Below are 115,343 nucleotides of genomic sequence, written 5' to 3'. Positions count from 1 at the left end.
CATCCTCGCACTGATCATCCTGTTCATTCAGAAACGTCCTCAGGGGTTGTTCGCGCTGAAAGGGAGGGTGATCGATTGAAGACTTACCTTCCCTCCTTCGCTGGAACGATGAGGGGCGCCCAGTTCTCGCTAGTGATCAACGCCCCAGCCCACAACCGCGCAGGATCGCCAGCAAGCTGGCTCCTACAAAAGGCAGCAAGCGCGGGAATCGGCGCATACGCCACCAATTATCGTCAGGACGGCCTCGTATGAATCAGCCTCTTACCCTAACGGCTGCGCAGAAGGCTGGGCCGAAAGTCACCGCTGTTGCCCTCGGCTTGGTGCTCGCAATCCTGCTGGCGATGCCACTGCTGCATCTGCTTCCCGCGGACAATGTCTTTCACGTTTCGGCCTACACACTGACGCTAGTCGGCAAGATTCTCTGCTATGCGATCGTCGCCCTGGCGCTGGATCTGGTGTGGGGCTACGCGGGCTTGTTGTCCCTCGGCCACGGTCTGTTCTTCGCTCTCGGCGGCTACGCCATGGGCATGTACCTGATGCGTGAAAGTGCCGGCGACGGGCTGCCGGCATTCATGAGCTTTCTCGCCTGGACCGAGCTGCCCTGGTACTGGTACGGCACCTCCAGCTTCCTGTGGGCGATGTGCCTGGTGGTGCTGGCACCAGGGTTGCTGGCTTTCGTGTTCGGCTTCTTCGCCTTCCGCTCGCGGATCAAGGGTGTTTACTTCTCGATCATGACCCAGGCGCTGACCTTCGCCGGCATGCTGCTCTTCTTTCGCAACGAAACCGGCTTTGGCGGCAACAACGGCTTCACCGACTTCAAGACCATTCTCGGCTTCTCGATTTCGGCTCCGGCAACCCGCGCTACGCTTTTCCTCGCCACCGTCGCGCTGCTCGTTGGCAGCCTCCTCCTTGGATGGCGGCTGGCGCGCAGCAAGTTCGGCCGGGTGCTCACAGCGCTGCGTGATGCGGAAAACCGACTGATGTTCTGCGGCTACGATCCCCGTGGCTACAAGCTGTTCATCTGGACACTGTCGGCGGTGCTCTGCGGGCTGGCCGGTGCGCTCTACGTACCGCAGGTGGGAATCATCAATCCCAGCGAAATGGCACCGACGCAATCCATCGAAGCCGCCGTCTGGGTCGCCCTCGGCGGGCGCGGCACGCTGATCGGCCCGCTGCTCGGTGCCGGGATCGTCAACGGCATGAAGAGCTGGTTCACCGTTGCCTTTCCTGAATACTGGCTGTTTGCCCTCGGCGCGCTGTTCATCATCGTCACCCTGTACCTGCCGAAAGGCGTCATCGGATTGCTGCGCCGGAGGGGCGAACAATGAAAACCGCACCCGTACCCGAACTGATCGACCCGATGGAGCCAAGCGACATCCAGGGCAGCGGCCGCGATGCCATCGGCCTCGGCCGCGTGAAAGGCGAAGGCCTCGATGCTCGCCACGGCACCATCCTCAGCCTCGAAGACATCAACGTCAGCTTCGATGGTTTCAAGGCGCTGACCAATCTCAGCCTCTACATCGGCGTCGGTGAACTGCGCTGCATCATCGGCCCCAACGGCGCCGGCAAGACCACCATGATGGACGTCATCACCGGCAAGACCCGCCCGGACAGCGGCACGGCGTTTTTCGGCGACACCCTCGACCTGACACGCATGAGCGAGGTGGAAATCGCCCAGTCCGGCATCGGCCGCAAGTTCCAGAAACCCACGGTATTCGAGGCATTGAGCGTATTCGAAAATCTGGAGCTGGCGCAGAAGACCGACAAGTCCGTACGGGCAAGCCTCAAGGCCAAGCTCAACGGTCAGCAGAAAGACCGCATAGACGAAGTGCTGAGCACAATTCGCCTGGAAACCTCCCGCCATCGCCCGGCCGGGCTGCTTTCCCACGGCCAGAAGCAGTTTCTCGAGATCGGCATGCTGCTGATGCAGGACCCGCAGCTGCTCTTGCTCGACGAGCCGGTGGCGGGCATGACCGACGCCGAAACCGAGTTCACCGCCGAACTCTTCAAGAGCCTGGCGCGCAAGCACTCGCTGATGGTGGTCGAGCACGACATGGGCTTCGTCGACACCATCGCCGACCACGTCACTGTGCTGCACCAGGGTCAGGTATTGGCCGAGGGTTCGTTGCAAGCCGTGCAGAACGATGAGCGAGTGATCGAGGTTTATCTCGGACGGTGATTGATTCGTAGGGTGGGTGAAGCGTCATCCACCCTACGCCCGCCGAACGTCCCAGCGCATCAACGCAAACCTAATCGTAGGGTGGATAACGCCAGAGGCTTATCCACCAAAGTGAAGGAGTCGCACATGCTGCAAGTCCAGCAACTGCATCAGTACTACGGCGGCAGCCATATCCTCCGCGGCCTGTCGTTCGACGCGAAGATCGGCGAAGTCACCTGCCTGCTCGGGCGTAACGGCGTCGGCAAGACCACACTGCTCAAATGCCTGATGGGTTTGATTCCGGCCAAGGAAGGCGCGGTGAACTGGGAGGGCAAGCAGATCACTGGTTTCAAACCCCACCAGCGCGTACACGCCGGTATTGCTTACGTGCCCCAGGGGCGGGAGATTTTCGGCAGGCTGACGGTCGAGGAAAATCTGCTGATGGGCTTGTCCCGCTTCAGTGCCAAGGAAGCCAAGGAAGTACCCGAGTTCATCTACGAGCTGTTCCCGGTGCTCAAGGAAATGAAGCACCGCCGTGGGGGTGACCTCTCCGGCGGCCAGCAGCAACAGCTGGCCATCGGCCGCGCCCTGGCGAGCAAGCCGCGCCTGCTGATCCTCGACGAACCCACCGAAGGCATCCAACCTTCGGTGATCAAGGAGATCGGCGTGGTCATCAAGAAACTAGCCGCCCGCGGCGACATGGCGATCCTGCTGGTGGAACAGTTCTACGACTTCGCTGCGGAGCTGGCCGACCAGTACCTGGTGATGAGCCGCGGCGAAATCATTCAGCAGGGCCGCGGCGAGACCATGGAAGCCGAAGGTGTGCGTGGGCTGGTAGCGATCTGACGCTCTGCGGCAGGCGCGCCGTAAGCAGCCACGAAAAAGCCCCGCGCCAGGCGGGGCTCTTCATTTGGCGTAAAGGCAATCAAGGGGCAGCGCGTGGATTACGCGCCCTGTCTGATCAGCGACTCATGCCAGCCAGCCGCTGCGATATGGCCTGCATGCCCTGGCCCAGTTCGCGCAGCGTGGCCGCATCGCGGGCGCCCTCCTCGCTTGCCGTATGGATACGCACGGCCAGCTCGTTGATTTCCTGCGTCACATGGCTTTGCTCCTGCGCGGCCACGGCGATCTGCTGGGCGCGCTGGACGATATCGTCGAAGCTGATAACCGTGTTGCCGAGCGTGCCCGCCACGCTATCAGCCTGCTGCACGGCTTCGTGGGTACGCTGCGCGCCAGCCTGCATGGTTGATACTGCCTGGGCAGATGCCTGGCGCAATTGGGTGATCATCTGCTGGATTTCATTGGCTGAACTCTGAGTGCGGCCCGCGAGGGTTCGCACCTCGTCGGCAACCACCGCGAAACCACGGCCCTGCTCACCAGCCCGAGCCGCTTCGATGGCAGCGTTGAGGGCCAGCAGATTGGTCTGCTCGGAAATCGACTTGATCACGTCCAGTACGCTACCGACCCGCTCGATGTCCGAGCCCAACTGAGTGATGGCCGAAGCGGCATGATTGATTTCACCAGCCAGCCCTCCGATCACATCGCTGTTGCGCTGTACCTGGCCCTGCCCTTGCTCGGCCGCCGACAGTGACTGACGAGCCGTGTCCGAACAATCGGTGGTGTTTTGTGCGACTTCCGCCGCGCTGGCCGACATTTCCGTAATGGCCGTCGCCAGCAAGGTGTTGTCCTGCCGTTGAGCTTCGGCGCGATCAGCCAGGCCGATCGACAGCCGCGCCAGTTCATTGGCCTGCCGCTCGAGGCTGGCAGACTCATCGGCGATACGCCGCAGCATGTCGCGTAATGAGCCGGCGTAGCGATTGACCGCGCCGCGCAAGGCACCCAGTTCATCGGCGCGACGAACGTCGAGCTGGGCATCACCATGACCGCCACCCTGGCCGAGGCGCTCGATCTGGCCCGTGGTTTCCTCCAGTTGCGCCAACAACCGCTTGCCCGCCAACCAAGCCACGCCCAACAGCCCGCCCAGAAGCGGCAGCAGGAGCAATACCATTTTCAGAGTCAATTCCTGGGCGAGACCGACGACGCTCGCCTCGGGAGTGACCAAGCCGACCCGCCAGCCGGTGCCCTCCATGGTGACCAGCGTTACGTAGGCCGGCCCGTCCACCACGCCATCGTGCTGGAGATATAGCGATGCATTGCCCGCCCCCCCTGCTTCCACCGCCGCGGCAACTGGCTTCAGCCAGGGTTGATCGCTGGCACGGTCCGCCAAGGTCGGCAAGCCACCGCTTGCCTTGACGCCAGGAAAAAACAGCAGGTTGCCCGCCTGATCGACGGCAAACGCATAGCCGCCAGTTACGCCACCCTTGGCATCGAGGAAGTTGGCCAGGCCATCGAGTTTCAGGTCGAGCGTGGCCACGCCGGCGAAAGCGCCGCTGCGTTTATAGTGCACGCTGCAAGTGGTCATTGCGACGCCGCTGACTGCGTCAAGATAGCCTTCCGACCAGACGCAGCGCCCGGCGGCGGCCGAACGCGCACCGCTGTACCAGGACTCCCCGTGATAGGCGGGCGTCTGCGACGAGTTGTAGTCGTCCGAGTAGTCGAGCCCGCCATTGTCGGTACGCGCCCAGAAGAAGCTGCGACGCGCCACACCGGGCGTAAAGGCATTGGGTTCCGGCCACAGCCCGCCTCCGGCAATGGCCACGTCACCCTGGCCATCGATCAGGTTCGGCAGAACCGACATCGCCAGAGGCTCATCGTTTGGCATCGTCTCCGCAAGATGGGCCATGGCTGCGGTAGTGCCTTCGATTCGGCTGAGCTGGATCGTCAGCTGGCGGGCCAGAGCACTGGCTGACTGTTCGGCAGCCGCCGAACCCGCGGCGACCAGCTTGGGTTTGCCGCCCAGGGTCATGACCGCGTATATCGCCAGCGCGGTAAGAATCAATAGGAAGATAACGCCGAGCGTCATGCGCGAGGCGATTCGGGTTGGAAGAAAGGGCATGCTACAACTCCGCGGGGGAACTACGTTACGCAGCGTTACGGCTGCCCTCCCCTCTGCTTGAGTCGCCACCCGGCGAATACGGACAGGCGGATATACCGCTGATGCGAATCAAGACAGATCGCATCATAAAAGCTCACAAAATGCAGCTTATTCGCTTCCATCCACCTCAAAAGTGATGCGCAAAGCAAAGCGGTATTAGGGCGTTGAGGCTTGACGTACCGTGTCTAGCCCCGCTCGCTGAAAGCCATAGTGTCTGCGCTGACGGTCTTACTCGCCGATTTGCTTGCTGACGATCTTGCCGCCTTCCACCACCGACATCGTTGTCGGTGTGATGAAGCCGCCTTCGTCCGTGATGCCCTGGATCGAGTAAAGGTTGTACTTAGGTTCCATGGTGCTGATCGCCTCGGCCATCTTGTCGCGAACCTGCTGTGGCTCTGTACTGCCAGCCAGTTCCATCGCCTTGGCCATCGCATGGAAGGCCAGGTAGTTATAAGCCGCTTCAGAGCCCGGCACCTTGCCGTGGGCCTGCTTGTAGCGCTCGACGAAAGCCTTCGCCTCTTCACCCTGGTACTCGGACAGCGGCACCACGCCGATAGCGCCTTCCAGCAGATCGAAACCGCCAGTGACAGCGGCGATCTCGTCCAGTTTGGCCTGATCCATCACGATGAACGCGCCCGGAAATCCGAGCTGACGGGCCTGCTGCATGACCAGCCCGGTGGGTTCAGATGCACCACCGACGAACATCACGTCCGGATTGGACGCAATTACCCGGCTCACACCCGTGTAGAAATCGGTCGACTTGTTGTAGTCCATGGGGTTGCTGGCGACGATCTCTCCGCCCTTCTCCTCCCAGGCCTTTGTCATCATGTTGGTCCAGATCTTGGCGTACTCGTGGGTCGCGCCTGCGATGCCGAGTTTCTTGCCGTAATGCTTGAGCGCGTAGTCGGAAAAGGCATCGACGTAGCCGGTGAATTCAGGCGGTATGCGTACGGTCAGCGGATTGCCCTGCTCGGTCACCGAGGGGACGCTGGTATAGGCCATGATCAGGAAGTTGTCGGCGACATTGAAATCCTGCAGTGCAAACACTCCGCCGGTATGCGGGACGAACACGGCAGCGGCTTTGGACTCTTTCACCAGGCGCTTGGCGTTGGTTGCCGCCTGGCTCGGCGAGTACTTGTCGTCCAGGCTGATGAGATTGACCTTGTAGGTCTCGCCGCCAATCTTGAGCCCGCCCGCCTTGTTGGCATCCTCAACAGCCATGCGCAGACCGGACAGTGTGTTCTCGCCATAGAGCGCAGCGCCGCCGCTGAGCGGGCCGGTAAAGCCGATGTTGAGCGTTTGCTCGGCGGACACCTGTGAAGAAGTAAAGGCGACGGCGATTGCCAGTCCAAGCGCTTTGAGCGTTTTCATTGTTATCTCCTGGGTCATGACTGTTCAGGCGCCGATATAGGCTTTGCGCACGGCTTCGTTACCCAGCATGGCCTGCTGATCACCTTCCATCACCAGGCTGCCGCCCTCGATGACATAGGCACGATGGGCGATCTTCAGCGCCGCGAAGGCATTCTGTTCGGCCAGCAACACACTGGTGCCGGACTTGTTGATGCGCGAGATCACCTCGAACATCTGGTTGACCACCAGCGGCGCCAATCCGAGCGAGGGCTCGTCGAGCATCAGCAGACGCGGGCGGCTCATCAATGCTCGGCCGATCGCCACCATCTGCTGCTGGCCACCGCTCAGCGAACCGGCCGGCTGGTTGCGTTTGTCGTGCAGGATGGGAAACAGGTCGAGCACTTCCTTCAGGTTGCGCTTGTTGCCTTCGCCATCGCGGCGATGCAGATAGGCACCGAGGGCGAGGTTCTGCGAGACGGACATCTGCGGGAACAGCTTGCGCCCTTCCGGGCAGTGCACAACGCCAGCGGCAACCAGGCCGGAAGGCTTGAGGCCGTCGATGCGCTTGCCCTCCAGCGTAATGCTGCCAGCGGTTGGCTTGAGCAACCCGCTGATGGTGTTGAACAAGGTGGTCTTGCCGGCACCGTTGGCGCCAAGCAGCACCACCAGTTCGCCGGCGCCGACGGTCATGGAAACCTGCGTGAGCGCCTTGAAGCTGCCGTAGCAGACATCGACCCGGTCAAGCTGCAGCATCGTAGTCACTCCCCAGATAGGCTTCGATGACAGCCGGGTTAGCCTTGATCTCGGCCGGCGTACCTTCGGCGATCTTCTCGCCGTAGTTGAGCACCATGATCTTGTCCGCCAGGCCCATGATCATGTCCATCTTGTGTTCGATCAGGCACACCGTCAGGCCGTGTTCGGGCATCTTGCGGATCAGCTCGGCAAGGCCTTCGGTCTCCTCGGGATTGACGCCTGCCGCCGGCTCGTCGAGCAGCACCAGCTTCGGTTCGGTGGCCAAGGCCAGGGCAAAGGCGACGCGCTTGCGCTCCTCCTGAGAGATATCCAGCACCACACGATTTTCCAAGTGCGCCAGGCCGACGAAATCCAACGCGGCGCGGGCCTTCTCGCGGCATTCGCGCTCTTCCTGTTGCAGACGCTTGGAATTGATCAGCACATCCCAGAGGCCGGATCGGGTACGTAGCCGATGGCCGACGATCAGGTTGTCCAGAACGGTGGCCTGCTCGAACAGGTGGGTGGTCTGAAAGGTCCGGCCTACGCCGAGCCGGGCCACACGATCACAACGCATCCGTGAAACGTCGTGGCCGTCGATCAGGATGCGACCGGAGGTCGGCTTGTGCACGCCGGAAATCAGGTTGAAGAAGGTGCTCTTGCCGGCGCCGTTCGGGCCGATGATGGCGTTGATCTTGCGCGCTTCGAACTCAACGCTGACGTCGTGCACCGCCGCCAGCCCGCCGAACATCTTGGTGAGGTTTTCGACCTTAAGCATTGTTGTTCACCTCGTTGCCTGGGGTGACCTTGGTGGCGGCACGCGGGTCGTTCGCCCGGGCTGCTGCGGTGTCCTTGCGCAACTTCCAGCCGAGGAAGGTGCCGATCACGCCACGCGGCATAAAGATCACCAGCACCACGATCAGCGGGCCGAAGATGATCATCCGGTAGTCCTCGAGGAACTGCAGCGACTGGGTGATCCAGACGATCCCAACGGTACCGGCCAGCGGCCCGAACAAGGTGCCGAAGCCGCCCACCAGCAGGTAGGTGATCATGTCGAACGTGTGGTTGGGGTTGGCTTCCTCCGGGCCGATGAAGCGAATCATCGAGGCATAAAGACCCCCGGCGACACCGGCATAGGTGGTCGAGAGGACAAAGGCCAGCAGCTTGTTGCGCATCAGGTCGATGCCCAGTGATTGGGCCAGCGCATCGCCGTTGCGGATCGCCATGAAGGTACGCCCCAGTAGCGAGCGAGCCAGCCGCCCGGCAAACCATATCGCCAGAACCAGAAACAGCAGCGCGAGATAGTAGAAGGGCACCGTCTGGCTGAAATCCACCAGCCCGAAGCCATCCGGCGCGGCAATACCGCGAATGCCGATGGCGCCGTGGGTCAGCTCTTCCCACTTGTCGATCAGCAGATAAATGATGAAGCCGACGCACAGCGTGAAGATGGCAAAGAAGTGCTCCTTCAATCTCAGCGAGACGATCCCGACCAGCGCACCGACGGCAGCCGAAACCAGTGCCGCCGCCACGAAGGCCGGCCAGAAATTCCAGCCATGGTCAGCGGTGAGAATCGCCAGGGTGTAGGCGCCGATGGCGAAGAAACCGCCGTGGGCGAGGTTCAGCTGGCCGCAGTAGCCAGTGATGATGTTCAGGCCGTAGACCGCAATGGCCCAGATGAAAGCGCTGGCCATCACGTAGACCTGATACTCGCTCTTGGCGAACAGCGGGAAGGCAAGGGCCAGGGCCAGCAACGCCAACTTGGCGCCGCGGCCGGTCAATAAGGACGCGAAACGATGCATCAGTGAGCCCCCTTGGCGAACAGCCCGGTCGGGCGGAAGGACAGAATCACCACCAGCAGAGAGAAAGCGATGATGTCCTTGTAATCCGAAGACAGGTAGAAGCCGCCGAAGCTCTCGGCGAAGCCAAGGATCATGGCGCCGATGATGGCGCCCGGAATGCTGCCCATGCCGCCGAGCACGATGATCACGAAGGCCTTCATGATCACCAGATGCCCCATCGCCGGATACACAAGGTTGATCGGTGCGTAGAGCGTCGCGGCGAAGGCGGCGAGCATGCCCGAGATGGCGAACGTCAGCATCGCTACGCGGTTGGAGTCGATACCGACGAGGAACGCGCCTTCGCGACTCTGAGCCATGGCGATGATGGTCGAGCCGAGCATCGTCTTGCGCAGGAACAGGTGCAGCCCCAGCATCAGGGTAAAGGCGCCCACGATGATCAGGAGGCGCTGCTCGGGGATGATCAGTCCATCGAAGTTGAGGATGCCGGCGTACGGCGAGGCCATCCGGCGGAAGTCCGAGCCCCAGAGCATCTGTACCACCGCTTCGAGAAACAGCAGGATGCCGATCGCTGCGATCTTGTCGTGGATTGGCGGTGCATTGCGCAGCGGGTGGAAGACCAACCGTTCCGACAGCACTGCAAGCACGGCCACCACTACCCCGGATGCCAACATGGCGATCCAGTAATGCAGGCCTAGATCGGTCATGAAGAAGTACGACGCAAAAGCGCCGACCATATAGAGCGCGCCGTGGGCGAAATTGGGAATGTGCAGGATGCCGTAGACGAGTGTCAGGCCAAGGGCGACCACACCGTAGATGCTGCCCAGGGTCAGCCCGTTGAGCACTTGCTGGAACAATAGATTCAATGCGGCGTCTCCGTGGATCTTGTTGTTATGTGTGCCACCGAGCGATAGCCGACCGCCGCGAGCAAACGGGTCGAACGCGCGACCACCGCCGGACACATCGGAACTCTTCGCCTGACTGACATTGGCACTCGCTTGCACCCTCGTCAAACGAGCAGCTCTGAAGAGATAAAGGGCCATAAAGCAGCGTGATGCTGGCAACAAGCTGTTTCGGTGACCGCCCAGTCGATCTGGTAAGGCTCGTGCGGATCAGTGGCCGATCAAGCGGAACGCAATGGAGTCAGCCTTGCTTAGACGCACCAAAGTGGATCACGGGCAATGTCGACTGCCTGCTTCGCACCATTTAGGTGCGCTAAAGGCAAGCCGGAGAACGTCGAAGTCTCCCAACGTTCCCCGCAGTTGCCAGCGGGCCTGGCCCGCGCACCGCCGTGGCGCGAGAGGCACGACAATTGCTCGACTCGTTTATCTAATCATTGATCTCAAGGTTCATGACTGCTCTGACTCCGCTGTTCACGCCCCACTGGAACGCCGAACTCGAGCTGGGATATGCCCGCTTCGACGACTCGACGCGCCCGGTGCTGCGTCGGCACAGCGGCCCGCTGCGGGTTCAGAAGCATCTCTACCCGGAGGGGCCGGAGGTCTGCCAGCACATCATCGTGCACCCACCGGGCGGCATTGCCGGCGGTGATCGTCTAGACATCAGCGCCACGGTTGGCACAGGGGCCTGGGCGCAGCTGACCAGCCCAGGAGCCGCTAAGTGGTATCGCGCTGGCGGGCCCGCGTTTCAGACTGTGCGGTTGCGAGTCGAGCCCGGCGCCACACTGGAATGGCTGCCACAAGAAAGCATCGTTTACTCCGCTGCGCAGGCGGAGCTGAGCACCGCCATCGAACTGGAGGGTGACGCCAGGTTGTTCTATTGGGACATCGTCGCGCTGGGCCGGCCGGCTAGTGCTGAACGCTTTGACGCAGGCCACTTCCAGGCTCAGCTGGACATCCGCCGCGACGGCGAATTGCTCTGGCATGAAAGGCAACGCGTGGTCGGTGGCGACGGCTTGCTGGACTCACCGATCGGCCTTGGTGGTCAGCCAGTATTCGCCACCCTGATCGTAAGCGGTGAAATACAGCCAGAGCTGCTGGAACGTTGCCGCGAATGGCCAAGTCAAGTGCGGGGCGATATGACCCAGCTGCCTGGCCTGTTGATCGGGCGCTGCCTGGCCGACGAGGCCTTGCACGCAAGGGCCTGGCTGATCGACATGTGGCGGCTGCTGCGCCCGGAGTTGCTCGGCCGCCAGGCAGTGCCACCGAGGATCTGGAGTACGTGAATATTGGTGGGTGAGGCTCTGCCGTTACCCACCTACCCTGGCGCTCCATAGAAGCGCCAGCCTGAATTTTTGCTGGGTGGTTTCGACCACCAGCCGGTGGATGTAAAGAGCCACATCCACCCCACGAATGGAGCTGTTATGGATCTGTCACCGAGAGAAAAAGACAAGCTGTTGATATTCACCGCCGGGCTTGTCGCCGAGCGTCGTCTGGCGCGCGGCGTGAAGCTCAACTACCCGGAGGCGATGGCCTACATCTCCGCAGCCCTGCTGGAAGGCGCTCGGGACGGCCGGACTGTCGCCGAGCTGATGCACTTCGGCACGACGCTGCTGACCCGGGAACAGGTGATGGAAGGCGTACCGGAGATGATCCCCGAAATCCAGGTCGAAGCGACCTTCCCAGACGGCACCAAGCTGGTCACCGTGCATCAACCAATCGCTTGAAACAGGGGTCAATGTCTACTGCGAAAGACCTTGAACCGTTTGAAGGATATCAACGTGCTGATACGTGACGCCCTGGACGCCGACCTGGAAGGCATCCTGCAGATCTACAACGACGCGGTGCAGAACAGCACGGCGATCTGGAATGACCGGGTTGTCGATCTCGACAACCGCCGCGCCTGGCTAGCCGAACGCCACGAACAAGGCTATCCCGTACTCGTCGCCATCGACGACCAACAGAAGGTTGCCGGGTATGCCTCCTTCGGCCCCTGGCGCCCCCACGACGGTTTTCGTCATACCGTCGAGAATTCGGTCTATGTGAGCCCCGACCATCGTGGCAGCGGCATTGGACGCAGCCTCATGCAGGTGTTGATCGAGCGCGCCCGCCAGCTCGAAAAGCACGTGATGATCGCCGCCATCGAGAGCGAAAACCGCGCCTCCATCCATATGCACCAACAACTGGGCTTCATGCACGCCGCGCAGATGCGTCAGGTGGGCTGCAAGTTTGGTCGTTGGCTGGACCTGACCATGATGCAACTGACCTTGAACAGGAAGCCCGAACCATGATTCCCGGGGAATACCAGATCCAGAAGGGCGACATCGAGCTCAATGTTGGTCGTCGTACCGTACAGCTCACAGTTGCCAACAGCGGCGACCGGCCGATCCAGGTCGGCTCGCATTACCACTTCTTCGAAACCAACGATGCGCTCGCGTTCGACCGTGCCGCCGCGCGCGGTATGCGCCTGAACATCCCGGCCGGCACCGCGGTGCGCTTCGAGCCGGGCCAGAGTCGCGACGTGGAGCTGGTCGATCTGGCTGGCGAGAGAAAGGTATACGGCTTTGCCGGACGGGTGATGGGCGCGCTCTGAAAGCCCCTCACCCCACCCCTCTCCCAGAGGGAGAGGGGACAAAGCCAACGTCGCGACGGGATTGAACCACGCAGATCACCTCTCACCCACGGGGAGAGTAGAAAAGCGGCCGACCGCGATGGGACAGACCAACGCCAATCAGCCCCATCTCCCTCCGGAAGAGGCTTGGGGTGAAGGCAGAGCCAATACGGACGATCAGGAAGCGCCAATGAAGATTTCCCGCCAAGCCTATGCCGACATGTTCGGCCCCACCGTCGGCGACAAGGTGCGCCTGGCTGACACCGAGCTGTGGATCGAGGTCGAAAAGGACTTCACCACCTATGGCGAGGAAGTGAAATTCGGCGGCGGCAAGGTGATCCGTGACGGCATGGGCCAGGGCCAGCTGTGCGCCGCCGACGTGGTCGACACGCTGATCACCAACGCCCTGATCCTCGACCACTGGGGCATCGTCAAGGCGGACGTGGGGCTCAAGGACGGCCGCATCGCCGCCATCGGCAAGGCCGGCAACCCGGACATACAGCCCGATGTGACCATCGCCATCGGCGCCAGCACCGAAGTGATCGCCGGCGAAGGCATGATCCTCACCGCCGGCGGCATCGACTCGCACATCCACTTCATCTGCCCGCAGCAGATCGAAGAGGCGCTGATGAGCGGCGTGACCACCATGATCGGTGGCGGCACCGGGCCTGCTACCGGCACCAACGCCACCACGGTGACGCCCGGCCCCTGGCACATGGCGATGATGCTCAAGGCCGCCGACGCCTTCCCGATGAACATCGGCTTCACCGGCAAGGGCAACGCCTCACTGCCCGAGCCGCTGATCGAGCAGGTCAAAGCCGGTGCCATCGGCCTCAAGCTGCACGAGGACTGGGGCACCACCCCGGCCGCCATCGACAACTGCCTGAACGTCGCCGACCAGTACGACGTGCAGGTCGCGATCCACACCGACACCCTTAACGAATCGGGCTTCGTCGAGACCACCCTCGGCGCGTTCAAGGGCCGTACCATCCACACCTACCATACCGAAGGCGCCGGTGGCGGCCACGCGCCGGACATCATCAAGGCCTGCGGCTTCCCTAACGTGTTGCCCAGTTCGACCAATCCGACCCGGCCGTTCACCCGCAACACCATCGACGAGCATCTGGACATGCTCATGGTCTGCCACCACCTCGACCCGAGCATCGCCGAGGACGTGGCCTTTGCCGAGAGCCGCATCCGCCGCGAGACCATCGCCGCCGAAGACATCCTGCATGATCTCGGCGCGTTCTCGATGATCAGCTCCGACAGCCAGGCCATGGGCCGCGTCGGCGAAGTGATCACCCGCACCTGGCAGACCGCCGACAAGATGAAGAAGCAGCGCGGCGCCCTGCCCGGCGACGGCGCGGGCAACGACAACTTCCGCGCCAAACGCTACATCGCCAAGTACACCATCAACCCGGCGATCACCCACGGAGTCAGCCACGAGGTGGGCTCGATCGAAGTGGGCAAATGGGCCGACCTGGTGCTCTGGCGTCCGGCGTTCTTCGGCGTGAAGCCGACGCTGATCCTCAAGGGCGGCGCCATCGCCGCGAGCCTGATGGGCGACGCCAACGCCTCGATCCCGACACCGCAACCGGTGCACTACCGGCCGATGTTTGCCAGCTACGGCGGCTCGCTACATGCATCGAGCTTCACCTTCATCAGCCAGGCGGCTTTCGAGGCCGGCGTGCCCGAGCAGCTGGGCCTGAAGAAGAAGATCGGTGTGGTGAAGGGCTGCCGCCAGGTGCAGAAAAAGGATCTGATCCACAATGACTACACACCGGATATCCAGGTAGATCCGCAGAACTATCAGGTCCGTGCGGACGGGCAATTGCTCTGGTGCGAGCCCGCGGAAGTACTCCCCATGGCGCAGCGCTACTTCCTGTTCTGATCAGGTAGCCAGGCGGAAATTCTGAGTAGTGAGGGGCGGCAGCGAAGACCAGCAGTCCGGGCTGCACCCCGCCACACCACCCCGTAGGATCCAGGGGGACGCCCAGTCCTTGCTGGCGATCCATGTTCTGTTGTTGAGAAGACGCATCAGCACATGATCGCGAGCAAGCTCGCTCCTACGAAAAGCGCGGTGCTCGGATCCCGATGATCGCCGCGGCATCTGTAGGAGCCAGGGGGACACCCAGTCCTTGCTGGCGATCCTCTTGACGCATGCTGATCGAGCAAGCTCAGCCCTAAGGGCGACGCCGGTCTCCCGTTGAGGCTCAGAGCTACTGGTGGTGGATGACGCAGACATTCGCGTTCGCTCATGCAGCCAAGAATTGTCCCCGGCCGCACGCTTAACGTGCGTCATCGAACGCGGTGCTTCAGGAATGAGCAAAGGATTGACCAAATCACTCATCACCACACCATCCTTTGTATACAAAAAATCTAACGAAAAATCCCGCCGCGTCTAATCTTCGTTGAGGCGGAGACCGGAATGACCATCGGTCGATCCTCAAATTGTCGCGATCCTGCCGTACGCGGAACAAGAACTGCATACAACCAAGCGAACAATAATCTGCACAGGGCGCATACCGATGAATCACGACGATTATCAGATCAAGCACATCGACCCAAGTCTGCACAACGCCGACCTTGCACCACTTGCCCCTGGTAAACGGAAGTGGGGCTGGTTCGAGATATTCAACGTGTGGTCCAACGACATTCAGAGCCTGTTCGGCTACACCCTGGCCGCCACGCTGTTCATCAGTTACGGCCTCAACGGCTGGGCCGTGCTGGCGGGCATCGTGGTTGCAGGTTTCATCGTCATGGGTCTTGTGCAGCTGACCGGCAAACCCAGCGTCAAATATGGTATCCCGTTCCCGGTCATGGCCCGCGCCAGCATGGGCATACGCGGCGCGAACTTCCCAGCGGTGGTGCGCGGGATTGTCGCGATCTTCTGGTACGGCGTGCAGACTTACTTCGCCTCTACCGCCGTGGCACTACTTATCCGTACCCTATTCGGTCCGGGCTCTGAAGCCACGCTGCTGGGGCTGACAAGCGTCGACTGGGTCGCCTACGTGATCGTCTGCGTCTTCCAGGTTGCGCTGTTCGTACGGGGTGTCGATTGGGTGACGCGCTTTCTGAACTGGGCGGGCCCGCTGGTCTATCTTGTCATGATCGCGATGATGATCGCCATCTGCTACAAGGCGGGCCCAAGCCTGGCAGGTGCGCTGGGCAACATTTTCAGCGGCACCGGCAGCTATTCCGGAGGACCGATTGCGGCATTCGCGGCCGTGGTCGGCACCATGGTCGCCTACTTCGCTGCGGTGGTGATCAACTATGGAGATTTCGCGCGATTCGTGAAGGACGAGCGTCAGATGCGCATCGGCAACTTCCTCGGGCTGCCGGTGAGTCTGGCGATCTTCTCGTTGATCGCCCTGGTCATCACCGCCGGTACCGTGGTCGTATTCGGTGAAACGCTGACCAACCCGACCGATATCGTCGCACGCATCGACAATGTCGGCTTGACCCTCATCGCTGCGATCACCTTCTTCGCTGCCACCGTCGGTATAAATCTGGTCGCCAACTTCATTCCACCGGCATATGACATCGCCAACCTGGCGCCGGCGCGCATCAGCGCCCGCACCGGTGGTTTCATCACAGCAGCGATCGCCTTTTTCATCGGTGCCCTGTGGGTGTCGTTCATCAGCGCCGTGGGCATTGCCGCGTTCGTCGACACCCTGGGCGCGGTGTTGGCACCGCTGTACGGCATCATCGTGGCTGATTACTACCTGGTCCGTCGCCAGCAGCTGAACGTGCAGGATCTGTTTTCAGCCGAGCCTGGTTCGACCTACTACTTCAACGCCGGATGGAATCGCAAAGCGATTATCGCCTTTGGTATCAGCTCGATCTTCTCCGTTGCTTCGGTATGGACGCCAGGCCTGGAAAGCCTGTCTGGCTTCGCCTGGTTGCTGGGCGCCCTGTTCGGCGCAGTCGTGCACTACCTGCTGATGCGCAAGCAGATCGTCCCTGCGACGGTGGCAGCAACGCTCACTCCGCAAGGATGAGTGCATAATCCAGATCGACCCGGCAATTTGTCGGGCCGATTCGGATAGAGGTTTCGCTCATGGTAAAGTGCCACGCCCTTCGCCGCGCTCTGACCACGACGACACCAGAATGAAACGATCGGTAACCGACGACATCTCGGCGATCAGCCGTATCAACGCAGTTCCCGCCATCCTTCAGGTCATCACAGAGACCACCGGGCTGCGCTTCGCCGCCGTAGCACGTGTTACGGACGACTCCTGGACGGCATGTGCAGTGCTCGACCGAATCGACTTTGGCATGCACGTAGGTAGCGAGCTGGAAGTAACGACGACCCTCTGCCACGAAATCCACGCATCTCACGAAACCATCGTCATCAGTAAGGTCAGTGAAGACGCTCGCTACCGCGATCATCACACGCCAAGGATCTACGGTTTCGAAAGCTACATTTCGTCTCCGATATTTCGTACCGATGGCAGTTTTTTCGGCACCGTGTGTGCGCTCGATCCGCTACCGGCAAATCTGTCGGATGGCTCGACTCGCGCGATGATGGAGTCCTTCGCAAAACTTCTGGCCGTCCAGCTGGAGGCCGAGGAACAGTTCGAGGCGACCGAGGCGGCATTGCTGGATGCTCGCCAGACCGCCGAGCTGCGAGAACAGTTCATCGCCTTGCTCGGTCACGACCTGCGCAACCCGCTGGCGTCGATCATCTCGGGAACTCAATTGTTGCTGAGGCGCTCCAGTGAGCCCGCAATCACGGGTATTGCCGAACAGATGCTCACGGCCACTCACCGTGCCTCGCGGCTGGTGGATGACGTACTGGACTTCGCCCGTGGCCGGCTGGGCAATGGCATTCCGCTGAATATCCGTGAATGCGACAACCTGCACGAAACACTGGCGCATATAGTCTCCGAGATGCAAAGCAGCTATCCGGAGCGCAGGCTGCAATGCCAGATCGAAAACCTTGCGCCGATCCGTTGCGATTCTGACCGCCTGGCGCAACTGCTATCCAACCTGCTGGCCAATGCCCTCACCCATGGAGCTGCGGATGGCGCGGTGCGGATTTGCGCACGGATCGAAGCTGGTAGCTTCGTCCTGACGGTAAACAACCCGGGCGAGCCGATACCACCAGAGCGGCTGGCGCATCTTTTTCAGCCTTACTGGCGCGAGCCATCCAGCACCCAGTCAGGGCTCGGACTGGGGCTGTACATCGCCAACGAAATTGCGTTGTCACACGGCGGCCAGATGCAGGCAACGTCCACTGCCGAGGCGGGCACGACCTTCATCTTCAGCATGCCCACCGGCGGCTCGGCAGCTTAGGCGTGCTCGGCTTTCATCACTTCGTAGGCGCCCAGATAGGCACCTGCTAGCTGGCGCTTTTGCTGCTCACTGAGGAGTTTGCCAGCCATCTGGAAGAACTTGTGTTCCTCTTCCTGCAGATGATGGTGGACCTTGTCCGATAGCTTGCGTGCCTGGGCCAGCCAGCTGGGGCTGCTGGGATCGGTTTCTTCCAGCGCCTCGACCATCTCGTCCATTTCGTGATGCTCGGCAATGGCATGACGGGACAGATCGACCCCGCTGTCATCTCCCATCAGAGGAATGTAGAAATGGCGCTCTTCGGCTACCGAGTGCACCCATAGTTCGTGTTTAAGCTGAGCGAACAGCTCCTTGCGCTCGGAGGAGTCGCCGCTGGTTTGAACCAGGCGCTCGGAAAGATCGCGCTGAATGTCGTGGCTCAGGCGCAGGGCTTCGAAAATCATCATGGGTACATTCCTCGTCCATGAAAGGGTGTGGGGGACGCGACGTGAGACACGCGGGCGCGCATCGAGTGCGGTCACACCTCAGGTTTTCGCGCTATTTTCCCCAGGACTTCGCGCCGCCAATCAGCGTAGCTGGCTGTCCTTGCTGCCACGACGGTTGTAACCGCTGAACTTCGCCTCCTGCTTGTCCAGCTCGGTCTGGCACTTTATGCACAACCGTACGCCGGGCACCGCTTGCCGCCGTGCCTCCGGAATCTTCGCGTCACATTCTTCACAGTGGGTCAGACTTTCGCCTCGTCCCAGCCGACTGCGCGCACGCTGGACAGCGTCTTCGATGGTGCTGTCGATCTGTTCCTGCACAGCGCCCTCATTAGCCCAACCGGTGGCCATCGCACACCTCCTCTCACTCTTTACGCCACTTTTAGTGGCACTCACTTTTATTGGAAGGCACCTCATTGATCCGGTTCAGTCCAGGCGATTGGCGGCGCAAATAATCAGTTAAGCCAACAGCTCGGCACCACCCGTCGATTTGCTGGCGCCAAATCGACGAGCGGGGATCGCGGCGAAGATGTGTTGGCTATTCTTCGGCCCGGAAACGGCACAGACCTGAGCTGTAGAGCGGTTCGATCGCTCCGGCTCCGTTTGCCGCACAGGGTCGTCACTGGTCGACCGCCCCAGAACTAACCAGTGAAAGCTGTATATGGATTTTAGATACCTGATGGCATTGGCCATCGTGCTGACCGGCTGCGCGAGCCAACCCGAGGTCGTCGAGCGTGAGGTTGGGCAGTTTGACCTCAAGCTCGGCACTGCGCCTACCCGCAGCATGGCCCAGGGTTTGGTTCGGCCAACCACTGCAAGCGCCTTTCGCGGCGGTCTGGACCTTACGCACGACAGCGGCCTGTATGTCGGACAATGGTCGCCAAGCATTGGCGTCCTGGATGGTAGTCAGCTGGAATTCAACAGCTATGTCGGCTTTGCGCAGCAGCGTCTGGACGACGGCCCGGGATACGAGCTGGGTGTGATTCGCTACAGCTTCCCGGAACTGGAGAATCGCAACCGCGAAGCCTACTACGCAGGATTCAACATTGGAGGCAGTCGCATGGGCGGCGCCTTGAGCAGCGCCCTCGGTCGTACTGACAGTACGCTTTACCTGGAGCTGGGGGCGGTGCGACCGCTCGATCTGGGTGTGCGCCTGAAGTACGCCAGCCATTCGATGGACAGCCCCATGTATCACCCCGGGGGCAGCGTGCGGGTATTCAATGACTGGTCGCTGAACCTCTCCCGAGATCTGCTCGGCGTGCAGATGGACCTGTCCTATACCGACTCCAACCTGAGCGGCGCGCAATGCGGCGTCTACTCAGGGCTCAACGCCCATTGCGAGCGCTTCATGATGTTCAAGGCCGAGCGCCAGTTCTTCTGACCGCTCGCCTGTCAGCCCTGGCGCAAGTGCCGCTGTGCATTGCCAACGGCCAGCAGAAAAACTCCAGCCGCGAAGCCGTACAGCATCCCGAGATTGCCGTCTTGATACAGCCAGGAGCCCAGCACCGGCCCGGTGGCCATGCCCATGAAGCGGAAGAAGTTGTAGCTGCCTACGGCAGTGGCCCGGTTGTTCGGGTATAGATCCATCAGCAGACTGGTTTGCACCGGCAGCGAGAGCCCGAGGAAAAGCCCGAACGCCGTAACCGCCACTACCAGCGCAGTGAGCGACCATTGCGCAACGGCGAGAAACAGCAGCAGGCTGAGCGCGTTGAGCAGGGCCGTGACCAGCAGCATCGGCCTGGGACGCCAGCGACCGAGCAATCGCCCACCGGTAAAAGAGCCGATCACCACCGCAATCGACAGCGGCAGAAATACCAGGCCCTTTTCGCTGGCGCTCAGACCATAGACGCTGTCCAGCACCCGCGGCATGAACACGAGATAGTTGTAGAAGGCGTAATACTGCACGAAGCTCAGCAGCATTAGCGCCAGGCCTTGATGGTTACGCAGCACATCCATGTACTCGGCAGGATGAAACGCCTTGGGGGTAACCCCGGCAGGCCGCGTCTCTTCCAGCCAGATCGCGTTTGCCATCAGCGCTACGCCGCCCACCACCGCGAGCAGCAGGAACACGTAGTGGAAATCCACATGCTCACCGATAAAACCGCCGACCACCGGGCCGACAACCGGCCCCAGCGCAACCATCATCTGGAATGAACCCATTGCGCGGCCGCGCTCAGCGCCTTCGAACCGGTCGCCAATCACCGTGACGGCCACCACCGCACCCGCCGCTATCCCGACGGCTTGCAAGGCGCGGAAGACCAATAGCGTCTCGATGTTCTGAGCCAGAAAGCAACCCAGCGACGCGACGATGTATACCGCAAGCCCCGCCAACAAAGTCCTCCGACGACCACGTCGGTCTACCAGCGGGCCGTAGACGATCTGCATAAACGCCAGCACGAAGGTAAAGATCGAAATGCTGAGGTTGATCAGCAGAGGCGTGGTAGCGAGCGCAGCGCCCAGCTCTGGCAGGATCGGCGCATAGACCGTCTGCGTGAACGGCCCCAGAAACGCGGCGAAAGCCACCATGAAGGTAAGCAGGCGTGGGTTCATCGGATCTCCCGTGTTGCCAGTGACAGCTGGTCTATTCCTTGACCTGCATGTATTCCTCAGCCCAGACCATGTACTCCTCGGCGGTCGAATATTTGACCGAAAGCTGCGAGGCATTGAGGTCCGAGGCATCGATCTGGCGCTGTTCGCGCAAGCAGTCGTAGGTGGCCTTGATCGCAGCGAAGTACGCCGCGTGACCATTGACGACGATGCGTACGCCAAGCTCGGCCAGCCGCGCGTTGTCGCGCAGTTGCGGATTGCCATAGGTGACCAGCATCAGCGGCACGTTGAGTTTCTCGGCCACCTGCTCGAGCTGCGTGAAATCTTCGATGCCAACCAAGCAAATGGCATCGGCGCCTGCGGCCTCGTAGGCCTGCACGCGCGCAATCACTTCTTCCAGGCCGATAACCCCGGCATTGGTCCGGGCAATGATGCAAAGCTCGGGGTCGATGCGCGCCTCGAGAGCCGCACGGATCTTGCCGACCGCCTCGAACATGCCGATGAGGTCGGTGGACTTGCGTCCGAATTTGGCCGGCAACAGCGTGTCTTCGATGGTCAGCGCAGCGATCCCGGCGCGTTCGAGTTCAACCACGGTGCGCATGACGTTGAGGGCATTGCCGTAGCCATGGTCGGCATCAGCGATGATCGGCAGGCGGGTGACACGGCCGATGCGCGCGGCCTGTTCGACGAACTCGCTCAGGGTAATCAAGGCGAAGTCCGGGGCAGCCAGTACCTGTAGCGAGGCGACGGAGCCACCGAGAATCCCGACCTCGAATTCGAGATCGGCAGCGATGCGCGCCGACATCGGATCGAACACCGATGCGGTGTGGTAACAGCGGTCAGAAGCGAGTAGCCGACGGAATTCGCTGCGCAGGGCGTGATGAGAGATACGTTGCATGTGTTTTCCTGATGAGTCGCACGCAAGGGTCGAGTCGCCCTTGTTCGGTAGTGTTGGAAGCGACACGGACGGCCGGAGGCACGCCCGCGGTGTTCTAGATTTGCGGGCGAGGTTGTCGGCCCTGTACATACGCCATGACCAGTCCGCTGGCGATGATGATGGCCATCCCGATGACCGCACCTATATCCGGTGCATGATCGAAGACAACCAGCCCCACCACGCCGGCGAAGATGATCTGCGAATAGGTGAACGGTGCCAGCGCGGCGGCGCTGGCAAAGCGGAATGCATTTGTCAGCAGCAGGTGACCACTCATTGCCATGGCTCCAAGCGCCGCCATCATCAGCCCGTCATGCAGCGTCGGCGTTTGCCAGTTGAAGACCACCAGTACGCTCATCACCGCGCTACCCACCAGGCTGGTGATGAAGTTGCTGGTCACCGGATGATCCGTGGCGCTGAGCCGGCGCGTTATGAGCTGATACAGCGTGAAGCTCACAGCGGCACCGAACGGCAGCAGGATGGCGGGTGTGAACAGCGCGCCGCCGGGCCTGACGATGATCATCACGCCGATCAGCCCACAGACCACTGCCAACCACTGACTGCGACTGACGCGCTCACCGAGCAAAGCGGACGCGATGGTAACCAGCAGCGGCGTAAGGAAGATGACAGCGGTCGCCTCGGCCAGCGGGATATAGCTCAAGCCGCTGATGAACAGCATGCTCACGCACACCAGACTCAAACCGCGACAGACCTGCAGTTTCGGCCGTAGGGTGTGGAACACACGGCGTCCCATGCTCGGGCTGAACAGGCCAATCATGAGAAACGTTTGCGCCATGTACCGGGCCCAGATGACCAGAAACACCGGGTACAGCTGAGTCAGATATTTGGAAAGACCATCGTGACCGGCGAGTGTCAGGCACGAGACAAGAATGAGCGCGACGCCAAGCAACGGATTGTGCGAGTTGTTCAAGGGGATGACCGCGAAGATAGGTAGCTAACTAAGAAATTATGCCCGGAAATGCGCGACTCGTCAGTCATCACGTTAGCTCGGCCGACCAGACGCCGCACAGTTAACGGTAGTCATGGAGCAACTTTTTCATCCGGTTCGGCGCGGCCTGGATCGGCACGCCGCCTCAAGACGGACCGATCACGTAACTGTCATCCCGTCGGGTTCTAATGCCGGCGTCCGTCGGTGGGCGTTCCGCTCGACGGGCAATCGCGTATGATCGCCGCCCCCGAGCGTGCCGCAGAGCCGGCCGCGCCATTGCGAGTGTTGTTTGATGTTCAAGTTACGAGCGATGCAGGCGCGAGATATTCCTGCTGTCATGTGGATTCAGGAAGAATCCTACGCCCCGGAAGTACTCGAGGACGAAGCGGTGATCCGGGCACGCTTTGCCGCCTGCCCACAGCTGGCCTGGGTAGCCGAGGACGATCAGGGTGTTTGCGCCTACCTCTTCGCCTATCACTCACGCGTTGGCAAGGTGACGCCACTGGACGGCGAATTTCAGCACCATACCGAAGCGGATTGCTTGTACCTGCATGATCTTGCCGTCGCCCGCCGAGCCGGTGGCCGTGGTATCGGACCGGCGCTGGTGCGCAACAACCTGGAGCAGGCCCGCACCCAGCAGCTGCGCTACTCGGCGCTGGTGTCAGTACAGGAATCGGAAGCCTTCTGGACTCGGATGGGCTATGCCGCTCATGACGAGCTTGACCAGCCGCAAGCCACCAATCTTGCCAGTTATCAGATTCCGGCAATCTACATGGTGCGTGAGCTGCACTGAGCGCACCATTATGGCGCACTATTGCTATCAAAGCACCAAAAAAGGTCAGCTGAAGCCCCAATAACAGGCACGATTCCCCCTCAGCCCACTTAATGTGCGGTACGCCACATTGGCAAGGCACTTGCTCTGCTTGTACTCATCAGTACAACTGGAACTGCCCATGCTTGTCATACGCCAACGCACCGCTACGCACCCTCATCCAGACGCGGAACTGGAGTTGAGCTACGACGCGCGCAGCAAATCGCGGCTGCGTTGTTTCACCACCAAGGGCGAAGACGTCGGCCTGTTTCTTGAGCGCGGCCAACCGCCGTTGCGCGATGGCGAGTGCCTGCAGGCCGAAGACGGCCGCATCGTTATCGTGCGTGCTCGCTCGGAAAAACTACTCCACGTCACCTGCGTCAGCGCTTTCGAACTCACACGCGCGGCTTACCACCTGGGCAATCGCCACGTAGCGCTGCAGGTTGGTGACGGCTGGCTACGCCTGCTCGATGACTACGTTCTCAAGGACATGCTGCTTCAACTGGGCGCGACTGTGGAACATATCGAAGCCCCGTTTCAGCCAGAGCACGGCGCCTATGGCGGCGGCCATCATCATTCCCACGCAGGCGAAGCCGAATTCAGCTACGCACCGCGACTGCACCAGTTCGGCGTACGCACGTGAATCCCGCGGCGTTCGCCTTGCTGCGACTCGCCAGCCCGCAGCTGCCGATAGGTGGCTACAGCTATTCCCAAGGCCTGGAGATGGCGGTGGAACGTGGGCAGGTAAGCGATGAAGCCGCAGCGCGTTGCTGGCTTAGCGATCAGCTTGTGCTCAACCTCGCGCGCTTCGAAGCGCCGCTGCTCCTGGCTCACTGTCACGCTGCCAGCAATCAGGACTGGCCTGAATTGGAGCGGCTAACGGCCTGCCATCGTGCCAGTCGAGAAACCCGAGAGCTGCGGCTGGAGAGCAGGCAGATGGGTTATTCGCTCAAGCAGCTGTTAGACAATCTGCCGGAGCTCGACCAGCCGGCCCGCACCTTTTACCAACCTATCGAAGAGCCCGGCCTCGCTCTTGGCTGGGCGTTGGCCGCCCGTGCCTGGGGGATCAGCCCGGAAGATGCGCTTACTGCTTGGCTTTGGGGCTGGCTGGAGAACCAGCTGGCAGTGTTGATGAAAACGCTGCCGCTCGGACAGCAGGCGGCTCAGCGGTTGACCTCGCAGCTGCTGCCGACGTTGGAACAGGCTCAACGAGACGCAACCTTGATCGAGCCAGAGCGCTGGGGGAGCGCGGCGTTTGGGCTGGCGTTGGCCAGCATGGCGCATGAACGGCAGTACAGTCGGTTGTTTAGGTCATGAGGGGATCAATTCCGGCTTTGCCGTGCACGTCTGTAGTAGCGAGCTCTGCTCGTGAACTCGGCGGTCACGCGTGGCGCACGGTGTTCACCGAGCTAACGCAAAAGGATCTTGGCCGCAAAACAGGCTCACCCAACGACTCCCATCCCCTGCCCCAACCGGCAGCGGCACGCCCTTCGCATCAAACCGAGGCAGTCACGCTGCCTTTTAGAGGAGAACACCCATGAACACCCAACCCCTGCGCGTCGGTATCGGCGGCCCGGTCGGTTCCGGCAAGACTGCCCTGACTCTCGCCCTCTGCCTGGCTCTGCGTGATCGCTACAACCTCGCCGTGGTGACCAACGACATCTACACCCAGGAAGATGCCCAGTTCCTGGTACGTAACGAGGCCCTGGCGCCGGAACGCATCATTGGCGTCGAAACCGGCGGCTGTCCGCACACGGCAATACGTGAAGATGCATCGATCAACCTCGAAGCCGTCGAGCAGCTAAACCGCCGTTTCCAGGGGCTGGACCTGATCATCGTCGAGTCCGGCGGCGACAACCTTTCCGCGACGTTCAGCCCGGAGCTGTCGGACCTGACCATCTACGTGATCGACGTATCGGCCGGCGACAAGCTGCCGCGCAAGGGCGGACCGGGCATCTGCAAGTCCGATCTGCTGGTGATCAACAAGGTCGACCTGGCGCCCATGGTCGGCGCCTCGCTCGAAGTCATGGATCGCGATACCCGCAAGATGCGTGGCGACAAGCCCTTCGTGTTCAGCAATCAGAAGGTTGGGCAGGGCCTCGACGAAATCATCGCCTTCATCGAAAAACAGGGAATGCTTAAAGCTGCCTGATGAATCACTTCGTTGGATCGAGATGGCTCGGAACAGGGCGAGAGCCGCTGATCGCTTCGCCAGCTCCATCAAGACGAGGCCAACCAACTTACCGGAATCGCCCGAGACGATTCGCGACCACCATGCCTACCAGAAGGAATTCCACATGAATCCGTACAGCAAACTCTTCACCGCTTGCGCACTTTTGCTCGGCCCGACCTTGGCCTTCGCCCACCCGGGCCACGACCATGCTGGCGTGATGTCAGGTGTCGCCCACCCAGTGTTTGGTCTTGATCATCTGCTGGCGATGCTCGCCGTCGGCCTCTGGGCTGCCCAGCAAACCGGCAAGGCGCGCTGGGCATTGCCGCTTACTTTCGTGGCGACCATGCTTGTCGGAGGGCTGCTGGGCTTTGCCGGCATCGAACTACCACTGATGGAAACGGGTATCGCCGGTTCGGTGCTTGCGCTCGGCCTGCTGGTCGCCCTTGCCGTGCGCCCGCCAGTGGCTGTGGCGGCTGCGCTGACCGCTCTGTTCGCGCTGAGTCATGGGGTAGCGCACGGGCTCGAATTGCCCGCACTGTCCAGCCCCTGGGGCTATGCGGCAGGCTTCGTGGCCGCCACCGCCGCGCTGCACGGGACCGGTTACATCGTGGCGCGCAATCTTCCTCAGGTAGCGGCGCCTCTGGTTCGTATCGCGGGCGCAGCTTCTGCGCTAGCCGGCGCCTGGCTGCTCGCCGCCTGACGCCAAACCTCACCCCAACAAGCAAAAGCCCGAGCTGAACTCGGGCTTTTGCTTTTACACCGATGCCTGTTACCGGAACGGTGGCTCGTCGAAGCTGCGCAGCTTGCGCGAGTGCAAGGAGTTGAGCTGCGTGCGCAACAGGTCGAGCGCAGCGATACCGATCTTCAAATGCTGGGTCACGGCGCGCTCGTAGAAGGCATTGGCCGAGCCGGGCAGTTTGATCTCGCTGTGCAGCGGTTTGTCCGACACGCAGAGCAGCGTGCCGTATGGCACCCGCAGGCGATAACCCTGGGCGGCGATAGTGCCGCTCTCCATGTCCACCGCAACGGCCCGTGACAGGTTGATCAGCGGCCGCTCCTGCGCCCAACGCAGCTCCCAGTTACGGTCGTCATAGGTCAGCACGGTGCCAGTGCGTAGACGCTTCTTCAGCGCTTCGCCCTTGTCACCGGTGATCTGTGCGGCAGCCTCCTGCAACGCCTGCTGCACCTCGGCCAGAGCGGGCAGCGGAATATGTGGCGGCAGCACGCGATCGAGAATGCCGTCGCGACGCATGTAGGCGTGAGCCAGCACGTAATCACCGATGGATTGCGACTGACGCAAGCCCCCGCAGTGGCCGATCATCAACCAGCAGTGCGGGCGCAGCACGGCCAGGTGGTCAGTGATGTTCTTGGCGTTGGAAGGACCCACCCCGATGTTGACCAGAGTGACGCCGTCGCCGTCTTCAGCCTGCAAGTGATAGGCCGGCATCTGGTAGCGGTGCCAGAGCACACCGCCAATGATCGCCTGCGCTTCACCCTCCTCCATGCCGCGCTCGATGATGATGTTGCCCGGCAGCACCATACGCACGAAACGGGTGTCGTCGCGCAGCATGTCGAGACCGTGACGGATGAACTGATCGACGTAGCGGTGATAGTTGGTCAGCAGGATCCACGGCTGCACGTGCCGCCAGTCGCTGCCGGTGTAATGCACCAGCCGGCGCAGGGAGAAATCCACCCGCGCCCCGTCGAACAGCGCCAGCGGGTAGGGGTCGGCGTGCTCCCAGTCGTACAGGCCATCAGCGATGTCGTCGGTGGCTGCGGACAGATCGGTGCTCGGGAACACGCGCGCCAGCTCGGCTGCCGTCACACCGGTGCCGGCCAGCTCGTCGCCCTGCTCGATCACATAGGGGTAGGGAATGTTGCGGTCGCTGATGCCCACCTCGACCTTTACCGCGAAGTCACTGATCAGCGGCCGCAGTTGATCGAGCAGGTAACTACGGAAGGCCGCTGGATGGGTGACGGTGACGCTATACACACCGGGCGCCTGAACCTTGGCATATGCGCGAGTGGAGGCAGGAACCTCGCCATGACAGGCATAGGTCAGGCGCAGCTCAGGATAGTGGAACAGCGCGCGCTCTGCGGCGTCGGGCTCTTCGCGTGTCGTGACATAGCGCTTGAGTGCCTGGTTCAACGCCCGGGTGGCCTGCTGATGCAGCTCGGCAAGGTGGTCCACGGCCGCTTCAGCGGTGGTGGCAATGCGAAAGGTCTCGCCTGCTGGATTCATGGTGGTTTCCTTGTCTGTTCGTTGAAAACATCTTGCCTGCTGTTCGATGACAGCGGTAGCACCCGTTTCGGTGCACTCAGCCATGGTCTGGGGACACAAGCTGGCTGGCGATTGCTTCCAGCCGAGCCTTGAGCACCGCCAGGCTGGGCGCCGCCGTGAGACTCAAGCGCAGCGCACAGGCGGCGTCGTGGCCCACCGCAAAGACGTCCGCCATGGCGGCTTCGACACCCGCAGCTCGGCACAGCGCAGCCAGGTCTCGACCACCGGGCACCGGGAGCCAAAGGTGCGGCGAGGCGTCCGCCCCTGCTGCGCCAAGCAGTTTCTGCGCCAGTCGCCAGCGCCGAGTCACCTGTTCGCGCTGCCAAGCCAGGCGGCGTGCCGCGGTGCCGTCTTCGAGCCATTGACTGCCAATTCGCAGACACAGCGTCGACAAGGCCCAACTGGTCGCCTGCCGCTCGGGGTCGATGAGCGCCAACCACTTTTGCGGGCCGGCAATGAAGCCAAGCCGCAACCCGGGCGCGACCGTTTTCGACAGACTGCTGATCAGCAGAGTTCGATCAGAAAGCGCAGAGGCCAGGGGTGGCTCGTTGCCAAGGGCGCCGTAGATATCATCCTCGATGATCAGCAAACCATGCCGACGTGCCACGGCGGCGATTTCCTCGCGCCGACGCGCATCCATGCTGACGGCTGTGGGGTTCTGCAGGCAGGGCGTGAGCACCGCTACGCGTGCCGATGTGGCACGGGCCAGCCTGTCGAGGTCGTCGGGCACGATGCCGTACTCATCCATCGCCACACCATGCAACGGCAGCCGTAACTGACGACCAGCAGCCTTGATGCCCGGAGAGGTCAAGGCCTCCACCAGAATCGGTTCGCCGGGCTCGCACAATCCCAGCAGCGCGGCAAATACGCCCTGCTGCGCGCCGGCACAGAGCAGCACCTGCTGAGGGGACAGCTCCAGGCCTCGCCCGCACAGCCAACTGCTTACTACCAGCTGACCGCGTTGCAAACTGCGCGCAGAGGGGTAGCCCTGGAGACTAGCCACCTCACCGGACGTACATAAAGCCGCCATGCTCCGCTGCAGGTCGCCGTCATCCGGGTCGAGCACCGGCAGATTTGTCGAAAGATCGACAAGCTCGGGATGCGCCTCAGGCACCTTCAGCCGGAACAGGCTTGCCTCGCGGCTGCTGGCCAGAACGTAGGTCCCACGCCCCACCTCGCCGCCGACCAGATGCCGGCGCGCGGCTTCGCGATAGGCCTGCATCGCCGTGCTTGGGTTGAGGCCTAGCGCCCAGGCCAGCCGGCGCTGCGGAGGGAGCCGATCGCCAGGCTTGAGTTCACCGCGCGCGATAGCAGCGGCAATGGCATCGACGAGCGCCAGATACCGCGGCTGATCACTTGATTCGAGTTGGGGTAACCACATTGTCTGCCATGCAATATAAAGATTTACCCATACAATGCCCATGCCTAGGATCGAGGTCAAACCACCAAGGAGCCTTCAATGTTCGATCTCGACTCATTGCGCCAGGCAGCCAGCCTGATCTACCAGAGCGTACCGCCGACACCACAGCATCAGTGGCCTTTGCTGGCTCAACGGCTCGGCTGCGATATATGGGTGAAACACGAGAATCACACGCCGGCCGGTGCGTTCAAGGTACGCGGCGGTGTGTTGTATGTCAGCGAACTGCTCAAGCGCGAACCCCATTTGCCGGGACTCGTCACCGCCACCCGCGGTAATCACGGCATCAGCTTGGCGATGGCTGCACGCAAGGCAAATCTGCGGTTGCAGATCCTGGTTCCCGAGGGCAACTCGGCTGAAAAAAACGCAGCCATGCGAGCCAGCGGCGCTGAGGTGATCGAGTACGGGCGTGACTTCGACACCGCCCGGCAACGAGCCGCCGAACTGGCTGAGGCGAATGGCTGGCATTTTGTCCCGTCCCTGCACCCGGACCTGATCCGTGGCGTCGCCACCTATGCGCTGGAACTGCTGGAAGCCGTGCCCGATCTGCGCCGGGTCTACGTTCCGATAGGGCTTGGCTCCGGCATTTGTGGAATGATTCGAACCCGCGATCTGCTCGGTCTGAAAACCGAAATCGTCGGCGTGGTTTCCAGTGCTGCCGATGCTTATGCACAGAGCTACGAACAGGGTTGCACCGTCTGCACCGAAACGGCCAATACATTCGCTGACGGCATGGCCTGTCGCATTCCCGCACCCGAAGCGCTTGAAATCATCCGCGAAGGCGCAGCGCGCATCGTACGAGTTGCCGATGCCGAGATTCGCCAAGCCATCAGGGCGCTGCATGAAGACACCCACAACCTGGCCGAAGGCGCAGGCGCCGCCGCGCTGGCAGCAGCCATGCAGGACCGCGATGGTAACCACGGCGAACGCATCGCAGTAGTGCTCAGCGGTGCCAACATCGACCGAGAGCTGCTAGCAGAAATACTGGCGGGATAGATGGCGCGGCACTTCCCTCGCGGGTTCCCACCAACGCATCAACGGAAAAGCTGCGGGCAGGCGGCACCGGCGATGTTGGTAAGTCAGCATTAAGCTGAGCCTAAGTGCCTTGGTCTGTTAAATCAGGAAACGAGCAGACCCGCACGGCCACTTCCCCACGCCGTGCCGCAGCGCCATACTCGCGCCCGCCCCGGCCCATGTGCACAAGCGTTGCAATCTGAGGTCCCGGCGAAGACTGATCAGACAGGTAAGCATCATGCAGGCAACACACCCAGAGACGCGCACGAGCAGTCGCCTGGAACGATTCATGGAGCGGCCAGCCGTTCAGCGCGGCATCTTGCTGCTGATCGTGATCAACGCGGCCATCCTCGGCATGCAGACATCGGCTTCGCTGGTGGCGAGCTGGGGCGAGCTGCTCACGTTGCTGGACACCCTGATCCTGGGCATTTTCGTGGTGGAGATCGCCGCGCGGATTTACATCCATCGTACGGCCTTCTTTCGTGACCCCTGGAGCCTTTTCGACTTCACGGTGGTGGCCATCGCGCTGGTACCCGCCAGCGGCCCGCTGAGCATTCTGCGGGCTCTGCGCGTGCTTCGAGTGATGCGCATGGTGACCATGGTGCCGTCTATGCGCCGTGTGGTTGGCGCACTGTTGTCGGCCATTCCCGGCCTCGGCTCGATTGCGATGGTGCTGGCGCTGGTCTTCTACGTGTCTGCGGTGATCGCCACCGGCTTGTTTGCCGCCGAATTTCCTGAATGGTTCGGCAGTCTCGGTCGATCTGTCTACACACTGTTCCAGGTCATGACGCTGGAAAGCTGGTCGATGGGCATCGTACGGCCGCTGATGGAGGTCTTTCCTTATGCCTGGGTGTTCTTCATCCCGTTCATCCTGATCGCCACCTTCACGATGCTCAACCTGTTCATCGCCATCATCGTCAATGCCATGCAGACGGTCACCGATGCGGACCACCAAGCCACTCAGGTCAGCATCGACGAGGCGCGCGAGCACATCGAGGCCGACTTGCACCAGGAGGTCCGCGCCCTGCGCAGTGAGATAGCCGAACTGAAGGAGCTGCTGCGCGGACAGGCCAAACGCTAGGTCAGCAGCCTTTGATCAAAACCGGCAGTAGGGAGCCGTCACGCCTGCGGTGCGCTACGTGCCAGCAGGCCATCGATGTCCAGACCGCGCGGCAAGGTGCCGTAGGCACGGCCATGCCCTTGCAGCCGGCTGGCGATGAACGCGTCTGATACCGACTCGTTTCCCGCTTCGAGGAGCAGCTTGGCCTGCAGCGCGACGGCTACATCTTCGGTCAGTTGTCGTGCGCGGTACTGAATGTCGTCCTTATCGGTGAATGCGCTTTGCAACCGGTCGATGTGCTTCTTCAAACGGGCATCGCCGTGACCATCCCCCAGCTCAGCGAACAGTACATCGAGCACGCCCGCCTCCTTTGAAAGCGCTCGCAAAACATCCAGGCACTGAACGTTGCCCGAACCTTCCCAGATGGAATTCACCGGCGCCTCACGGTACAGCCGCGGCATGATGGTCTCTTCGACGTAACCCGCGCCACCCAGGCACTCGCTGGCTTCGGCGACCATTTCCGGAGCGCGCTTGCATATCCAGTATTTGCCGACCGCGGTGACCAGCCGGGCGAACTTCTCTTCCTGCTCGTTGAATGGGTTATCGAGGGCGTGCCCCATGCGCATGGTCAACGCCAGCGCCGCCTCGCTTTCCAGCGCCAGGTCCGCCAGCACGTTCTGCATCGGCGGCTGTTCAGAGAGGGTCCGCCCACCGACGCGGCGATACGAGCAATGGTGCATGGCTTGGGTCAGCGCCTGACGCATCAGCGAACTGGAGCCGATCATGCAATCGAAGCGTGTCGAGGAGACCATCTCGATGATGGTCGGCACGCCTCGGCCTTCTTCACCAATCATCCATGCCAGGGCGCCGCGATATTCGACCTCGCTCGAAGCATTCGACCAGTTCCCGAGTTTGTTCTTCAGCCGCTGGATATAGAACTGGTTACGGCTGCCATCCGGCCGGTGCCGAGGGAGTAGAAAGCAGGAAAGCCCCTTGTCCGTCTGCGCCAAGGTCAGAAAGGCATCGCACATGGGCGCCGAGCAGAACCACTTATGCCCGACGAGCTCATATGGCTGTCCCGGCCCGCTGGCGCCCACGGCATGCGCCCGTGTGGTATTGGCGCGAACGTCGGTACCTCCTTGCTTCTCGGTCATGGCCATACCGATGGTGAGGCCGCTTTTCTGCGCTATCGGCAGGTTGCGCGGGTCGTACTCCAGGCTGAGGATCTTTGGCAACCAGAGGTCAGCGACGTCCGGTTGCTGCCGCAGCGCCGGTACGCTGGCGTAGGTCATGGTCAGCGGGCAACTGCTACCTGACTCAGCTTGGTTGTGCAGGTACATAAGGCCCGCGCGCGCTACCTGCGCACCAGGCTGCGGATCGGTCCAAGGCAACGACGGAATCCCATGGGCAACCGCCGCGCTCATGAGCTGGTGATAGGCCGGATGAAATTCCACCAGATCAAGACGGTGGCCATAGCGATCATGACTCTTGAAAACCGGCTTGTTCTCATTGGCCAAGAAGCCTGCCGCCATCAAGGGGCCACCGGCCAACGCGCCGTACGCATCCAGGCGCGACTCAGCCCAACCGCCACGGTATCGCCGTACCCACTCCTGCAGCGGCAGGTCGAGGCGATACAGGTTCGCACCCTCTAGCGGTGGGACCTGGTTCAGGACGTCGTGGGTTTCGGCATATCGATGCAGGCTCATACAGGTCTCCTCGGCAGGATGGCTAAGGGGCCCGACAGAACAGAGTACGCCGCTGGCGATTCCATTTCGCAATCACGGGCCAGTCAGGGCCGCCTCTGCTAAGGACCCGCCACGGGGAGTGAAGCACGCATGCTTTCAGTGAAAAAGTGTGGTTTCGGCCAAATCCTACGCTGCTCGATGCGGCCCAATGGGCTCACTCAGACCAACCGAAGCGGTAGGCGCACCATGAAGCGGCTGCCGCTACCGACTTCGGAGCGATACGAGATTTCCCCACCCTGCAGCTCGACCAGCTGCCGGCACAGGGAAAGGCCGATCCCAAGACCGCCATACTGCCTCGTCATGCTGCCGTTCAGCTGGCGAAAATGCTGATAGAGCGAATCGTCGGCAGGCGTTTCGAAGCCGATACCCGTGTCGATCACCTCCGCTTCCAGAACGAACCGGGACCCCGCTTCGTCACGACCGCTCAACGCGAGTGTCACCTGCCCCTGAGGCGTGAACTTGATGCCATTGTCGAGCAGGTATCCCAGGCTCTGCTGCAGCTTGGTTGCATCGCCAATAAGGCGCTCGGGTAGGTGATCGGCAATATGCACCTGGAACTCCAGCCCGCGTACCGCAGCACGGGGGCCATAGGTACGAGCCAACTCATCGGCCACTGCCCTTAAATCGAACGACTCGTTGTGCAACTGCAGGCGGCCGGCCTGGAGTTCGGTCAGGGCAAGAATGTCGTTAACCAACTGCATCATCTCGCGCGCCGAGCCGGTTGCGATGCGCTGGTACTGATCCATTTCGCCGCTCAGCTCCAGAGTGCGCATAAGCTCGAGGCTACCCAGCACTCCGTGCATCGGCGTACGCAGTTCATGGGTGACATTGGCCAGAAACTGATCCTTGAGGCGGTTGCTTTCGGCAAGCTCACGGTTCATCTCCTCCAACTTGCGCCCTGTCTCCTCGAGGACCCGGGCGCGCTCCTCTTTCATCATGTTGATGCGGTCGGCCAGCGCCAATGACAACAGCGCTACCTCCAGTGCCGACCCGATCTGCCCTGCATACATGGTGAGAAACATGTGCGGCAGGTAGCCAAGCACCATCAGGGTGTTGATCTGCCCGCCAATGAGAAAGGCACTCCAGGCAATGAGGAAATAACGCGCCACGCGCATTCCCCGATGCCAGGCGACAATCCCGGCAACGAAAATAACCAGGATGAACCAGAGCGCAAGCATGGTCGCCATGCGCAGAGCCAGCGCGTAGCTGGCGGCCAGAGACAGGAACATCGTCAACGCGCCCAGCGCCATCAACAGCAGCAGAGCGCGATCTATCCAGGGGCTATGGTCGCTGGTGTGCAGAAAGCTGCGCGCGAACTGGCAGCCAAAAAGGCCCGCTGCTCCAATCAGAAAGGGTGTGGACGCGTTCGCCCACCAAGGCCAGTTCGGCCAGAGGTATTGCACGCCCAGACCGTTGACTGAAACTTGATAAAGGCCGAACGAGGCAATGTAGAGGATGTAGAAAAGGTAGCTGCGATCGCGAACGCTGAGATAGATGAACAGGTTGTAAAACAGCATCACCAGCAGCACGCCATAAATAATGGCGAGCACATAGATGTGACCAGACTGCTCTTCCAGATAGGCCACCGGAGCCCACAGGGTCAGCGGAATCTGTATCGAGCCCTGACTTTCGAGCCGCAGATAGATCCGCTTCGGCTGGTTAGGTGCCAGCTTGAGCTCGAAAAGGTGATTGCGCTGCTTGATCTGGCGCTCATGGAAAGGCAGTGCATCGCCGCTCCGCTGCGCCAAGTTGTAGCTGCCATCCTCATCGGGAAGGTACAGATCAAGATAATCGAGGGGCGGGTAGGCCAGCTCCAGCCACCAACGGCTGTGCTCCGCTGGCAAGTCGGCCCGGTAGTTGAGGTCGACCCGCAGCCAGAAGGCGGAACGCGAATAGCCGGCATTGAGCACCTGCTCCTGGCTTTTCACGAATTTGCCCGCCGCATCAAGAGCGATCACCTCTTCGATGGTGGCGTTGCGATCGGGATCTTCCAGAACGGCCATGATCTGACCGAGAGGTAGCCGCTGGGTGTGCTCGTCGAAATCAACGGCACTGGCAATCATCGGCAAGAGGCCGAACAGGAATACGAGGATATGGTGCATGGAGAGGGCCTTGTCGGACTGCGTCAGAGAAACCCCGCTCCCCTGAATGCACGCAGCCGACCTCTAAGTAGTGGCACTTTAGCATGTTAGGGACGCCTTGAGGCCGTCGCCGCGCTTATCCTGCCGGAAGGTAGCGGACGCGACAACTCCGCGCAGGCTGCCTGCGCGAGCTGCCCGGCGGGATTGATGTTAAGCTCGCACGCCATGAAACCCGGCGATACCTGGTCAACTCCAGCGCCCTCACATGACTCGGGAACCCCAATCGATGTCCGCCCCCTGCTCCCGCCCTGTCGTCCTTTGCCTCTCCGGCCACGACCCAAGCGGAGGCGCCGGTCTACAGGCTGATATCGAAGCCCTGATGGCACAGGGCTGTCACGCCGCCCCCGCAGTTACCGCCTTGACCGTACAAGACACAGTCGACGTATCGGATTTCCGAGTGCTCGATCGCGACTGGGTACTCGCGCAGGCCAACGCCGTGATCGCCGATCTTCCGGTCGCCGCGGTCAAGCTGGGGATGCTCGGCTCGGTTGAAATGGTCGAGACGGTTCTTGAAATCATGCAGAAACTACCTGGCGTCCCGCTGATCTGTGATCCGGTCCTGCGCGCAGGTGGCGGCGGCGCACTGGGCAAGGATGAGGTCGGCTACGCCATGCGCGAGCGACTGTTCCCGGTGTCGACCATTGCGACACCGAACCTGCCCGAAGCCCGGATCCTCGCCGAATTGCCGAACGGCAGCGCCGACGAGTGCGCGGAGAAGCTGCTGCCGTTCATACGCCATCTGCTGATCACAGGCGGGCACGGCGACGAAACCGAAGTTCACAATCGTCTCTACTACCGCGACGGCAGCCGCTACGACTTCAGTTGTCAGCGCCTTCCAGGGAGCTATCACGGCTCAGGCTGCACGCTGGCCAGCGCGCTGTCCGGACGGCTCGCCCTCGGCCAGGAACTCGCCAGCGCCGTGAAGTCGGCCCTCGATTACACCTGGCGCACCCTGCGCGATGCCGAGGCTCCCGGCCGAGGTCAATACATCCCCCGTCGCCTGCCGCTGGACCTGGCCTGAGTGGAGCGCCGCATATGAAAGACATGAAGCTGCGTGGCCTCTACGCGATCACCGACAGCAAGTTACTCGGCGACGGACGTCTGTTGCCCTATGCCGAAGCGGCACTCAGAGGCGGTGCGCGCCTGCTGCAGTATCGCGATAAATCCGATAACGATGCACGCCGGCTGCGAGAAGCCGAGGCACTGCACGGCATGTGCGAGCGCCACGGGGCCAAGTTGATCATCAACGATGACGCGGAACTCGCGGCACGTCTTGGCGTTGGGCTGCATCTTGGTCAAGAAGATGGGTCACTCTCGGCAGCGCGGGCGCTGCTCGGACGCAAAGCCATCATTGGCGCCACCTGCCACTCACGCCTTGAACTGGCTGAACAGGCTATTGCCGAAGGTGCCAGCTACATCGCCTTCGGTCGTTTCTTCGACTCCAACACCAAACCTGGCGCGCCTGGCGCCACCCTTGAAATGCTCGAACAAGCGCGCCGGCAGTTCAGCCTGCCCATCGTCGCCATCGGCGGGGTCAATCTGGAAAACGCTCCCGGCCTGATCGCTCGAGGCGCCAGCCTGATCGCAGTTGTCCACGCGCTGTTTGCCGCCGAAACGGCCAATGAGGTCGAGCGTCGCGCACGCGCTTTCAGCGAGCTTTTCACCACCAGCTGACCGGCGTGGCGACGTCGCTGACGACTGCCACCCATGATTGTCATTTTTTTCGAGAGGCCTCCATGTCCCGTTCCGAAACCCTCTTCGCAAACGCCCAGAATCGCATCCCCGGTGGCGTGAATTCACCGGTACGCGCTTTCCGCAGCGTTGGCGGTACGCCGCTGTTTTTCAAACACGCCGAAGGCGCATATGTCACCGACGAAGACGACAAACGCTATGTGGATTACGTCGGTTCATGGGGCCCGATGATTCTCGGCCACAGTCACCCTGAGGTGCTAGAAGCGGTTCGCAACCAGCTGCAGCACGGTCTTTCATACGGCGCACCGACCGCCATGGAAACCGAAATGGCAGAGTTGGTCTGCAGCCTGGTGCCGTCGATGGAAATGATGCGAATGGTCAGCTCCGGCACCGAAGCAACCATGAGCGCCATTCGACTGGCTCGCGGCTATACCGGACGTGACAGCATCATCAAGTTCGAGGGCTGCTATCACGGCCACTCCGACAGCCTGCTGGTCAAAGCCGGTTCGGGCGCGCTGACCCAGGGCGTACCCAGCTCAGCAGGTGTGCCGGCGGCATTCGCCAAACACACCCTGACTCTGCCGTTCAACGATCTGGGCGCGGTCGAGCAGATGCTCGCCGAGGTCGGTTCCGAGGTGGCCTGCATCATCGTCGAGCCCGTCGCAGGCAATATGAACTGCGTACCGCCTGCGCCAGGCTACCTGCAGGGTCTGCGCGAGCAGTGCGACAAGCATGGCGTGGTGCTGATATTCGACGAGGTGATGACCGGCTTCCGGGTCGCGCTCGGCGGTGCTCAGGCCCATTACGGGGTGACACCTGACCTGACCACCTTTGGCAAGATCATTGGCGGCGGCATGCCAGTCGGCTGCTTTGGCGGCAAGCGGGCAATCATGGAGTGCATCGCCCCGCTCGGCCCGGTCTACCAAGCCGGAACCCTCTCAGGAAACCCGCTGGCGATGGCTGCAGGCTTGACCACCTTGAAACTGATCAAGCGAGCAGGGTTTCACGAAGAACTCACCGCTTACACCACCCGCATGTTGCAGGGCTTGAAGGAGCGCGCAGCGGCGGCGGGTATCCCGTTCGTCACCACACAGGTCGGTGGCATGTTCGGGCTTTATTTCAGCGAGGCGGATGACATCGTTACCTTCGACGACGTCATGGCCAGCGACGCCGATCGTTTCAAGCGGTTCTTCCATCTGATGCTGACGGGTGGCGTCTACCTGGCACCCAGCGCATTCGAAGCCGGCTTTACATCCATCGCCCATGGCGAAAAAGAACTGCAGCTGACCCTTGAGGCTGCAGAGCGCGCTTTCGCCCAATTGAAATCCGTCTGATGCCCGAGCTGTTTCAATCCATCCTTCTGACGTTGACGGCACTGCTCAGTGCCGTCTGGATCGGAGCGGCGCGCCGGGGTTATGGCGAGCCGGACCAACCCGCATTGTTCTGTGCCTTGCTCGCCTTCAGCCTATCTGCAGGAACCGGCGCCTGCGCGGTAGCCAGGCAGGGATTCGGCCTCGACACCCTCGAAGCGGAGCGTTGGTTACTGCAAGCGACACTGCTACTCGGACTACCATTGGTCGGCGTAGTGGCGTTGACCTTGAGCCGTCAATGGGTCTGGAGCCGCCCCACCTGGGGTCGAGTCGTGATTGGGCTGTGCGCATTCTTCGAGCTTGCCAGACAGCTCGGCTGGAGCAGCGAGTACGCATTTGCGCTGGGCCTGACCAGTGCAGCGCTGGTGTTCTACGCCGGCATTCTGCAATGGCCGGCACGCCTGCAGGCCTTTGCTGGCGCGGCCGGAGGGATGCTGATGCTGGCCCTGATGCCGTTGACTGGGATGACGATCGGGCCCAATCCGCTTGCTGCCTATGAACAGCTTAGCCTGGCTCTGGCCTGCCCGATAATTGCTTTGCTACTACTCAACCTGCCAGGCAATCTTCGCGAGGAAAATGGCGCGCCCGTGTAAAAAGCGCGAGCACTCACTATCAAAGCCTTTGTAAGCAGGCTAAGCCTTATCCATAATGTGAACGTCGGCTCGTTTTGCCGTACTTCCAGTCATGCCCTGATCTTCGAGGCGCTTTGATTCATGACTCGCACCGGCCGAAGCCTCGCCATTGGCTGCCTGCTGCTCCTCACACCCCTCGTGGGTCATGCCGGCGGCAATTCGTTGCTGATACCTGCAACGTCCCGCTGCGCGCTTAATACCGCCCCCGAAACCATGAGCGAAGCGCTGCGCGCCTGTGAACAGGCAGCCAGCGAGGGCGATCTGCAAGCGGCCTACGAGTTGGGTGACTTCTATTACAGCGGCCGGCTGGCGCCGCGCGACCTGGACAAGGCGCTGCACTGGTTCGAGCGCGCATCCCTCAAAGGGCACGCGCTGGCTCAGCATCGGCTCGGTGTAATGTTCTTCCGTGGCGAAGGTGTGCCGGCGAACAACGTACAGGCCTACGTGGTGCTGAAGATGTCAGCGGTCAATGGTGAGGAAGAGGCGCTGGATACGGCTGATCGTGTCTCCTCACAAATGGGCCGTGAAGAGCTCGAGATCGCCACCCAGGTGCTCGGACAGATCTTTCGAGATTACTTGATGGACATGCAGACCGCCGAAGGTCGTGAACCCTTCAGGCGATAGCCCACTCAAGCATGGGACGGCCTCTCTCGCCTCCCGAACTCAGGCCCTCGCTGCGCCCGTGCAGCGGTTCAGGCTTTTCCGTCACATCTCGCTTTTCAACAGCGCTTTTATCGCCCACGTCCCGGCCGTATAATCGCCGGTCATTTTTTGCACAACGCCGGCCCGAAACATGACCCGCAAGCTTTATATCGAAACCCACGGCTGCCAGATGAACGAGTACGACAGCTCGCGCATGGTCGACCTGTTGGGTGAGCAGCAACCACTTGAGATCACGGCTAACCCAGCAGAAGCCGACGTGATCCTGCTCAATACCTGCTCGATTCGTGAAAAAGCTCAGGAAAAGGTCTTCTCGCAGCTCGGGCGCTGGCGTGAACTCAAGCTGGAAAACCCGCAGCTGGTCATCGGTGTAGGCGGTTGCGTCGCGAGCCAGGAAGGCGCCGCGATCCGCGATCGCGCGCCCTATGTGGACGTGGTGTTCGGGCCGCAGACGCTACATCGCCTGCCGGAAATGATCGACGCCGCGCGCACAACCAAGAAGCCGCAGGTCGACATCTCCTTCCCCGAGATCGAGAAGTTCGACCGCTTGCCTGAACCCCGCGTGGACGGCCCGACCGCCTTCGTATCGGTCATGGAAGGCTGCAGCAAATACTGCACTTTCTGTGTCGTGCCCTACACGCGCGGCGAGGAAGTCAGTCGTCCGTTCGACGATGTGCTTGCCGAGGTTATTCATCTCGCAGAAAACGGCGTTCGCGAGGTCACCTTGCTCGGGCAGAACGTCAACGGCTACCGCGGCGCCACTCACGACGGACGCACTGCGGATCTGGCCGAGTTGATCCGCGTGGTAGCGGCGGTCGACGGCATCGACCGAATCCGCTACACCACCAGCCACCCCTTGGAGTTCTCGGACGCGCTGATTCAGGCCCATGCTGAAGTACCGGAACTGGTGAAGTACCTCCACCTGCCCGTGCAGTCAGGCTCTGACCGCGTGCTGGCGGCGATGAAGCGCAACCATACGGCACTCGAATACAAGTCCCGCATTCGCAAACTCAAGGCGGCCGTGCCGGACATTCTGATCAGCTCGGACTTCATCGTCGGTTTTCCAGGCGAGACCGAAAAGGACTTCGAGCAAACCATGAAGCTGATCCAGGATGTCGGCTTCGACTTCTCCTACTCGTTCGTCTACAGCTCGCGTCCGGGTACGCCTGCGGCAGATCTTGCCGACGAGACGCCAGATGACGTCAAGAAGCAGCGCTTGGCGATCCTGCAACAGCGCATCAGCCAGCAGGGCTTCGAGAATAGCCGACGGATGGCGGGCACGCGCCAGCGCATTCTGGTCACGGACTACTCTAAGAAGGATCCAGGCATGCTCCAGGGCCGCACCGAGCACAACCGGATCGTCAATTTCCGGTGCGACAACCCCCGGCTGATCGGCCAGTTTGTCGATGTTCATATCGATGATGCGCTGCCCCACTCGCTCCGCGGCACGCTGATCGAGCAGCCGGCAAGCTGACTGGACATAGCGGCGGCTGGCTGAACGCCAAAACGTCAGCCGCGCTCGCTACGGTGTACGGTTAGCGCCTGCCGCTGCTTTTTTCGTTGCACGGCGCTATCCTCATCCACTACTCAAGCAGAGCAGGTCAATCAAAAGCCCTTGAACGCCCCTATAGAACCTCATCGTTTCACCCTCGAACCCTTTGAAGCCAACCGCTTCGCCAATCTCTGCGGTCAGTTCGACGAGCATCTACGCCTCATCGAACAGCGCCTGGATCTTGAGATTCGCAATCGCGGCAACCAGTTCGAGCTGGTCGGCCAGCCGGAAGTGGCCCAAGCTGCGGAGCACCTCCTACGCCGCCTGTACCGTGAAACCAAAAGCCTCGAGCTTTCCCCGGACACGGTTCACCTGTTCTTGCAGGAATCGGCGATGGAAGAGTTGAACAACTCGTCCACCACGCCGAACATTTCGCTGCGCACTCGCAAGGGCAACATTCGCCCACGAGGCGTTAACCAGCAGCGCTACGTTCAGTCGATTCTGGATAACGACATCAACTTCGGCATCGGTCCTGCGGGCACTGGCAAGACCTACCTGGCCGTTGCCTGCGCGGTCGACGCGCTGGAACGTGAGCAGATTCGCCGCATCCTGCTGGTACGGCCCGCGGTCGAAGCTGGCGAGAAGCTCGGCTTTCTGCCCGGCGACCTGGCGCAGAAGATCGACCCCTATCTTCGCCCGCTGTATGACGCTCTTTACGAAATGCTGGGCTTCGAACAGGTCGCAAGACTGATCGAGAAGCAGGTGATCGAGATTGCGCCGCTGGCTTACATGCGCGGCCGCACCTTGAACAACAGCTTCATCATTCTCGACGAAAGCCAAAACACCACACTGGAACAGATGAAAATGTTCCTGACCCGCATCGGCTTCGGCTCGACCGCGGTGATCACGGGTGACATCACTCAGGTCGACCTGCCGCGCGGCACCAAAAGCGGCCTGGCGCACGTGATCGAAGTGCTCAAGGACGTCAACGGCATCAGCTTCACTCACTTCAAGCCCAAGGACGTGGTGCGGCATCCGCTGGTACAGCGCATCGTCGAAGCCTACGAGGCCTTCGAAGAGAAACAGCCACAGGCCGGAAATCGAGGCGACGCCAGGTGATCGAACTCGATCTGCAATGCGCCAGCGATGGCGTGGTGCCGCAAGAAACGGAACTGAAGCGCTGGTGCGAGCTGGCGCTGCGCCAACGTACGGCCGACTCGGAGCTGACCATTCGCCTGGTGGACGAGCCGGAGGGGCGAGAGCTCAATCGCACCTGGCGGCAGAAGGACTACGCCACCAATGTGCTGTCGTTCCCAGCCGATTTGCCAGACGGGCCGGATGGCGTTCCGCTGCTCGACATCCCGCTGCTCGGTGATCTGGTGATTTGTGTGCCAGTAGTCGAGCGTGAAGCTGCAGAACAAGGCAAGCCTCTGTCAGCGCATTGGGCCCATCTGGTCATTCATGGCTGCCTGCATCTGCTCGGCTACGATCATATCGACAACGATGAAGCACAAGAGATGGAAGATCTCGAACGTCAATTGCTGGCTGAACTGGGTCATGCCGACCCTTATGCTGACGAATAGCCCTTCTCGGGCGACTGCAAGGACCATTGAGTCAAAGACATGAGCGAAGACCGATCGAGCAACGGGCAGAAGTCCTGGTTTGGAAAAATAAGCCAGGCTTTTGCCCATGAGCCCAAAAACCGCGAGGAGCTTCTGGAAGTCCTGCGCGGCGCCCATCAGAACAAACTGCTCGACAACGAAGCGCTGGCGATCGTCGAGGGCGCAATCCAGGTAGCCGACCTGCAGGTGCGCGACATCATGGTGCCGCGATCCCAGGTCATGAGCATTCGCGCTGACCAATCACCAAAGGAGTTCCTGCCTGAGATCATCTCAGCGGCCCACTCACGCTATCCGGTGGTAGGTGACAGCCTCGACGAGGTAATCGGCGTGCTTCTGGCCAAGGATCTGCTGCCGCTGATCCTGCAGGACGAGCACCATGCTTTCGACATCAAGGACCTTCTGCGCCCCGCCAACTTCGTTCCTGAATCCAAGCGTTTGAATGTGTTGCTGCGCGAATTCCGCGCCAACCACAGCCACATGGCCATAGTCATTGATGAATATGGCGGCGTCGCCGGCCTGGTGACCATCGAAGACGTGCTCGAACAGATCGTTGGCGACATCGAAGACGAGCATGACATCGAGGAAGACAGCTACATCCGACCATTGCCCAGTGGCGATTTCCTGGTCAAAGCCCTTACCCCGATCGACAGCTTCAACGAGTTTTTCCACAGCGAATTTCCAGACGAAGAATTCGACACCGTCGCCGGGCTGGTGATGAGTACGTTCGGACACCTGCCCAAACGCAACGAGGTTACGGAGATCGACGGATTTCGTTTCCGCGTGCTCAACGCAGACAGTCGCCGCGTGCATATGCTGCGCCTGACCCGCATCGCGGTGGACAGCCAGTAGGGCTCCCGGTCTGAAGCTGAAATGATCAATGCGATGCTTTAGCATCGACCCGCAGTTAGCGCTGCTCGCTGCGGCATATTCAAGGACTCCCCCATGCGCTGGATCACCCGCCCCGGCTGGCCGGGCAACCTGCTGGCGCTCGTCGCCGGCACGCTGACCACTCTGTCGCTCGCGCCATTCGACATCTGGCCGTTGGCGCTGTTGTCCATTGGACTTATCTATCTGGGCCTGCGCGATCTGGCACCTAAGCAGGCAGCCGGGCGCGGCTGGTGCTACGGCTTCGGGCTCTTCGCTTCGGGTGTCAGCTGGGTGTACGTCAGCATCCACGACTTTGGCTCGGCACCACCGATTCTGGCCGGCGCGCTGACGTTGGGGTTCGTTGCGGGACTGGCACTGTTCTTCGCCCTGCTGGGCTGGCTTTGGGCTCGCTTGCTTAGGCAGCCGGCAACGCCGCTGCTCAATGCATTCTTATTTGCCGCGCTGTGGTTGGCCATGGATGCGCTGCGCGGCTGGGTGCTCACTGGATTTCCCTGGCTGTACGCCGGTTATAGCCAGCTCGAAGGACCGCTGGCTGGGCTCGCACCGATTGGCGGCATCTGGTTGCTCAGCTTCGCCGTGGCGCTCAGTGCGACCCTGCTTGTCGAGTTGCCACAGCTGTTTCGCCAACGAGTAGCCGTTGCCGGCGCGCTGGCGCTGCTGATTGCGCTATGGGGAGGCGCGCTGGGCTTGGGCGGGCATGCCTGGACCAGCACCAAGGGTGAGCCGCTGACGGTTGCCGCGATGCAAGGCAACGTTGCCCAGAGCATCAAATGGGACCCGAAGAAGCTTGAGATGCAGCTGGTGCTCTACCGCGATATGACCTTCCGCAGCCAGCCGGTCGACCTGATCGTCTGGCCAGAGACGGCAGTACCCATTCTCAAGGAACACGCCGAAGGCTACCTGACGATGATGAGCCGCTTCGCCGAGGATCGGCAGTCGGCCCTCATCACCGGCGTACCCATACGCCAGCCCAACGCTGAAGGTGAAATGCGTTATTACAACGGCCTTACCAGCGTAGGTGACGCCCAGGGTACCTACCTCAAGCAGAAGCTGGTGCCCTTCGGTGAATACGTGCCACTGCAGGACATGCTGCGTGGGCTGATTGCCTTCTTCGATCTACCCATGTCGGACTTTGCCCGTGGCGACGTAAAACAGTCGTTATTGCAGGCGAAGGGTTACCAGATCGCGCCTTTCATTTGCTACGAAGTCGTTTACCCGGAATTCGCGGCCAGTCTGGCGGCGAAAAGCGACATCCTTCTTACGGTGAGTAACGATGCCTGGTTCGGTCACTCCATTGGCCCCTTGCAGCACCTGCAGATGGCGCAGATGCGTGCACTGGAGGCTGGTCGTTGGATGATCCGTGCGACCAACAACGGCGTGACGGTATTGATTGACCCGAAAGGTCGAATCGTCGAGCAGATTCCTGCATTTGAGGAAGCGGTGCTCTACGGTGAGGTCACGCCTATGCAAGGGCTCACGCCATACCTGCAATGGCGATCCTGGCCGCTGATCACCATTTGTATGCTGTTGCTCGGTTGGGGACTGGCGCGCCGTCGGCGTAGCTGAGATTCAAGTCACCTCGACCAGCGGCGCCTAATCCGCGGTGTCGCCTGCGTAGAGCAACGGGTAGACCAGCATGCCGACCGCCTCATTGAGCAGCATGCCGTTCTGCCAGATGGCTTTAGTCTCCGGTAGCCAGCCACCGAATGGGCGCCCATGGAGCACACCGAGGAAGCCCACCGGAGCGGCGATCACCTCCAACCCCACCTCTTCGAAACACCAGCGCGAGCGCGGCATGTGCGATGCCGAAGTCACCAGCACGATACGCTTGACGCCTGCAGCCTTGAGCATCTCGGCACTGTAGCGAGCGTTCTCCCATGTAGTCCGGCTGCGCTCTTCGAGCCAGCGAGTTTCGGTCGAAAAATCTCGCTCCAAGGTCTCGGCAGCCAGTAGCGCCTCGCTCGGCGGCTCACCGTAATGCAGTCCTCCGCTGGCAAGGATCGGCAGGCCGGACGCACCCGCCAGCCGTGACGCGTAACGCAGGCGCTCGAGCGCGATGTGACTGGGCTGGTCTGACCCCCATGCCGGATCGGCCTGCTCACGACCAGCGCCCAGCACGACGATTGCCTGAGCGCGCCCCTGCAACCCGCTCCACTCGGAGCGCTCCAGCGCAACCTCGCTTTCCAGCATCCGCGCCGCCCATTCCACAGTCACGGGCAAACTCATCAGCCAAAGCCCGCTGAATCCCAACACGAAGCAGAGGGCGGCCAACCGAGGCGCGCGGCGCCGCAGCCACCAGGCCGCGAGCAGAAGCAACAACAAGCCACCTGGCGGCAGCAGCAACTGTTTGAAGAAATAGCGGATCGGCATGGGCAACTCCGGAGGCTCGGTAGCTGCCACTTTACCTGTCCAGGCGCCCGCGTGTCGGCTATGCAGGCGCCGTCAGTGCTTTGGGTAGGTATGCAACCGCTGCCTTGCTCTGAGCAATTGCGAGCCACACGCCGAACAGGCGACCGCACCGGCGCCATCAGGCCAGTGCACGCTGGCACCGCAGAGCGCACAGGACATCGCCTGCTGCAACGCTGGCGAGCTCTGTTTGCAGCGTTTTCCCGAGTGATGCCGCAGGACATTTCGCAGCGCAGGGCGCGTAGCCTGCCGGACCAGCTGCGCCTGCTCTTCTGCAGCGGCGTGCCAACCCGATAGCCACTGCGAATCCTGTTGAAGATAAGCGCGGATCAGATCGAACTCCGCGGGCGTCAGCCCACCGACTTCCAGCTCGGTCGCAGATCCAGTGCCGTCATCCGGCGATCGCTCCGCCTCCTCGAGCGCTGACGTCAGCCGCTGCAACACCCGACCGTACAAGTTGCCTTCATTTGCTTGGCGCTCTCTACCCATGATTCACCTCGTGTTCGTCCCGCCCCCTCTACAAGCGTAGCTCAGACTCGAACATGCACGCCGGGCACGACAAACGGGGCCGCCAGGCGCAGGCAAATCGGGTTTCCCTCGGTCGCTGGGGGTCATGTATGCTACGGCGCTTCCATGCTTTCGCATCCAGCCCGTTGCGCCGCCGTCTTCGCTTGGTCTCGACCCGGCATTTCCGCAGCCCTCGCCGCTCGCGAGCAGCCAGCCCTATTCAACGCCAGTAGCCATGCACGAACAGTATCAGCCCCGCGAAATCGAAGCCGCAGCGCAATCCCACTGGGATGCGCAGAAATCCTTTGAAGTAAGTGAACAGCCCGGCAAGGACACCTTCTATTGCCTGTCGATGTTCCCCTACCCCAGCGGCAAGCTGCACATGGGGCACGTTCGTAACTACACGATCGGCGACGTGATTGCGCGATACCAACGTATGCAGGGCAAGAACGTGTTGCAGCCCATGGGTTGGGACGCGTTCGGCATGCCGGCGGAAAACGCCGCCATGAAGAACAAGGTCGCACCGGCCAAGTGGACCTACGAGAACATCGACTACATGCGCACCCAGCTGAAAAGCCTGGGCCTGGCCGTCGACTGGACCCGTGAGGTCACCACTTGCAAGCCCGACTACTACCGTTGGGAGCAGTGGCTGTTCACCCGCCTTTATGAAAAAGGCGTGATCTATCGCAAGAACGGCACCGTCAACTGGGATCCGGTCGATCAGACCGTGCTGGCCAACGAGCAGGTCATCGACGGCCGCGGCTGGCGTTCCGGCGCGCTGATCGAAAAGCGCGAAATCCCGATGTACTACTTCAAGATCACCGCCTACGCGGATGAGCTGCTCGAGAGCCTGGATGAGCTGGATGGCTGGCCTGAGCAGGTCAAGACCATGCAACGCAACTGGATCGGCAAGTCGCGCGGGATGGAAATCAGCTTCCCCTACGACGTAGCCAGCATTGGCAGCGAAGGCGTGATGAAGGTATTCACTACACGCCCTGACACGCTGATGGGCGCTACCTATGTCGCCGTAGCCGCTGAACATCCGCTTGCGACGCTTGCCGCACAGAACAATCCCGAATTGCAGGCGTTCATCGACGAGTGCAAGCGTGGCGGCGTCGCTGAAGCCGATATCGCCACCCAGGAGAAAAAAGGCCTCGCCACATCCCTGCGCGTGCAGCATCCGCTGACCGGTGAGCTACTGCCGGTCTGGATCGCCAACTACGTATTGATGAATTACGGCGAAGGCGCCGTGATGGCCGTGCCTGCCCACGATGAGCGTGATTTCGCTTTTGCCACCAAATACGCGCTACCAATCAAGCCAGTTGTGCGTACCAGTGTTGGCGATGAGACGCCAACACCCTGGAATGACGCCTACGGTGAACACGGCGAGCTGATCAACTCTGGCGAATTCGACGGCCTGGATTTCGATGGAGCCTTCGACGCCATGGAAGTCGCGCTGCAAAGAAAAGGGCTTGGCCAGGCCCGCACCCAGTTCCGCCTGCGCGATTGGGGTATCAGCCGCCAGCGTTATTGGGGCTGCCCGATTCCGATCATTCATTGTGAAAGCTGCGGCGATGTGCCGGTGCCCGAAGATCAGCTGCCGGTCGTGCTGCCGGAAGATGTAGTACCGGACGGTGCCGGTTCGCCGCTGGCGCGCATGCCCGAATTCTACGAGTGCAACTGCCCGAAGTGTGGCGCTCCCGCCAAGCGTGAGACCGACACCATGGACACCTTTGTCGAGTCGTCCTGGTACTTCGCCCGTTACGCCTCACCCCACTATGACCAGGGCATGGTCGACCCGGCCGCCGCGAACCATTGGCTGCCAGTCGATCAGTACATCGGCGGAATCGAGCACGCCATTCTTCACCTGCTCTACGCGCGCTTCTTCCACAAACTGATGCGCGATGAAGGGCTGGTCAGCTCCAATGAGCCGTTCAAGAACTTGCTGACTCAAGGCATGGTCATCGCCGACACCTACTACCGCACCCTGGAAAACGGCGGCAAGGACTGGTTCAACCCGGCCGACGTCATCGTCGAACGCGATGCCAAGGCCAAGGTAATCGGCGCCAAGCTCGCCAGCGATGGCCTGCCGGTGGAAATCGGCGGCACCGAAAAGATGTCCAAATCGAAGAATAACGGCGTCGACCCGCAGGCGATGATTGATGCCTACGGCGCAGATACCTGCCGCCTGTTCATGATGTTCGCTTCCCCGCCTGACATGAGCCTGGAATGGTCGGACTCCGGTGTCGAAGGTGCGAGCCGCTTCCTGCGCCGCGTCTGGCGTCTGGCTCATGCCCATGTCAGCGCCGGTTCGCCAGCACAACTGGTCACAGCTAGCCTGAGCGATGAGCAGAAGGCGGTCCGTCGCGCGATTCATTTGGCGATAAAACAGGCGAGCGTGGATGTGGGTCAGCACCACAAATTCAATACCGCGATCGCGCAAGTCATGACGCTCATGAACGTGCTGGAAAAAGCTGCCGTCTCCAGTGAACAGGACCGTGCGCTGATGCAGGAAGGTCTGGAAACTGTCGCCTTGCTACTGGCGCCCATCACGCCGCACATCTGCCACGAGCTCTGGCAGCAGTTGGGCAAAAACGGCCTGATCATCGATGCCCAATGGCCTCAGGTCGACGAGACAGCGCTTGTCCAGGACAGCCTGACGCTTGTGGTGCAGGTCAACGGCAAGCTGCGCGGCCAGATCGAAGTGCCGGCCAGCGCCACGCGCGAGGAAGTCGAAGCCAGCGCACGCGCCAACGAAAACGTGGTGCGCTTCACCGAGGGCCTGACGATTCGCAAGGTCATCGTGGTGCCAGGCAAGCTGGTCAACATCGTCGCTAACTGATTCGCCACGGCGCGCTGCGTCGGGCTGCCAAGGGGATAACAAGATGATCAAACGCAATCTGCTGGTGGCCGGCATGGCCCTGTTGCTGAGCGCCTGCGGTTTCCAGCTGCGTGGGACGGGAGAAACCAGCTTCGCCCTGAATGAGCTCAACCTGCAAGCACGCAACAGTTACGGCGAAACGGCCCAACAACTCGAAGAGTTGCTCAAGGACAACGGGGTTCGCGTTTATCCAGGTGCGCGGTACACGCTGGATCTGGTGAGAGAACAGAGCCGTCAGCGTACCGCCAGCTATACCAGCTCAGCACGCAGTGCCGAATACGAGCTGACCAGCGTGCTGGAGTATGAATTCCGCGGTCCACAAAACACGCTGCTGTTGGAAGATAAGGTAGAGGTGCAGAAAGTCTACGTTCACGACAGCAGCAACCTCATCGGCTCCGACCAGGAAGCCAGCCAGTTGCGTCAGGAAATGCGCCGTGAACTCCTGCAGCAACTGAGCATGCGAATCCGTGGTATCACTCCAGCCCGGCTAGACCAGCTGCAGGAGACCGCCGAAGCCCGGAGGCGCGCCGAGGCAGAAGCGATCGAGGCGCAGATCCGCGAGCAGGCTGCGCAACCACAGCAATCGCCCATCGAGCTACCGATTCAGTGATGAGCCTGAGCCGCTTCGGCGGCTCCGGCCGTATCCCGACATGAAGTTAGCCCCCGCCCAACTCGCTAAACATTTGCAAGGTGCCCTCTCGCCTGTATATGTGGTCAGCGGAGATGAGCATCTGCTGTGTCAGGAGGCGTGCGATGCCATTCGCGGCGCGTGCCGTCAGCAAGAATTCAGTGAGCGTCAGGTACTCAATGTCGAGACCGGATTCGACTGGGGGCAGCTGATCGAGGCGGGAGCCAGCCTTTCATTGTTTGCCGAAAAACGCCTGCTGGAGCTGCGCATCCCTAACGGCAAGCCTGGCGATAAAGGCGCCGCGGCGCTGATCGAGTATCTTGGCCGCCCTGCTGAGGACACTGTCCTGCTGATCAGCCTGCCAAAGCTCGACGGCAATACGCAGAAGACCAAATGGGCGAAGGCATTGATCGACGGCAAGCAGGTGCAGTTCCTGCAGATCTGGCCAGTTGATGCTCAAGCGCTGCCGCAGTGGATTCGTCAACGCTTGTCACAGGCGGGCCTCGCGGCTGACCAGGATGCGGTGGAGCTGATCGCAGCTCGTGTCGAAGGCAATCTTCTAGCTGCCGCGCAGGAAATCGAAAAGCTGAAGCTGCTCGCCGAAGCCGGGCAAGTCACGACAGAAACGGTGCAGGCAGCCGTTGCTGATAGTGCACGTTATGACGTTTTCGGCTTGATCGATGCTGCGTTGCTGGGACAACCGGAGCACATCCTGCAGATGCTGACCGGCTTGCGCGGTGAAGGCGTCGAGGCGCCAGTAATCCTCTGGGCCGTGGCTCGGGAAATCCGCCAACTGGCCAACATCGCACAACAGTACAGTCAGGGCGTACCCCTCGACCGCGCTTTTAGTCAGGCTCGGCCGCCGGTATGGGACAAGCGCAAGCCTCTGGTGAGCAAGGCTCTGCAGCGCCACGACGTAGCCGGCTGGCAGGGGTTGTTGATGGATGCGCAGCGCATTGACGAGCAGATCAAGGGGCAGACGCAGGGCGACCCCTGGATTGGCCTGACCGACCTGTGTCTGCAACTGAGCGGACGACCGGTGCGACTATAAGCCCTGCTCGCTTCACTCTGCTGCATAGTTATTCCTTATCGTAACCATGCCTGTCTGCGGCTGGACAATTTTTGCCCAACCCTTAAGATGCGCTGGCCTGATCGCAGCCGACTTAGAGGGTAGATGATGAGCAAACAAAGGAAACGGCCGAACAAGGCCAAATCACTGGTAGCGCAACCCTTGTTCCGCAGCCGCCAGGAACAGCCTAAAAAAGGCAAAGGCAGTTACCGCCGCGAAGCCTCCCAGTCCAACAACTGGGAGGCTTCGGTCCTTCTGGCGGCTTGAAAAGCCAAGGCATTCAAAGCGTGATAATGTCGCCTGCCGAAGACTTGCCGAGATTGGTGCATGCTTTACACCTTCGTTCCCGTTCTGTTGTTACGCACCCTGATCGCTGGATCAGCACTGAGCATAATGGTCGCGTGTGCGGCCGAACCGGTGGTGCCAACTGCAGAGATAGCACCCAGCGCCTCAACGCCTGCGGCTGCAGAGATCGAGATAAGCGCGCCTGCCGACGAGCCTGTGCAGCAAAGCTTCGAGCAGTGGCGAGATGAGTTCCGCAACGAAGCGCTGCAAGCCGGCATATCTGCCAAGGTCTTCGACAGAGCCTTTGCCGGGGTCACCCCAGACCCGAGCATCATCACAGCGGATCGCAGCCAACCAGAATTCACCCGCCCGGTCTGGCAGTACCTGGAAGGCGCCCTGTCAAAACAACGGGTCAGCGGAGGCAAAAGCCTGCTGGACCGGCACCAAGCAACTCTCAATGACATAGAAGCCCGCTATGGCGTCGACCGCAACACGCTGGTGGCGATCTGGGGACTGGAGAGCAGCTTCGGGCAGATCATGGGTGACAAGGGCGTGATTCGCTCTCTTGCTACCCTTGCTCATGAAGGGAGGCGCCCAGGCTTCGCTAAAAGCCAACTTCTCGCGGCTTTGGAGATTCTCCAGCACGGCGACGTAAGCGCCGACCAGCTTCGCGGCTCCTGGGCAGGCGCCATGGGCCAGACCCAGTTCATCCCCACCACCTATAACACCCACGCGGTGGATTTCGACGGCGACGGCCGCCGGGACATCTGGAACAGCTCTGCCGACGCCTTGGCTTCCGCCGCCCACTATCTACAAGCGTCGGGCTGGAAAACTGGACAGCCCTGGGGGTTCGAGGTCAGCTTGCCGGATGGTTTCGACTACGCGCAGGCTGATAACAGCATCCGTAAGCCACTGTCCGAATGGCGCCGACTCGGTCTGAGCGGCGTGCCGTCCGGTATGGAGGATGCAAACGCCAGCCTGCTGCTACCAGCAGGTTATCGCGGCCCGGCATTCCTGATTCTGGACAACTTCAGAGCAATCCTGCGCTACAACAACTCATCGTCTTACGCGTTAGCGATAGGCCTACTTTCTGAGCGCTTCAACGGCGCCGGTCAGATCCGTGGAACCTGGCCACAAGGGGAGCAACCTTTGAGCCGTTCCGAACGCCTTGAGCTGCAGGAGAGGCTTACCGAGCGAGGCTTCGACCCAGGCACGGCGGACGGCATCATCGGCGCCAACACCCGTAGTGCCATTCGCAGGTTCCAGCAACAGTTGGGCTGGCCCGCAGACGGACACCCTACGCAGGAGTTGCTTGGACGTCTGCGCGCGGGACCTTGATAAGCGTGGTTCAACCAATCGGCAATTCCCTGCCCAGCGGGCCTTCTGCGTAAACAAGTGTGCGGCTTCGGCGGCTCATGCGACACGGTAATACAGCCGCCTGATACTTCCGCCTCGGCGACTTTGGCAACCCTCGCTACACGGACTGAACGGTCAGCGCCTGTGATAAACTGCGCGGCGGCCACAAGCCGCCTCGTCCACGGAGCCTCTAGCGGAGCCCAGATTGCCGATGTCCGATATCTCCCAGCCCAAAACAGTTGCCAGTGGCGATAAATTCCGCACCACTCAGGGCATCACCGCAATCAAGGACGGGCAGAAGCGCCGCGCCTCCAGCGAACCCCAGGTATTCGAACCCAAGCCCAAGTGGCTTCGGGTCAAGGCACCCAGCGGGAGTCGCTTTGAAGCGGTCAAGCGCAATGTCGGCGAACACCGCCTCAGCACCGTATGCCAGGAATCCCACTGCCCGAACATGGGCGAATGCTGGTCAAACGGCACCGCTACGATCATGCTCATGGGCTCTGTGTGCACCCGCGCGTGCCGCTTCTGCGCGGTGGATACCGGTAATCCAAACGGCTGGCTGGATCATGAAGAGCCACAGAATACCGCGAAGTCGGTAGAGCTGATGGCGCTGCGCTATATCGTGCTCACCTCAGTGGACCGAGATGACCTGGACGACGGCGGCGCCGGTCACTACGCGGCCTGTGTGCGCGCCATCAAGGACCGCACCCCGCAGGTGGTAGTGGAAGCCCTGACTCCTGACTTCAACGGCGACCTGCAAGCCATCGAGCGCGTAGCGGACTCCGGCCTGGAAGTCTTCGCGCAGAACATCGAGACGGTAAAGCGCCTCACCCATGAGGTGCGCGACCCTCGGGCAGGCTACGAGAAAACCCTGCGCGTGCTGGAGCATGCCAAGCGCCATCGCCCGGAGATGCTGACCAAGAGCAGTCTGATGCTCGGCTTGGGCGAGAGCGATGAGGAAGTGCTGCAGACCATGGACGACCTGCGCGCTATCGGCGTGGACATCCTTACCCTCGGCCAGTACCTGCAACCGACCCGCAACCACTTGCCAGTCAAGCGCTGGGTCAGCCCCGAGGAATTCAACCGCTTCCGCGATATCGGCTTAGCCAAAGGCTTCATGGAAGTCGCAGCTGGCCCGCTGGTGCGCTCCAGCTATAGAGCCGACCGCGTATTCGAGAAGAATAATCTAGGCCTGGCTGCTCCAGTACCGGTGCCGGGCCAGCCGTTCGACAGCAGCCTGATTCCGGCGCTCAACCTGAGCTGATCAGGTCTCCCAAGGCTTACCTCTGGGCTTCGCCTGGGGGGAGACGTTGGTACCAAAATGACCCGCTGGGTAGGCCCGGCTTAACAGTCTATGGCTAAGCCTGTCAGGGCTTGTTGCTGCGCGTACCCGAGATGCTTGACCAGCTGTTCACTCAGGCGGGCACCGACTTCGGATAACGCTATCGGCCCGGAGACCAGATCGGCCAGCTGGGTCATGGCCATGCCCGCGTAACCGCAGGGGTTGATCCGTCCGAAAGGCTCAAGATCCATATCGACGTTTAGCGCCAGACCATGAAACGAGCGCCCGTTTCGGATTCGCAAGCCAAGCGATGCGATCTTCGCTCCGTCGACATAGACACCTGGTGCGTCTGGCTTGGATACCGCCTGCACCTCGTAGCTGGCGAGCAGATCTATGAGGCTATGCTCGATGCGGCTCACGAGCTCGCGCACCCCGATTCCGAGTCGCCTGACATCCAGCATCAGATAGCACACAAGTTGGCCTGGGCCATGATAAGTCACCTGACCACCACGATCGGCCTGCACGACAGGGATATCGCCCGGTAGCAGCAGATGCTCGGCCTTACCGGCCTGTCCCTGGGTGAAAACGCGAGGGTGTTGCAGCAGCCAGATCTCGTCTGCGGAGTCGGGCCCGCGGCCGTTGGTGAAACGCTGCATGGCCTGCCAGGCGGGCTGATAGTCCACCAGCCCCAGCTCCCGAATGCCAAGCACACCTGCGCTCACGCTCGATCACCCCTAACGCTGAATCCGCACTCGAGTACATCAGCGCGCCTCGTCAATGCCAAGGGAGTCATCAGAGCACCATATGCACGCGCCCGGTCGCGCGCAGATCGACGTGAATCGCCTGCAGCTGTTCAACGCTTGTCGCCGTGACCAGAACCTGCACAGACAGGAAACGCCCGTTGCGGCTGTCGCGCGTCACCAGTGTCGTTTCATCAAGATCAGGCGCATGGCGACGGATCACTTCGACCACTGCCTCGCTGAACCCCTCACCCGCGTCTCCGATCACCTTGATCGGGTAGCGCTCGCAAGGAAACTCTATTTTGGGTGGCTGGGTTTCGCTTTTGCTTTCAGTCATGACGACGGACTCGTGATCCGCAAGCGCGCCCTGCGGATGGCATGGGCGCGCTACAGAGTTCAGTTGAATAGATTGAAGAAGAACAGCCGAATGCTATCCCACACGCGTCGGAAGAGGCCGCCCTCTTCGACGGCTTGCAACGCGATCAGGTCGGTGCTTTGCAATACCTGGCCATCAAGACTGACCTCGACCTTGCCCACGACGTCGCCTTGCTGAATAGGCGCGGTCAGTTCAGGGTTGAAGGTCAGGCCGGCTTGCAACTTATCAAGTTGACCGCGCGGTACGGTGAGCGTCAGGTCATTCGCCAATCCGGCGCTGACCTGGTCCTGCTCACCTTTCCAAACGCGTGACTGCGCCAGCTCTACGCCCTTCTTGTAAAAGGTTCGAGTTTCAAAGAAGCGGAAGCCGTAAGTCAGCAGCTTCTGGGTTTCCGCAGCGCGAGATTGCTCGCTGTTGGTGCCGAAAACAGATGTGATCAGACGCATGTCGTCACGAACGGCTGAGGCGACCAGGCAGTAGCCAGCTTCCTCGGTGTGACCCGTTTTCAGCCCGTCGACCGTCTTGTCACGCCATAGCAGCAGATTGCGGTTGGGCTGCTTGATGTTGTTCCAGAAGAACTCTTTCTGCGCATAAATCCCGTAGTGAGCAGGATCTTCATAGATGATGGCGCGGGCCAGCTTTGCCATGTCGGACGCCGATGAGTAATGCTCAGGATGGGGCAGCCCAGTGGCGTTCATGAAATGCGTATTGGTCATTCCCAGCCGCTGCGCGGTGCTGTTCATGAGGTCAGCGAACGCTTCTTCGCTGCCCGCGATGTGCTCAGCCATCGCCACGCTGGCGTCGTTGCCGGATTGAATGATGATGCCATGCAGCAGGTCATCCACCGATACCTGGGTGTTGACCTGGATGAACATGCGCGAGCCACCCGTACGCCAGGCTTTCTCGCTGATCGTGACCATATCGCTTTCGGAGATCTGACCCTTCTGGATTTCCAGTGTGGCGATGTAGGCAGTCATCAGCTTCGTCAGGCTGGCAGGTGGCAAGCGCTCGTCGCCGGCATTCTCGACCAGCACCTTGCCGCTGGCCGCATCCATCAGGACATAGGACTTCGCTGCCAGCTGCGGCGGCGAGGGAATGATCTGCTCAGCCCAGGCTGCCGGCGCCACGGCCAGAACGGTGAGGAGAAACAGGCGATGCACGAAGGTGGTGGTAGTCATTGCTCTCTCAGAGTGTTTGCTATGGCAAAAGAATTTGTAGCGGCGTCATCAATTAAACGGGAGCAGCAGCTCAGTCGCCCTGCACTCGCCGTGGATTACCCAGGTTAGCCAGACGGACCGTCTGCTCGAGCCGAGCCGCCTCATCCGCAGAGCTGATAGGCCCCAGGCGCACCCGGTGCAGGATCTGCTCCTGGCGCACCACGGAACTGACGAATACCGGGGCTTGCGTCATGCTGCTCAGCTTGTCACGCAGCAACTGCGCGGCGTCTGGATTGGCAAACGCGCCTACCTGCAGGAACATCCCTGATCCCGTACTCGGGGCGTTCCTCTCAACCTCCACCGGCACCGTTGCGCCCGCATGCTGCATAGGTGGCGGGGTGTATTGCTCAACCGGCTGGGAGAGCCCGGTTTTGGCCGGCTGGCCAGCAGCCTTCTGCGGTTGGGCAAGCACCAGCGGCGCTTTCTGCCCGCGCTCGGCCCACCACTGTTCCGGATCGATGCCTTCAACTTTGACCCGAGCGGTTCCGGTTTCTGCATAGCCCAGCTTCTTTGCGGCGGCAAAGGACAGGTCGATGATCCGATCCGAGTAGAAGGGTCCGCGATCATTGACCCGCAGTACCACGCTCTTGCCGTTGTCCAAGCTGGTCACCCGAACGTAGCTGGGCAATGGCAAAGTCTTATGAGCGGCGCTCATTCCATACAGATCGTACTTTTCGCCGTTAGCGGTAGGCTGACCGTGAAACTTGGTTCCATACCAGGAGGCAATACCAGTCTCTTGATATCTACGCCCGTCACCGATCGGGTAATAGGTCTTGCCCAGCACCGTATAGGGATTGGCCTTGAACGGTCCGTTATGCGGCACCGGTGTCGCATCGGGAATGCGGGAGACATCCACGTCCCACCAGGGAGCACCGTCCTTGTGAGGGCGGGTGTAGTCACCGGGCCCGCTGATGCCCTTGCTCGGCGTCGGCGCGGGCGCCTGCGGCGCTGGAGACGAGGAACAACCGGCAACAAAGGCGGCGACCGCTGCTGCCGCAAGTAGACGTGCGTTCATTGCGCGCCCCGCGCCTTGGCCAACTGATCGGCAAGCTGATGAACAGCCATGGCGTACATCACACTGCGGTTATAGCGAGTGATGACATAAAAGTTCGGCAAGCCTACCCAGTACTCCTCGCCCTGCGCGCCATCGAGACGGAAAGCGGTCACCGCAGTTTCGTCTGCCATCGGTGAGGGAGTCTTCCATTGCCAACCCAGCGCTCGCAATTCGGCGGCGTTCTTGACCGGCTCCAGACCTTCGGTCAGGCCTTCGCTGTACCGCTCACCTTTCACGCTCGCCCTCGCAACCACCGGCGCGCCGGCTTTCCAGCCGTGTTGCTTGAAATAGTTGGCAGCGCTACCGATGGCGTCGACCGGGTTCTTCCAGATGTCGATCCGACCATCCTCGTCAAAGTCCACCGCATAGGCGCGGAAGCTGCTCGGCATGAACTGTGGCAGTCCCATCGCGCCAGCGTAGGACCCGGTCAGGGCGAGCGGATCGACCTGCTCTTCGCGCGTAAGCAGCAGGAATTCCTTGAGCTGCTGGCGGAAGAACGGCTGCCTGGGGGGGTAATCGAAGCCCAACGTCGACAGCGCATCGATCACGCGATAGTTGCCGGTATTACGGCCGTAAAAGGTTTCGACACCGATGATCGCGACGATCACCTCAGCCGGCACGCCAAATTCCTGCTCAGCGCGGGTTAATGCAGCTTCGTTTTCTCGCCAGAAATCGACTCCCTGAGCGATCCGCGAGTCAGTCATGAAGATCGGCCGGTATTCCTTCCACGGCTTGACGCGCTCCGCCGGGCGGGAGATCGCGTCCAGAATCGCCTGTTTGCGCTCGGCCTGAGCCAACAAGCCCACCAGCTGTTCGCTGGCAAAGCCGTAATCCTCAGTCATCTCACGCACGAATTCCGCTACTTTCTCGCCCTGATAATCGGCGGCCAAAGCCACCGGAGTACCGCCGAGCGCACCAAACAGACCCGCTCCGCAGAGCACTCGTGCCAACCAGCCACGTTGTAATGGATTCAAGAAATTCACTCTAATCAAACCTGCGCGATCCACTTGCGATGGGTGTGAATCGACATCAAAACCCCAAACCCTGATAGCAGGGTCACCAATGAAGTGCCACCAAAACTGATAAAGGGCAACGGCACCCCTACGACAGGCAACAACCCGCTGACCATACCGATATTGATGAACACGTAAACGAAAAACGTCATGGTCAGCGCCCCCGCCAGCAACTTACCGAACAGGGTCTGAGCCTGGGTCGTTATCACCAGACCCCGCGCGATCAAGAGCATATAAACGAACAACAGCAAGCAGACACCAACCAGGCCGAACTCCTCGGCAAGGACCGCAATGATAAAGTCCGTGTGGCTTTCGGGCAAAAAATCCAGGTGCGATTGGGTGCCCAACAACCAGCCCTTGCCGAACACTCCGCCAGAACCGATTGCGGCCTTGGACTGAATGATGTTCCAGCCGGTACCCAGCGGGTCGCTTTCAGGGTCAAGAAAGGTAAGCACCCGTTGCTTCTGGTAGTTGTGCAGCACGAAGTACCACATGCCCACGGCGACCGGAACGAGAGCCGCAATCGCACTCAGTATCCAGCGCCATTTCAGCCCGGCGATAAACAGAACGAAAGCGCCGGACACCAACACCAGCAGCGCCGTACCCAGATCCGGCTGTTTCAGGATGAGCACGAACGGCGTCAGGATCAGACCAAGACTGACCATCGTGTGCTTGATCCCCGGCGGCAATGCCCGACCAGAGAGGTACCAGGCGATGGTCATCGGCATGATGATTTTCATGAATTCCGAAGGCTGAAAGCGGATCACCCCAGGAATATTGATCCAGCGAGTCGCCCCCATCGCGGTGTACCCGACGAACTCCACTGCTACCAGCAGGGCCACCACCGCCAGATAACCGAGCGGGACCCAGCGGGCCATCAATCTTGGCTCGAACTGCGCGATGACAAGCATGGCGCCCAGGCCAACACCGTAGGACGTCGCCTGCTTTATCAGCAGGTCCCAATTCTTCCCGCCCGCCGAATAGAGAACAAAAAGGCTGCCTGCCGCGAGCAGCAGCAAAAGCAGCAGCAGCACGCCATCGATGTGCATCCGTTGCAACAGGCTCGCTCGGCGACGCATGACATCCGTAGTGGAAAGAGTCCGATCGAACGTACCACTCATGGCCTGGACCCTTCTGCGGTAAGCGGCATCGCATACTCGGTTTTCAACTTGCCATCAGCGTCCAGCAGCCAGGCGTCCATGACCTGCTTGGCAACCGGCGCCGCGACACCGGAACCGGACTCGCCGTTTTCGACCATGACCGCTACGGCGATCTGCGGGTCATGCACCGGCGCAAATGCAACGAACAGCGCATGGTCACGATGACGCTCGTTGAGCTTGCCACTGTCATAGCGCTCACCCTGCTTGATGGCGACTACCTGCGCGGTGCCACTCTTGCCGGCGATGCGATAGGTGGAGGTATCGCCGACTTTCTTCGCCGTGCCGCGCGCGCCGTGCAACACCTGCTCCATACCGCGAATCGCTGCATCCCAATAGCTCGGGTCTCGCAATTCGATGTCGGGAATGGGTTCCGGGTCGGAAGCCGAACCGCCTTCGATGCTTTTCGCCAAGTGCGGCCTGATCCACTTGCCACGGGTAGCCATCAGCGCGGTCGCCTGTGCCAACTGCAGCGGTGTCGTCTGCATGTAGCCCTGGCCGATTCCCAGAATCACCGTCTCGCCCGGATACCACGCCTGGCGGTACCGTGCACGCTTCCAATCTCGGGACGGCATCAGGCCCGCGGTTTCCTCGAACATGTCCAGCGACACTCGCTGACCGATACCGAAGCGGGTCATGTACTCATGCATCCGGTCGATGCCCATCTTGTGCGCCATATCGTAAAAGTAGGTGTCGTTGGAACGCATGATCGCGACTTCCAGATCCACCCAGCCGTCACCGCCGCGGTTCCAGTTGCGATATTTGTGCTTTACGTTGGGAAGCTGGAAAAAGCCTGGATCGAATACCCGCGTGTTCTTGGTAACAACACCAGTATCCAGCCCCGCCACCGCCATCATCGGCTTGATCGTCGACCCGGGCGGGTAAAGGCCGCGTAAGACGCGATTGAACAGTGGCTGATCGATCGAGTCGCGTAACTCGCCGTAGGCTTTGAAGCTGATGCCTGTGACAAACAGGTTCGGGTCGAAGCTGGGCTGACTGACCATCGCCAGCACTTCGCCGGTAGACGGCTGCAACGCGACGATAGCGCCGCGCCGCCCCGCAAGCGCGTCCTCGGCTGCCTCCTGCAGCTCGAGATCAAGCGTCAGGGTAATGTCTTTTCCGGGAATAGGATCGGTGCGTTTGAGTACCCGCAACACTCGGCCGCGCGCGTTGGTTTCGACTTCCTCGTAACCCACCTGACCGTGCAGAACATCTTCGTAGAAACGCTCGACGCCCGTCTTGCCGATGTGGTGCGTGCCGCTGTAATTGACAGGGTCGAGCTGCTTGACCTCCGCCTCGTTGATCCGACCGACATAGCCGACCGAGTGCGCAAAATGCTTGCCCTCTGGGTAATGGCGGACCAGCTGCGCCGCCACCTCCACGCCAGGAAGGCGGAACTGATCCACCGCAATGCGCGCGATCTGTTCTTCGGACAGCTCATACATGATCGGCACCGGTTCGAACGGCCGCCGCCCCTGCAATACCCGCTTCTCGAACAGCGCGCGCTCTTCGCTGGAAAGCTCCAGCACCTCGACGACCGTGTCCAGCGTCTTACGCCAGTCTTCGGCGCGCTCACGAGTCACCGTAAGACTGAAGCTGGGGCGGTTGTCGGCGATGATCTTGCCGGCGCGGTCGAAAATCAGCCCACGATTAGGCGGGATCGGCTGGACATGAACACGATTGTTTTCCGATAGCGTCGAATGATGCTCGTACTGCACGACCTGCAGGTAATAGAGCCGCGCGATCAGAACACCGATCAGCAGCAATACCAGCGCACCGCCCACAATCACCCGCTGACGCACCAGACGGGCGTCCTTTTCATGGTCCTTGAGGGGAATCGGCTGCGACATCGTGGATTTCGGCTGTACTACTTGTGGTAAGGGTGACCCGACAGCAACGTCCAGGCGCGATAGATCTGCTCGCCGATAAGAATGCGCACCAGCGGATGAGGCAAGGTCAGCGGTGAAAGTGACCAGCGTTGCTCACTGCGCGCGCAGACTTCAGGCGCCAGGCCCTCGGGCCCACCAACCATCAGATTGACATTGCGCGCATCAAGCCTCCAGCGCTCCAATTCGGACGCCAGCTGCTCAGTGCTCCAAGGCCGACCCGTCACTTCCAGGGTCACTATTCGCTCGCCCGGCTGAACCTTCGCCAGCATGGCCTCGCCTTCCTGACGAATCAACCGCGCCACGTCGGCATTCTTGCCGCGGGTGTTAAGCGATATTTCATGCAGTTCCAGCGGTAGCTCGGACGGAAGACGCTTGGCGTATTCCTGCCAACCGTCCTCGACCCATCGCGGCATCTTCGAGCCCACTGCGATCAACTTGATCCGCACGAATCGGTTATTCCTGCTCGCCCGCGTGCTGCGCGCGGCTCTGCTCGGCGCCCTGCCAGAGGCGTTCGAGATCATAGAACTGGCGAGTAGGCACCTGCATCACATGCACCACCACGTCGCCCAGATCGAGCAGCGCCCATTCGCCACCATCCAGGCCTTCGCTACCCAGAGGCCGTACGCCCTGCTCCTTGACCTTCTCAAGGACATTTTCGGCCAGCGACTTCACGTGGCGGCTGGAGGTGCCACTGGCGATCACCATGAAGTCGGTGACACTTGTCTTACCGCGGACATCGATAGTCGTGATGTCGGTACCTTTCAGATCTTCCAGGGCGCTAACGGCCAGCTGGGCCAAAGAATCATTTTGCATAGTGTGAAACAACCTCAGTTCGACGCCCGGTACAGTCCGTGCGCGTTGATATAAGCCAGTACGGCGTCGGGTACCAGAAAACGGACCGACCGGCCGCTGGCCAGAAATTGACGAATTCGCGTCGCCGAGACCCCAAGAGGCGCCTGCCAAACGAAGGCGATCTGGCCGCCACCGCCAGTAAGCGTGAGCGGATCACTCACGCTGCGTGCAGCCAACAGGTCTCGCAGCGCTTCCGGCGCATCACTATCGGCGTCCGGCCGCTGCATGACGAGAATGTGGCAATGATCGAGCAGCTCATCCCAGCGGTGCCAACTGGGAAGACCGCAGAACGCGTCCCATCCCACGATGAGAAAGACCTGATCGTCCTCGTCCAGCTCGGCACGCAAAGACTCAAGCGTGTCGAGGGTGTAAGAGGGTTTGTCGCGTTCAAGCTCCCGTGCATCGACTGCGAGCAAGGGCAACTCCTGCACAGCCAGGCGCACCATGGTCAACCGGTCCTGCGCAGAGCTGTTGGGCGTCTCTCTATGTGGCGGCCGATAGTTGGGGACCAGGCGAACCTCATCTAGCCCGACTATCTCTGCAACCTCGAGAGCCCCACGCAGGTGCCCGATATGCACCGGGTCAAAGGTGCCACCGAGCAGGCCTATGCGCCGAGGGGTGCCGGTCGCAGTCATCAAGTACGCACGTGGCCGTCGCCGAATACTACGTACTTCTCGCTGGTCAAACCTTCCAGGCCGACCGGACCGCGCGCGTGCAGCTTATCGGTGGAAATACCGATCTCCGCCCCCAAACCGTACTCGAACCCATCAGCAAAGCGAGTCGAGGCATTGATCATTACCGATGCCGAATCGACTTCGGTAATGAAACGACGGGCATCGGTGAAGTTTTCGGTGACGATCGCATCCGTGTGCTGCGATCCGTAGCGGTTGATGTGTTCGATCGCATCAGCGAGGGAGTCGACGATTCGAATCGAAAGAATCGGCGCATTGTACTCGGTCGACCAATCTTCCTCAGTGGCAGCCACGACATCCGTGCCCAGCAGTTCGCATGTCCGCGGGCAGCCACGCAACTCGACGCCCTTCTCGCGATAGATTGCAATCAGCGGCGGCAGAACGCGCGGCGCGATGGAGGCATGCACCAGCAGCGTTTCCATAGTGTTGCAAGGTGCGTAACGCTGAGTCTTGGCGTTGTCTGCAATGCGAATGGCCTTGTCGAGATCGGCGGCCTGGTCGATGAATACATGACATATCCCGTCCAGGTGTTTGATCACCGGCACCTTCGCATCACGGCTGATGCGCTCGATCAGCCCCTTGCCGCCACGCGGCACGATCACATCGACGTACTCAGGCATGGTAATCAGCGCGCCGACCGCAGCACGGTCTGTGGTCTCGACGACCTGTACGGCTGCCGACGGCAGTTCGGCCTCAGCCAGCCCGAGCTGTATGCAACGGGCAATGGCCTGGTTCGAGTGAATCGCCTCAGAACCGCCGCGCAAAATGGTGGCGTTGCCGGATTTCAGGCAGAGACTGGCGGCATCTATGGTCACGTTAGGACGTGACTCGTAAATGATGCCGACCACGCCCAGCGGAACGCGCATCTTGCCGACCTGGATACCGGATGGCAGGTAGCGCATATCGCGAATCTCCCCGATGGGGTCGGGCAGGCTGGCGACCTGACGCAGGCCTTCGATCATGTCGTCGATACGCGCAGGGGTCAGGGCCAGACGATCAAGCATGGCGTCGTCCAGCCCGCTTTCGCGCCCGGCCGAGAGATCCTTCTGATTGGCAGCGACCAGCTCTTCGCGCGCTGCATCGAGCGCAGCGGCAGCGGCATGCAACGCCTGATTCTTTTGCGCTGTTGTGGCACGCGCAAGCACGCGCGACGCATCGCGCGCGGCGCGACCGAGGCGGGTCATGTAGTCGAGTACGGGCTCGGTCATGGTCTGGCTGGCCTGCCTGAAGGGAAAGCGGCTGATTATAGCTACCCGCGCGCCTCGCGCACAGCGGCGGCAGGCGAATGGCTGCAAAGCCTTGCCTCCGAAGCCGCGTTTACCTGGGCGTGCTGCTGATGCAGAGGCCCTGGCACGCTGAATCGTGCTGCAATGGAAGGTTACAGAGCGCCCATCACCTCAGCGATATCGCACCAAAGCCTGAAACCTGCGCGCCAAGCGCCGGGTCGAACCAGTTCGAACCAAGGAAACGTTTATGCCCGAATGGCTCACCGCTCTCACCGCCTGGCTCACCGATAATCCTCAATGGCTGGGCCTTAGCCTATTCATAGTGGCCTGCCTGGAATGCCTGGCCGTAGTCGGGCTGCTGATGCCTGGCACGGTGATGATCTTCGCCATCGCAGTAATCGCCGGCAGCGGTGTTTTGAGCCTCGGCGAAACCCTACTGCTGGGCTATGCCGGGGGCTTGCTGGGCGACTTGCTGTCCTACGGACTGGGGCGCCGCTACCACCAGAACATTCGCCGAATGCGCGGCTTGCGCGACCACCCGGAGTGGTTGGCGCGAGCGGAGGTCTATTTCGAGCGGTACGGGATAGCCAGCTTGCTCGTGGGTCGGTTCGTCGGCCCGCTACGTCCGATGCTGCCTCTGACGGCGGGCATGCTGGATATGCCCTTCGGGCGTTTCCTTCTGGTCAGCCTGGTGGCGGCGGCTGGCTGGTCGATGGCTTATCTTTTACCAGGCTGGACCGCAGGCGCGGCGGTGCGCCTGCCCCTACCGGAAGGATTCTGGGGCGAAGCGGGCATCGTCATCGCCGCCCTGCTGCTGTTGATCGGCGGCGTCGTTCACTGCAGCCTGCACCAGATGCGCTGGGTGACGCCCCTGGCGGCCGGTCTGAGTGCGGCAATCCTGCTCGGCCTGTTCATAGGCTGGCCTTATCTGAAGGAGTTTGATGAAGGCCTCATGACGGTCGTTCAAGGCGAGCGCAGCCAGATATTCGACCGCGTCATGGTAGTCGTTACCCGAGCAGGCGATTTCCAGACCCAGCTATGGGCCGCAGTCCTGCTCAGCCTGCTGCTGATCCTCATGAGACAAGGCAGAGCGGCCGCCTTCGCGATAAGCACGCTGCTGGGGACGGCGCTTGCCAACGGCGCATTGAAAGCGACATTTGGCCGTATTCGCCCGGAAATCCTTCTCGAGCCGCTGCACAGCTATAGCTTTCCGAGCGGGCATAGCTCCGCGGCGTTCGCCTTTTTCCTTACGCTCGGCGTGCTGGCCGGGCGTGGGCAACCGCCACGATTACGCCTTGCCTGGGTACTGCTGGGTACACTGCCGGCCACGGCTATTGCGCTTTCGCGCGTCTATCTGGGGGTCCATTGGCCTACGGATGTGATCGCTGGTGCCGTGCTGGCTGCGACCGTTTGTGCAGCGAGCCTCACCATCGTGCAATGGCGAAAGCCAATGAGCGCTATGTCACCCAGGGTATGGTGGCTGATATTGCCGGCGACGCTGGGGCTGATTGGAGCGTTCGCTATCTGGGCGTTACCCGGCGCCATGCTGCTCTATCGCTACCAGTGACTCGGAGCGAACGACCGGCTGGCGCGGCTAGTCGGACGCTTCGCCTTGCAATTGCTCCAGCCACCGCTGGATGCATTGCAACTGCAGCTGAGGCTCGTCCAGCTGCAACAGGTCGAGCTTCTGGTCGACCCGAAAGGGCAGCAGATAGGCCAACTGGTGCGCCAGCGATCGCTGGCCCTGCGCAGGCTGGCCCATTCCAAGCGTCTCGACCAACGGATGCTGGCCGAGCGCCTCGAGCAGCACCGCGAGATCGGCATGCTCATCCAGCAAAGGCAAGTCCTCGGGCTCCTCCCGCCAGCTGATCTCGGCGACCGTCAGCTGATCGCGCTGTACCTCGGCTGAAAGCACGTCGAAGCGCCGGCCGCCTTCAACCCGAATGCCCAGCAAGCCATTGGGTCGCTGCTGCCAGTCGCGAATCAGCGCCTCGCAGCCGGTCAGGGCATACTCGCTCGCAGCCAATCCCACTTCGCTGCCTTCGATGATGCGCACAACGCCGAAACCATGGCCGGCCTTGAGGCAGCTGCTGACCATATCCAGATAGCGTGCCTCGAATATCTGCAGATCAAGAGTGCAGCCGGGGAACAGCACGGTATCCAGGGGAAACAACGGCAACTTCATTGCAGACTCCTCACGACAACAGCAATACGGCCAACGGCAGCAGCACGGCCGTCATGACACCCATCAGACTCATCGCCAGTGCCGCGAAGGCACCGCACTCATCGCCTTCCTGCAGCGCTTGCGCGGTCCCGACCGCATGCGCAGTCAGGCCCAGCGCCATACCACGGGCAGCAGGATGCTGAACGCCAAAGCGGCGCAACAGTTCCGGACCAATGATCGCGCCTATGATGCCGGTAATCATCACGAACACGGCGGCCAGCGCTACCACGCCACCGATCTGCTCGGCGACGAGCATTGCGATCGGTGAGGTTACGGACTTTGGCGCGAGGGTCATGAGGATCATCTGTTCAGCGCCGAAGGCCCATGCCAGGGCCATTCCCAAGGATGTCGCACCCACACCGGCCACCAGCAAGGTGAGCATGATCGGCCCGAACAGTTCGCGAATTCGTCTCAGGTTGAGGTAAAGCGGCACCGCCAGCGCCACGGTGGCGGGCCCGAGCATTACCGTTAGCAGTTGCGCACTGTCACGGTATTCGTTGTAGCTAAGGCCGCACAGGAGCAGCGTTCCGACCACCACAATCATCGACACCAGCACCGGCTGCAAAAACACCCAGCGGGTCTTTTCATAAGCGGCATAGGCCAGTTGAAAGGCAGCCAGGGTGATTGCCACGCCGAACAGTGGGTGATGGATCACCGCATCCCACGCGGCCTGCCACTGTGTCGCGATCATATGCGGCCTGCCTTGCGCTGCTGACGCCGAATCAGGGTCTGCATCAGCCAACCGGTGAAAACCAGCGAAACCACCAGCGAAGTCACCAGCACTCCGACAATTGCCCAGAAGTCGTCCAGGATCGCCTGGGTGTATGCCATCACGCCCACGGCAGGCGGAACCAACAGCAGCGGCAGATAGCGCAAAAGGCTGCTGGCCGCGACCTGCAGAGATTCACTTGCCTGACCGCGCATCAGCAACGCGACGAACAGCAGGACAAGCCCGATGATAGGGCCAGGCAGCATCGGCAGAACCAATACGTTGAGTGCAGTGCCAAGCAGCTGAAAGAGTACCAGCCAGGTTATTCCGCGTAGCAGCATGAAAGCCTCCACAACAAAGGAGCGCAATTATAGGCATCTGACCACGATCAATCCCTCGTCAGCCGCCAGCCCTGCCTATGGCCCGCCATTCGCACGAGCCATGCTTGGTTGATTCGTTGCCAAGCGCATGCTGATCTAGCTCGGCGCCACACACGACCAGAACAACAAAAGCCCGGAGGACATATGCCACAAGTACCCGTAGCAGAACTCAAGGACTATATAGGCAAGGAGCTCGGCCGCTCCGAGTGGTTCACTGTCGATCAGCAGCGGGTCGACCAGTTTGCCGATTGCACAGGCGACCACCAGTTCATCCATATCGATCCTGAAAAAGCCGCTCAGACACCGTTCGGTGGGACCATTGCTCATGGCTTCCTGTCGCTGTCACTGCTGCCGATGCTGATGGACGAGCTGATGATCCGACCTGAAGGGACCAAGATGGGCGTGAACTACGGGCTCGATAGCTTGCGCTTCATCCAGCCGGTCAAGGTCGGCTCCCGGGTGCGCGTCGCGGCAACGCTGCTCGACGTATACGAAAAAAACCCGGGGCAATGGCTGCTTAAATCGCGCGCAGTGATGGAGATCGAGGGCGTGGAGAAACCCGCCTACATCGCCGAGACCCTGGCACTCTGCTTCGTCTGAATTGGCGGGGGTGCGACCTGTTCGTACCCTGCCGCGTTTCCGGCATACTGCGGACCTCGCCATTTCGGATACCCGCATGCGCCACCTCGCCCCGCTTCTTCTGGCATGCCTGCTGACCGCTTGCGGTGACGGCGAGCCATTGCTCCCTGCCGATGCGGTATTGCCAGATGGCGGTCGCTATCGCGGTGAAGTCGTCAACGGTCTTCTGCAGGGCGAAGGGCGGATCGATTACCCGAATGGCAGCTACTATCGCGGCACGTTCAAGGATGGCCAATGGCATGGCCCGGGCGTCTGGCTGGGTGCCAACGGTGACCGCTACGAGGGTGAATTCAAGCACGGGCTGTTCGACGGCCAGGGCCGTTTCACCTATGCCACGGGCGGTGTCTACGAGGGACATTTTCAGCAAGGCAGCCTGAACGGCGAGGGCCGCTATTCCGAGGCGGGCCTGACCTACGAGGGTAGCTTCAAAGATGGTCTCTATCACGGCCCCGGCAGGCTCGAAGGCGCGGATGGCGTGATATATGAGGGCTCGTTCGCCGCTGGCCAGCCAAACGGTCAGGGCACTCGCAGCGACAGCGGCGGACTCTTCAGCGGTAACTTTGAGCAAGGCAGCCTGAACGGTGAGGGCGTCTACCGCGGCGCCGATGGCGAGCATTACCTTGGCCAGTTCAAGGACGACCAGCTCCATGGCCAAGGCCGCTACGAAGATGCCGTTGGCAATGTCTGGAAAGGCACCTTCGATCAGGGCCAACTACGCGGAACAGGTGAGTATGCCGACGTCGACGGCACCCGCTATAAGGGCGAGTTCAGCCACTGGCAATATCACGGCGAAGGAGAGCTCGAACAGCCGGACGGATCTCATTACAAAGGACGTTTTCGTGCGGGCCAGTATCATGGTCTGGGGACGCTCGAGCGAGCCGATGGCACCGCGCACAATGGCATCTGGATATCAGGGCGCCTGAGCCATGATCATAATGGCGAACGACTGCCCGACCCGCTGGAAGTCGGCCTGTTGCGGCAGGGCGCACTGTTGAGCGAAGCTCTGGATGCGGTACCGGCATCGACTCCGGCCGCAGAACTCTACACGCTGACACTGGCTGGAGATGGACAGCAAAGCGTCTTCATGCGCGAAGTCGATTATGTCGACAAGCTGCTGGGCGAGCGTTTCGCTGCACGCGGGCAGATCAGCCTGATCAATCATCGCGACCACCTCGCCGACAGACCTCTGGCTACCCGCGAAAACCTGGCCCGAGCCATCCAACGACTGGCAGAGCAAAGCGGCCCAGAAGATCTGATCTTCATCTACCTGACCAGCCATGGCTCTGCTGAGCATCAGTTGGTGCTGACACAACCACGGTTGGCACTGGAAGATCTGCCCGCGGCGGATCTGGCGACGCTCCTGATTCCGCTCGCCGAACGCAACAAGATAGTGGTGATCTCAGCCTGCTATTCCGGCGGTTTCATCGAACCGCTGAAAAGCCCGACCACCATGGTCATAACCGCCGCTCGCGCCGACCGGGTGTCATTTGGCTGCTCAGAGGAGAATGACTTCACCTACTTCGGCCGAGCCCTCTTTGCCGAATCATTGCAGGAACACCGGGATATCTTGGAGGCCTTCACCTCGGCACAGGCGAGGGTTGCCGAACGGGAGCAAGCCGACGACTATCAGCCTTCGGAGCCGCAGATCTGGGCACCGGAGCGGGTTGTCGAACACTGGCGGGCGCTGACCAACCAGCGGCCGACGCCAACCGACTGAACGTTACAGGAAGCCATACCATGTATCTGACGCCACAGCGTATTTTGCTTGCCGGCGCCACCGGGCTGACCGGCGAACACCTGCTCGACCGGCTGCTCAACGAGCCCACCGTAGAGTGCGTGCTCGCCCCCAGCCGCAAGCCACTGGCCGAGCACCAACGACTCGAGAACCCGGTCGGTCAGCTTGCAAGCTTGTTACCGCAGCTGTCCGGCAAAATCGACACTGCCTTCTGCTGCCTGGGCAGCACCATGAAAGATGCTGGAAGCCAGGAAGCTTTTCGCAACGTTGATCACGACCTGGTCGTAGCATTTGCCGCGCGTGCCCGAGAGCTGGGCGCTCGGCACCTGCTGGTGGTCAGTTCGCTGGGGGCTGACCCGACCAGTTCGATCTTCTATTGCCGGGTCAAGGGCGAGATGGAGCAGGCCCTGCGCGCACAGGATTGGCCGCAACTGACCATCGCGCGCCCCTCGCAGCTGCTGGGTCCACGCATGCAGGTGCGCCCTATGGAGCGCCTGACCGCCCCGCTTTCCCATCTATTGCCAGGCAAATACCGTGGTATTTCGGCGTGCACGCTTGCCCATGCGCTCTGGCGACTTGCACTTGAGGAAGGTGAAGGTACGCGGGTGGTCGAGTCTGACGAGCTGCGCAAGCTAGGGCGCAACTAGAGCCGGAACCAACCGCCATGGCTCCGGCTGCTGCATTCCGCTTATCGGGCGAGGCCCATGGCGGTCAGACTTTGATGAAGTGCTCGCGATAATGACGCAACTCGGCGATAGACTCGCGGATATCGTCAAGCGCCAGGTGGGTCCCACCCTTCTTGAAACCCGCCAGCACTTCGGGAGCCCAACGCGCAGCCAGCTCCTTCAAGGTCGATACATCCAGGTTGCGGTAGTGGAAATAGGCTTCCAACCGAGGCATCCGGCGGTATAGGAAGCGGCGATCCTGACAGATGCTATTACCGCAGATCGGTGACTTGCCCTTCGGTACCCATTGCTCGAGAAACGCCAGGGTCTGGGCTTCCGCTTCTTCGGTGGATATCCGGCTCTCGCGCACCCGCTGAGTAAGACCGGAGCCACCATGCTGACGAGTATTCCACTCGTCCATGCCTTCCAGCAGCTCTTCGCTCTGATGGATGGCAATGACCGGCCCTTCCGCCAGCACATTGAGCTGGCTGTCGGTGACGATAGTCGCCATCTCGATGATGACGTCGTTATCCGGATCCAGACCGGTCATTTCCAGGTCGATCCAGATGAGATTCTGCGGGTTCTGCATGATGAGCTCCTTGGCCGTGGCGCGCAGTTTAGCTGCTCGCAGCACCGCCGTCAGGTTGCGCATCCGTTCCAGGCTGCCAGATGAACAGGCACGAACGCCGCCAGTCATCGATCGGCAGGACTTCCTGAGCAGCTACCCCTGGCACTTCGAAGCTATTGCTTATGAGCAGCGCGCCCGGCGCCATCTCGGTCCGCGCCTTCTGCCAAAGCGCCGGCATGGGAGCAGGCGAAAGAAAGCAATAAACCACATCGTGATCGCCCAGCGATTCGCGCCAGAAACTACGAAAGCGCACCCGGCAGTTAGGTTGAAGCAAACACCTGAACCAGCAGAGCAGGAAGGTCAGTGGCGCTGTCTCGACGCCAACGAAGTGCCCCGACGGGTAGGCTTTGGCCAGCCGCAGCAGAGTACCACCGAGGCCGCTGCCCAGGTCGATGAATCGAAAACCAGCCGGCAACCGAGCGAGTCGCTGGATAAGCAGACGCTCGGCCGCCGTGCCAGTCAAATACAGTGGGACGCGCTCGGTCAGCGCATTCCAGTTCAGCAACAATAGCGCGATGAAACCCAGGAGTAGCAGCCAGGGCGGCAGTGCATGGTTCTGCAGCAACACCAAGCCAGGGACAAAGCACAGGTTGATCGGCAACCACCAGCGCGACAGCCCAAGCCGCCATCCAACAAGCGCCGCTATCGAGCCTTGCATCCACGCCGCGCTCAGCAGGCTGATGTGCCACCCACCCGCTCGAGCCAACCCCAGCAACAACAGCCAGGTGATGATCAGCGACAACAGCTGGCTTAACAGCGCCAGTAAGGCGGGATATCGCGCAAAGGAAAAGGCCGGCATAGGAGCGCGTCGCAGCAAGGAACAGGGGCAAAGTCTAACCGCCTCGAGAAGCGCCATACAGGGCCGTGGTCGACCTGTAGGGCATGCTAGACTCGCCTACTTTTTACAACCCTGGACACCGCATAAAAATGGCCAAACGCCACCTCAACCGCCGGCAAAGCTGGCGCATCGAGAAAATCCAGGAAGAGCGTGCGACACGCGCGGCGAGACGAGAGTCGCGCACGATCGAAGAACTGGAAGGCGGCGACCTGGGTCCCGAACAGACCGGACTGGTCATTGCACATTTCGGCGTGCAAGTTGAAGTCGAGGCACAGGAAGGCGAGCAGTGCGGCCAGGTGTTCCGCTGCCACTTGCGGGCAAACCTGCCGGCATTGGTGACTGGCGACCGCGTCGTCTGGCGACCGGGCAATCAAGGCATCGGGGTAATCGTTGCGCAGCTGCCGCGCCAGTCCGAGCTGTGCCGACCCGACACACGCGGCCAGCTCAAACCGGTGGCAGCTAACGTCGATCTGATCGTCATAGTCTTCGCTCCGCTCCCCGAACCCCACGCCAATCTTATCGATCGCTACCTGATCGCTGCCGAGCATGCAGGCATCACGCCCCTGCTGCTGCTCAACAAGGCGGATCTGATCGATGCGCAGAACGAGAAGGCACTCAATTCCTTGCTGGCGGTGTACCGCACCCTGGGCTATCCGCTGATGGAAGTCTCGGCTCATGGCGGCGCGGGCATGGAAGCACTGCAAGACCGGCTCGACGGCCACGTCAGTGTGTTCGTCGGCCAGTCCGGTGTCGGCAAGTCGTCACTGGTCAACAGTCTGTTGCCGGGCGTCGATACCCGCGTCGGCCCGTTGTCGGAGCTGACAGGCAAAGGCACTCACACCACCACTACTGCACGCCTGTTTCACTTCCCCCGTGGCGGCGAGCTGATCGATTCACCCGGTATTCGCGAATTCGGCCTGGGCCATGTAAGCCGCTCTGATGTCGAGGCCGGCTTCATTGAATTTCAGGATCTGCTGGGCCATTGCCGCTTCCGCGACTGCAAACATGATCGTGAGCCCGGCTGCGCACTTCTGAAAGCGCTGGAGCAGGGGCAGATCCAGCCGCAGCGGATGGCCAGTTACCGCCACATCATCAGCAGCCTGCCGGAAACCGAGTACTAGCGGCCACCCTGCCTGCGCTGCACGCCTTTTATTGAGGCAATGCAGGTGAGCTCCGGCTTTAGCTCCCGCCCGGCTGATCGAACTTCAGCACGCCGTCCTCGAAAATGTTCAACCGCTCTCGAAGCTGCGGCGCTTGCAATGGATCAGCCAGTGTCGCAGCGGGCGGCGCAACAGCTGCAGGTGTTGCTGCGGGGGTGCCGCCCGCCTCCGATTGCTCACCCTCGATGTCACGCTGCGCTCTCTTGGTCAGCACCAGGATGTCGATACGACGGTTCACCGGATTGAGTGGATCCTCACGATCGAACAATGCCGACGATGCATAACCCACTACTCGCGCCAGCTGCTCCTCAGGATAGCCGCCGGCAACCAAGGCGCGCCGCGCTGCGTTGGCGCGGCCAGCCGATAGCTCCCAGTTGCCGAAATCGCCTCGCCCCGAATAAGGCTTCGCATCGGTGTGGCCGCTGATGCTGATCTTGTTCGGAACGGCGCGGATGGTGTCGGCCATCGCCAGCAGAATATCCTCGAAATAGGGCTGCAGCTGAGCACTTCCCAGCGCGAACATCGGACGGTTGGCGGCATCCATGATCTGGATGCGCAAACCATCCTGAGTGATTTCGAACAGGATCTGATCCTTGAAGCGCGTCAGGTCAGGGTTTTCGTCTACCTTGTTCTGCAACTCATGTAGGAGCAGTTCAAGACGCTCTCGGTCGAGTTGCTCGGAAAAGGTTTGCGCCTGCTCGGCGTCAATTGTCGCTTCGGATTGCTGCACGTCCGGGTCGACCACGTCATTGAGTGTGCGATCCGGCGACGGAGTCGGCGTACCGCCCAGGTCGATCACATGCGGGCTCGCACTTTCCGTGAAGCCAATGGGGTCCTGAAAGTAGCCGGAAATGGCCAGTTTCTGTTCCGGGGTGGCAGAAGACATCAGCCACATCACCAGAAAGAACGCCATCATGGCGGTGGCGAAGTCGGCAAAAGCGATCTTCCAAGCGCCGCCGTGGTGTCCCGCAGCGACCTTCTTGATCCGCTTGACGATGATTGGCTGATTATTGTCCATGGCTGCGCTTAGCTACCACGCATGGCTTGTTCAAGCTCCGAGAAGCTCGGGCGGTGCGCCGGCAGTAGCACCTTGCGGCCAAACTCGACCGCGAGCGTCGGCGGCATGCCGGACGCGGATGCGACCAGTGTGGCCTTGATGCTTTCGTAAAGGTTGAGCTCTTCCTTGGCATCATGCTCAAGCGCGCCTGCCAGCGGGCCGAAGAAACCATAGGAAGCAAGGATCCCGAGGAACGTACCCACAAGAGCCGTTGCCACCTTTTCACCAATCTCGGCGTTGGTCGCAGAGGCCAGGATCGACATGGTGATCACGATGCCGAGTACCGCCGCCACAATGCCCATCGCAGGCAGGCCGTCGGCGATCTTCGCTACGGCGTGGGATGGGTGCTCAAGCTCTTCTTTGAGGCCGTTGAGCTCCATGTCAAAAAGGCCTTCGAGCTCATGCGGGGCCATGTTGCCGGACGACATGATGCGCAGGTAATCGCAGACAAAAGCCATCATCCGCTCGTCTTTAAGAATCGCCGGGTACTTGCTGAAGATAGGGCTGGCACTTGGTTCTTCGATATCGGCCTCAATCGCCATCATGCCTTCGCGGCGGCTCTTGTTGAGGACTTCATAAAGCATCCCCAGCACTTCCAGGTAATACTTGTGCGTGAACCTAGTACTGAACATCTGCAGCGATTTCTTGAAGACGATCTTGGTGGTGCTGCCAGGGTTTGCCTGAAGAAAGCCACCAAGCGCTGCGCCGCCGATGATCATCACCTCGAAAGGGTGGATAAGCGCGCCGACTTTGCCGCCAGACAGAATAAAACCGCCAAGGACACTGGCGATTACTACGATGATGCCGATGATTTTTGCCATAGGAGGTACGTCTAAACCTGATAGCTGAGCAACTGGAAGGAGCCGCGAATTCTGCGCGCGCGCTGAGTTGCAGGCGGGGCGTAAAAGAATTGTTCTAGTTATCGGAACTTTTGCGCCAGACTAAAGGCCATCTCGACGAAATGCTACTTCGGCGGCGCCATGACCATGACACCACTCCCCCGCACGCTTGCAGACTGGCTCGAAGCCCTGGACGCCGTAGTGCTGCCGGCTGCCGCCGAGCCGTATGCACGGGTCCAGCGCGCGCTGCGCGACAGCAGCATGTCCATGCGCCAGATCTCGGAACTGATCCAGGAGAGCCCGGTGCTTGCGCTCACCGTCATCAGAGAAGCGAATCGCAGCGCAGCGGCAGCTAGCAAGCCCGCCGAAAGCCTGGAGGTTGCACTCAGCCGAATTGGCTTGAAACGCGCCGAGGCACTGTTTACGAAGGTCCCAGCCGTTCGCCCACAAGACATTGCATTGCCGTTACGGCAAATCCTGCTGATCAGTAGCCATGCCAGCCAGCAGGCCAACGGCCTGTTCGCTTCACGCCTTGCGCGGCTTTGGCAAGAAATTCACTGGAGCAGCCTGCTGTTTCTAGCACCGATCTGGGCACTGATCGCAGCACGCCCGGAGCTGCTTGAGACCTGGGAGCAACGCGTGCTGGTCAAGCGCGAGCCGGCACGGCAGGTCGAACAATCTCTGCTGGGCGTCTCCTTGCTCGAACTTTGCGCGGCGACGGCTGAACGCTGGGGCCTGCCGGGCTGGATATCCCAGGGATATCACTTACTCAACGAGCATCGGCGGATGCTGATAAAGGCGCTGCACATCGCCCGAGATAACGAACACCCGCTGCACCAACAACAAATGCTCGACGCTGATCCCGAGCTGCGCCGCTGGTTGACGCTGCCCAGTAACACCATTGTTTTGGCCAATGGCCTCGCCGTCTCAGCGCACCACAGCTGGAGCGGCATCCATAGCCTGCGCTGGCAGCGTCTGGCTGGCCTTTATATGCAAGTGCCCCTGCCGGAATTGCAGCAGCTGACGCATCAGCAAGCGGTTGCCAGCGCACAGGCGATCGGCCCGACCGATCTCTGGCACCCCGCCCAAGGCTTGCTCTGGCCATGGGAAAGCGTCTTCCAGATAGAGCATTCAACGAAACGCCCAGATGCGGAAGTCCTGGCGCAGTGGCGCGCACATTGTCGGGAGCTGCTCAGTGAAACCAGCCCATACGACAACGTCATCCAGCTCACCGCGACCGCATGCAAAGCCCTGGCGGCGGCCGGCATGCAGCGTGTCTTGCTGCTGCTCGTCGACCGCAAGAATCAGCGACTCGTCACCCAGCAGATAGATGGCCTGCCAAAGGATGCGAAAACACTGACGCTCGAGGCCGAGCAGAGCCAGGTCCTGCGCCGGCTTCTCGAGAAACCGGTACTCCTGCGGCTCAACCCTGACAATGTTGCGCAATTCTCGGCGCTGTTGCCTGGCGCGCTGAAGGCGTTGTTCCCAAGCGAACATGTTCTGCTGCGTTCAGTCGGGCGCGAGGGGCGTGTCGTCATGCTGCTGGTTGCGGACCAGAACAATGCCGCCTTCAGCGACAACAGCATTCAGGCCTTTACCAAAACCGTGCAATGTATCGAGCGTGCACTGGCGGTATTCAGCAAACGAGGCCGCTGACTTGAGCCAATGGCCTGCTTGAACGGCCGGCGGCGCGAGGAATGATCCTTTTCTGAAGCCGCGTTCTCGGCTGTCGGGAGGGGCATCGCCTGCCTCGCCTTCGTTTTCCACAGCCTGCTAGACTTGCCCCTTTAGGACCAACCGAGGCTTGCCGTGTCCGCTTTTGCAAACCTGCCCCTGGTAATCGAACCGGCCGATCTGGCCGAGCGTCTGAATGCGCCCGAGTTGATCCTCGTCGATCTGACCAGCTCATCCCGCTACGCCGAAGGGCATCTGCCTGGCGCACGGTTCGTCGATCCGAAGCAGACTCAGCTTGGCTTACCGCCGGCGCCAGGACAACTACCTGGCAAAGCTCAGCTCGAAGCGGTATTTGGCGCACTGGGGCATCACCCTGATGCGGTCTATGTGGTCTACGACGATGAAGGTGGTGGCTGGGCCGGACGTTTCATCTGGCTGCTGGATGTCATCGGGCATCATCGGTATCACTACCTCAACGGCGGCCTGCATGCCTGGTTGGCTGAGCAACGTCCGCTTTCGCGCGATATCCCGAACGCCGCAGGCCGGCCAGTCCTGCTGGAGCTGGACGAGTCGCCTAGCGCAACCCGCGAGTACATAGAAAGCCGGCTCGGTTCACCTGACATGGTGATCTGGGATGCGCGCTCTCCGGAGGAATATCGAGGCGAAAAGGCATTGGCTGCCCGCGCAGGTCATATACCAGGCGCGATCAATTTCGAATGGACGGCTGCGATGGACCCGTCACGCGCACTTCGAATTCGTGAAGACATCGCCGAACAGCTGGAAGCGCTCGGCATTACTGCCGACAAGGAAATCGTCACCCACTGCCAGACGCATCATCGCTCCGGCTTCACCTACCTGCTGGCCAAGGCGCTGGGCTACCCACGTATCAAGGGATATCCAGGCTCCTGGGGCGAATGGGGCAATCTGCCCGACACCCCGATCCAGCAATGAAAAGGTCATCCATGAAAGATCGCTTGTTCGTACTCAGTCAGTACCTGCTTCCGCATCACCTGATTTCGCGCCTAGCTGGCTGCCTTGCCGAGTGTCGCCTGCCGTGGGTGAAGAACACCTTCATCAAGGCTTTCATCAAGCACTTCGGCGTACCGATGCATGAAGCGCAAATTGAGGAACCAACAGCGTTCGAGCACTTCAACGCGTTCTTCACGCGCGCTCTCAAGGACGGCGCCCGCCCGCTGGACCCGACGCCAGGTGCGATCATCAATCCATGTGACGGCGCTATCAGCCAACTCGGCAAGATCGATCAAGGGCGGATATTTCAGGCCAAGGGTCACAGCTACAGCGTGATGGAGCTTCTCGGTGGCGATCACGAGCGCGCCGCGCCCTTCATGGGAGGCGATTTCGCCACCGTGTACCTCTCTCCCAAGGATTACCATCGTGTACACATGCCGCTTGCCGGGACGCTGCGTGAGATGGTCTATGTGCCGGGGCGTATCTTTTCTGTGAACACGGTAACCGCCGAAGGTGTACCCGAGCTGTTCGCACGCAATGAGCGCGTGGTTTGCCTGTTCGATACAGAACGCGGGCCGATGGCCATGGTGCTCGTCGGTGCGATGATCGTTGCCAGCATCGAAACCGTATGGGCCGGGCTCGTCACGCCCCCCAAGCGCACCCTCAAGACCTTCCGCTATGACGAGGCCGCGCGCTCGGCCATTCACCTGGAGAAGGGTGCGGAAATGGGCCGTTTCAAACTCGGCTCAACCGTGATTCTCTTGTTTGGACCAGAGCAGGTCAGCTGGGCTGAACAGCTGACTGCATTGTCACCTGTGTCCATGGGCGAAGCGCTTGGTCGGGCTAAACCCTTGTCGCCGCCAGCTCCATCAGATGTCACCGCGATTCCGTTATAACTGAACCAATGGTCAGTTGCCGCTGGCCAACCTCTTCGTGTCCGTTATGATGTCGCTATAGCAATTGCATTTTGATATCACTAGTGACGCGGACTAGCCCTCCAAAACCCCCAGTGGCAGGTGAGGGCGTAAGTCACGGAGTTCTACCATTGGAAAACCAAAGCCAGCCATTGCTGTTGCGTGTACCGAAGCCGGATCGCCAGGAGTTGTCCTTCTGCGAACCGAGCGTGCGTGGCATCAAGCATTGGCTCGCAGGACTACCCAAGGCGAACCTCGGAGAGACTGCACGGCAGCTTTATCAGGCTACGCAGGAACTCAATCAGTTACGCACCTCTGCCCAGAATCGTCTGCAGCTGCTCGAACTGATGCGGCCCGAAATTCATTTCGTCTGTCGCGACTTGGAACGCTACTTCATCAATCAGCCGGTAGTGCTTGGCGAGCGCCCACGCAAGGTGGCGAGCCTATGCCAGGCGCTGCTCAACCATCTTGCGGTGGGCTACAAGCTGATTGCCATTGAACTGGCGCCACAGCCCGGCCGTGAGCGGCTGCAGCTGCTTACCATTTCCCTGCAGCGCGCAATCCGCAGCTTGAGCACGATGCTGGTTCGCTCGACGCAGCTCTACAGCCCTACACCCGAAGGCCTGTGGCTGGAACTTCACCAGTTATATGCGCTTGCGGTCGAGCATGGGGTACAGCGCACCTTGGTGCGCGATGATCTGGGCTACCGGGTCAAGGGCCTCAGTGCCGAACAGAGCTATGTCGTGGCATTGCTGTTGGGTAGCGCGCGCTGCAACCAGCTGCGTCAGCAGAACATCGCGCAGCTGGCGCAGCTGCTCGAGCCCTGGAGTGCAATGGTTCAGCTGCACACCGGGCTGACCTCGACCAGCCTCTTCGGCGTGCCAACCCGCATCGACGGTCCGCCGCGTTATCGCACGATGTTTGGAGCTGACGAGCGCAGAAATTTGCTCGGCATAGATCCTCATGGCCTGGTCAAAGCCATTCAGACCCTCCTGGAATCACCCCAGGACGGCGCAGCGGCGTCCGCACTGGCATTGCCGGAAGGTATAAGTCTGGATCTCATGCAGCATGTGAGCGCCGCCTGGGGCGATATTTCCGAACGCAGCTTCCAGCGCACGCCTACCTCTGGGCAGATAAAGCTGTGTATAGGCATGAGCGCCCTGCACTACTTCCTCGCCGGTCAACGCGCATTCGGCGAGCTGCTTAAGCGACCACAGACGACTCGGTCGGCGGTATTCAAACTGAACAATGCGACTCCGGATGTCTGGTCCGTTGCTTTCGACGCCCAGGGCTTCAACGATGACGACATGCTTCCGAACGAGCACATCGAATTCGTCCACCCCGACAAGCCTGCGGCGAAAGACAAAACCACGGCTGAACCCGAGCCTCCGGTGCCCGACACCCTGTTTCCCACCTTCGAGGTTCAGCGGATAGACCACAGCCCGGGGGGCTACTGCCTGTCCTGGCCGGATGATGTTCCTGCGCAACTCCAGGCAGGCGAATTGCTGGGCCTGCAGGATTCTTCCAGCCAGACCTGGAGCATCGCCGTGGTGCGCTGGATCCGCCAAGTGCGCGGCAGCGGCCCGAGGATGGGTGTGGAACTCATCGCCCCTCAAGCTCAGCCGTGTGGCCTTCGCTTGCTGCGAAAGACCGACCAGGGCAGCGAATACCTGCGAGCTCTGCTGCTGCCCGAGATCAGTGTAATCTCCCGCCCCGCGACGTTGATCGTTCCACGTTTGCCGTTCCAGGAAGGCCAGAAGGTGCAGATCAATCAGAACGGTGACGAGCACCGCGCGATGCTCTGCAAGCGACAAGCAGGCACCAGCAGCTATAACCAGTTCGAGTATCAGTTGGTCGGAGTGGCGGCTCCCCCTCAGGAGAAACCGGTCACAGCACGAGGCAACCAGACGGCTTCACCGGGCGAAGATTTTGACTCGCTCTGGAACACGCTGTAGATTGCCGATCACCGTTTTTTAGCCTCCACGCCCCTATTACGGCGCGTTCCAAAGCTGCTGCCATGGCCCCGCAAAAGAAAACCATCCGCCTGCTGATCCTTGAAGATTCGCAGAATGAAGCTGAGCGACTCGTCAGCCTGTTTCGTAATGCGGGCCAGGCGACGCGTGTGCATCGCCTCACTTCCAGCGAAGATCTTGCCGAAGTTCTGCAACAGACTTGGGACCTGCTGATCAACGCACCGACGAGCGTCAATCTCGACCCCAGCGAAACCATCAGCGCCATCCGCAAGCAAGCCAAGGACATCCCGGTCATTCAGCTGATCGACGGCAATGATGCCGATGCGATAACTGAAGCTCTCATGCTGGGTGCGCACGGAGCCCTGCCTCAGGGCGAGGACGAATGGCTGATACTCGTCGCAAATCGCGAGCTGGCGAACCTCGAGGACAGGCGCGCGCGGCGATCGTCTGAATTGGCGCTGCGCGAAGCCGAAAAACGCTGCCAATTGCTGTTGGAAAGCTCGGTTGACGCCATTGCCTACGTACACGACGGCATGCATATCTATGCCAACCGCGCCTATCTTGAACTGTTCGGTTACGAGGATGTGGAAGAGCTCGAGTGCATGCCGATGATCGACCTGATCGCCTCCGCTGATCAGAGCGCATTCAAGAATTTCCTGAAGAATTATCAGAGCATGCAAGGCAGTGCCGAGCTGGCGTGCGGCGGTGTTCGCGCCGATGGCAGCAGCTTCAAGGCGAGCATGCATTTTTCGCCGGCGAGCTACGACGGGGAGCCCTGCATTCAGGCGGTTATCCGCGCAGAAAGCGACAACGCCGAACTGGAAAAGCTGCGCGAAATCAGCAGTCAGGACCTGGTGACAGGTCTCTACAACCGCAACCATTTTCTGGAATCACTGGACGGCGCCGTTCAGCGAGCCGTCAATGCCGGCAAGGGTTCAAGCCTGGCCTACATCCGCATCGATCGATTCGCCAGCCTGCAAGCAGAGATCGGCCTGGGCGACTCGGACCGACTTCTGGCCGAGCTGGCGCAGCTGCTGCGCGAACGCTTCCACGACAAAGCGGAGCTGGCACGCTTCGGTGACGATGCTTTTGCCGTATTGATGGCCGAAGCCACGCCCATGCAGCTCGAACAGCCGTTGACCGAGCTGCTGCGTAAGGTCGAAGGGCACCTGTTCGATGTCGGCGGCCGTACCGTCCAGACCAGCCTGAGCATCGGAGTGGCCGCACTCGACGAGCAGACTGCCAAGGCACGTGACGTCATTGATCGCGCCCACCGTTGCGCCGAAGAACTGACGGACGGCAACGCACTTCGGGTCTATGATCCGGCGCATGAACTGGCCGCCGCGGCCAGCCGCGGCAACGTCCTGGCCATGTTGCAACAAGCTCTGGAAAAGAACAGCTTCCGCTTGCTGTTTCAGCCGATCATCAGCCTGCGTGGCGATAGCCATGAGCATTATGAAGTCCTGCTGCGCCTGCTCGACGCTGAAGGCGCCGAAGTGCCGCCGGGCGAATTCCTCGAGGCGGCGAAAGAGGCAGGGCTGGCTACGAAGATAGACCGCTGGGTACTTCTGAACTCGATCAAGTTGCTCGCCAGCCACCGCAGCAAAGGCCACAGCACGCGACTGATGATTCATCTGTCCGGCTCCAGCCTGCAGGATCCATCCCTGCTCAGCTGGCTCGGCGCTGCGCTGAAGGCTTCGAAACTACCGCCAGACTCGCTTGTCTTCCAGCTGGACGAGCAAGATGCCGTTGCCTATCTGAGACAGGCGAAGGCTCTTACCCAAGGCCTCACTGCACTCGGCTGCCACGTTGCCCTGAGTCAGTTCGGCTGCGTATTGAACCCATTCAATACGCTCAAGCACCTCAATGCCGCATTCGTGAAAATCGATGGCTCCTATACGCAGGACCTCAGTCGTCAGGAAAACCAGGAGTCTCTCAAACAGCTGCTGGCCGATCTCCATGAACAAGCCAAGCAGACCATCGTCCCGTTCGTTGACAGCGCCACCGTGCTGGCAACCCTCTGGCAGGCCGGTGTTGGCTACATCCAAGGCCAGTATCTGCAGGGCCCAAGCCAGTCGATGGACTACAACTTCTCCTCGGATGAGGAATAAGCGGGCCGAAGGCCCGCTGACGAGCTACTCGACTCCTTCACGGTCCCTGAATCCAAGCAGATAAAGAATCCCGTCCAGTCCGAGCGTCGAGATCGCCTGCTTCGCCGACTGTTTGACTAGCGGCTTGGCACGGAAAGCCACGCCGAGCCCCGCCAATCCGAGCATTGGCAGGTCATTCGCGCCGTCGCCGACTGCAATGGTCTGCTCCAGACGCAACCCCTCGCGCGCAGCCAGTTCACGAAGCAAATCAGCTTTGCGCTGCGCATCGACGATAGGCTCCTGGGCAACCCCGGTGAGCTTTCCATCGACGATTTCCAGCTCATTGGCATAGACGTAGTCAATGCCCAGCCTGGCCTGCAACTGACGCGCAAAATAGGTGAAGCCACCCGACAGAATCGCCGTCTTGTAGCCAAGCCGCTTGAGCTCGGCAAACAGCAACTCGGCCCCCTCGGTAAGCCGCAAGCGAGCTCCGACCTCAGCGAGCGCGCGCTCTTCCAATCCCTCGAGCAATGCCAGGCGCTCTCGGAAGCTGGCCCGAAAGTCCAGCTCGCCGCGCATCGCGCGCTCGGTGATTTCGGACACCTGATCACCGACTCCGGCCACCTTGGCCAGCTCATCGATGACTTCCGCCTCGATCAGCGTAGAGTCCATGTCGAACACGGCCAGCCGACGATTGCGCCGGAACACCGAGTCACGCTGAAACGCGATATCGACATTAAGCTCCTGCGCAACGCTAAGAAACTCGGCGCGCAACGCTGCGGTATCTGCGGGTTCGCCACGAACTGAAAACTCGATGCAGCCCTTGCCCCGCTCCTCGGGCATGTCCAGCGGCTGACGACCGGAAAGACGGTCGATGTGATCGATGTTCAGGCCGTATTTGGCGGTAATCGAGCTGACTCGCTGCAATTGTTCGGCGGTCACCTTTCTGGTCAGTAAGGTGACGATGTGGCGGGGCTTGCCCTGGCCTGCGACCCACTGCTGATAATCTGCTTCAGCAACCGGCGTAAAGCGCACCTGCTGGTCATGCTTGTAGCCCATGAACAGCACGTCCTTGAGCACTGAGGACGCACCCTCGGTATCGGGAATCTCAACCAGGATGCCGAACGACAGCGTGTCGTGAATCACCGCCTGACCGATATCCAGGATATTCACGCCACCCTGAGCGAGCACGCCGGTAATGGCCGCGGTCAGCCCGGGGCGATCTTCCCCGGTGATGTTAATCAGGACGATTTCGCGCAAGGCGCTGCTCCTATGCAAAGAAGGCGGGCATTCTACAACAGCAGAGAGTTCGCCGGACGTTACCGCAAGCCAGCCGCTCTGCAGATATAGCGCCGATGCGTCTGCAATTCGTCTGCTTTGAATAGGCGACCTTTAGCCACCAGTACGCTTTCCGTATACTGCGCGGCACCTTCCTTAAGAGTAGAGCCGCGCTCTGTGAACCGGCCCGCATCCGTCAAGCCTGATAATTTCTTCCTGCTGATCTACCGTGCATTGCGCCAGCGTCGTGTCCCGCTGGTTCTCAGGGTCGCCAGCCATACAATCCTGCTGGTCGCGCTGGCATTGATCATCTATGCCTGGGTGATGGGCATGCAGTTCAAGCATGCGATGGAACAGCAGGCTGATGCGCTCGGCCAGAGCCTGATCACCCAGACGGCGGCCTCTGCAACCGATCTGCTGGTGGCAAATGACATTCTCAGCCTCAATGTATTGCTGAGCAATCTGGTCAAGAATCCCCTGGTTGCGCACGCGGCGATCTATAGCGTCGATAACCGGGTGCTCGCTGAATCGGGCGCACGGCCGCAGCGAAACCTGCTGGGCGATGAAGAGGGGCTCTTCTCGACACCGATCAGTTTTCAGGAAGTGATCGCAGGGCACCTGCGCATCAGCCTGGACATGAAGCAGTTTCAGCAGCCGATGACCATCAGCTTGCAAAGCATGGGGCTGCTCAGCCTGATTCTCCTGGCGCTTACCTTGACGCTCAGCATGCGTTTGGGCCGCCAGCTCTCGCTTCCTCTGATGCAACTGCGCCTATGGTTGCGTGACCCGGACGATCCCGCGCCCGGCGCGGGCCGGCAGGATGAGATCGGCGATCTGGCGCGCCAACTGCAGGCGCGGCTGGTGCCTGAAGAGGTCGAGCCGGAAATAGAGCTGGACGACAGCATGCAGGATCTCTACTCGGCGCACTTCGATGTGCCCGCCGCGGCACCGGCCAATGACTATGCACGACCGGAAGTGGACCTCAGCGATCAGCTCGACGAATTTGACGAGGACGTCCTATCGATAGATGCCGCTCGTACTGAGCCCCCATTCGACACATACGAGTTCGATGATGACCCCCCGTTCGAGATGGCCGAGCCGCGGCCAGCCCCGACGACTTCAATCGTGCCACCGGTTCAAAAGGCAATGAGTGGCAAGAGCGGCGTCCTTGCGATACAGCTCGGCGCACAAGAGCAGCTTCGTCGGCTGCCACGCGCTAGGCTCACCGAACTGCTACAGCGCTATAGCGACTGCCTTCAGCAAGCAGCCACGCTTTACCAGGCCGAACTGCACACGCTGAACGATGGGAGCAGCCTGATGCTCTTCCATAGCCAGGACGATGAACAGAACTACCTGACCCACGCAATCTGCTGCGGCGAACTGATGCGCGCGCTCGGCCATGCCTTGCAGATCGAAGTCGCCGATAGCGGGATTACTTTGCACCTGCAGCTCGGACTGACTCAGGGTGAAAAACTCTACGACCTCACCCAGGGCGAACTTCTGCTCAGCGAAGCGGCCCAGGCAGCTCTGGCCATGTCTCAGCACAGCCGCAACCTGCTGTTGGTTGAAAAGAGTGTTGGCGAGGACAACCTGATCCGTCAGCGAGCACGCATTCGGCCCATCGCTAGCCCGGAAGGGGCTTCCTGCGTTGAGCGACTGCTCGAACCCTACCCATCACTGCTGGAACGTCAGCTTGCCCGCATGCATGAGATACGCAACCGGGGCTGAGCTCTGCATCGGATGGAGTAGGGAGTTCACGCCCGGGTTTTATTGAAACGGCGCTGGCTGAGAAGAAGGGTCGATGACTGCTGTCGATGCATCATGACCGCCAACGCTTCCGCGACATGCGTCTCGCAACATGCGGGCCTCAGCCTGCCGCAGCGGATGCTAGAAGCGGAACACTTCCATCTCCGTCCTGATCGGCTCCACTGCGGGGATCGTCGGTGGAGAAGCCGGCTTGCTTGGCGCTTTGACAATGTTACGCTTGGCTTGTGTTTTCGCTACCACGATGGGCTCGACAGCACTTGCCAACATCTCGCTGAGGCGATGCAACAGCACGCTCTGAGCTCGAACCTGATCGGTTGCACTGCCACGGTGGTCCTCCTGCAACCGGACTAAGCGGCTGCCCTGCCGCTTACCCTGCTTGTCCAGCAAACGCCAATGGGCCTCCAGTACGGCAGGATGCTGCGGACCGGAATCAAGGCGGGTAATTTCCAGCTCGATCTGCACGTCGGGTGAGAATCCATTACTACCGGGGCTCAGCTCCAAGCTTTGCGTCTTCAAACGCGATGCCAACTGACGCAGCAACAGCTGATTGATGTCGCCCTGCAGGTCACCGGCCCACCGCGCCTGCTGGCCGTTGGCAGCCAGACTTCCATCCGGCTGGCGCTGCAACAGCGCGTCCTGACGCAGATAGTCAGCCAGCTCGATAGGCCCCAGCAGAATCGCTGCGCCATCGGCCGCCTGCGCGGGCATTTCCACATTGCCGTTGTCCAGCCGATACATCGGCACAGGCTGCGTGACACAGCCTGCAAGACTGACACAGGCGAATAACAGGATCGTTGTGAAGCGCTGCACGTTCGTTTCTACCCTTGCACCGAATCAGCGACATCGTAGCGGCCGGCGTAAGTCACACGCCTGATCCGCTCGCCGCTTGCTCGTGCCGATTGTTTGGCCGCCAACGCAGCAGGACCTTGCTGCCGCTGCGTTGGAAGTCAGATATTTTTGAAGGCCGCTATCTTCCGTGAAACGATCGCAGGAAGCCAGCCTCTAAGGCACCCCTATTAAGCTGCCTTTACTCGACCAGCAGTCCATCCACTCGCTGGAAGCCGCGTGGCAGCTTGTTGCCTCGCCGTCCCCGCTCGCCCTTGTAGTGCTCTAGATCATCGCTCTTGAGTGACAAAGTGCGCTTGCCGGCCTGCAGCACCAGCGTCGAGCCCTCGGGCAATACGGCGAGATCCGTCAGGTATTCCTCGCGGCTGGCTACTCGATCACCCGGGATTCCAATGATCTTGTTCCCCTTGCCTTTGCCCAGCTGCGGAAGATCCCGTACCGGGAAGACCAGCAGGCGGCCTTCGGTTGTGACCGCTGCCAGCCAATCCTGATCGCGGTTTTTCAATGGCCTCGGCGCGACCACACGTGCACCCGATGGCAACGAAAGCAGCGCCTTACCGGCCTTGTTCTTGGCTTGCAGGTCCTCGCCCCTGACCACGAAACCGTAGCCTGCATCGGACGCAATCACGTAAAGCGCTTCGTCATCGGGCAGCATTACGCATTCGAAACTGGCCCCCGGGGGCGGCGTCAGACGGCCAGTCAAAGGCTCGCCCTGACCGCGAGCCGACGGAAGTGAGTGGGCCGCGAGCGAATAACTGCGGCCGGTGGAGTCGATGAAAACGGCGTACTGATTGGACCGTCCCGCTGCCGCAGCTCGGAAGCCGTCTCCGGCCTTATAGGAAAGACCGGTCGCATCTATGTCATGGCCCTTGGCACAACGCGCCCAGCCCTTCTCGGAGATCACTACGGTGACCGGTTCGGACGGCAACAGCTCGTTTTCCGAGAGCGCCCGCGCCTCCGCGCGCGCAACGATTGGTGATCGACGGTCATCGCCGTAAGTTTCGGCGTCGGCGATCAGCTCCTTGCGCACCAGCTTTTTCAGCTTGGCTTCACTGCCCAGCAGCGCCAGTAGCTTCTCGCGTTCCTTGGCAAGCTCGTCCTGCTCGCCACGTATCTTCATCTCTTCCAATCGCGCCAGCTGCCGCAGACGAGTATCGAGAATGTAATCAGCCTGCAGCTCGGAGAGTTCAAAACGGGCCATCAGGACCGGCTTGGGTTGATCCTCGGTACGGATGATATGGATCACCTCGTCGAGGTTGAGGAAGGCGACAAGCAGGCCTTCCAACAGGTGCAGACGTTTTTCGACCTTATCCAGCCGGAACTGCAAACGGCGACGCACGGTATTGATGCGATAGGCCAACCACTCGCTGAGCAGTACCTGCAGGTTCTTCACCTGCGGGCGACCGTCCAGGCCGATGACATTGGTGTTCACCCGATAGCTGGATTCCAGCTCGGTGGTGGCGAACAGATGCTGCATCAGCTCGTCGGCATCGACCCGGTTAGAGCGCGGAATGATCACGATACGACAGGGGTTTTCATGGTCCGATTCGTCTCGCAGGTCCGCCACCATTGGCAGCTTCTTCGCCTGCATCTGCGCGGCGATCTGTTCCAGCACCTTGGACCCGGAGACCTGATGCGGCAATGCCGTGACGACGATATCGCCATCCTCTACGCGATAGACCGCCCGCATCCGTACCGAACCGCGGCCGGTTTCATAGATTTTCAGCAGATCGGCACGGGGCGTGATGATTTCCGCTTCGGTGGGGTAATCAGGTCCCTGAACATGTTCACAGAGCTGCTCGACGGTCGTCTTCGGATCATCAAGCAAGCGCACGCAGGCGGCCGCCACTTCACGCAGATTATGCGGCGGCACGTCGGTTGCCATACCCACGGCGATGCCGGTCGTGCCGTTGAGCAACAGATTGGGCAGACGCGCCGGCAGCGTCGCCGGCTCGTTCAGGGTGCCATCGAAGTTGGGCACCCAGTCCACAGTTCCCTGCCCCAGCTCAGTGAGCAGAACTTCGGAATAGCGCGAAAGGCGCGCTTCGGTGTAACGCATGGCCGCGAAAGATTTCGGATCATCCGGAGCTCCCCAGTTGCCCTGGCCGTCGACCAGTGTGTACCGATAGCTGAACGGCTGCGCCATCAGCACCATGGCTTCGTAGCAGGCCGAATCGCCGTGGGGGTGGAATTTACCGAGCACGTCACCGACGGTACGCGCCGACTTCTTGTGCTTGGAGTCGGCATTGAGGCCCAGCTCGCTCATGGCATAGATGATGCGCCGCTGCACCGGCTTTAGGCCGTCGCCGATGTGCGGCAAGGCCCGATCCATGATCACGTACATCGAATAGTTGAGGTACGCCTGCTCGGTGAAGTCGGCAAGTGAGCGGCGCTCGACGCCGTCCAGGCTCAGGTCTAGGGTTTCGCTCATGGTCAATCCGTGGCGTGTTGGCGCAGCACCAGAGTGCCGGCGCGCTGGGTGAATTCGAGTTGTTTGAGGGCGCTCATGCCGAGCAGTACCTGATCCCCGCCGAAACCTGGCGCAATCAGGGCGCGCACGTCATGCAGGAGGATGTCTCCCAATCCAAGACTTTTGAGCACGGTCCGGTAGCCCGTGGTCTGCCCATTGGCCGTTTGCAGCATGACGGGTGCGCCGCGTTGCAACCCCAGGCGTTCGGCCAGCTGAGCCGGAATGGCGACATCCGTCGCGCCGGTATCGAGAAGAAAGGTCACGGTCTCCCCGTTGATTCTTCCGTCTGCGACGAAATGCCCCTGAACATTGCTTTCGAGCCGAACTTCGATCTGCTCGCCCTGGACGATGGAAACCGGCTCGCGGTTGGGGTTGAAGCGACTCTGCTCCCAGTCCGAGAAGAAGCGGGTGGCGAGCAGCAGTCCCGCCCCCCACGCAAGCACCAGCATCACGCGGCCAGCACGACGGCCAGCTGGCTGGGTCACTTTTTCGCACCCCAGCCGCCCTTGGGCGCGGCAACCCGCCACACGATCGGACGCTTCTCCCCATCGGCGCGGGCGAGCCCGTTATTGTCGATGCCGATCCAGGCCCCCTCTTCGTCTACCCACAACGCCTCGGCATTGCCGAACGGTGTGTCGTAGCGCCTGGCTTCCGCAAGCGCAGTGGCGGCATACGACCAGCAGAGTTCGCTCGCGCCCGTGGACGGACGGCGCCGGCAAATCTGATGGGGCACCGGCTCCAGAGTGAACAGTTTTTCCTTGTGGAAGGCCAGACCAGAGAACCTGCGGGGCTGCTCGCCCTCACCCATGGCCGCTGGAGTTGCTTCACGACCGCCCTCGGCGAGTAGCACACAGCCACCAGTGCATTGCCAGGCGCTCTGTTTGCGATGCATGACCATGAGGCCCCGACGACTATGCTCCGCAGCCAGCCACAGTCGATCAGCACCCGGATCCACAGCGATACCTTCGAACATGGCGTTGAAGTTAAGGAGCATTCCGCTCGCGCGGGCCTGACGTACAAGCCCACCTGGCAGCTTCAGCCAATCTGCGGTGCCGGCTGGGCTGACCCGTAGCACCGCCGCGTGCGCCTCGCTGACTAAATACCGATTACCGAGGCTGTCGCAGCTCAGGCCTTCGAAATCCATCTCGCCTCCGCGAAACAGACCCGCAACGGCGCTGCGCATCCGTACGCCCCAGGACAATCCTGTGTTGGGTACGGGCGGCAGTTCGAAGCGCTCAGCTTCCGCCTGCCAGACCGTTTCGCTGGCATCGAGCCGATACAACACATTGTCTTCCCGGTCCGAGACAGCCCAAAGCGCATCACCGCACCATGCGAGCCCCGAGAGATTGCCCTGGGCAATGCCTTCAATGGGATGCTCGCTCACGAATTCAAGCTCAGCGCTTTGTCCGGCGGCCCAAACAGGCGTAGCCAATGCCAGTAGCAGAGCAATCCAGCGAGCGTTCAAATCAGCACCTCGGCCATGTTGCCCTTCGATTCCAGCCAGCTTTTGCGATCACCCGCGCGCTTCTTAGCCAGCAGCATGTCCATGATTTCCCGAGTGCCATCAAAGTCATCCAGCGTCAGCTGTACCAGCCGACGGGTATTGGGATCCATTGTGGTTTCTCGCAGCTGCGGGGGGTTCATCTCACCCAGGCCCTTGAATCGAGTGACTTGCGGTTTTCCACGCCGTTTCTCGGCAACCAGGCGGTCAAGGATGCCGTCACGCTCGGCTTCGTCGAGGGCATAGAAAATGTCCTTGCCGAGATCGATGCGATAAAGCGGAGGCATCGCTACATAGACATGGCCGGCGTCCACCAATGGACGGAAATGGCGAACGAACAGCGCGCAAAGCAAAGTGGCGATGTGCAGCCCATCCGAGTCGGCGTCAGCCAGAATGCAGATCTTGCCGTAGCGCAGCTGAGTGATATCCGCAGCGCCGGGATCTACGCCGATGGCCACGGCAATGTCGTGAACTTCCTGGCTCGCCAGTACTTCGCCGCCATCGACCTCCCAGGTATTCAGAATCTTGCCTCGCAACGGCATGATCGCCTGAAACTCCTTGTCGCGCGCCTGCTTGGCAGACCCGCCGGCAGAGTCTCCTTCGACGAGGAACAGCTCCGAGCGTGCCGGGTCCTGCCCTGCGCAGTCAGCCAGCTTGCCGGGTAGCGCCGGCCCCTGAGTGATGCGCTTGCGCTCGACTTTTTTGCTTGCCTTGAGTCGTCGCCCGGCGTTACTGATGGCGAGCTCGGCAAGCTGCATCCCCAGATCGGGGTGAGCGTTCAGCCAAAGACTGAAGGCGTCCTTCACAACGCCGGAGACGAAAGCCGCAGACTCCCGCGAGGACAGTCGTTCCTTGGTTTGGCCGGAGAACTGCGGCTCCTGCATTTTTGTCGAGAGCACGAACGCGATCCGCTCCCAAACGTCTTCCGGCGCCAGCTTGACTCCGCGGGGCAGCAGATTGCGAAACTCGCAGAACTCGCGCATCGCATCCAGTAGACCCTGACGCAGGCCGTTTACGTGTGTCCCCCCTTGCGCGGTGGGAATCAGGTTGACGTAACTTTCCTGAACACTGTCGCCTCCCTCGGGCAGCCACAGCAATGCCCAGTCCACCGCCTCCTTGCTGCCGGCCAGACTGCCGCAGAATGGCTCATCCGGTAGCCGCGCGAATTCGCTGACAGCGTCTACCAGGTAGGATCGCAGGCCGTCCTCATAATGCCATTCGACCTTCTCGCCAGTGCTCTTGTCTTCGAAGCTGACGTTGAGCCCCGGGCAGAGCACGGCCTTGGCCTTGAGCACATGCTTGAGCCGGCTGATTGAAAACTTCGGCGAATCGAAGTATTTGGGGTCGGCCCAGAAATGCACGCTGGTGCCAGTGTTGCGTTTGCCAACCGAGCCGATTACGTCAAGCTCACTGGCTTTGAAGCCGTCCGCAAACGCCATGCGGTATTCATTGCCGTCGCGCTTGACCGTCACTTCCACCCGAGTGGAGAGCGCGTTAACCACTGAAATGCCAACGCCATGCAGACCGCCTGAGAATTGGTAATTCTTGTTGGAAAACTTGCCGCCGGCATGCAGCTTGGTGAGGATCAGCTCAACGCCCGAGACGCCCTCTTCAGGGTGGATATCTACCGGCATGCCGCGACCGTCGTCGATTACCTGCAGCGAGTTGTCCTGGTGCAGGATCACTTGCACAGAGCTGGCGTGGCCAGCCAGGGCCTCGTCGACACTGTTATCGATGACTTCCTGTGCAAGGTGATTCGGACGCGAGGTGTCGGTATACATGCCCGGACGCTTGCGAACAGGATCCAGGCCCGAGAGGACTTCAATGGCTTCGGCGGTATAAGACATGTGCGTCTCTTGATGTCCTTATAAATCGGAAAAATCGAGCTCTGCGAAAGACGCAGGATCAAAGCCTGCAAAGGCCAGCAAAGCAGGAAGGTGGTCGGCGAAACCCTGATAGCTGTGATCGCCCCCGGCCTGGATCCGCACTGCGCATCCTTTGTAGAAGTCCGCAGCTTGACGGTAATCCAGTGTTTCATCGCCGGTCTGCAGCCAGACCTGATAGCGATCGGCATCCTCCGGCGGCGGCACCTCAAGCTCGGCCAGGGCAGCGACGTGATCCTCGGTCAGCTGCCAGACCTCGCCGGTATAAAGATTGGTTTGCTGCCCGAGATAGCCGTCGAAACGGCGGTGCGGCGTCACTGCCGGATTGATCAGCAGGGCCTTGAGGCCGTGGCGTTCGGCGAGGTGCGTTGCATAGTATCCGCCGAGGGAGCTGCCGACCAGCAAAGGCCGACCGAGCTTGGTAATCGCCATATCAAGCTGGGCGATTGCCTGGCGTGGATGATGATGTAGGGCCGGAACCTGCAGCCATGCACCCATGCCGATCCGCTCCAACGCAGCGGTGAGCTGGCTGGCCTTGCGCGATACCGGGGAGCTGTTGAGCCCATGCATGTAGAGGATGGAGGGGGGCATTGATGTCATGCTGATTCGCTGAGCTGGCAAGGACGGGAAAGGCTACTAGGCGAAGCGCGCAAGCTGCAAGCTTGTACCGTCCTGATCCAAGGCTGGAATCGGCAGGCTCGCTTCTAATAGCCCTTGACGCTGTAGTCGACGACGAAGTCCATCCCTACGACTCGCGACACGCCCGTCTCCAGCTCCCCATTGGCGTACAGCCTTAGCCAGCGGTAGCCGGGAGCCCGTGTATCCACCTGAAAATCTTCGCTGCCCGGTGCGAACTGTACGCCGGTGGATGGCGTAGCCAGCAATCTCACGTCGCTGCGCCAGCCATCGAACTCCTGATGGATATGCCCCCAGAGCAACGCCTTGACACACTTGAAGCGATCCAGAATCTCGAATAAAGCATCACGGTTGCGCAGCCCGATGCTGTCCATCCAGCGGCTGCCGATTGAAACCGGGTGATGATGCAGGCAGACCAGATGCGGTTGTTCTGGCGCCTGAGCCAGCGTCTGCTCCAGCAAAGCCAGCTGCTCGTCGCGCAGCATGCCGAACACCGAGCCCGGCACCAGCGTATCGAGCATCACCACTCGCCAGGCGCCGATATCCAGGACCGGCAGCATCAGATCGCTGCCGCTAGCGGCCTGCCGCATCATGTCCAGTTCGTCGTGATTGCCGGGGCACCAGCGTGCAGGGGCATCGATGCGCTCGGACAGTGCGCGAAAACGCTTGTACGAATCAAGCGAGCCATCCTGAGACAAATCCCCGGTCGCCAGCACCAGGTCGACGTCAGCCTGCTCATCGAGCACTAGATCGACAACCCGCTGCAGACTCTCGGCAGTGTCCATACCCAGCAATTTCCCGCCCGCCTCGGCAAACAGGTGGCTGTCGGTCAACTGAACGAGCAGGACTGAGTCTTTTTCAGCAGTGAGGGGCGCAGCAGCCAAGACCCGTCTCCTTTGGCGAAATCGCAGAAGAATTATGGTGGCTGTCAGTTGCAGGGGTAAACCGCGCGATGCGGGCTTGCATCACAGAACCGGCTGGGAGCGCCACGATCGCATAGCATAACGCCAGTATCGCGGACGATGCTTATCTCTTTTGCCTATACCACGGGCTCGAGTTCATGGCCGCACGCCAGGCAATGGCCAAGCCACTCGCCCAAGAAGAGGTTGAGCTGGTTTTTCTCGTCGGGCTGATGCATCTGCGCGTTGGGATAGCTATAGATGCCGCGGAAGCGCCGAGCATGCTCGGCACTTATCACTTCAGCCATCCGTGCATCATGATAGACACGCACATCCATCTGCGGGACCGGCAACCAGGGCAGACAATCCTGCTGACTGATCTGTACGGTCGTGGTGTAGGGACAGGATTCGATAACTTTGAGGACCAGCACTCCCAGGAGCCGGTCACCCTGGCTCATAGCGATGCGGCGTGTATCTGGCCGGTTGCGCATCTCAGGCAGCAACCGCATCAGCCGCAGGTAGTTGGCTTCGCATGCCGACTGCAATTCAAGCAGGTCGACGCGATACCGCTCGCGGGTTCGCCTCATATCCATGCCTCCCGGATTTCGTCGCGGTTCAAGGCCAGCCACTGCAGGGCAATGATAGTCGCCGCATTGTCGATGCGGCCGTCGCGCAAAGCCTGCAGTGCATTATCCAGTGACCACACCGCTGCACGGATATCTTCGCCCTCCTCCTCAAGGCCGAATACGCCGCCAGCATTGATGCTGCTGCAACGTCCGACATACAAATGAATGCGTTCGGTGCTGCCGCCGGGGGACGGATAGTAAACCGACACCGGCCAGAGTTCGCCGAGCTCGAGGCCGGCTTCTTCAATCGATTCCCGGCGCGCCACTTCTTCGGGCTGCTCATCCTTGTCGATCAGGCCGGCTACCGTTTCCACCAACCAGGGGTTGTCGCCATGGGCCATGGCTCCCACACGAAACTGCTCGACCAGCACCACTTCGTCACGCTGTGGATCGTACGGCAGCACGCAGACTGCATCATGGCGCACGAACAATTCACGCTCGATCTCCGCGCCCATGCCGCCCCTAAACAGACGATGGCGAAGACGGAACCGGTCAAGGTTATAAAACCCGCTGAAGCAGCGCTCACGCTGGATGATCTCGACATCGTCGGCGCCGGCTTGGAAAATATCGTTCATGAACTACTCACATATCGGTTTGTTCCTGCACCCAGGACGCAGGAAAAGGCTGCAACCGTCACGACGTGAGCGGTTTCTCTAATGCCATCCTAGCGCGCCGTTTGCTCAGGCGCAGCCCTTTGCAGACCACTCGCATCCGGAAAAATTGCTCAACCCCTGTTTACGAACTTCATTTCCTGCCAGCACTCGAAACCCCTCAGCCGCCACCACTAGAGCCGTGAAATCACCTATGTCCATACGCCAGTCCTTAGCTCTGATCTCGCTTAGCCTGCTCATCAGCGCATGCCAGCACTTTGGCGGTGAGCCGCCCGTTGAGGTCAAACAAGTCCTCAGCGAGCAGCGTCCGGCCGGCTGCCCTGAAACGGACGAACGCTGCCCGTTGGTCAACATCGATACCCAGCTGTTCGAGTCGGAACCTGCGCTCAACGCCCTCATCGACCAGCGTTTGCGCAAGATGACCATCAACAGTCCCGATGCCACCATTCCCGCTACGCTTGAAAGCTATCAGGAGGAGTTTCTGCGCCAAGCCGAACCAGGCTGGAGCAGCTACCTGCAAGCCAAACTGCGTGAACAGCATGGTTCGCTTCTGGTCGTCGAGCTATCGAGCTACCTGCATACTGGCGGTGCCCACGGCATGCCAGGTCGCGGGTTCATCAACTATGACCGGGAGCAGGGTCGCGAACTGCAGCTGGCGGACATACTGCTGCCGGGTAAGGAAGGAGCGTTTTGGCGCGCTGCTGCAAGCGCTCATCAACAATGGCTAGTGGAGAACGAACACGACGCAAGCTTCGCACGGCAATGGCCCTTCCAGCGGACCAGAAATATCGCACTGCTGCGCGACAAGGTGCTTCTCAAATATGACGTCTATAGCATTGCACCGTATTCAAGCGGCCATCCGGAGCTGGAGATCCCTCATAGCGAGCTCAGCGGGATACTAAAGCCCGCTTATTTGCAATAGATGATCGAAGCGGCGGTATCAGGCTTTAGCCCGCAGCATTGCGGGCGCGCGGTGCATGTAAAGAGGTTACAGCCCTTCATAGCGCCTGGAAGTAGCTCGCCGAGCACGGCCCCTTCCATGCAAAGCAAAGGTCAACAAGGCAGTTCACGCCTCAGTCGATTTACCGATAAGCAACCAATGGTAAGGACGGTCTCGACCCTGCGGTCGAAGCCGTGCATTGCGCCGTTGCGGTCTAAACCTGCTTGTAGATAACCGATCCTTCATCCTTGAAGCGTGAGGACTGCTCGGCGAAGCCGGCCTCTATGGCCTTCTGCTCGTCGGTCAGCCCGTTTTGTGCCGCGTATTCGCGCACTTCCTGGGTGATCTTCATGGAGCAGAACTTCGGCCCGCACATGGAGCAGAAGTGCGCGACCTTGGCCGAATCCTTGGGCAAAGTTTCGTCGTGATAGCTGCGTGCGGTATCCGGATCCAGGCCAAGGTTGAACTGGTCCTCCCAGCGGAATTCGAAACGCGCCTTGGACAAGGCATTGTCGCGAATCTGCGCGCCAGGATGGCCCTTGGCGAGGTCAGCAGCGTGCGCCGCAATCTTGTAGGTGATGATGCCCGTCTTGACGTCATCCTTGTTCGGCAAACCAAGGTGCTCCTTGGGCGTGACGTAGCAGAGCATGGCGCAGCCGAACCAGCCGATCATGGCCGCACCGATGCCACTGGTGATGTGGTCGTAGCCCGGCGCTATGTCGGTGGTCAGCGGGCCGAGGGTGTAGAACGGCGCCTCGTCGCAGCACTCCAGCTGCTTGTCCATGTTCTCCTTGATCAGCTGCATCGGCACGTGGCCGGGGCCTTCGATCATGCACTGCACGTCATGCTTCCAGGCAATCTTGGTCAGCTCGCCGAGGGTTTCCAGCTCGCCAAACTGCGCAGCATCGTTGGCATCAGCGATGGAGCCTGGACGCAGACCATCACCTAGCGAGAAGCTGACGTCGTAGGCCTTCATGATTTCGCAGATTTCGTCGAAATGGGTGTAGAGGAAGTTTTCCTGGTGATGCGCCAGGCACCACTTGGCCATGATCGAACCGCCGCGCGAGACGATGCCCGTGACGCGTTTGGCGGTGAGCGGCACGTAGCGCAACAGCACGCCGGCGTGGATGGTGAAGTAATCGACGCCCTGCTCCGCCTGCTCGATCAGCGTGTCGCGGAACAGCTCCCAGGTCAGGTCCTCGGCCACGCCATTGACCTTCTCCAGCGCCTGGTAAATCGGCACGGTGCCGATTGGCACTGGCGAATTACGGATGATCCACTCGCGTGTCTCGTGGATGTGCTTGCCGGTGGACAGGTCCATCACCGTGTCCGAGCCCCAGCGGATGCCCCAGGTCAGCTTGGCGACTTCTTCTTCGATCGAGGAGCCCAGGGCCGAGTTGCCGATATTGCCGTTGATCTTCACCAGGAAGTTGCGGCCGATGATCATCGGCTCGAGCTCGGTGTGGTTGATGTTCGCCGGAATGATGGCGCGACCGCGGGCAACTTCGTCACGCACGAACTCAGCGGTAATCTCCTTTGGGATCGAGGCCCCGAAGCTCTGTCCCGCATGCTGTTCGGTAAGCAAGCCGGCCGCACGAGCCTCCTGCAGCTTCATGTTCTCGCGGATGGCGACGTACTCCATCTCGGGCGTGATGATGCCCTGACGCGCGTAGTGCATCTGGCTGACGTTCTTGCCCGGCTTGGCGCGGCGCGGGTTACGCACATGAGCGAAGCGCATCTTGGTCAGTTCGGCATCGGCCAGGCGCTGTTGGCCGAAATGAGAGGTCAAGCCGTCGAGCAGCTCGGTGTCGCCACGATCGTCGATCCAGGCCGAACGAACATCGCCAAGGCCTTTACGTACGTCGATGGTCACGCTCGGATCGGTGTAAGGACCGGAGGTGTCATAAACCAGCACCGGCGCATTGATTTCACCGCCGAAATCAGTGGGCGTTACGTCCAGACTGATCTGACGCATCGGCACACGAATATCAGGACGCGATCCCTGCACGTAGATTTTCTGCGAACGCGGGAAAGGCTGGATCGACCCCTGGTCGACCTGGGCTGATTCACTGAGGTTTTGTTGTTCTACACGCATCAGGCTGGCTCCTAGAGAATTGTCGGAGCGAACCTGAAAAACACGGCGGATCAAGGGCATCGGGGCGCGCCGGGACTGGCGCCGAGAGAGCTTGCCGAACGACTGGCGAGCACATCTTGTTCCCTACGCAGGCCTTAACCTGATCAGGTTCAACGGGATCCGGAACTTTCCGATCTCAGCCTTCGCTTCAAGGCACCCCGACAAGAACGGGAACGAGTCTAATCAAGACTTCATGGGAATACCATGACGACGCTCGAGCGGGGCGACCGTCGGGTCACGATGGGCTACTGCCAGATCGCCGTTATCGACGTCTTGAACACCCTGCTCATGCGCCTTGACCGCCTGGGTGACCGGGCATAGCCTTGCCCATCACTTCGCTTCAGGGAAAGACGCACATGCTGCGCAGACTCACGTTAGCACTCGCCGTCACCGCTGCCTCGTCGGGGCTGACCTGGGCCGAGACAGCACCCCCACTTTCTGCCCGTACCGATCTGATCAGCGTGTACCGGCAAGCAGTCGCGAACAATGCCGATCTCGCCGCGGCCCGCGCTCAGTTCAAGGCGGTTCAGGAGATCGTGCCCCAGGCACGCGCCGGATTGCTGCCCAATCTCAGCGCGAGCGCCGAAGCCAGCAACACGGAGACCGACGTCGATACCAGCATGGGCTCACGATCGCTCAATCGCAGCGGTACCGTCTACCAGGCCACCCTGAGCCAACCGATCTTTCGCGCCGATCGCTGGTTCCAGCTACAAGCGGCCGAGGCCATCAGCGAACAAGCGGCGCTGCAGTATTCGATCGCCGAACAGGACCTCATACGCCTGACCGCTCAAGCCTACTTTGCAGTACTGCGGGCGCAGGACAATCTCGCGGCCGCCAAGGCAGAGGAATCGGCATTTCAGCGTCAACTCGATCAGGCAGACGAGCGTTTCGAAGTAGGCCTATCGGATCGCACCGACGTGCTTGAAGCCCAGGCAGGATTCGACACCGCACGCGCCAACCGGCTATTGGCTCAACGTCAGGTGGACGATTCCTTCCAGGCGCTGTTCACGCTCACCAACCGCGAATACCTTGCACTGGAAGGCGTCGAACACAGCTTGCCGGTTCTTCCCCCTGTACCTAACGACGCCAGCGCCTGGGTCGACACGGCAACCCGCCAGAACCTCGATCTGCTGGTCAGCAACCAGGCCGTCAGTGCGGCCGAAGAGACTCTCCGTCAGCGCCGCGCCGGTCATGCGCCGACGCTGGATGCCGTGGCGCGCTATAGCAAGGGCGACAACGACAGCCTCGGCTTTACCAATACCGGCAGCGAGGCCGTGGGCGGGATACCCCGCTATACCGGCGATGTCGAACAGCGCAGCATTGGCCTGCAACTGAACATTCCCCTCTACAGCGGAGGCCTGACGAGCTCACAAGGACGTGAAGCCTTCTACCAGCTGACCCAGACCGAACAACAGCGCGAAAGCCTGCGTCGTCAGGTTGTCGAGTCCACCCGCAACCTGCACCGCGCCGTAAACACCGACGTGGAGCAAGTGCAAGCGCGCCGGCAATCGATCATTTCCAACCAGAGCGCTCTGGAAGCCACGGATATCGGGTATCAGGTCGGCACGCGCAACATCGTCGACGTGCTAGACACCCAACGCCGCCTGTTCGCGGCAGTGCGCGACTACAACAACGCGCGCTATGACTACATCCTCGACAGCCTGCGCTTGAAGCAAGCTGCCGGCACGCTCAACCCCGGCGATCTGGAAGACCTGCAACGCTACCTGAAGGCCGACTACGACCCGGACACGGATTTCCTGCCACCGGATCTTTCGGAAAATTTCGGGCAACCTGTTCGGGTGGACTGACAGCAGGCGGCACCAGTCGGAAATGATGGCAACTCGGCCATTGCCGGACGCGCCTCAAAGGCCGGTTCGACAGAAAAGCGCAGCGTGCTTGCTATCAGCAGGGTCAACAGATGTCGGCTACGAACCTGTTCGGCGCTGATGCACCTGTCTAGCGCAGCAATGCATCTAGGGCGGCTAACAAGCGCCCCAATGCGCCTTGATTATTGTGCAGCACAGCCAATCCCGCCGCACGCGCCTGCTTGGTTCGTCCGTTATCGTTCCAGAAGGATTTGATCTCTGCTGCCAGCTCCGGGGCGGTGGTGATTTCAACCAGTCCGCCGGCGTCTCGCAGTTGTGCGGCGATATCCAGAAAATTGAACAGATGCGGGCCTGTCAGTACCGGTTTGCCGAGCGCTGCTGGCTCGAGGAGGTTGTGCCCGCCTGTTGGCACCAGGCTACCTCCAACGAAGGCGACGTCGGCCAGCGCAAACAGAAACAGCAGTTCACCCATGGTGTCGCCTAGCAGTACCTGCGTCTCGCCTCGCGGCGTTTCATCAAGCGACCGTCTAACAGTGGCGAACCCCTGCTTGCGACAAAGCTCGTGCACCGAGCCGAAGCGCTCCGGATGACGCGGGACCAGGATAAACAGAGCATCAGGTCGATCAGCCAGCAGCAGCCGATGGGCAGCCAGCAAGATTTCGTCTTCTCCGGTGTGGGTGCTGGCGCCTATCCATATCGGCCTGTCCGTTGCACCCCACCGCTCGCGCAGCTGCGCGGCACGCTCCGGCAGCATAGGGTCGATACTCAGGTCGAATTTAATCGAGCCGGTTACTTGAACGCATGCCTCACGGGCGCCAAGTTTTCGAAAGCGCTCGGCTTCTACCTCGGTCTGTGCGGCGATCAAGCTGAGTTCACCCAGCATCGGTTCGGTGAGCCGGGAAAATCGTGCATACCCCCGTGCAGAGCGCTCGGAAAGCCTGGCATTCGCCAGCGCCACCGGAACTCCACGACGCGCGCATTGATGGAGGTGGTTGGGCCACAACTCGGTCTCCATCACCACCGCCAACTTAGGCTGCACGCGATTCAAAAAGCGCGACGCCGCCCACGGCAGATCGTAAGGCAAGTAACAATGCTGGACAGCGTTGCCAAACAGCGCCTTGATCCGCTCCGACCCGGTCGGCGTCATGCAGGTAACGGTGATCGGCAAGTGCGGATATTGAGCCATCAACTCACGGATCATCGGCGCGGCTGCGATGCTCTCGCCGACTGAGACTGCATGCACCCAAATACCGCCTGGTTGCAAATCTGAGATTCCGGCCGCAAATCGTTCGCCGATGCGCTTTGAATAGGCCGGCGCTCGGCGTGCACGCCAAAGCAAGCGAACAACCACCAGGGGCAACGCGAGGTGGAACAGCAGGGTATAAAGGATGCGATTCATGGGCGCGGAGCTTAGCAAGGCACCAACCTGACGACCACAGCGATGCCTTATCGAAAAAAGCACCTCGCCCCGAAACTTGGTTCTCGCGATGAAGCCGAATGAGGTCGGTGCGCACCTTTTCCGACGCATCCGACCGGAGACGTTATGACTGGCTACATCTATCTTGCCATCGCCATTGCCGCCGAAGTGATTGCCACAACATCCATGAAGGCCCTCGCCGGGTTCAGCCGCCCATTGCCGCTCATGCTCGTAATCGTCGGCTACAGCCTTTCATTCTGGATGCTGGCGTTGGTGGTCAAGACCATCCCGGTCGGCATTGCCTACGCGATTTGGGCGGGTCTTGGCATTGTCCTGGTGAGCGTTGCGGCGGCGCTGATCTACGGACAGAAACTCGACCTTCCTGCAGCGCTCGGCATGGCTCTGATCATCGCCGGCGTCGTTGTGATCCAGATGTTTTCCAAAAGCACCGGCCACTAGCCACTCAAATGACGTTGTTGGGCGAGCGGTTATACTGCGCGCCTGACTCCACAACGAGGCCCCTCCATGTCCGAATCCCTGAGCACCGATATCCTGATCGTAGGGGGTGGCGTAGCCGGCCTGTGGCTGAACGCTCGCATGCGTCGGCTTGGCTATTCAACGGTGCTGGTCGACAAGGGCGTACTCGGCGGTGGTCAGAGCATCAAGTCGCAAGGAATCATTCACGGCGGCACCAAATACGCATTGAGCGGCGCACTGACTGGCGCATCGGAAGCCATCGCCGATATGCCACGTCGCTGGCGCGAAGCGCTTGAGGGTAACGGCGAACTGGACTTGTCCGGCGTGCGGCTTCTATCTGACGCGCATTATCTATGGTCGCCGGGCACCCTGACCGGCAACCTCACCAGCTTCTTTGCCAGCAAGGCGGTGCGCTCACGTGTCGGTCAGGTAAAGGGCAACGAACTCCCCCCAGCGTTGCAGGACCCGCGATTCAAAGGGAAGGTCTATCGACTCAGCGAACTGGTATTGGATGTGCCCAGCCTGATTGAACGCCTGGCAGAGCTGGGCGGGCCTGGGTTACTGAAAGCTGAGCGGGTCGAGCCGCTTCAAGAAAATGGCGAACTCACCGGGCTGATGGTCGACGCCCGCCCGATCAACGCTCAGCGCATCGTTCTGACAGCCGGGGCTGGCAATGCCGAGCTGCTGAATGGCCTGAACCTCGGCCAACCAGCCATGCAAAAGCGTCCGCTGCACATGGTCATCGTCAAGGCGCCAACGCTCAAGCCACTTTATGCGCATTGCCTCGGAGGTGGCTCCAAGCCACGCATTACGGTTACCAGTCACCCCTCCGCTGACGGCGAGTGGGTGTGGTATCTGGGCGGCGACCTGGCCGAAGCGAGTGGTGTTGCGCGCGACGAAGCGGCTCAGATCACTGCTGCCAAGAAAGAGTTGGCTGAACTGGTGCCCTGGATCGACCTAACCACTGCCAAATGGGCGACGCTGCGGATTGATCGAGCCGAGCCCGCGCAGTCGGCGCTGGCCAGACCAGACAACGCCTTTCTCGCCGAGCAGGGTCGGCTTCTGGTTGGCTGGCCAACGAAGCTGGCCTTGTCCCCCGATTTCGCGGATCGCGTCGAAGCGGCCCTGACGCGGGATGGCATCGAACCCCAATCGCATCAGCCGTTACCCGAGCTGCCCCGCCCAGCGATCACTGGCCCATTCTGGGAAGGCTTGGTGTGATGAAGACTTTGCACGATATGCATCGTCCGCTTGGAAGCACAGGCCTGCAGGTGTCGCCGCTAGGGCTTGGCACGGTCAAGCTGGGCCGGGATCAGGGTGTGAAATATCCCACTGGTTTTCGCATTCCGGATGATGCGCAGGCGCGCCAGTTGTTGAAGCTGGCCCGCGACCTGGGGATCAACCTGATCGATACCGCGCCGGCATACGGCGTCAGCGAGGAACGCTTGGGGCCACTACTCAAGGGCCAGCGCGACCACTGGATTATTGTCAGTAAGGTTGGTGAGGAATTCATCGATGGCCAATCACGCTTCGATTTCTCCGCTGCCCACACACGTTTTTCCATCGACCGCAGCCTTGAGCGGCTCAAAACCGACCGCATAGACCTGGTCTTGGTCCATTCGGATGGGCGTGACGTCGAGGTTCTGCGCAACAGCGGCGTCTACGAGACCCTTGCCGAGCTTAAACGCGAAGGCAAGATTCTCGGCTTCGGCTTATCGGGCAAGACAGTCGAAGGCGGCCTGTTCGCGCTCGAAGAAGGCGATTGCGCGATGGTGACCTACAACCTCAACGAGCAAAGCGAGCGCCCGGTCCTCGACTACGCGCAGGCGCATGCCAAGGGCATCCTGGTGAAGAAGGCCTTGGCCAGCGGTCATGCCTGCCTGCGCGCCGACCAAGATCCGGTGCGGGCCAGCTTTGAACTGGTATTCGCCCATCCCGGCGTCGGTGCAGCAATCATTGGCACCATCAACCCGCAACACTTGTCAGATAACGTGCTTACCGCCGCATCCGTTTTATCTCAACAACAATAAGTACGGCCCAAACGGCCGCCTACTGCCAGGAGGAGCCGAATGCCGCGCGTGCTGATTCGAAAGAACCCTACCGCTTTCAAGACGTTACCGCTCCTCGTAGAAGCCAGCCCAGAAGGCCTGCGCTACCAGAGCCTGGGTCGTCCCCTGAACTTCAGCGAGATGCTGGAGCGGCGCCGGCCCGTTGCCGTCGAAGACCCGACTCGCTTCAACATCGAGCTGGCCAACCTTGGCGTGTCGGTACGCCTGACGCTCAGCTGGCAAGGCCAGGAATACTGGGTGTTGGTGCGCCAGCAACGCCAGGATCGTGGCGATGTCGTGCTCAAGCTCATCTCGGGCTACGTGCCGGCCCATGAACTCAGCTTGCCGCTCCTGACGGCCATTCAGGAGGTCGCCGAAGAATGCCTGCTGGAAACGCCCGAAGGCTGGCTGGCGGGACGCTTTGGCGATACCTGGCTGCCAGCGCCTTACCAGAGCAGCCTTCGCTACCGTGAGGCTGTGCATTTCACCCTCGCGTCGCTCTCAGGCTCAGCAAAGCCGATCCAATGCGGCCAGATGACCCTCATGGAACGGCCGCGAGCCTATGTCCACCTGCCGACCGCATCTCTGCAGCTGGTCTACGACATGCGCCTCGAGCTACCCAAGGAGACCCGAGAGCTCAGCTTGTTTCATGTGGATGAGCGTCTTGAGGACGGCAAGCTGGTCGCCGAGTTGTCGCGCAGCCGACCTGACCTCTACCTGATTCCGCTCCAGCAGGGGCGACCCACGCCTGCGCTGCTCACCTTGCGCAAGGGCCAGCCAGTACCCGCCAGTACGCGCGGCCTGTGTTTGTCAGAAAGCTTTGCGCATCAGGATGAGTGGGTGGTACGTGAAGAGCGGATCAGCTGGCGCGACTGGATCAAAACCATCGCTGTAGCCGCATCGGGTTGAGATCGCCGTAATCGGGCCAGACCTGAACGGTCCGGCCTCGATTGCAACGGCTATCGCTGGCGAATCTTCTCGACGATGGCCGTCGTGGAGCTGTTCTCGACCAGACCCAAGACCCTGACCTCTCCGCCGTAAGCGGTGACCAGTTCAGCGCCGACGACCTGATCGACGCCGTAGTCGCCACCCTTGACCAATACGTCCGGCTTGACCTCGGCGAGCAGATTTTCCGGTGTGTCCTCGGCAAAGCAGACAACCCAGTCAACCGCGCCCAGCCCGGCCAACACGGCCATGCGCCGATCAACGGAATTGATGGGTCTTCCTGGACCTTTCAAACGGCTCACGGAACCATCGTCATTAACGGCGACGATCAGTCGATCACCTTGCGCCCGGGCCTGCTCCAGGTAGGTCACGTGACCGGCGTGCAGAATGTCGAAGCAGCCGTTGGTGAAAACTATCTTCTCACCCTCGGCACGGGCATCTTCGATAGCGGTGAGCAGCTGCTCCAGCGTCATCACGCCACGCTCGGATCCTTCCTCACGCTGCACCGCGCGGCGCAACTCAGGCGCACTGATGCACGCGGTACCCAGTTTGCCCACCACGATGCCGGCGGCCAGGTTCGCCAGCGCCACGGCTTGCGGCAGCTCTTCACCCGCAGCTATGGCAGCAGCCAACGTAGAAATGACGGTATCACCCGCGCCAGTTACATCGAATACTTCACGAGCACGCGCCGGCAGGTGCAGCGGCGAATGATCTGGGCGCAGCAACGTCATGCCATGCTCGCCGCGCGTAACCAGCAACGCGCCCAGCTCGAGCTCACTCATCAACTCAGCACCCTTGGCTACCAGATCGGACTCATCGGCGCAGTGCCCAACGATAGCCTCGAACTCCGCAAGATTAGGCGTGATCACCGATGCGCCCCGATAGATCTCGAAATCCTTGCCTTTGGGATCGGCCAACACCGGGATGCCACGCTTGCGCGCTGCCTGAATCAGCGCTTGGTGATTGCGCAGAGCACCTTTTCCGTAATCAGAGAGGATCAGCACCTTGACGCCGTCGAGCAACGCTTCTACCTGAGCAAGCAAGGCAGCAGGATCCGTATCGAAGGGCTCTTCAAAATCCATCCGCAACAGCTGCTGATGACGACTCATGACACGAAGTTTGATGATCGTGGGTTGGTGTTCGATCTGTTGAAAATGCGCGTCGACCCCGGCAGCGGCGAGGCTGTCGCTCAGGCTCTGCCGAGCCTCGTCGACACCGGTCACCCCGACCAAAGCCGCCGGCGCACCCAACGCTGCGATATTAAGCGCCACATTGGCCGCGCCGCCTGGCCGATCCTCGACCTGATCGACCCTGACCACAGGCACTGGGGCCTCGGGAGATATCCGAGACGTCCCGCCATGCCAGTAACGATCAAGCATGACATCGCCAACCACCAGAACGGAGGCTTGGTCGAAACGGGGCATGGATAGTTTCATATACGCTCCTAAGTTAAGACGAATAGCTTAGCAGGCACATATGTCCTAGTCGCCAGCCTTGGCCCCTTGCAACTCGCTCCCACGCGGCAGTGTCGGTAACGCGCAGGCGTACGCCACCGGCAACCAGACCCATAACCAAACCAGGTTGGGCGTGGAGAGGAATGAACTGAAATCAACACCGATCGATGGCACTGCACCACACAAGATAGCCAACCACAGCGCACAGAGCGGCTCCCCGCGCTGCAGCGAGAGGCGCCTGACCGACCCGATCAGAATCGTTATGAAACCCGCCAACCCTATTAAGCCGTAATTGAAAATTACTTCGACGTATAGACTATGCGCGTGATTAATAACCGTCTCGTAACCACCCAGACTCTGCACACCCAATAGATGCTCGACGCTAGCATCGGCTCCATGGCCAAAAAGCCAATTTCCCGGCATAACGCCAAAGACCATTCGCCAGATTTCATCCCGATGGGTCAACTGTCGGCTAAATAACTCATATGCGATTCGCTCGTGAAAAAAAACAATTGCAAGGGCTATCGTTAGACACATACCTCCCCAAAAAGCATATCGCTGCTTCTTATTGGCCATAACAGCAATAAGCACAACGACTGCTGTTACCGCGGCTAGCCAGCCGGTACGACCGAATGTTCCAAAAAGATAAACGATCGCCACAATGCAACATAACAACCAGAACCCTTGCCCCACGCGACTCTTGGTCGTTAGATAGAGCCATGCGATCAGAACAACGGAAAAGGACATCTGTAACGATGCAAGAACGCTGTTTTCGAACTCGGCCAACCCAGCAACTCCAGAACCACTTATGGCTGCCGCACGGTTACCTAGATCAAGTAAACCAGAGTCCCAAAGATTCCAAAGTGTTACAGCAGATGCTAATGCGGACGCGACCCCAACGCAGCCCAGAAGCTTTTTCCATGCATATTGCCACTGGTGCGCGATGTAAGAAATAGCGACAATAAAAGCCATTAGTAGCAACACCCGCCGCAACGTTTTACCATCACCCAGCAGCGTACTACTCGACGCAACATAGATCAGAAACACTACTACAAGCCACAGCAAGTAATTCTGCTTGGAAAACTGCCGCAAACACCCACTATCCAGCAGACTCAGTAGCAAGCATAGGAATAAGCTCGTACGGATAAACCCCGCCCAAGTACTGGCCTCTCCAAACCACCATAACCGACCAACCAGAAGTGCAAATAATGCGCAGAAAGCCAGCCCCACGCATGCATACCGGGGTGATATCAGCCGATGCGGGTCGGCTAGCAAGTGATTCATCAGATCAATCCACGGGCAATATAACCTGCGACCATCCCGAGAACGAGTACGGATGCTCCGATAGCGATTCGACCTATCTTTCGCTTTCGCTTTTTTCGTTGCTTCTGTCGATCAGAATCGGCCCATACATGGGCATCGTCCCCGGTATGCAGAACCGCATCCGACTCAAGAATAACCGTCGCGTATCCCTGCGCTTCAAATTCTTGCGAAAGGCGCGACTCGCCTTCGGCGGAAGAAGCAAAACGTGCAACTGGCGAAACCGTCTTATAATCGTGCAAACGCCTCAATCCAGGATTAAAAGAGAAACCGCGCCAGGCGGGCTCACTGGATAACAAGTAATAACAAGCCGCCCCATCAAGATCCAACCGATCACCGAGCGTATGAAAAGGGTAGTTGACTCGGACATCGTGAGCGAAACTTCTCAGCCATACCTGTAGCACCTGCGGGAAACCATCTAGAATCTTACGCGATTGTTCGACGAAACCGGGACGGTAGAACTCCCAGTCATCTTCACAATGAAAAACATAGGCCGTGTCGACCAATGAATAGGCACGATCTATAGCAGCGAGTTGTCCCAGTCGTGGCTGGTTCAATAGTACTGTGGTGTGAGGCTCCCAATGTGCAGGTATGACCTTATGCACGGCGTCACTGCCACTGTCCTCTACGACGACGACTGCTTTCAGCGGCGCAGTGTTATACCTATCAAAACTTTCAAGTGTCTTGCACAGATGCTCGAATCGCCCACAACTCGTAACTACCAGAGTCACATCGCTTTCAGTACTAAATTGCATGCTCTCGTCGATTACCCTTAATGAATGAGACCCAATATGGCTTTTTGCCTTTTTAGTTATCGCCGAGCCTGCCTGCCATTTACCCATCTAACGGTATTTTGCATAGCCAGCCGATATACCCACAGCAGCGTCAATGCTGTAAACGACCAGACATGATTTACCTCACGCCTCATCCTTACTCTTCAACACAGCCCGCACCCAAAACAACTCGTGTCGCCGTACTGCCTTGCGGAAAAACTCATCTTCGCCAATTCCAGGCCAAACTCGGCCCGCAAGAAAACGTTGAATGGTCCTACGCAGCCGCTTCTTGAACGGCAGTGGTATCCGCAGATCGTGTTGCATCGTCAAAGCCATCGCCTTGTCGACTCGAGACGACAAGGACAACTTCGGGCTCCAAGGCGCATATGCGGGCAAAGGTTCGATTGCAGGCGGGAGTGCTACGCCGTTGTTAGCAGGCCCCATCGGCCAGCGATCGTTGTCCGCGAGATGGTTGGCATAGAGCAGTTGCACATCGGGCTTCCAGCAACTCTGGGCGATGGCTTGTTCCACGGCCCGCGTCGCATGGATGTGATCATCATGAGGATCAAGTTCGGGATGCGGCATGACGATTACGTCTGGCTGATGCTGCTCAAGCAACGCAACCAAGTCGGCGATCAGATTCTGCCAAGTGGGCAAGCCGTCAGCGTCGCCCGGTAATGTGCATTTGTTGAGGTGACGAGCGCCACGAATGTCGGCCTCTTGGGATTCGCGCGAGCCATATACGTCGCTTGGATGACTACACATACCCGATAACTGCAGGCAGTAATAACCAAGCTGGATACAGTTATCTATAGGCACGTCGCCCCAGAGGGGTACCGCATAGCTGTTCCAAGTCCGCAGCCGGCCCTTCAACCGCGCAGCGGCGGCGCTATCAAGACCCAGGCGGCGATAGTAGCCAGCTTCGATTTCCCCTTGCGTGAGGGTAACGATGACAGGCTCTCTGCTTTCACTGTAAAGCCCGAAAGCCGCAAGTTCGGCGTCATCGGCATGGGGCGCAATGACCATCAGTTTCTGCTTTGAGAAGTCAGGGTGCGAGAATGCATAAAGCGTTGCTACGTCGTCCAAGCGGCAATACTTGCCTTTCAGCCTGACTTCGCCATGACGCAGCGAGTCTGCTTCTCCCGATAAGTTGATATAGCGGGTCCCCGATGCCCTTCTTTCAAAGTCTTGTCGATCCTGCTCTGGCGTCCCGCTTACTCGTACTTGAGGATCGAGCAGCCAGCCTAGCCAGGTGCTCTTGAGCTTTACCTGAAGCACCAAGGTTCCAGCACCTGCCGGAAGTTGATCTATTGCGAAGGTGAGCCGCCCCTCGCTTAAAGTAACCGGCAACGCGACAGTATCTGGAGGAAAGTCGTAGTGATAAGAGTCGCGAGGAGAATAGAAAAGATGGTCTGCAAACCAGGCTTCGTGGGCTAGCCAGAACAGGACCGCCAATACAGGCGAAATCCACCACGGCCCAATGTTGTAAATGCCGAAGTCAATAAAACTCGCAAGGATGAGTATCACCAAGGCGAGAACGATTCGTTTGTTACGCCGATGTTTCTTTAACAAGGCTGTTTTTCGTGCAGACATCCATCACACCTCGAAACAATCCGTGCGATTGCACCAGCGATCTTTGTACTCACGGTCTGCGCGTCCAAACGAATAGCGCAATGGCTTGCCAAGCGCCTCCGCGTCCGCCCAGGCGGCTTGGATATTGGCGAAGCTCAGGACACTGCCAGGACTGAAGGCTCGATTATCGGGATTTACTCCGCCGTTGACGTACTCGACGCTGACCCAACGGGGCGATTCAGCACGATAGAGTATTTGTATGGCGATAGGCTCTGTGCCTAGCACAACAACGGAGCCACAGATGAACGATCGCAGCCTTTGGAAGACTTCGGCCAGATTCTGCTTGCCCGGCACATCGAATCCCCAGCGTCGCTCGAACAGCTCGGTGTAGATGTCCGCCTGCTCCTGTGCGGTGAATGCCTGCATAGGTGTCAATACACCTCCAGCCTCCTCCAGCAGGCGCAGCTCGCGCCTCTGGTTATAACGGAACTTACGAGAGAACTGATCAAGCGGACGCGCGAGTGCAAGCTCATCCTTCTGGCGACGCAAGCCACTGAAACGACCTTGATTAAGCGAGGATAAAAATGCGCCGCGATGACGTAGTGGTGCAGCAGCAGTCTCATCGGCGGGCAAGATGATTTCCGCATTACCCAAATCGAAGGCTCCCCGCTGCCCCTTTTTTTTGAGCACCCGTCGAGAGAGGGCAATGTCCTGGCCCCAACACGGGACGGCCGCGACCAGATCGCCTGCGACGTAGCGCCCCAGATAGCGGACCTCAATATCGACCAGCGTCGACAGCTGACGCACGATTTCAGGATGCGTAGCAACACTCCCGCCGAAGCGATGCCATGCCTGGGCGTAGGCCTGTGCGTCGATCAGCTGCCAGCCTCGCTCTCGCCAGAACCGAAAAATCCCTATCACGTAAACGTCTCACCCTCGCCGTCGAGACGTTCAGAAGGTCCGTCACTCAGTTCCGCGAAGTCCTGGTTGTGCAGGCGCGCATAATAGCCGTTAGCTGCAAGTAGTTCGATATGGTTGCCCCTCTCGACAATCTGGCCCTGGTCCATGACCAAGATGAGATCTGCCTTCTCGATCGTCGACAACCGATGCGCGATGACAATGGTAGTGCGCCCCTCGACCACCTTATCCAGAGCAGCCTGGATGTGTCGCTCGGATTCTGTGTCCAGCGCTGATGTTGCCTCATCGAGGATCAACAGCGGCGCGTCCTTGAGCAATGCACGTGCAATAGCGAGACGCTGACGCTGACCGCCAGACAATAGAACACCATTTTCCCCCACGAGGGTCATGTAGCCCTCGGGTAAACGCTCGATGAACTCCGCTGCATAGGCATCGGCGGCCGCCTTTTCAACGTCCTCTTTGGGCGTGCTGGCAAGGTCACCATAGGCAATGTTGTTCTGAATGGTGTCGTTGAATAGCGTTACCTGCTGAGTAACCAGTGCTATATGTTGGCGAAGGTTGTTAAGCCGATACTGCTCCACATCCACGCCATCAAGCAGGATCTTGCCACTCGTATGCTGATAGAAGCGCGGAATAAGGTTGGCCAGGGTCGATTTACCACTGCCCGACCGACCGACGAGCGCAACCATCTGCCCAGGCGCAATAGTGAAACTTATGTCGTTGAGCACCTGTTTATCGGTGCCGGGATAAGTGAAGCTCAAATTCTGCACATCGATGCGACCTTCAACTCTATCGCGCTCCAGCGTGCCGGTATCGACTTCGGGTTGCTCATCAAGCTGATCAAAGATGCTTTCGGCACCAGCCAGACCCTTCTGAATAGTCGAACTGACCTCTGAAAGCTGCCGAATGGGCTTGGGAAGCAAGCCGGCGGCGGTTATATAGGCCACTAGATCGCCTACCGTGGCGTCACCTCGCAAAAGCAAGACAAGGAACATCAGCAGTGCCATGCCGGTGTAAGTTACGAACTGCAGCAGCGGGGTATACGACGCCGAGGTGCGAGTCATCTTCAGCTGCTTGCGCGTATTGTCGTCACTGGCCTTGTAGAAGCGCTCGCTTTCGTATCTTTCACCGCCAAAGCTCCTCACGACCCGATACCCTTGGATGGTCTCCGAGGCGACGTGCGTCAGCTCACCCATCGCGCCCTGTATCTTGCGACTCTGGCTGCGAAAGCGTTTGCTGGCCACACGCACCATCAACGAGATGACAGGCAGGATCGCAACCATGACCAAAGTGAGCTTCCAGTTCATCCAGAGCAGATAGCCGAACAGGAAGATCACAGTCAGCCCTTCGCGAACCATGACCTTGAGTGCGTCGGTTGCAGCGCCTGTCACCATCGTCACGTTGAAGGTGATTCGGGAGATCAGGTGACCTGAAGCATGTTGGTCGAAATAGCGATTGGGGAGCTTCAACAGACTATCGAACAGGGCCAGGCGCAGATCCTGCACTAGCCCGAGCGACACACGAGCCAGATAATAGCCGCCAAGGAATGATCCAACTCCTTGCCAGGCGGTAATGAACAGTAAGGCCAGTGGAACGCCGTAGAGCAGCTGGATATCCCCCAGCACGGGCAACGCCATCACGCCTTGCTCGGGGTTGGCCAACCCATCGACGAAATACTTGAGAAGAGCCGCCATCATCGGCTGGGTCAAAGCGAACAGGATATAACCGGCAAGGCTGACCACGAACATGAGCCAGTAGGGGCGCACGTAACCGAGCAGCCGCATGTAAAGCTTCAGGCTGGACATCGGCGCGTTGCCGCTAGAGGATTCCGACATGAGTTGCGTGCCTTGGCTGCAAAGCTGCGCAGTGTACCACCTACCCAGACGACCCCCAATCAGCCTGCTATTGCGCTCGCACGGCGTTGTGCAAAAGCCGAACGACCGACTGGCGCTCGTCATAGGCTAGAATCGTTTTCTTTTAACGCAAGCCGTGCGCCAATGATCCAGATGTCAGCCGACGCCTTCGAGACACTCGTTAACAACGCCAGCGTACTTGAGCACGACAGCTTCGGACCAAAGGTTCTAAGGCTGGAAGACGGTAGTTTTTTCAAACTCTTCAGACGCAAACGCCTGTTTTCGTCCGAGGCGTACAGTCCTTACGCCAGCCGCTTCGCCAACAATGCACGACTTCTCAGAGATATAGGGATCCCAACGCCTGAGGTGTTGGAGGTCTACCGCATCTCGGAGCCAAGTCGCACTGCCGTCCATTACATGGGGCTTCCGGGCATCACCTTGCGCCAAGCCATGCTTGACTCCAACGAACCGGAGCGGGATCAACTGGCGGAGCGTTTCGGACAGTTATTGGGAAAGCTGCACGAGAACGGTATCTACTTTCGCTCGCTGCACCTGGGCAACGTCCTTCTTCTTCCTGACGGTCAGCTCGGACTCATCGATTTTGCGGATCTGCATGCCGGGCGCGGCAAGCTATCCGATCTCAAGCGCAAGCGTAACAGCCGTCATATGCAACGCTATGAACAGGATCGCATATGGCTATTCGAGCAACACAGCGACGCCCTGCAAAAAGGCTATCAGGCGATTGCCGGGCACCCGCTGCTAGGCTCCAGCTTGTGATGCCCGGCGGCGCCCATCTCTGCTACCTACGCGCCATAGCGCTCAATTAATCCACTGCAGCTAGCGTCGAACCGATCTGGTCGATGCGTGCCGCCCATGTGTGGTGCTCCAGGAATCGAGCGCGTCCGTTCCGTGCGATGCGCTCACGCTCTTCTTCGTTCTCGAGATAGTAAGCAACCTTTGCCCGGAGCTCCGTCGCAGAGCGAAATACTTCGATATCCTGCCCTGGCGTGAATAACTCTGCGATCTCCTCGCAGTAGTCGGTCAGCAGGAAACAACCAGCAGACAATGCTTCAAAGATTCGCAGGTTGACTCCCGTCTCGGCTCCGTAGAAGTCCGAACGGGTGATATTGATAACGATCTTGGCGCTTTGTAAGAGCATCTGCAGCTCTTCGCCCCAGACCGTGCGGTCATCCACCCGGGCCCGCAGGGCCGAAGACATCAGCGGATAGTTTCGCTTCCACCGGTTGCCGCGAATGGCCACTCGGTCCCGAACCCCTTCTAGCAGGAACACTCTGCGTAGATCGGCACTTCCAACGAAAAGCGCTTCGGCGGTCTTTTGCAATCCGAGCGCATTCACAGGCAGCGCGCCAAATGGCAGGTGAGAGGCTTTTAGCCCGAGCGTGCCCTGAAAGAAACGTGTCGTGACTTTAGAGAAGGAGAAGATATGGTCGTAAACAGGCAACTCCTGCTGGATGAAGTAGACGAACTCTCGCCGCTTCCCATATAGGTTGCAGCTGTCGGTGTCGTACAGGAGCAGGCTTACACCGTGCTTGTCCAATAATTCTCTGGCTGCCCTGACCTCGAAGTGCTTGTACAGAAACCCTATTACCAGGACGTGAGTAGGCCGCTCTCGCTCGATCAAGGCTTCCAGCTCCTTGAGTTCGATCCTCGGCAAATGCGAAAAACCTTCTTTGTCCCGCATCCTGTTCCGGCTCTTCAGGACGATTGAAGACAAGCGGTAAAACGGTCTTGCCTTGAAGTGAAACGCATCGGCATAGACCGACGATACGCCTGCCCCCTGAAACGCACCGTGGATTTCCTTGCCCAGGGGGACGCCGCTAATACCGTCCAGGATGATTATCTTCATTAGTGACTCGATAAATTTTCGATTGCGCGTAGCACCATCGCCGGCGTGATGAACCAGCGCCATGAGCCTTCAAGCTTCGGCAATGTGAAGCTGGGACATATGACGACACCAGGTGCCCAATCGGGGCGCCAGTGAAAAAGAGGGTTTTTCTTGCGATAGAGCGTAACCGTCGGGATGCCGAGAAATGAAGCCAGATGCCCATTGCCCGAATCGTTAGCCACCAGGAAACCGGATTCGTATAGGAACGCAGCCAGCGCGCCGATCTCGGGAAACCTGGGAGTAGGGAATCGCCCGTCAGCCAGCCGCTCCCACCGAGCGTGATTGTTTGGCGCCACGACGATATGCGGCTCATAGCCCTTATCTCTTAACGTCTGGCAAAGTTTGAGAAACCCTGCGGGAGACCAGTTCTTCTTTT

The 115,343-nt window shown here is 60.4% G+C and carries 107 protein-coding genes, 1 pseudogene and 1 riboswitch (2 of these 109 cut by a window edge); of the genes and pseudogenes, 53 read left to right on the top strand and 55 right to left on the bottom strand.

Annotation, left to right across the window (positions count from 1 at the left end):
- The 4 genes from urtB to urtE all read left to right on the top strand — a co-directional run.
- On the top strand, nt 1-79 hold the 3' portion of the coding sequence (urtB, locus tag EA797_RS03045) for an urea ABC transporter permease subunit UrtB (protein ID WP_122163708.1). The gene continues 1,493 nt to the left of window position 1, outside the view; the window shows 79 of its 1,572 coding nt (coding positions 1,494-1,572); its start codon lies off the left edge, out of view; the stop codon is at nt 77-79.
- Nucleotides 80-248: 169 nt separating this feature from the next.
- Nucleotides 249-1,328, top strand: coding sequence for an urea ABC transporter permease subunit UrtC (gene urtC / locus EA797_RS03040; protein WP_122163707.1), 1,080 nt, complete (start codon nt 249-251; stop codon nt 1,326-1,328).
- Complete coding sequence (gene urtD / locus EA797_RS03035; protein ID WP_122163706.1) at nt 1,325-2,179, top strand: urea ABC transporter ATP-binding protein UrtD; 855 nt, start codon at nt 1,325-1,327, stop codon at nt 2,177-2,179. The genes urtC and urtD overlap by 4 nt, the downstream gene beginning before the upstream one ends.
- Before the next feature lie 126 nt (nt 2,180-2,305).
- Nucleotides 2,306-3,004 carry an urea ABC transporter ATP-binding subunit UrtE gene (gene urtE, locus EA797_RS03030; protein WP_122163705.1) on the top strand — a complete coding sequence of 233 codons (699 nt, stop codon included), beginning with the start codon at nt 2,306-2,308 and terminating at the stop codon, nt 3,002-3,004.
- Between the two features lie 115 nt (nt 3,005-3,119).
- Here the strand turns inward: urtE and EA797_RS03025 are convergent, their stop codons facing one another.
- The 6 genes from EA797_RS03025 to EA797_RS03000 form a co-directional block, all read right to left on the bottom strand.
- Complete coding sequence (locus EA797_RS03025; RefSeq protein WP_122163704.1) at nt 3,120-5,114, bottom strand: methyl-accepting chemotaxis protein; 1,995 nt, start codon at nt 5,112-5,114, stop codon at nt 3,120-3,122.
- Nucleotides 5,115-5,381: 267 nt separating this feature from the next.
- The gene (locus EA797_RS03020; RefSeq protein ID WP_122163703.1) at nt 5,382-6,524 is read right to left on the bottom strand and encodes an ABC transporter substrate-binding protein; all 1,143 of its coding nucleotides are present in this window, start codon (nt 6,522-6,524) and stop codon (nt 5,382-5,384) included.
- 24 nt (nt 6,525-6,548) lie between these two features.
- Nucleotides 6,549-7,256: an ABC transporter ATP-binding protein gene (locus EA797_RS03015; RefSeq protein ID WP_122163702.1), complete on the bottom strand. Its 708-nt coding sequence runs from the start codon at nt 7,254-7,256 to the stop codon at nt 6,549-6,551.
- Nucleotides 7,243-8,010 (bottom strand): ABC transporter ATP-binding protein, encoded by a 768-nt coding sequence (locus EA797_RS03010; RefSeq protein WP_045424165.1) that lies wholly within the window; start codon nt 8,008-8,010, stop codon nt 7,243-7,245. Before EA797_RS03010 ends, EA797_RS03015 begins: the two co-directional genes overlap by 14 nt.
- Nucleotides 8,003-9,031, bottom strand: a complete 1,029-nt coding sequence (locus EA797_RS03005) for a branched-chain amino acid ABC transporter permease (RefSeq protein ID WP_122163701.1) — start codon at nt 9,029-9,031, stop codon at nt 8,003-8,005. Before EA797_RS03005 ends, EA797_RS03010 begins: the two co-directional genes overlap by 8 nt.
- Nucleotides 9,031-10,032, bottom strand: a complete 1,002-nt coding sequence (locus EA797_RS03000) for a branched-chain amino acid ABC transporter permease (RefSeq protein WP_244214076.1) — start codon at nt 10,030-10,032, stop codon at nt 9,031-9,033. Before EA797_RS03000 ends, EA797_RS03005 begins: the two co-directional genes overlap by 1 nt.
- 347 nt (nt 10,033-10,379) lie before the next feature.
- Here EA797_RS03000 and EA797_RS02995 point away from each other — a divergent pair, with 347 nt between their 5' ends.
- The 7 genes from EA797_RS02995 (at nt 10,380) to EA797_RS02965 (ending at nt 17,836) form a co-directional block, all read left to right on the top strand.
- On the top strand, nt 10,380-11,213 hold the full coding sequence (locus EA797_RS02995; protein ID WP_122163700.1) for an urease accessory protein UreD: 834 nt from the start codon (nt 10,380-10,382) through the stop codon (nt 11,211-11,213).
- Between the two features lie 138 nt (nt 11,214-11,351).
- On the top strand, nt 11,352-11,654 hold the full coding sequence (ureA, locus tag EA797_RS02990; RefSeq protein WP_122163699.1) for an urease subunit gamma: 303 nt from the start codon (nt 11,352-11,354) through the stop codon (nt 11,652-11,654).
- A gap of 54 nt (nt 11,655-11,708) precedes the next feature.
- Nucleotides 11,709-12,218, top strand: a complete 510-nt coding sequence (locus EA797_RS02985; RefSeq protein WP_122163698.1) for a GNAT family N-acetyltransferase — start codon at nt 11,709-11,711, stop codon at nt 12,216-12,218.
- On the top strand, nt 12,215-12,520 hold the full coding sequence (locus EA797_RS02980; protein WP_122163697.1) for an urease subunit beta: 306 nt from the start codon (nt 12,215-12,217) through the stop codon (nt 12,518-12,520). Before EA797_RS02985 ends, EA797_RS02980 begins: the two co-directional genes overlap by 4 nt.
- A gap of 208 nt (nt 12,521-12,728) precedes the next feature.
- A complete protein-coding gene (gene ureC / locus EA797_RS02975) occupies nt 12,729-14,429 on the top strand; it encodes an urease subunit alpha (protein ID WP_122163696.1) in 1,701 nt (566 codons plus the stop codon).
- Between the two features lie 637 nt (nt 14,430-15,066).
- Nucleotides 15,067-16,539, top strand: coding sequence for an NCS1 family nucleobase:cation symporter-1 (locus EA797_RS02970; RefSeq protein WP_122163695.1), 1,473 nt, complete (start codon nt 15,067-15,069; stop codon nt 16,537-16,539).
- 109 nt (nt 16,540-16,648) lie between these two features.
- The gene (locus EA797_RS02965) at nt 16,649-17,836 is read left to right on the top strand and encodes a GAF domain-containing sensor histidine kinase (protein WP_122163694.1); all 1,188 of its coding nucleotides are present in this window, start codon (nt 16,649-16,651) and stop codon (nt 17,834-17,836) included.
- On the opposite strand, the gene EA797_RS02960 is transcribed toward EA797_RS02965, so the two are convergent.
- Nucleotides 17,833-18,279, bottom strand: coding sequence for a hemerythrin domain-containing protein (locus tag EA797_RS02960; protein ID WP_122163693.1), 447 nt, complete (start codon nt 18,277-18,279; stop codon nt 17,833-17,835). The two genes, EA797_RS02965 and EA797_RS02960, sit on opposite strands and share 4 nt — an antisense overlap.
- A gap of 120 nt (nt 18,280-18,399) precedes the next feature.
- On the bottom strand, nt 18,400-18,666 hold the full coding sequence (locus tag EA797_RS02955; RefSeq protein ID WP_122163692.1) for a DksA/TraR family C4-type zinc finger protein: 267 nt from the start codon (nt 18,664-18,666) through the stop codon (nt 18,400-18,402).
- Nucleotides 18,667-18,976: 310 nt separating this feature from the next.
- Here EA797_RS02955 and EA797_RS02950 point away from each other — a divergent pair, with 310 nt between their 5' ends.
- Nucleotides 18,977-19,696, top strand: a complete 720-nt coding sequence (locus EA797_RS02950; protein ID WP_122163691.1) for a TorF family putative porin — start codon at nt 18,977-18,979, stop codon at nt 19,694-19,696.
- Between the two features lie 11 nt (nt 19,697-19,707).
- On the opposite strand, the gene EA797_RS02945 is transcribed toward EA797_RS02950, so the two are convergent.
- The 3 genes from EA797_RS02945 to EA797_RS02935 all read right to left on the bottom strand — a co-directional run bounded on the left by EA797_RS02945 (nt 19,708) and on the right by EA797_RS02935 (nt 22,727).
- Entirely contained in the window at nt 19,708-20,865 is a 1,158-nt protein-coding gene (locus tag EA797_RS02945; protein ID WP_122163690.1) for an MFS transporter, read from the bottom strand.
- A 31-nt stretch (nt 20,866-20,896) separates the two neighbouring features.
- Entirely contained in the window at nt 20,897-21,760 is an 864-nt protein-coding gene (locus EA797_RS02940) for an isocitrate lyase/PEP mutase family protein (RefSeq protein ID WP_122163689.1), read from the bottom strand.
- 94 nt (nt 21,761-21,854) lie between these two features.
- Nucleotides 21,855-22,727, bottom strand: coding sequence for a DMT family transporter (locus EA797_RS02935; RefSeq protein ID WP_122163688.1), 873 nt, complete (start codon nt 22,725-22,727; stop codon nt 21,855-21,857).
- Nucleotides 22,728-23,055: 328 nt separating this feature from the next.
- On the opposite strand from EA797_RS02935, the gene EA797_RS02930 reads away from it, so the two are divergent.
- The 5 genes from EA797_RS02930 (at nt 23,056) to EA797_RS02910 (ending at nt 26,429) form a co-directional block, all read left to right on the top strand.
- Nucleotides 23,056-23,538 (top strand): GNAT family N-acetyltransferase, encoded by a 483-nt coding sequence (locus tag EA797_RS02930; RefSeq protein WP_122164662.1) that lies wholly within the window; start codon nt 23,056-23,058, stop codon nt 23,536-23,538.
- A 160-nt stretch (nt 23,539-23,698) separates the two neighbouring features.
- Nucleotides 23,699-24,199 carry an urease accessory protein UreE gene (gene ureE / locus EA797_RS02925; RefSeq protein ID WP_122163687.1) on the top strand — a complete coding sequence of 167 codons (501 nt, stop codon included), beginning with the start codon at nt 23,699-23,701 and terminating at the stop codon, nt 24,197-24,199.
- Nucleotides 24,196-24,873, top strand: coding sequence for an urease accessory protein UreF (locus tag EA797_RS02920; protein WP_122163686.1), 678 nt, complete (start codon nt 24,196-24,198; stop codon nt 24,871-24,873). The genes ureE and EA797_RS02920 overlap by 4 nt, the downstream gene beginning before the upstream one ends.
- A gap of 220 nt (nt 24,874-25,093) precedes the next feature.
- A complete protein-coding gene (ureG, locus tag EA797_RS02915) occupies nt 25,094-25,708 on the top strand; it encodes an urease accessory protein UreG (protein WP_122163685.1) in 615 nt (204 codons plus the stop codon).
- A 145-nt stretch (nt 25,709-25,853) separates the two neighbouring features.
- Nucleotides 25,854-26,429 (top strand): HupE/UreJ family protein, encoded by a 576-nt coding sequence (locus tag EA797_RS02910; RefSeq protein WP_122163684.1) that lies wholly within the window; start codon nt 25,854-25,856, stop codon nt 26,427-26,429.
- Between the two features lie 69 nt (nt 26,430-26,498).
- On the opposite strand, the gene amn is transcribed toward EA797_RS02910, so the two are convergent.
- Nucleotides 26,499-27,971 carry an AMP nucleosidase gene (amn, locus tag EA797_RS02905; protein WP_122164660.1) on the bottom strand — a complete coding sequence of 491 codons (1,473 nt, stop codon included), beginning with the start codon at nt 27,969-27,971 and terminating at the stop codon, nt 26,499-26,501.
- Nucleotides 27,972-28,047: 76 nt separating this feature from the next.
- Nucleotides 28,048-29,391, bottom strand: coding sequence for an aminotransferase-like domain-containing protein (locus tag EA797_RS02900; protein WP_122164661.1), 1,344 nt, complete (start codon nt 29,389-29,391; stop codon nt 28,048-28,050).
- 78 nt (nt 29,392-29,469) lie between these two features.
- Here EA797_RS02900 and EA797_RS02895 point away from each other — a divergent pair, with 78 nt between their 5' ends.
- Both EA797_RS02895 and EA797_RS02890 read left to right on the top strand, forming a co-directional pair.
- Nucleotides 29,470-30,423: a threonine dehydratase gene (locus EA797_RS02895; protein ID WP_122163683.1), complete on the top strand. Its 954-nt coding sequence runs from the start codon at nt 29,470-29,472 to the stop codon at nt 30,421-30,423.
- 256 nt (nt 30,424-30,679) lie between these two features.
- Nucleotides 30,680-31,522 carry an ion transporter gene (locus tag EA797_RS02890; RefSeq protein ID WP_122163682.1) on the top strand — a complete coding sequence of 281 codons (843 nt, stop codon included), beginning with the start codon at nt 30,680-30,682 and terminating at the stop codon, nt 31,520-31,522.
- A gap of 38 nt (nt 31,523-31,560) precedes the next feature.
- Here EA797_RS02890 and EA797_RS02885 read toward each other — a convergent pair whose 3' ends face one another.
- Together EA797_RS02885 and EA797_RS02880 are read right to left on the bottom strand one after the other, a co-directional pair.
- Nucleotides 31,561-33,207, bottom strand: a complete 1,647-nt coding sequence (locus tag EA797_RS02885) for an acyl-CoA dehydrogenase family protein (RefSeq protein WP_122163681.1) — start codon at nt 33,205-33,207, stop codon at nt 31,561-31,563.
- A 209-nt stretch (nt 33,208-33,416) separates the two neighbouring features.
- A pseudogene (locus EA797_RS02880) lies at nt 33,417-35,348 on the bottom strand (sensor histidine kinase); the annotation flags it as partial.
- 265 nt (nt 35,349-35,613) lie between these two features.
- Between EA797_RS02880 and EA797_RS02875 the strand changes: the two are divergent.
- From EA797_RS02875 to lnt, 10 genes are all read left to right on the top strand, one after another.
- On the top strand, nt 35,614-36,408 hold the full coding sequence (locus EA797_RS02875; RefSeq protein WP_122163679.1) for a hydroxymethylpyrimidine/phosphomethylpyrimidine kinase: 795 nt from the start codon (nt 35,614-35,616) through the stop codon (nt 36,406-36,408).
- 23 nt (nt 36,409-36,431) lie between these two features.
- The gene (gene thiE / locus EA797_RS02870; protein ID WP_122164659.1) at nt 36,432-37,061 is read left to right on the top strand and encodes a thiamine phosphate synthase; all 630 of its coding nucleotides are present in this window, start codon (nt 36,432-36,434) and stop codon (nt 37,059-37,061) included.
- A gap of 62 nt (nt 37,062-37,123) precedes the next feature.
- Entirely contained in the window at nt 37,124-38,413 is a 1,290-nt protein-coding gene (gene hemL / locus EA797_RS02865; protein ID WP_122163678.1) for a glutamate-1-semialdehyde 2,1-aminomutase, read from the top strand.
- On the top strand, nt 38,413-39,042 hold the full coding sequence (locus tag EA797_RS02860) for a hypothetical protein (protein WP_122163677.1): 630 nt from the start codon (nt 38,413-38,415) through the stop codon (nt 39,040-39,042). Before hemL ends, EA797_RS02860 begins: the two co-directional genes overlap by 1 nt.
- Nucleotides 39,043-39,162: 120 nt before the next feature.
- The gene (locus EA797_RS02855) at nt 39,163-39,705 is read left to right on the top strand and encodes a tetratricopeptide repeat protein (RefSeq protein WP_122163676.1); all 543 of its coding nucleotides are present in this window, start codon (nt 39,163-39,165) and stop codon (nt 39,703-39,705) included.
- A gap of 169 nt (nt 39,706-39,874) precedes the next feature.
- Nucleotides 39,875-41,215 (top strand): tRNA (N6-isopentenyl adenosine(37)-C2)-methylthiotransferase MiaB, encoded by a 1,341-nt coding sequence (miaB, locus tag EA797_RS02850; RefSeq protein ID WP_122163675.1) that lies wholly within the window; start codon nt 39,875-39,877, stop codon nt 41,213-41,215.
- 141 nt (nt 41,216-41,356) lie between these two features.
- Nucleotides 41,357-42,352 (top strand): PhoH family protein, encoded by a 996-nt coding sequence (locus tag EA797_RS02845; RefSeq protein ID WP_122163674.1) that lies wholly within the window; start codon nt 41,357-41,359, stop codon nt 42,350-42,352.
- Complete coding sequence (ybeY, locus tag EA797_RS02840; protein ID WP_122163673.1) at nt 42,349-42,816, top strand: rRNA maturation RNase YbeY; 468 nt, start codon at nt 42,349-42,351, stop codon at nt 42,814-42,816. The genes EA797_RS02845 and ybeY overlap by 4 nt, the downstream gene beginning before the upstream one ends.
- 39 nt (nt 42,817-42,855) lie before the next feature.
- Nucleotides 42,856-43,704, top strand: a complete 849-nt coding sequence (locus EA797_RS02835) for an HlyC/CorC family transporter (RefSeq protein WP_122163672.1) — start codon at nt 42,856-42,858, stop codon at nt 43,702-43,704.
- A 93-nt stretch (nt 43,705-43,797) separates the two neighbouring features.
- Nucleotides 43,798-45,309, top strand: coding sequence for an apolipoprotein N-acyltransferase (gene lnt / locus EA797_RS02830; protein ID WP_122163671.1), 1,512 nt, complete (start codon nt 43,798-43,800; stop codon nt 45,307-45,309).
- A 27-nt stretch (nt 45,310-45,336) separates the two neighbouring features.
- Here the strand turns inward: lnt and EA797_RS02825 are convergent, their stop codons facing one another.
- Complete coding sequence (locus tag EA797_RS02825; RefSeq protein WP_122163670.1) at nt 45,337-46,113, bottom strand: YdcF family protein; 777 nt, start codon at nt 46,111-46,113, stop codon at nt 45,337-45,339.
- A gap of 72 nt (nt 46,114-46,185) precedes the next feature.
- On the bottom strand, nt 46,186-46,638 hold the full coding sequence (locus EA797_RS02820; RefSeq protein WP_208644401.1) for a hypothetical protein: 453 nt from the start codon (nt 46,636-46,638) through the stop codon (nt 46,186-46,188).
- Nucleotides 46,639-46,891: 253 nt separating this feature from the next.
- On the opposite strand from EA797_RS02820, the gene leuS reads away from it, so the two are divergent.
- From leuS to lipA, 6 genes are all read left to right on the top strand, one after another.
- Complete coding sequence (gene leuS, locus EA797_RS02815) at nt 46,892-49,498, top strand: leucine--tRNA ligase (protein ID WP_122164657.1); 2,607 nt, start codon at nt 46,892-46,894, stop codon at nt 49,496-49,498.
- Nucleotides 49,499-49,541: 43 nt separating this feature from the next.
- Nucleotides 49,542-50,147: an LPS-assembly lipoprotein LptE gene (locus EA797_RS02810; protein ID WP_122163669.1), complete on the top strand. Its 606-nt coding sequence runs from the start codon at nt 49,542-49,544 to the stop codon at nt 50,145-50,147.
- Between the two features lie 40 nt (nt 50,148-50,187).
- Complete coding sequence (holA, locus tag EA797_RS02805) at nt 50,188-51,216, top strand: DNA polymerase III subunit delta (protein WP_122163668.1); 1,029 nt, start codon at nt 50,188-50,190, stop codon at nt 51,214-51,216.
- 126 nt (nt 51,217-51,342) lie between these two features.
- Complete coding sequence (arfA, locus tag EA797_RS02800) at nt 51,343-51,501, top strand: alternative ribosome rescue factor ArfA (protein ID WP_122164656.1); 159 nt, start codon at nt 51,343-51,345, stop codon at nt 51,499-51,501.
- 60 nt (nt 51,502-51,561) lie between these two features.
- Nucleotides 51,562-52,857: a lytic murein transglycosylase gene (locus EA797_RS02795; protein ID WP_122163667.1), complete on the top strand. Its 1,296-nt coding sequence runs from the start codon at nt 51,562-51,564 to the stop codon at nt 52,855-52,857.
- Between the two features lie 229 nt (nt 52,858-53,086).
- Nucleotides 53,087-54,139 carry a lipoyl synthase gene (lipA, locus tag EA797_RS02790; protein ID WP_122163666.1) on the top strand — a complete coding sequence of 351 codons (1,053 nt, stop codon included), beginning with the start codon at nt 53,087-53,089 and terminating at the stop codon, nt 54,137-54,139.
- A gap of 80 nt (nt 54,140-54,219) precedes the next feature.
- Here lipA and lipB read toward each other — a convergent pair whose 3' ends face one another.
- From lipB to EA797_RS02735, 11 genes are all read right to left on the bottom strand, one after another.
- Nucleotides 54,220-54,879: a lipoyl(octanoyl) transferase LipB gene (gene lipB, locus EA797_RS02785; protein WP_122163665.1), complete on the bottom strand. Its 660-nt coding sequence runs from the start codon at nt 54,877-54,879 to the stop codon at nt 54,220-54,222.
- A gap of 70 nt (nt 54,880-54,949) precedes the next feature.
- On the bottom strand, nt 54,950-55,234 hold the full coding sequence (locus EA797_RS02780) for a DUF493 domain-containing protein (RefSeq protein WP_122163664.1): 285 nt from the start codon (nt 55,232-55,234) through the stop codon (nt 54,950-54,952).
- A gap of 59 nt (nt 55,235-55,293) precedes the next feature.
- On the bottom strand, nt 55,294-56,451 hold the full coding sequence (locus tag EA797_RS02775; RefSeq protein ID WP_122163663.1) for a D-alanyl-D-alanine carboxypeptidase family protein: 1,158 nt from the start codon (nt 56,449-56,451) through the stop codon (nt 55,294-55,296).
- A gap of 70 nt (nt 56,452-56,521) precedes the next feature.
- Complete coding sequence (locus tag EA797_RS02770; protein ID WP_122163662.1) at nt 56,522-57,505, bottom strand: septal ring lytic transglycosylase RlpA family protein; 984 nt, start codon at nt 57,503-57,505, stop codon at nt 56,522-56,524.
- The gene (gene mltB, locus EA797_RS02765) at nt 57,502-58,485 is read right to left on the bottom strand and encodes a lytic murein transglycosylase B (RefSeq protein ID WP_122163661.1); all 984 of its coding nucleotides are present in this window, start codon (nt 58,483-58,485) and stop codon (nt 57,502-57,504) included. Before mltB ends, EA797_RS02770 begins: the two co-directional genes overlap by 4 nt.
- Before the next feature lie 47 nt (nt 58,486-58,532).
- Nucleotides 58,533-59,678 (bottom strand): rod shape-determining protein RodA, encoded by a 1,146-nt coding sequence (gene rodA / locus EA797_RS02760; RefSeq protein ID WP_122163660.1) that lies wholly within the window; start codon nt 59,676-59,678, stop codon nt 58,533-58,535.
- A complete protein-coding gene (mrdA, locus tag EA797_RS02755; RefSeq protein ID WP_122163659.1) occupies nt 59,675-61,564 on the bottom strand; it encodes a penicillin-binding protein 2 in 1,890 nt (629 codons plus the stop codon). Before mrdA ends, rodA begins: the two co-directional genes overlap by 4 nt.
- A 17-nt stretch (nt 61,565-61,581) precedes the next feature.
- Nucleotides 61,582-62,049: a 23S rRNA (pseudouridine(1915)-N(3))-methyltransferase RlmH gene (gene rlmH / locus EA797_RS02750; RefSeq protein WP_045424041.1), complete on the bottom strand. Its 468-nt coding sequence runs from the start codon at nt 62,047-62,049 to the stop codon at nt 61,582-61,584.
- A 7-nt stretch (nt 62,050-62,056) separates the two neighbouring features.
- Nucleotides 62,057-62,416 (bottom strand): ribosome silencing factor, encoded by a 360-nt coding sequence (rsfS, locus tag EA797_RS02745; RefSeq protein WP_045424039.1) that lies wholly within the window; start codon nt 62,414-62,416, stop codon nt 62,057-62,059.
- Between the two features lie 14 nt (nt 62,417-62,430).
- Nucleotides 62,431-63,090: a nicotinate-nucleotide adenylyltransferase gene (gene nadD / locus EA797_RS02740; protein ID WP_122163658.1), complete on the bottom strand. Its 660-nt coding sequence runs from the start codon at nt 63,088-63,090 to the stop codon at nt 62,431-62,433.
- Nucleotides 63,090-64,355, bottom strand: coding sequence for a glutamate-5-semialdehyde dehydrogenase (locus EA797_RS02735; protein ID WP_122164655.1), 1,266 nt, complete (start codon nt 64,353-64,355; stop codon nt 63,090-63,092). The genes nadD and EA797_RS02735 overlap by 1 nt, the downstream gene beginning before the upstream one ends.
- A 265-nt stretch (nt 64,356-64,620) precedes the next feature.
- On the opposite strand from EA797_RS02735, the gene EA797_RS02730 reads away from it, so the two are divergent.
- Nucleotides 64,621-65,940 (top strand): bifunctional DedA family/phosphatase PAP2 family protein, encoded by a 1,320-nt coding sequence (locus EA797_RS02730; RefSeq protein ID WP_122163657.1) that lies wholly within the window; start codon nt 64,621-64,623, stop codon nt 65,938-65,940.
- A 27-nt stretch (nt 65,941-65,967) separates the two neighbouring features.
- Here the strand turns inward: EA797_RS02730 and EA797_RS02725 are convergent, their stop codons facing one another.
- Genes EA797_RS02725 through EA797_RS02715 form a run of 3 tightly spaced genes read right to left on the bottom strand, consistent with a single transcriptional unit; the run spans nt 65,968 to nt 67,647 of the window.
- Nucleotides 65,968-66,558 carry an LON peptidase substrate-binding domain-containing protein gene (locus EA797_RS02725; protein ID WP_122163656.1) on the bottom strand — a complete coding sequence of 197 codons (591 nt, stop codon included), beginning with the start codon at nt 66,556-66,558 and terminating at the stop codon, nt 65,968-65,970.
- A gap of 10 nt (nt 66,559-66,568) precedes the next feature.
- On the bottom strand, nt 66,569-67,288 hold the full coding sequence (locus EA797_RS02720) for an LrgB family protein (RefSeq protein ID WP_122163655.1): 720 nt from the start codon (nt 67,286-67,288) through the stop codon (nt 66,569-66,571).
- A complete protein-coding gene (locus EA797_RS02715; protein WP_122163654.1) occupies nt 67,285-67,647 on the bottom strand; it encodes a CidA/LrgA family protein in 363 nt (120 codons plus the stop codon). The genes EA797_RS02720 and EA797_RS02715 overlap by 4 nt, the downstream gene beginning before the upstream one ends.
- A 183-nt stretch (nt 67,648-67,830) precedes the next feature.
- Here EA797_RS02715 and EA797_RS02710 point away from each other — a divergent pair, with 183 nt between their 5' ends.
- The 3 genes from EA797_RS02710 to EA797_RS02700 all read left to right on the top strand — a co-directional run bounded on the left by EA797_RS02710 (nt 67,831) and on the right by EA797_RS02700 (nt 70,707).
- Nucleotides 67,831-68,286, top strand: coding sequence for a MaoC family dehydratase (locus EA797_RS02710; RefSeq protein WP_122163653.1), 456 nt, complete (start codon nt 67,831-67,833; stop codon nt 68,284-68,286).
- Between the two features lie 76 nt (nt 68,287-68,362).
- The gene (locus EA797_RS02705; RefSeq protein ID WP_122163652.1) at nt 68,363-70,042 is read left to right on the top strand and encodes a C13 family peptidase; all 1,680 of its coding nucleotides are present in this window, start codon (nt 68,363-68,365) and stop codon (nt 70,040-70,042) included.
- 20 nt (nt 70,043-70,062) lie between these two features.
- Entirely contained in the window at nt 70,063-70,707 is a 645-nt protein-coding gene (locus EA797_RS02700; protein ID WP_122163651.1) for an NAD(P)H-binding protein, read from the top strand.
- Nucleotides 70,708-70,771: 64 nt separating this feature from the next.
- On the opposite strand, the gene orn is transcribed toward EA797_RS02700, so the two are convergent.
- Nucleotides 70,772-71,314 (bottom strand): oligoribonuclease, encoded by a 543-nt coding sequence (gene orn, locus EA797_RS02695; protein WP_122164654.1) that lies wholly within the window; start codon nt 71,312-71,314, stop codon nt 70,772-70,774.
- A gap of 28 nt (nt 71,315-71,342) precedes the next feature.
- Nucleotides 71,343-72,152: a class I SAM-dependent methyltransferase gene (locus tag EA797_RS02690; RefSeq protein WP_122163650.1), complete on the bottom strand. Its 810-nt coding sequence runs from the start codon at nt 72,150-72,152 to the stop codon at nt 71,343-71,345.
- Nucleotides 72,153-72,280: 128 nt separating this feature from the next.
- Here EA797_RS02690 and rsgA point away from each other — a divergent pair, with 128 nt between their 5' ends.
- Nucleotides 72,281-73,312, top strand: coding sequence for a small ribosomal subunit biogenesis GTPase RsgA (rsgA, locus tag EA797_RS02685; RefSeq protein WP_122163649.1), 1,032 nt, complete (start codon nt 72,281-72,283; stop codon nt 73,310-73,312).
- Nucleotides 73,313-73,370: 58 nt separating this feature from the next.
- On the opposite strand, the gene motB is transcribed toward rsgA, so the two are convergent.
- Together motB and motA are read right to left on the bottom strand one after the other, a co-directional pair.
- Nucleotides 73,371-74,369 (bottom strand): flagellar motor protein MotB, encoded by a 999-nt coding sequence (gene motB / locus EA797_RS02680; RefSeq protein WP_122163648.1) that lies wholly within the window; start codon nt 74,367-74,369, stop codon nt 73,371-73,373.
- Nucleotides 74,370-74,377: 8 nt separating this feature from the next.
- Entirely contained in the window at nt 74,378-75,229 is an 852-nt protein-coding gene (gene motA, locus EA797_RS02675; protein WP_122163647.1) for a flagellar motor stator protein MotA, read from the bottom strand.
- Nucleotides 75,230-75,388: 159 nt separating this feature from the next.
- On the opposite strand from motA, the gene EA797_RS02670 reads away from it, so the two are divergent.
- From EA797_RS02670 to EA797_RS02650, 5 genes are all read left to right on the top strand, one after another.
- The gene (locus EA797_RS02670; RefSeq protein WP_122163646.1) at nt 75,389-76,903 is read left to right on the top strand and encodes an HDOD domain-containing protein; all 1,515 of its coding nucleotides are present in this window, start codon (nt 75,389-75,391) and stop codon (nt 76,901-76,903) included.
- Nucleotides 76,904-77,056: 153 nt separating this feature from the next.
- Nucleotides 77,057-77,872, top strand: coding sequence for a rhodanese-like domain-containing protein (locus EA797_RS02665; RefSeq protein ID WP_122163645.1), 816 nt, complete (start codon nt 77,057-77,059; stop codon nt 77,870-77,872).
- 11 nt (nt 77,873-77,883) lie between these two features.
- The gene (asd, locus tag EA797_RS02660; RefSeq protein WP_122163644.1) at nt 77,884-78,786 is read left to right on the top strand and encodes an archaetidylserine decarboxylase; all 903 of its coding nucleotides are present in this window, start codon (nt 77,884-77,886) and stop codon (nt 78,784-78,786) included.
- A gap of 149 nt (nt 78,787-78,935) precedes the next feature.
- Nucleotides 78,936-80,759, top strand: a complete 1,824-nt coding sequence (locus EA797_RS02655; protein ID WP_122163643.1) for a molecular chaperone — start codon at nt 78,936-78,938, stop codon at nt 80,757-80,759.
- 62 nt (nt 80,760-80,821) lie between these two features.
- A complete protein-coding gene (locus EA797_RS02650) occupies nt 80,822-82,888 on the top strand; it encodes an EAL domain-containing response regulator (RefSeq protein ID WP_122163642.1) in 2,067 nt (688 codons plus the stop codon).
- Between the two features lie 24 nt (nt 82,889-82,912).
- Here EA797_RS02650 and serB read toward each other — a convergent pair whose 3' ends face one another.
- Nucleotides 82,913-84,127, bottom strand: coding sequence for a phosphoserine phosphatase SerB (gene serB, locus EA797_RS02645; protein ID WP_122163641.1), 1,215 nt, complete (start codon nt 84,125-84,127; stop codon nt 82,913-82,915).
- A gap of 195 nt (nt 84,128-84,322) precedes the next feature.
- Between serB and EA797_RS02640 the strand changes: the two genes are divergently transcribed.
- The gene (locus EA797_RS02640; RefSeq protein ID WP_122163640.1) at nt 84,323-85,873 is read left to right on the top strand and encodes an AhpA/YtjB family protein; all 1,551 of its coding nucleotides are present in this window, start codon (nt 84,323-84,325) and stop codon (nt 85,871-85,873) included.
- Nucleotides 85,874-86,032: 159 nt separating this feature from the next.
- On the opposite strand, the gene EA797_RS02635 is transcribed toward EA797_RS02640, so the two are convergent.
- The 9 genes from EA797_RS02635 to EA797_RS02595 form a co-directional block, all read right to left on the bottom strand.
- Entirely contained in the window at nt 86,033-86,722 is a 690-nt protein-coding gene (locus EA797_RS02635; RefSeq protein WP_122163639.1) for a PqiC family protein, read from the bottom strand.
- Between the two features lie 217 nt (nt 86,723-86,939).
- Nucleotides 86,940-89,189, bottom strand: coding sequence for a DNA topoisomerase IV subunit A (parC, locus tag EA797_RS02630; RefSeq protein WP_122163638.1), 2,250 nt, complete (start codon nt 89,187-89,189; stop codon nt 86,940-86,942).
- A 2-nt stretch (nt 89,190-89,191) separates the two neighbouring features.
- Nucleotides 89,192-89,713 carry a retropepsin-like aspartic protease family protein gene (locus tag EA797_RS02625; protein WP_122163637.1) on the bottom strand — a complete coding sequence of 174 codons (522 nt, stop codon included), beginning with the start codon at nt 89,711-89,713 and terminating at the stop codon, nt 89,192-89,194.
- A complete protein-coding gene (locus EA797_RS02620) occupies nt 89,710-90,693 on the bottom strand; it encodes an esterase-like activity of phytase family protein (RefSeq protein WP_122163636.1) in 984 nt (327 codons plus the stop codon). Before EA797_RS02620 ends, EA797_RS02625 begins: the two co-directional genes overlap by 4 nt.
- Entirely contained in the window at nt 90,690-92,576 is a 1,887-nt protein-coding gene (gene parE / locus EA797_RS02615; RefSeq protein ID WP_122163635.1) for a DNA topoisomerase IV subunit B, read from the bottom strand. Before parE ends, EA797_RS02620 begins: the two co-directional genes overlap by 4 nt.
- Nucleotides 92,577-92,594: 18 nt before the next feature.
- The gene (locus tag EA797_RS02610; RefSeq protein WP_122163634.1) at nt 92,595-93,212 is read right to left on the bottom strand and encodes a YqiA/YcfP family alpha/beta fold hydrolase; all 618 of its coding nucleotides are present in this window, start codon (nt 93,210-93,212) and stop codon (nt 92,595-92,597) included.
- A 104-nt stretch (nt 93,213-93,316) separates the two neighbouring features.
- Nucleotides 93,317-94,132 (bottom strand): 3',5'-cyclic-AMP phosphodiesterase, encoded by an 816-nt coding sequence (gene cpdA, locus EA797_RS02605; protein WP_122163633.1) that lies wholly within the window; start codon nt 94,130-94,132, stop codon nt 93,317-93,319.
- Nucleotides 94,133-94,287: 155 nt separating this feature from the next.
- Nucleotides 94,288-94,734, bottom strand: a complete 447-nt coding sequence (locus tag EA797_RS02600; RefSeq protein WP_122163632.1) for a DUF1249 domain-containing protein — start codon at nt 94,732-94,734, stop codon at nt 94,288-94,290.
- On the bottom strand, nt 94,731-95,348 hold the full coding sequence (locus tag EA797_RS02595; RefSeq protein WP_122163631.1) for an NUDIX domain-containing protein: 618 nt from the start codon (nt 95,346-95,348) through the stop codon (nt 94,731-94,733). The genes EA797_RS02600 and EA797_RS02595 overlap by 4 nt, the downstream gene beginning before the upstream one ends.
- 229 nt (nt 95,349-95,577) lie before the next feature.
- Between EA797_RS02595 and EA797_RS02590 the strand changes: the two genes are divergently transcribed.
- The gene (locus EA797_RS02590; protein ID WP_122163630.1) at nt 95,578-96,306 is read left to right on the top strand and encodes an RsiV family protein; all 729 of its coding nucleotides are present in this window, start codon (nt 95,578-95,580) and stop codon (nt 96,304-96,306) included.
- 232 nt (nt 96,307-96,538) lie between these two features.
- Here the strand turns inward: EA797_RS02590 and thiC are convergent, their stop codons facing one another.
- The gene (gene thiC, locus EA797_RS02585; protein WP_122163629.1) at nt 96,539-98,419 is read right to left on the bottom strand and encodes a phosphomethylpyrimidine synthase ThiC; all 1,881 of its coding nucleotides are present in this window, start codon (nt 98,417-98,419) and stop codon (nt 96,539-96,541) included.
- 103 nt (nt 98,420-98,522) lie between these two features.
- Nucleotides 98,523-98,629, bottom strand: a riboswitch (TPP riboswitch).
- A 185-nt stretch (nt 98,630-98,814) separates the two neighbouring features.
- Here thiC and EA797_RS02580 point away from each other — a divergent pair.
- Nucleotides 98,815-100,266 carry a TolC family outer membrane protein gene (locus EA797_RS02580; RefSeq protein ID WP_122163628.1) on the top strand — a complete coding sequence of 484 codons (1,452 nt, stop codon included), beginning with the start codon at nt 98,815-98,817 and terminating at the stop codon, nt 100,264-100,266.
- Nucleotides 100,267-100,414: 148 nt separating this feature from the next.
- Here EA797_RS02580 and waaA read toward each other — a convergent pair whose 3' ends face one another.
- Nucleotides 100,415-101,683: a lipid IV(A) 3-deoxy-D-manno-octulosonic acid transferase gene (gene waaA / locus EA797_RS02575; RefSeq protein ID WP_122163627.1), complete on the bottom strand. Its 1,269-nt coding sequence runs from the start codon at nt 101,681-101,683 to the stop codon at nt 100,415-100,417.
- Nucleotides 101,684-101,827: 144 nt separating this feature from the next.
- Between waaA and EA797_RS02570 the strand changes: the two genes are divergently transcribed.
- From EA797_RS02570 to EA797_RS02555, 4 genes are all read left to right on the top strand, one after another.
- Nucleotides 101,828-102,160, top strand: a complete 333-nt coding sequence (locus tag EA797_RS02570; protein ID WP_122163626.1) for an SMR family transporter — start codon at nt 101,828-101,830, stop codon at nt 102,158-102,160.
- 66 nt (nt 102,161-102,226) lie between these two features.
- Nucleotides 102,227-103,399, top strand: coding sequence for an NAD(P)/FAD-dependent oxidoreductase (locus tag EA797_RS02565; protein ID WP_122163625.1), 1,173 nt, complete (start codon nt 102,227-102,229; stop codon nt 103,397-103,399).
- Nucleotides 103,399-104,208 (top strand): aldo/keto reductase, encoded by an 810-nt coding sequence (locus EA797_RS02560; protein WP_167468760.1) that lies wholly within the window; start codon nt 103,399-103,401, stop codon nt 104,206-104,208. The genes EA797_RS02565 and EA797_RS02560 overlap by 1 nt, the downstream gene beginning before the upstream one ends.
- Nucleotides 104,209-104,247: 39 nt before the next feature.
- Complete coding sequence (locus EA797_RS02555) at nt 104,248-105,135, top strand: metal ABC transporter ATPase (RefSeq protein WP_122163623.1); 888 nt, start codon at nt 104,248-104,250, stop codon at nt 105,133-105,135.
- A 50-nt stretch (nt 105,136-105,185) separates the two neighbouring features.
- Here the strand turns inward: EA797_RS02555 and hldE are convergent, their stop codons facing one another.
- The 6 genes from hldE to msbA form a co-directional block, all read right to left on the bottom strand.
- Nucleotides 105,186-106,607 (bottom strand): bifunctional D-glycero-beta-D-manno-heptose-7-phosphate kinase/D-glycero-beta-D-manno-heptose 1-phosphate adenylyltransferase HldE, encoded by a 1,422-nt coding sequence (hldE, locus tag EA797_RS02550; protein WP_122163622.1) that lies wholly within the window; start codon nt 106,605-106,607, stop codon nt 105,186-105,188.
- A 45-nt stretch (nt 106,608-106,652) separates the two neighbouring features.
- Nucleotides 106,653-107,909 (bottom strand): O-antigen ligase family protein, encoded by a 1,257-nt coding sequence (locus EA797_RS02545; RefSeq protein ID WP_122163621.1) that lies wholly within the window; start codon nt 107,907-107,909, stop codon nt 106,653-106,655.
- Nucleotides 107,909-108,700, bottom strand: a complete 792-nt coding sequence (locus EA797_RS02540) for a glycosyltransferase family 2 protein (RefSeq protein WP_122163620.1) — start codon at nt 108,698-108,700, stop codon at nt 107,909-107,911. Before EA797_RS02540 ends, EA797_RS02545 begins: the two co-directional genes overlap by 1 nt.
- Before the next feature lie 162 nt (nt 108,701-108,862).
- A complete protein-coding gene (locus EA797_RS02535; RefSeq protein ID WP_122163619.1) occupies nt 108,863-110,311 on the bottom strand; it encodes a PIG-L deacetylase family protein in 1,449 nt (482 codons plus the stop codon).
- Nucleotides 110,312-110,314: 3 nt separating this feature from the next.
- Nucleotides 110,315-111,211 (bottom strand): GNAT family N-acetyltransferase, encoded by an 897-nt coding sequence (locus EA797_RS02530; RefSeq protein ID WP_122163618.1) that lies wholly within the window; start codon nt 111,209-111,211, stop codon nt 110,315-110,317.
- On the bottom strand, nt 111,208-113,043 hold the full coding sequence (gene msbA, locus EA797_RS02525; protein ID WP_122163617.1) for a lipid A export permease/ATP-binding protein MsbA: 1,836 nt from the start codon (nt 113,041-113,043) through the stop codon (nt 111,208-111,210). The genes EA797_RS02530 and msbA overlap by 4 nt, the downstream gene beginning before the upstream one ends.
- A gap of 162 nt (nt 113,044-113,205) precedes the next feature.
- Between msbA and EA797_RS02520 the strand changes: the two genes are divergently transcribed.
- Nucleotides 113,206-113,838 (top strand): phosphotransferase, encoded by a 633-nt coding sequence (locus EA797_RS02520; protein WP_122163616.1) that lies wholly within the window; start codon nt 113,206-113,208, stop codon nt 113,836-113,838.
- Nucleotides 113,839-113,884: 46 nt separating this feature from the next.
- On the opposite strand, the gene EA797_RS02515 is transcribed toward EA797_RS02520, so the two are convergent.
- A complete protein-coding gene (locus EA797_RS02515; RefSeq protein WP_208644400.1) occupies nt 113,885-114,991 on the bottom strand; it encodes a CgeB family protein in 1,107 nt (368 codons plus the stop codon).
- A protein-coding gene (locus EA797_RS02510; RefSeq protein WP_122163614.1) for a glycosyltransferase family 9 protein crosses the window boundary here: on the bottom strand, nt 114,928-115,343 show its 3' end. The gene runs 607 nt beyond the window's last position; only the last 416 of its 1,023 coding nucleotides appear in the window; the start codon falls outside the window, past its right edge; the stop codon is at nt 114,928-114,930. Before EA797_RS02510 ends, EA797_RS02515 begins: the two co-directional genes overlap by 64 nt.

This window comes from Stutzerimonas zhaodongensis (assembly GCF_003696365.1).
In the GTDB taxonomy this organism is placed as follows: Bacteria; Pseudomonadota; Gammaproteobacteria; order Pseudomonadales; family Pseudomonadaceae; genus Stutzerimonas; species Stutzerimonas zhaodongensis.
The sequence above is the reverse complement of the archived record's forward strand: the minus strand, read 5'-3'. Positions and strand labels throughout refer to the sequence as shown.

Bases quoted from the DNA above. Each gene is read 5' to 3' on its own strand.
- EA797_RS02715 (WP_122163654.1), bottom strand. From the start codon at position 67,647: ATGCTGCTACGCGGAATAACCTGGCTGGTACTCTTTCAGCTGCTTGGC.
- EA797_RS02945 (WP_122163690.1), bottom strand. From the start codon at position 20,865: ATGAACCCACGCCTGCTTACCTTCATGGTGGCTTTCGCCGCGTTTCTG.
- urtD (WP_122163706.1), top strand. From the start codon at position 1,325: ATGAAAACCGCACCCGTACCCGAACTGATCGACCCGATGGAGCCAAGC.
- ureG (WP_122163685.1), top strand. From the start codon at position 25,094: ATGAACACCCAACCCCTGCGCGTCGGTATCGGCGGCCCGGTCGGTTCC.
- EA797_RS02710 (WP_122163653.1), top strand. From the start codon at position 67,831: ATGCCACAAGTACCCGTAGCAGAACTCAAGGACTATATAGGCAAGGAG.
- EA797_RS02565 (WP_122163625.1), top strand. From the start codon at position 102,227: ATGTCCGAATCCCTGAGCACCGATATCCTGATCGTAGGGGGTGGCGTA.
- ureA (WP_122163699.1), top strand. From the start codon at position 11,352: ATGGATCTGTCACCGAGAGAAAAAGACAAGCTGTTGATATTCACCGCC.
- EA797_RS02960 (WP_122163693.1), bottom strand. From the start codon at position 18,279: ATGATGATTTTCGAAGCCCTGCGCCTGAGCCACGACATTCAGCGCGAT.
- EA797_RS02540 (WP_122163620.1), bottom strand. From the start codon at position 108,700: ATGCAATTTAGTACTGAAAGCGATGTGACTCTGGTAGTTACGAGTTGT.
- miaB (WP_122163675.1), top strand. From the start codon at position 39,875: ATGACCCGCAAGCTTTATATCGAAACCCACGGCTGCCAGATGAACGAG.
- EA797_RS02890 (WP_122163682.1), top strand. From the start codon at position 30,680: ATGCAGGCAACACACCCAGAGACGCGCACGAGCAGTCGCCTGGAACGA.
- hldE (WP_122163622.1), bottom strand. From the start codon at position 106,607: ATGAAACTATCCATGCCCCGTTTCGACCAAGCCTCCGTTCTGGTGGTT.
- parE (WP_122163635.1), bottom strand. From the start codon at position 92,576: ATGTCTTATACCGCCGAAGCCATTGAAGTCCTCTCGGGCCTGGATCCT.
- thiC (WP_122163629.1), bottom strand. From the start codon at position 98,419: ATGCGTGTAGAACAACAAAACCTCAGTGAATCAGCCCAGGTCGACCAG.
- rodA (WP_122163660.1), bottom strand. From the start codon at position 59,678: ATGAGTGGTACGTTCGATCGGACTCTTTCCACTACGGATGTCATGCGT.
- EA797_RS02570 (WP_122163626.1), top strand. From the start codon at position 101,828: ATGACTGGCTACATCTATCTTGCCATCGCCATTGCCGCCGAAGTGATT.
- EA797_RS02900 (WP_122164661.1), bottom strand. From the start codon at position 29,391: ATGTGGTTACCCCAACTCGAATCAAGTGATCAGCCGCGGTATCTGGCG.
- EA797_RS02910 (WP_122163684.1), top strand. From the start codon at position 25,854: ATGAATCCGTACAGCAAACTCTTCACCGCTTGCGCACTTTTGCTCGGC.
- leuS (WP_122164657.1), top strand. From the start codon at position 46,892: ATGCACGAACAGTATCAGCCCCGCGAAATCGAAGCCGCAGCGCAATCC.
- EA797_RS02735 (WP_122164655.1), bottom strand. From the start codon at position 64,355: ATGACCGAGCCCGTACTCGACTACATGACCCGCCTCGGTCGCGCCGCG.
- EA797_RS02700 (WP_122163651.1), top strand. From the start codon at position 70,063: ATGTATCTGACGCCACAGCGTATTTTGCTTGCCGGCGCCACCGGGCTG.
- EA797_RS02885 (WP_122163681.1), bottom strand. From the start codon at position 33,207: ATGAGCCTGCATCGATATGCCGAAACCCACGACGTCCTGAACCAGGTC.
- urtE (WP_122163705.1), top strand. From the start codon at position 2,306: ATGCTGCAAGTCCAGCAACTGCATCAGTACTACGGCGGCAGCCATATC.
- EA797_RS02955 (WP_122163692.1), bottom strand. From the start codon at position 18,666: ATGGCCACCGGTTGGGCTAATGAGGGCGCTGTGCAGGAACAGATCGAC.
- ureC (WP_122163696.1), top strand. From the start codon at position 12,729: ATGAAGATTTCCCGCCAAGCCTATGCCGACATGTTCGGCCCCACCGTC.
- parC (WP_122163638.1), bottom strand. From the start codon at position 89,189: ATGAGCGAAACCCTAGACCTGAGCCTGGACGGCGTCGAGCGCCGCTCA.
- ureE (WP_122163687.1), top strand. From the start codon at position 23,699: ATGCTTGTCATACGCCAACGCACCGCTACGCACCCTCATCCAGACGCG.
- EA797_RS02560 (WP_167468760.1), top strand. From the start codon at position 103,399: ATGAAGACTTTGCACGATATGCATCGTCCGCTTGGAAGCACAGGCCTG.
- EA797_RS02580 (WP_122163628.1), top strand. From the start codon at position 98,815: ATGCTGCGCAGACTCACGTTAGCACTCGCCGTCACCGCTGCCTCGTCG.
- EA797_RS03015 (WP_122163702.1), bottom strand. From the start codon at position 7,256: ATGCTGCAGCTTGACCGGGTCGATGTCTGCTACGGCAGCTTCAAGGCG.
- EA797_RS02780 (WP_122163664.1), bottom strand. From the start codon at position 55,234: ATGACTGAAAGCAAAAGCGAAACCCAGCCACCCAAAATAGAGTTTCCT.
- EA797_RS02775 (WP_122163663.1), bottom strand. From the start codon at position 56,451: ATGACTACCACCACCTTCGTGCATCGCCTGTTTCTCCTCACCGTTCTG.
- motB (WP_122163648.1), bottom strand. From the start codon at position 74,369: ATGGACAATAATCAGCCAATCATCGTCAAGCGGATCAAGAAGGTCGCT.
- EA797_RS02690 (WP_122163650.1), bottom strand. From the start codon at position 72,152: ATGCCGGCCTTTTCCTTTGCGCGATATCCCGCCTTACTGGCGCTGTTA.
- EA797_RS02725 (WP_122163656.1), bottom strand. From the start codon at position 66,558: ATGAAGTTGCCGTTGTTTCCCCTGGATACCGTGCTGTTCCCCGGCTGC.
- lipA (WP_122163666.1), top strand. From the start codon at position 53,087: ATGTCCGATATCTCCCAGCCCAAAACAGTTGCCAGTGGCGATAAATTC.
- EA797_RS02705 (WP_122163652.1), top strand. From the start codon at position 68,363: ATGCGCCACCTCGCCCCGCTTCTTCTGGCATGCCTGCTGACCGCTTGC.
- thiE (WP_122164659.1), top strand. From the start codon at position 36,432: ATGAAGCTGCGTGGCCTCTACGCGATCACCGACAGCAAGTTACTCGGC.
- EA797_RS02970 (WP_122163695.1), top strand. From the start codon at position 15,067: ATGAATCACGACGATTATCAGATCAAGCACATCGACCCAAGTCTGCAC.
- motA (WP_122163647.1), bottom strand. From the start codon at position 75,229: ATGGCAAAAATCATCGGCATCATCGTAGTAATCGCCAGTGTCCTTGGC.
- EA797_RS02535 (WP_122163619.1), bottom strand. From the start codon at position 110,311: ATGTCTGCACGAAAAACAGCCTTGTTAAAGAAACATCGGCGTAACAAA.
- EA797_RS02820 (WP_208644401.1), bottom strand. From the start codon at position 46,638: ATGGGTAGAGAGCGCCAAGCAAATGAAGGCAACTTGTACGGTCGGGTG.
- mrdA (WP_122163659.1), bottom strand. From the start codon at position 61,564: ATGTCGCAGCCGATTCCCCTCAAGGACCATGAAAAGGACGCCCGTCTG.
- rsfS (WP_045424039.1), bottom strand. From the start codon at position 62,416: ATGCAAAATGATTCTTTGGCCCAGCTGGCCGTTAGCGCCCTGGAAGAT.
- EA797_RS02995 (WP_122163700.1), top strand. From the start codon at position 10,380: ATGACTGCTCTGACTCCGCTGTTCACGCCCCACTGGAACGCCGAACTC.
- EA797_RS02610 (WP_122163634.1), bottom strand. From the start codon at position 93,212: ATGACATCAATGCCCCCCTCCATCCTCTACATGCATGGGCTCAACAGC.
- orn (WP_122164654.1), bottom strand. From the start codon at position 71,314: ATGCAGAACCCGCAGAATCTCATCTGGATCGACCTGGAAATGACCGGT.
- EA797_RS02515 (WP_208644400.1), bottom strand. From the start codon at position 114,991: ATGGCGCTGGTTCATCACGCCGGCGATGGTGCTACGCGCAATCGAAAA.
- EA797_RS02940 (WP_122163689.1), bottom strand. From the start codon at position 21,760: ATGCAACGTATCTCTCATCACGCCCTGCGCAGCGAATTCCGTCGGCTA.
- EA797_RS02650 (WP_122163642.1), top strand. From the start codon at position 80,822: ATGGCCCCGCAAAAGAAAACCATCCGCCTGCTGATCCTTGAAGATTCG.
- EA797_RS02730 (WP_122163657.1), top strand. From the start codon at position 64,621: ATGCCCGAATGGCTCACCGCTCTCACCGCCTGGCTCACCGATAATCCT.
- rsgA (WP_122163649.1), top strand. From the start codon at position 72,281: ATGGCCAAACGCCACCTCAACCGCCGGCAAAGCTGGCGCATCGAGAAA.
- holA (WP_122163668.1), top strand. From the start codon at position 50,188: ATGAAGTTAGCCCCCGCCCAACTCGCTAAACATTTGCAAGGTGCCCTC.
- EA797_RS02980 (WP_122163697.1), top strand. From the start codon at position 12,215: ATGATTCCCGGGGAATACCAGATCCAGAAGGGCGACATCGAGCTCAAT.
- EA797_RS02875 (WP_122163679.1), top strand. From the start codon at position 35,614: ATGTCCGCCCCCTGCTCCCGCCCTGTCGTCCTTTGCCTCTCCGGCCAC.
- arfA (WP_122164656.1), top strand. From the start codon at position 51,343: ATGAGCAAACAAAGGAAACGGCCGAACAAGGCCAAATCACTGGTAGCG.
- hemL (WP_122163678.1), top strand. From the start codon at position 37,124: ATGTCCCGTTCCGAAACCCTCTTCGCAAACGCCCAGAATCGCATCCCC.
- EA797_RS02835 (WP_122163672.1), top strand. From the start codon at position 42,856: ATGAGCGAAGACCGATCGAGCAACGGGCAGAAGTCCTGGTTTGGAAAA.
- EA797_RS02810 (WP_122163669.1), top strand. From the start codon at position 49,542: ATGATCAAACGCAATCTGCTGGTGGCCGGCATGGCCCTGTTGCTGAGC.
- waaA (WP_122163627.1), bottom strand. From the start codon at position 101,683: ATGAATCGCATCCTTTATACCCTGCTGTTCCACCTCGCGTTGCCCCTG.
- EA797_RS02670 (WP_122163646.1), top strand. From the start codon at position 75,389: ATGACCATGACACCACTCCCCCGCACGCTTGCAGACTGGCTCGAAGCC.
- EA797_RS02855 (WP_122163676.1), top strand. From the start codon at position 39,163: ATGACTCGCACCGGCCGAAGCCTCGCCATTGGCTGCCTGCTGCTCCTC.
- EA797_RS02520 (WP_122163616.1), top strand. From the start codon at position 113,206: ATGATCCAGATGTCAGCCGACGCCTTCGAGACACTCGTTAACAACGCC.
- EA797_RS02720 (WP_122163655.1), bottom strand. From the start codon at position 67,288: ATGATCGCGACACAGTGGCAGGCCGCGTGGGATGCGGTGATCCATCAC.
- msbA (WP_122163617.1), bottom strand. From the start codon at position 113,043: ATGTCGGAATCCTCTAGCGGCAACGCGCCGATGTCCAGCCTGAAGCTT.
- EA797_RS03025 (WP_122163704.1), bottom strand. From the start codon at position 5,114: ATGCCCTTTCTTCCAACCCGAATCGCCTCGCGCATGACGCTCGGCGTT.
- EA797_RS02590 (WP_122163630.1), top strand. From the start codon at position 95,578: ATGTCCATACGCCAGTCCTTAGCTCTGATCTCGCTTAGCCTGCTCATC.
- EA797_RS02860 (WP_122163677.1), top strand. From the start codon at position 38,413: ATGCCCGAGCTGTTTCAATCCATCCTTCTGACGTTGACGGCACTGCTC.
- EA797_RS02950 (WP_122163691.1), top strand. From the start codon at position 18,977: ATGGATTTTAGATACCTGATGGCATTGGCCATCGTGCTGACCGGCTGC.
- EA797_RS02595 (WP_122163631.1), bottom strand. From the start codon at position 95,348: ATGAACGATATTTTCCAAGCCGGCGCCGACGATGTCGAGATCATCCAG.
- EA797_RS02930 (WP_122164662.1), top strand. From the start codon at position 23,056: ATGCAGGCGCGAGATATTCCTGCTGTCATGTGGATTCAGGAAGAATCC.
- EA797_RS03005 (WP_122163701.1), bottom strand. From the start codon at position 9,031: ATGCATCGTTTCGCGTCCTTATTGACCGGCCGCGGCGCCAAGTTGGCG.
- EA797_RS02545 (WP_122163621.1), bottom strand. From the start codon at position 107,909: ATGAATCACTTGCTAGCCGACCCGCATCGGCTGATATCACCCCGGTAT.
- EA797_RS03020 (WP_122163703.1), bottom strand. From the start codon at position 6,524: ATGAAAACGCTCAAAGCGCTTGGACTGGCAATCGCCGTCGCCTTTACT.
- nadD (WP_122163658.1), bottom strand. From the start codon at position 63,090: ATGACTGCGACCGGCACCCCTCGGCGCATAGGCCTGCTCGGTGGCACC.
- urtC (WP_122163707.1), top strand. From the start codon at position 249: ATGAATCAGCCTCTTACCCTAACGGCTGCGCAGAAGGCTGGGCCGAAA.
- EA797_RS02965 (WP_122163694.1), top strand. From the start codon at position 16,649: ATGAAACGATCGGTAACCGACGACATCTCGGCGATCAGCCGTATCAAC.
- EA797_RS02895 (WP_122163683.1), top strand. From the start codon at position 29,470: ATGTTCGATCTCGACTCATTGCGCCAGGCAGCCAGCCTGATCTACCAG.
- EA797_RS02770 (WP_122163662.1), bottom strand. From the start codon at position 57,505: ATGAACGCACGTCTACTTGCGGCAGCAGCGGTCGCCGCCTTTGTTGCC.
- EA797_RS02825 (WP_122163670.1), bottom strand. From the start codon at position 46,113: ATGCCGATCCGCTATTTCTTCAAACAGTTGCTGCTGCCGCCAGGTGGC.
- lnt (WP_122163671.1), top strand. From the start codon at position 43,798: ATGCGCTGGATCACCCGCCCCGGCTGGCCGGGCAACCTGCTGGCGCTC.
- EA797_RS02600 (WP_122163632.1), bottom strand. From the start codon at position 94,734: ATGAGGCGAACCCGCGAGCGGTATCGCGTCGACCTGCTTGAATTGCAG.
- EA797_RS02555 (WP_122163623.1), top strand. From the start codon at position 104,248: ATGCCGCGCGTGCTGATTCGAAAGAACCCTACCGCTTTCAAGACGTTA.
- EA797_RS02795 (WP_122163667.1), top strand. From the start codon at position 51,562: ATGCTTTACACCTTCGTTCCCGTTCTGTTGTTACGCACCCTGATCGCT.
- amn (WP_122164660.1), bottom strand. From the start codon at position 27,971: ATGAATCCAGCAGGCGAGACCTTTCGCATTGCCACCACCGCTGAAGCG.
- EA797_RS03010 (WP_045424165.1), bottom strand. From the start codon at position 8,010: ATGCTTAAGGTCGAAAACCTCACCAAGATGTTCGGCGGGCTGGCGGCG.
- asd (WP_122163644.1), top strand. From the start codon at position 77,884: ATGAAAGATCGCTTGTTCGTACTCAGTCAGTACCTGCTTCCGCATCAC.